The 115,343-nt window shown below is 55.2% G+C and carries 119 protein-coding genes and 1 riboswitch (2 of these 120 only partly in view); of the genes, 19 read left to right on the top strand and 100 right to left on the bottom strand.

Going from position 1 to position 115,343, the window contains the following annotated elements; all coding sequences use genetic code 11:
* The 3 genes from AV656_RS02615 to AV656_RS02605 all read right to left on the bottom strand — a co-directional run.
* On the bottom strand, window positions 1-889 hold the 5' portion of the coding sequence (locus AV656_RS02615) for an ABC transporter ATP-binding protein (protein ID WP_063178923.1). It extends 905 nt beyond the left edge of the window; only the first 889 of its 1,794 coding nucleotides appear in the window; its start codon is at window positions 887-889; the stop codon falls past the left edge of the window.
* Complete coding sequence (locus tag AV656_RS02610; protein WP_063178523.1) at window positions 889-2,643, bottom strand: ABC transporter transmembrane domain-containing protein; 1,755 nt, start codon at window positions 2,641-2,643, stop codon at window positions 889-891. The genes AV656_RS02615 and AV656_RS02610 overlap by 1 nt, the downstream gene beginning before the upstream one ends.
* 81 nt (window positions 2,644-2,724) lie before the next feature.
* On the bottom strand, window positions 2,725-3,057 hold the full coding sequence (locus AV656_RS02605) for a YolD-like family protein (protein ID WP_063178521.1): 333 nt from the start codon (window positions 3,055-3,057) through the stop codon (window positions 2,725-2,727).
* A gap of 110 nt (window positions 3,058-3,167) precedes the next feature.
* Between AV656_RS02605 and AV656_RS02600 the strand changes: the two genes are divergently transcribed.
* Window positions 3,168-4,592, top strand: coding sequence for a vWA domain-containing protein (locus tag AV656_RS02600; RefSeq protein ID WP_063178519.1), 1,425 nt, complete (start codon window positions 3,168-3,170; stop codon window positions 4,590-4,592).
* A gap of 258 nt (window positions 4,593-4,850) precedes the next feature.
* Here the strand turns inward: AV656_RS02600 and AV656_RS02595 are convergent, their stop codons facing one another.
* Window positions 4,851-6,104, bottom strand: coding sequence for a DNA polymerase thumb domain-containing protein (locus AV656_RS02595; protein ID WP_063178517.1), 1,254 nt, complete (start codon window positions 6,102-6,104; stop codon window positions 4,851-4,853).
* Window positions 6,105-6,578: 474 nt separating this feature from the next.
* On the opposite strand from AV656_RS02595, the gene AV656_RS16570 reads away from it, so the two are divergent.
* Genes AV656_RS16570 through AV656_RS02580 form a run of 3 tightly spaced genes read left to right on the top strand, consistent with a single transcriptional unit; the run spans window position 6,579 to window position 8,025 of the window.
* Complete coding sequence (locus AV656_RS16570) at window positions 6,579-6,902, top strand: ArsR/SmtB family transcription factor (protein ID WP_063178515.1); 324 nt, start codon at window positions 6,579-6,581, stop codon at window positions 6,900-6,902.
* 3 nt (window positions 6,903-6,905) lie between these two features.
* Window positions 6,906-7,301 (top strand): SRPBCC family protein, encoded by a 396-nt coding sequence (locus AV656_RS16565; RefSeq protein ID WP_063178513.1) that lies wholly within the window; start codon window positions 6,906-6,908, stop codon window positions 7,299-7,301.
* A gap of 13 nt (window positions 7,302-7,314) precedes the next feature.
* Window positions 7,315-8,025 (top strand): FAD-dependent oxidoreductase, encoded by a 711-nt coding sequence (locus AV656_RS02580; protein ID WP_063178511.1) that lies wholly within the window; start codon window positions 7,315-7,317, stop codon window positions 8,023-8,025.
* 187 nt (window positions 8,026-8,212) lie between these two features.
* Here AV656_RS02580 and argH read toward each other — a convergent pair whose 3' ends face one another.
* The 5 genes from argH to AV656_RS02555 form a co-directional block, all read right to left on the bottom strand.
* Complete coding sequence (argH, locus tag AV656_RS02575; protein WP_063178509.1) at window positions 8,213-9,607, bottom strand: argininosuccinate lyase; 1,395 nt, start codon at window positions 9,605-9,607, stop codon at window positions 8,213-8,215.
* Entirely contained in the window at window positions 9,604-10,830 is a 1,227-nt protein-coding gene (locus AV656_RS02570; RefSeq protein ID WP_063178507.1) for an argininosuccinate synthase, read from the bottom strand. The genes argH and AV656_RS02570 overlap by 4 nt, the downstream gene beginning before the upstream one ends.
* A 336-nt stretch (window positions 10,831-11,166) precedes the next feature.
* Entirely contained in the window at window positions 11,167-11,355 is a 189-nt protein-coding gene (locus tag AV656_RS02565; protein WP_063178505.1) for a hypothetical protein, read from the bottom strand.
* Window positions 11,356-11,483: 128 nt separating this feature from the next.
* The gene (locus AV656_RS02560) at window positions 11,484-12,236 is read right to left on the bottom strand and encodes an SDR family NAD(P)-dependent oxidoreductase (protein ID WP_231877219.1); all 753 of its coding nucleotides are present in this window, start codon (window positions 12,234-12,236) and stop codon (window positions 11,484-11,486) included.
* Window positions 12,223-13,170, bottom strand: coding sequence for an MBL fold metallo-hydrolase (locus AV656_RS02555; protein ID WP_063178921.1), 948 nt, complete (start codon window positions 13,168-13,170; stop codon window positions 12,223-12,225). Before AV656_RS02555 ends, AV656_RS02560 begins: the two co-directional genes overlap by 14 nt.
* 390 nt (window positions 13,171-13,560) lie before the next feature.
* On the opposite strand from AV656_RS02555, the gene proC reads away from it, so the two are divergent.
* Window positions 13,561-14,370 carry a pyrroline-5-carboxylate reductase gene (proC, locus tag AV656_RS02550; RefSeq protein ID WP_063178501.1) on the top strand — a complete coding sequence of 270 codons (810 nt, stop codon included), beginning with the start codon at window positions 13,561-13,563 and terminating at the stop codon, window positions 14,368-14,370.
* Between the two features lie 51 nt (window positions 14,371-14,421).
* Window positions 14,422-15,438: an NADPH dehydrogenase NamA gene (gene namA, locus AV656_RS02545; protein WP_063178498.1), complete on the top strand. Its 1,017-nt coding sequence runs from the start codon at window positions 14,422-14,424 to the stop codon at window positions 15,436-15,438.
* Window positions 15,439-15,506: 68 nt separating this feature from the next.
* On the opposite strand, the gene helD is transcribed toward namA, so the two are convergent.
* The 6 genes from helD to mce all read right to left on the bottom strand — a co-directional run bounded on the left by helD (window position 15,507) and on the right by mce (window position 23,917).
* Entirely contained in the window at window positions 15,507-17,843 is a 2,337-nt protein-coding gene (gene helD / locus AV656_RS02540; protein ID WP_063178496.1) for an RNA polymerase recycling motor HelD, read from the bottom strand.
* Between the two features lie 220 nt (window positions 17,844-18,063).
* On the bottom strand, window positions 18,064-19,005 hold the full coding sequence (gene rnz, locus AV656_RS02535; RefSeq protein ID WP_063178494.1) for a ribonuclease Z: 942 nt from the start codon (window positions 19,003-19,005) through the stop codon (window positions 18,064-18,066).
* 1 nt (window position 19,006) lies between these two features.
* A complete protein-coding gene (locus AV656_RS02530) occupies window positions 19,007-20,218 on the bottom strand; it encodes a DNA polymerase IV (RefSeq protein ID WP_063178492.1) in 1,212 nt (403 codons plus the stop codon).
* Window positions 20,219-20,759: 541 nt separating this feature from the next.
* On the bottom strand, window positions 20,760-21,887 hold the full coding sequence (locus AV656_RS02525; RefSeq protein WP_063178486.1) for a M20/M25/M40 family metallo-hydrolase: 1,128 nt from the start codon (window positions 21,885-21,887) through the stop codon (window positions 20,760-20,762).
* A gap of 63 nt (window positions 21,888-21,950) precedes the next feature.
* Entirely contained in the window at window positions 21,951-23,498 is a 1,548-nt protein-coding gene (locus AV656_RS02520) for an acyl-CoA carboxylase subunit beta (RefSeq protein WP_063178484.1), read from the bottom strand.
* An 8-nt stretch (window positions 23,499-23,506) separates the two neighbouring features.
* On the bottom strand, window positions 23,507-23,917 hold the full coding sequence (gene mce, locus AV656_RS02515; protein WP_063178482.1) for a methylmalonyl-CoA epimerase: 411 nt from the start codon (window positions 23,915-23,917) through the stop codon (window positions 23,507-23,509).
* A gap of 129 nt (window positions 23,918-24,046) precedes the next feature.
* Here mce and prli42 point away from each other — a divergent pair, with 129 nt between their 5' ends.
* Window positions 24,047-24,142, top strand: a complete 96-nt coding sequence (gene prli42, locus AV656_RS16265; RefSeq protein ID WP_152419712.1) for a stressosome-associated protein Prli42 — start codon at window positions 24,047-24,049, stop codon at window positions 24,140-24,142.
* 66 nt (window positions 24,143-24,208) lie between these two features.
* Here prli42 and AV656_RS02510 read toward each other — a convergent pair whose 3' ends face one another.
* From AV656_RS02510 to AV656_RS02465, 10 genes are all read right to left on the bottom strand, one after another.
* A complete protein-coding gene (locus AV656_RS02510) occupies window positions 24,209-24,649 on the bottom strand; it encodes a BrxA/BrxB family bacilliredoxin (protein ID WP_063178480.1) in 441 nt (146 codons plus the stop codon).
* Between the two features lie 69 nt (window positions 24,650-24,718).
* Window positions 24,719-25,789, bottom strand: a complete 1,071-nt coding sequence (gene meaB / locus AV656_RS02505; RefSeq protein ID WP_063178478.1) for a methylmalonyl Co-A mutase-associated GTPase MeaB — start codon at window positions 25,787-25,789, stop codon at window positions 24,719-24,721.
* Window positions 25,786-27,942, bottom strand: a complete 2,157-nt coding sequence (gene scpA / locus AV656_RS02500) for a methylmalonyl-CoA mutase (protein ID WP_063178476.1) — start codon at window positions 27,940-27,942, stop codon at window positions 25,786-25,788. Before scpA ends, meaB begins: the two co-directional genes overlap by 4 nt.
* Window positions 27,939-29,627 carry a methylmalonyl-CoA mutase family protein gene (locus tag AV656_RS02495; protein ID WP_063178474.1) on the bottom strand — a complete coding sequence of 563 codons (1,689 nt, stop codon included), beginning with the start codon at window positions 29,625-29,627 and terminating at the stop codon, window positions 27,939-27,941. Before AV656_RS02495 ends, scpA begins: the two co-directional genes overlap by 4 nt.
* Before the next feature lie 194 nt (window positions 29,628-29,821).
* Complete coding sequence (locus AV656_RS02490; protein ID WP_156484781.1) at window positions 29,822-31,162, bottom strand: dihydrolipoamide acetyltransferase family protein; 1,341 nt, start codon at window positions 31,160-31,162, stop codon at window positions 29,822-29,824.
* 20 nt (window positions 31,163-31,182) lie between these two features.
* Complete coding sequence (locus AV656_RS02485; RefSeq protein WP_063178472.1) at window positions 31,183-32,166, bottom strand: alpha-ketoacid dehydrogenase subunit beta; 984 nt, start codon at window positions 32,164-32,166, stop codon at window positions 31,183-31,185.
* The gene (locus AV656_RS02480; RefSeq protein ID WP_063178470.1) at window positions 32,166-33,173 is read right to left on the bottom strand and encodes a thiamine pyrophosphate-dependent dehydrogenase E1 component subunit alpha; all 1,008 of its coding nucleotides are present in this window, start codon (window positions 33,171-33,173) and stop codon (window positions 32,166-32,168) included. Before AV656_RS02480 ends, AV656_RS02485 begins: the two co-directional genes overlap by 1 nt.
* 20 nt (window positions 33,174-33,193) lie before the next feature.
* On the bottom strand, window positions 33,194-34,621 hold the full coding sequence (gene lpdA, locus AV656_RS02475; RefSeq protein ID WP_063178468.1) for a dihydrolipoyl dehydrogenase: 1,428 nt from the start codon (window positions 34,619-34,621) through the stop codon (window positions 33,194-33,196).
* A gap of 45 nt (window positions 34,622-34,666) precedes the next feature.
* A complete protein-coding gene (bcd, locus tag AV656_RS02470) occupies window positions 34,667-35,770 on the bottom strand; it encodes a branched-chain amino acid dehydrogenase (RefSeq protein ID WP_082818570.1) in 1,104 nt (367 codons plus the stop codon).
* 29 nt (window positions 35,771-35,799) lie between these two features.
* Window positions 35,800-37,815, bottom strand: coding sequence for a sigma 54-interacting transcriptional regulator (locus tag AV656_RS02465; RefSeq protein WP_063178466.1), 2,016 nt, complete (start codon window positions 37,813-37,815; stop codon window positions 35,800-35,802).
* Window positions 37,816-37,945: 130 nt separating this feature from the next.
* On the opposite strand from AV656_RS02465, the gene AV656_RS02460 reads away from it, so the two are divergent.
* Window positions 37,946-38,185 carry a DUF2627 family protein gene (locus AV656_RS02460; protein WP_063178464.1) on the top strand — a complete coding sequence of 80 codons (240 nt, stop codon included), beginning with the start codon at window positions 37,946-37,948 and terminating at the stop codon, window positions 38,183-38,185.
* Window positions 38,186-38,202: 17 nt separating this feature from the next.
* On the opposite strand, the gene AV656_RS02455 is transcribed toward AV656_RS02460, so the two are convergent.
* The 27 genes from AV656_RS02455 to AV656_RS02330 form a co-directional block, all read right to left on the bottom strand.
* A complete protein-coding gene (locus AV656_RS02455; protein ID WP_063178462.1) occupies window positions 38,203-38,919 on the bottom strand; it encodes a glycerophosphodiester phosphodiesterase in 717 nt (238 codons plus the stop codon).
* Between the two features lie 173 nt (window positions 38,920-39,092).
* Window positions 39,093-39,881, bottom strand: a complete 789-nt coding sequence (gene spo0A, locus AV656_RS02450; RefSeq protein WP_063178460.1) for a sporulation transcription factor Spo0A — start codon at window positions 39,879-39,881, stop codon at window positions 39,093-39,095.
* Window positions 39,882-40,108: 227 nt separating this feature from the next.
* Window positions 40,109-41,071, bottom strand: a complete 963-nt coding sequence (locus AV656_RS02445) for a SpoIVB peptidase S55 domain-containing protein (RefSeq protein ID WP_063178458.1) — start codon at window positions 41,069-41,071, stop codon at window positions 40,109-40,111.
* A 430-nt stretch (window positions 41,072-41,501) separates the two neighbouring features.
* Window positions 41,502-43,193: a DNA repair protein RecN gene (gene recN, locus AV656_RS02440; RefSeq protein WP_063178456.1), complete on the bottom strand. Its 1,692-nt coding sequence runs from the start codon at window positions 43,191-43,193 to the stop codon at window positions 41,502-41,504.
* Window positions 43,194-43,212: 19 nt separating this feature from the next.
* Window positions 43,213-43,662 (bottom strand): transcriptional regulator AhrC/ArgR, encoded by a 450-nt coding sequence (ahrC, locus tag AV656_RS02435; RefSeq protein ID WP_063178454.1) that lies wholly within the window; start codon window positions 43,660-43,662, stop codon window positions 43,213-43,215.
* Window positions 43,663-43,750: 88 nt separating this feature from the next.
* Entirely contained in the window at window positions 43,751-44,572 is an 822-nt protein-coding gene (locus tag AV656_RS02430; protein ID WP_063178452.1) for a TlyA family RNA methyltransferase, read from the bottom strand.
* Window positions 44,569-46,473 (bottom strand): 1-deoxy-D-xylulose-5-phosphate synthase, encoded by a 1,905-nt coding sequence (dxs, locus tag AV656_RS02425; RefSeq protein ID WP_063178446.1) that lies wholly within the window; start codon window positions 46,471-46,473, stop codon window positions 44,569-44,571. The genes AV656_RS02430 and dxs overlap by 4 nt, the downstream gene beginning before the upstream one ends.
* 90 nt (window positions 46,474-46,563) lie before the next feature.
* Complete coding sequence (locus AV656_RS02420) at window positions 46,564-47,448, bottom strand: polyprenyl synthetase family protein (protein ID WP_063178444.1); 885 nt, start codon at window positions 47,446-47,448, stop codon at window positions 46,564-46,566.
* Window positions 47,441-47,698, bottom strand: a complete 258-nt coding sequence (locus AV656_RS02415) for an exodeoxyribonuclease VII small subunit (protein WP_063178442.1) — start codon at window positions 47,696-47,698, stop codon at window positions 47,441-47,443. Before AV656_RS02415 ends, AV656_RS02420 begins: the two co-directional genes overlap by 8 nt.
* Window positions 47,699-47,701: 3 nt before the next feature.
* Window positions 47,702-49,051: an exodeoxyribonuclease VII large subunit gene (xseA, locus tag AV656_RS02410; protein ID WP_063178440.1), complete on the bottom strand. Its 1,350-nt coding sequence runs from the start codon at window positions 49,049-49,051 to the stop codon at window positions 47,702-47,704.
* A 126-nt stretch (window positions 49,052-49,177) separates the two neighbouring features.
* On the bottom strand, window positions 49,178-50,038 hold the full coding sequence (gene folD, locus AV656_RS02405; protein WP_082818569.1) for a bifunctional methylenetetrahydrofolate dehydrogenase/methenyltetrahydrofolate cyclohydrolase FolD: 861 nt from the start codon (window positions 50,036-50,038) through the stop codon (window positions 49,178-49,180).
* A gap of 26 nt (window positions 50,039-50,064) precedes the next feature.
* Window positions 50,065-50,448 carry a transcription antitermination factor NusB gene (nusB, locus tag AV656_RS02400; RefSeq protein WP_063178438.1) on the bottom strand — a complete coding sequence of 128 codons (384 nt, stop codon included), beginning with the start codon at window positions 50,446-50,448 and terminating at the stop codon, window positions 50,065-50,067.
* A 106-nt stretch (window positions 50,449-50,554) separates the two neighbouring features.
* Entirely contained in the window at window positions 50,555-50,956 is a 402-nt protein-coding gene (locus AV656_RS02395) for an Asp23/Gls24 family envelope stress response protein (RefSeq protein ID WP_063178913.1), read from the bottom strand.
* Window positions 50,957-50,972: 16 nt separating this feature from the next.
* A complete protein-coding gene (accC, locus tag AV656_RS02390; RefSeq protein ID WP_156484780.1) occupies window positions 50,973-52,349 on the bottom strand; it encodes an acetyl-CoA carboxylase biotin carboxylase subunit in 1,377 nt (458 codons plus the stop codon).
* 11 nt (window positions 52,350-52,360) lie between these two features.
* On the bottom strand, window positions 52,361-52,861 hold the full coding sequence (gene accB, locus AV656_RS02385; RefSeq protein WP_063178433.1) for an acetyl-CoA carboxylase biotin carboxyl carrier protein: 501 nt from the start codon (window positions 52,859-52,861) through the stop codon (window positions 52,361-52,363).
* 166 nt (window positions 52,862-53,027) lie between these two features.
* Window positions 53,028-53,564: a SpoIIIAH-like family protein gene (locus tag AV656_RS02380; protein WP_063178427.1), complete on the bottom strand. Its 537-nt coding sequence runs from the start codon at window positions 53,562-53,564 to the stop codon at window positions 53,028-53,030.
* On the bottom strand, window positions 53,561-53,983 hold the full coding sequence (locus AV656_RS02375; protein ID WP_063178425.1) for a hypothetical protein: 423 nt from the start codon (window positions 53,981-53,983) through the stop codon (window positions 53,561-53,563). Before AV656_RS02375 ends, AV656_RS02380 begins: the two co-directional genes overlap by 4 nt.
* A 141-nt stretch (window positions 53,984-54,124) precedes the next feature.
* Window positions 54,125-54,283, bottom strand: coding sequence for a hypothetical protein (locus tag AV656_RS16260; protein WP_156484779.1), 159 nt, complete (start codon window positions 54,281-54,283; stop codon window positions 54,125-54,127).
* Window positions 54,284-54,287: 4 nt separating this feature from the next.
* On the bottom strand, window positions 54,288-55,187 hold the full coding sequence (locus AV656_RS02370; RefSeq protein WP_063178423.1) for a stage III sporulation protein AE: 900 nt from the start codon (window positions 55,185-55,187) through the stop codon (window positions 54,288-54,290).
* Window positions 55,188-55,206: 19 nt separating this feature from the next.
* A complete protein-coding gene (locus tag AV656_RS02365; RefSeq protein WP_063178421.1) occupies window positions 55,207-55,581 on the bottom strand; it encodes a hypothetical protein in 375 nt (124 codons plus the stop codon).
* 9 nt (window positions 55,582-55,590) lie between these two features.
* Window positions 55,591-55,794, bottom strand: coding sequence for a SpoIIIAC/SpoIIIAD family protein (locus AV656_RS02360; RefSeq protein ID WP_063178419.1), 204 nt, complete (start codon window positions 55,792-55,794; stop codon window positions 55,591-55,593).
* Window positions 55,795-56,336: 542 nt separating this feature from the next.
* Window positions 56,337-56,894 carry an elongation factor P gene (gene efp / locus AV656_RS02355; RefSeq protein WP_063178417.1) on the bottom strand — a complete coding sequence of 186 codons (558 nt, stop codon included), beginning with the start codon at window positions 56,892-56,894 and terminating at the stop codon, window positions 56,337-56,339.
* A gap of 23 nt (window positions 56,895-56,917) precedes the next feature.
* Entirely contained in the window at window positions 56,918-57,979 is a 1,062-nt protein-coding gene (locus AV656_RS02350) for a M24 family metallopeptidase (protein ID WP_063178415.1), read from the bottom strand.
* Window positions 57,980-57,981: 2 nt separating this feature from the next.
* Complete coding sequence (aroQ, locus tag AV656_RS02345) at window positions 57,982-58,422, bottom strand: type II 3-dehydroquinate dehydratase (protein ID WP_063178911.1); 441 nt, start codon at window positions 58,420-58,422, stop codon at window positions 57,982-57,984.
* A 65-nt stretch (window positions 58,423-58,487) separates the two neighbouring features.
* Window positions 58,488-58,910 (bottom strand): hypothetical protein, encoded by a 423-nt coding sequence (locus AV656_RS02340; RefSeq protein WP_063178413.1) that lies wholly within the window; start codon window positions 58,908-58,910, stop codon window positions 58,488-58,490.
* Window positions 58,911-59,052: 142 nt separating this feature from the next.
* Window positions 59,053-61,620, bottom strand: a complete 2,568-nt coding sequence (locus AV656_RS02335) for a vitamin B12-dependent ribonucleotide reductase (protein WP_063178411.1) — start codon at window positions 61,618-61,620, stop codon at window positions 59,053-59,055.
* A 199-nt stretch (window positions 61,621-61,819) separates the two neighbouring features.
* Complete coding sequence (locus tag AV656_RS02330; RefSeq protein ID WP_063178409.1) at window positions 61,820-62,653, bottom strand: lipoate--protein ligase family protein; 834 nt, start codon at window positions 62,651-62,653, stop codon at window positions 61,820-61,822.
* Window positions 62,654-62,792: 139 nt separating this feature from the next.
* Between AV656_RS02330 and AV656_RS02325 the strand changes: the two genes are divergently transcribed.
* Window positions 62,793-63,182: a rhodanese-like domain-containing protein gene (locus AV656_RS02325; RefSeq protein ID WP_197462188.1), complete on the top strand. Its 390-nt coding sequence runs from the start codon at window positions 62,793-62,795 to the stop codon at window positions 63,180-63,182.
* Window positions 63,183-63,521: 339 nt separating this feature from the next.
* Here AV656_RS02325 and gcvPB read toward each other — a convergent pair whose 3' ends face one another.
* From gcvPB to comGA, 10 genes are all read right to left on the bottom strand, one after another.
* Entirely contained in the window at window positions 63,522-65,009 is a 1,488-nt protein-coding gene (gene gcvPB, locus AV656_RS02320; protein ID WP_063178405.1) for an aminomethyl-transferring glycine dehydrogenase subunit GcvPB, read from the bottom strand.
* Window positions 65,002-66,348 carry an aminomethyl-transferring glycine dehydrogenase subunit GcvPA gene (gcvPA, locus tag AV656_RS02315; protein ID WP_063178909.1) on the bottom strand — a complete coding sequence of 449 codons (1,347 nt, stop codon included), beginning with the start codon at window positions 66,346-66,348 and terminating at the stop codon, window positions 65,002-65,004. Before gcvPA ends, gcvPB begins: the two co-directional genes overlap by 8 nt.
* A 21-nt stretch (window positions 66,349-66,369) precedes the next feature.
* Window positions 66,370-67,479 (bottom strand): glycine cleavage system aminomethyltransferase GcvT, encoded by a 1,110-nt coding sequence (gene gcvT / locus AV656_RS02310; protein WP_063178403.1) that lies wholly within the window; start codon window positions 67,477-67,479, stop codon window positions 66,370-66,372.
* A 140-nt stretch (window positions 67,480-67,619) separates the two neighbouring features.
* Window positions 67,620-67,713: riboswitch (glycine riboswitch) on the bottom strand.
* A 167-nt stretch (window positions 67,714-67,880) separates the two neighbouring features.
* A complete protein-coding gene (locus AV656_RS02305; protein ID WP_063178401.1) occupies window positions 67,881-68,402 on the bottom strand; it encodes a shikimate kinase in 522 nt (173 codons plus the stop codon).
* Window positions 68,403-68,593: 191 nt separating this feature from the next.
* Window positions 68,594-69,037: a competence type IV pilus minor pilin ComGF gene (gene comGF, locus AV656_RS02300; protein WP_063178399.1), complete on the bottom strand. Its 444-nt coding sequence runs from the start codon at window positions 69,035-69,037 to the stop codon at window positions 68,594-68,596.
* Entirely contained in the window at window positions 69,021-69,329 is a 309-nt protein-coding gene (locus AV656_RS02295; RefSeq protein ID WP_063178397.1) for a type II secretion system protein, read from the bottom strand. The genes comGF and AV656_RS02295 overlap by 17 nt, the downstream gene beginning before the upstream one ends.
* Window positions 69,319-69,774 carry a hypothetical protein gene (locus AV656_RS02290; protein WP_156484778.1) on the bottom strand — a complete coding sequence of 152 codons (456 nt, stop codon included), beginning with the start codon at window positions 69,772-69,774 and terminating at the stop codon, window positions 69,319-69,321. Before AV656_RS02290 ends, AV656_RS02295 begins: the two co-directional genes overlap by 11 nt.
* The gene (gene comGC / locus AV656_RS02285) at window positions 69,746-70,063 is read right to left on the bottom strand and encodes a competence type IV pilus major pilin ComGC (RefSeq protein ID WP_063178393.1); all 318 of its coding nucleotides are present in this window, start codon (window positions 70,061-70,063) and stop codon (window positions 69,746-69,748) included. Before comGC ends, AV656_RS02290 begins: the two co-directional genes overlap by 29 nt.
* A 13-nt stretch (window positions 70,064-70,076) precedes the next feature.
* On the bottom strand, window positions 70,077-71,114 hold the full coding sequence (gene comGB, locus AV656_RS02280; protein ID WP_082818568.1) for a competence type IV pilus assembly protein ComGB: 1,038 nt from the start codon (window positions 71,112-71,114) through the stop codon (window positions 70,077-70,079).
* Window positions 71,026-72,114 (bottom strand): competence type IV pilus ATPase ComGA, encoded by a 1,089-nt coding sequence (gene comGA / locus AV656_RS02275; RefSeq protein ID WP_331711545.1) that lies wholly within the window; start codon window positions 72,112-72,114, stop codon window positions 71,026-71,028. Before comGA ends, comGB begins: the two co-directional genes overlap by 89 nt.
* Window positions 72,115-72,389: 275 nt before the next feature.
* Here comGA and AV656_RS02270 point away from each other — a divergent pair, with 275 nt between their 5' ends.
* Window positions 72,390-72,623: a DUF2626 family protein gene (locus AV656_RS02270; RefSeq protein WP_376739642.1), complete on the top strand. Its 234-nt coding sequence runs from the start codon at window positions 72,390-72,392 to the stop codon at window positions 72,621-72,623.
* 73 nt (window positions 72,624-72,696) lie between these two features.
* Here the strand turns inward: AV656_RS02270 and AV656_RS02265 are convergent, their stop codons facing one another.
* Complete coding sequence (locus AV656_RS02265) at window positions 72,697-73,335, bottom strand: MBL fold metallo-hydrolase (RefSeq protein WP_063178386.1); 639 nt, start codon at window positions 73,333-73,335, stop codon at window positions 72,697-72,699.
* Window positions 73,336-73,501: 166 nt separating this feature from the next.
* Between AV656_RS02265 and AV656_RS02260 the strand changes: the two genes are divergently transcribed.
* Window positions 73,502-73,681: a DUF2759 family protein gene (locus AV656_RS02260; RefSeq protein ID WP_063178384.1), complete on the top strand. Its 180-nt coding sequence runs from the start codon at window positions 73,502-73,504 to the stop codon at window positions 73,679-73,681.
* Between the two features lie 75 nt (window positions 73,682-73,756).
* On the opposite strand, the gene AV656_RS02255 is transcribed toward AV656_RS02260, so the two are convergent.
* From AV656_RS02255 to AV656_RS02215, 9 genes are all read right to left on the bottom strand, one after another.
* A complete protein-coding gene (locus AV656_RS02255; protein ID WP_063178382.1) occupies window positions 73,757-74,836 on the bottom strand; it encodes a hypothetical protein in 1,080 nt (359 codons plus the stop codon).
* 69 nt (window positions 74,837-74,905) lie between these two features.
* A complete protein-coding gene (locus tag AV656_RS02250) occupies window positions 74,906-76,810 on the bottom strand; it encodes an LTA synthase family protein (RefSeq protein ID WP_063178379.1) in 1,905 nt (634 codons plus the stop codon).
* Window positions 76,811-76,994: 184 nt separating this feature from the next.
* Complete coding sequence (locus tag AV656_RS02245; protein ID WP_063178377.1) at window positions 76,995-77,174, bottom strand: YqgQ family protein; 180 nt, start codon at window positions 77,172-77,174, stop codon at window positions 76,995-76,997.
* On the bottom strand, window positions 77,158-77,748 hold the full coding sequence (locus AV656_RS02240) for a 5-formyltetrahydrofolate cyclo-ligase (protein WP_063178375.1): 591 nt from the start codon (window positions 77,746-77,748) through the stop codon (window positions 77,158-77,160). The genes AV656_RS02245 and AV656_RS02240 overlap by 17 nt, the downstream gene beginning before the upstream one ends.
* Before the next feature lie 57 nt (window positions 77,749-77,805).
* On the bottom strand, window positions 77,806-77,955 hold the full coding sequence (gene rpmG / locus AV656_RS02235) for a 50S ribosomal protein L33 (protein WP_008299952.1): 150 nt from the start codon (window positions 77,953-77,955) through the stop codon (window positions 77,806-77,808).
* 184 nt (window positions 77,956-78,139) lie between these two features.
* Window positions 78,140-80,347 (bottom strand): peptidoglycan D,D-transpeptidase FtsI family protein, encoded by a 2,208-nt coding sequence (locus tag AV656_RS02230; protein WP_063178373.1) that lies wholly within the window; start codon window positions 80,345-80,347, stop codon window positions 78,140-78,142.
* Window positions 80,348-80,479: 132 nt separating this feature from the next.
* Entirely contained in the window at window positions 80,480-81,085 is a 606-nt protein-coding gene (locus AV656_RS02225) for a superoxide dismutase (protein WP_063178371.1), read from the bottom strand.
* A gap of 112 nt (window positions 81,086-81,197) precedes the next feature.
* Entirely contained in the window at window positions 81,198-81,680 is a 483-nt protein-coding gene (locus AV656_RS02220) for a DUF456 domain-containing protein (protein ID WP_063178369.1), read from the bottom strand.
* Between the two features lie 27 nt (window positions 81,681-81,707).
* A complete protein-coding gene (locus AV656_RS02215) occupies window positions 81,708-83,339 on the bottom strand; it encodes a Na/Pi cotransporter family protein (protein WP_063178368.1) in 1,632 nt (543 codons plus the stop codon).
* A gap of 287 nt (window positions 83,340-83,626) precedes the next feature.
* Between AV656_RS02215 and AV656_RS02210 the strand changes: the two genes are divergently transcribed.
* The 4 genes from AV656_RS02210 to AV656_RS02195 all read left to right on the top strand — a co-directional run bounded on the left by AV656_RS02210 (window position 83,627) and on the right by AV656_RS02195 (window position 86,251).
* Window positions 83,627-84,085 (top strand): DUF1189 family protein, encoded by a 459-nt coding sequence (locus AV656_RS02210; RefSeq protein WP_063178367.1) that lies wholly within the window; start codon window positions 83,627-83,629, stop codon window positions 84,083-84,085.
* 23 nt (window positions 84,086-84,108) lie between these two features.
* Window positions 84,109-84,441, top strand: coding sequence for a hypothetical protein (locus tag AV656_RS02205; RefSeq protein ID WP_063178366.1), 333 nt, complete (start codon window positions 84,109-84,111; stop codon window positions 84,439-84,441).
* Window positions 84,442-84,545: 104 nt separating this feature from the next.
* Window positions 84,546-85,673: a flavodoxin-dependent (E)-4-hydroxy-3-methylbut-2-enyl-diphosphate synthase gene (gene ispG / locus AV656_RS02200; RefSeq protein WP_063178365.1), complete on the top strand. Its 1,128-nt coding sequence runs from the start codon at window positions 84,546-84,548 to the stop codon at window positions 85,671-85,673.
* A complete protein-coding gene (locus tag AV656_RS02195) occupies window positions 85,670-86,251 on the top strand; it encodes a hypothetical protein (RefSeq protein ID WP_063178364.1) in 582 nt (193 codons plus the stop codon). Before ispG ends, AV656_RS02195 begins: the two co-directional genes overlap by 4 nt.
* Window positions 86,252-86,292: 41 nt before the next feature.
* Here the strand turns inward: AV656_RS02195 and AV656_RS02190 are convergent, their stop codons facing one another.
* Genes AV656_RS02190 through AV656_RS02180 form a run of 3 tightly spaced genes read right to left on the bottom strand, consistent with a single transcriptional unit; the run spans window position 86,293 to window position 88,344 of the window.
* A complete protein-coding gene (locus AV656_RS02190) occupies window positions 86,293-86,712 on the bottom strand; it encodes a Fur family transcriptional regulator (RefSeq protein ID WP_063178362.1) in 420 nt (139 codons plus the stop codon).
* Window positions 86,702-87,577: a metal ABC transporter permease gene (locus tag AV656_RS02185; RefSeq protein ID WP_063178360.1), complete on the bottom strand. Its 876-nt coding sequence runs from the start codon at window positions 87,575-87,577 to the stop codon at window positions 86,702-86,704. The genes AV656_RS02190 and AV656_RS02185 overlap by 11 nt, the downstream gene beginning before the upstream one ends.
* A complete protein-coding gene (locus AV656_RS02180; RefSeq protein WP_063178358.1) occupies window positions 87,574-88,344 on the bottom strand; it encodes a metal ABC transporter ATP-binding protein in 771 nt (256 codons plus the stop codon). The genes AV656_RS02185 and AV656_RS02180 overlap by 4 nt, the downstream gene beginning before the upstream one ends.
* Before the next feature lie 99 nt (window positions 88,345-88,443).
* On the opposite strand from AV656_RS02180, the gene AV656_RS02175 reads away from it, so the two are divergent.
* Window positions 88,444-88,680 (top strand): hypothetical protein, encoded by a 237-nt coding sequence (locus tag AV656_RS02175; RefSeq protein WP_063178356.1) that lies wholly within the window; start codon window positions 88,444-88,446, stop codon window positions 88,678-88,680.
* A gap of 67 nt (window positions 88,681-88,747) precedes the next feature.
* Here the strand turns inward: AV656_RS02175 and AV656_RS02170 are convergent, their stop codons facing one another.
* Window positions 88,748-89,635: a deoxyribonuclease IV gene (locus AV656_RS02170; protein ID WP_063178354.1), complete on the bottom strand. Its 888-nt coding sequence runs from the start codon at window positions 89,633-89,635 to the stop codon at window positions 88,748-88,750.
* A 1-nt stretch (window position 89,636) separates the two neighbouring features.
* Window positions 89,637-90,944, bottom strand: coding sequence for a DEAD/DEAH box helicase (locus AV656_RS02165; protein ID WP_063178352.1), 1,308 nt, complete (start codon window positions 90,942-90,944; stop codon window positions 89,637-89,639).
* A gap of 90 nt (window positions 90,945-91,034) precedes the next feature.
* Here AV656_RS02165 and vrrA point away from each other — a divergent pair, with 90 nt between their 5' ends.
* The gene (gene vrrA, locus AV656_RS16710) at window positions 91,035-91,616 is read left to right on the top strand and encodes a VrrA/YqfQ family protein (protein ID WP_156484777.1); all 582 of its coding nucleotides are present in this window, start codon (window positions 91,035-91,037) and stop codon (window positions 91,614-91,616) included.
* A gap of 62 nt (window positions 91,617-91,678) precedes the next feature.
* Window positions 91,679-92,653, top strand: a complete 975-nt coding sequence (locus AV656_RS02155; RefSeq protein WP_063178347.1) for a 4-hydroxy-3-methylbut-2-enyl diphosphate reductase — start codon at window positions 91,679-91,681, stop codon at window positions 92,651-92,653.
* Between the two features lie 46 nt (window positions 92,654-92,699).
* Here AV656_RS02155 and AV656_RS02150 read toward each other — a convergent pair whose 3' ends face one another.
* From AV656_RS02150 to AV656_RS02115, 8 genes are all read right to left on the bottom strand, one after another.
* Complete coding sequence (locus tag AV656_RS02150; protein ID WP_063178345.1) at window positions 92,700-93,821, bottom strand: Nif3-like dinuclear metal center hexameric protein; 1,122 nt, start codon at window positions 93,819-93,821, stop codon at window positions 92,700-92,702.
* The gene (locus tag AV656_RS02145) at window positions 93,796-94,515 is read right to left on the bottom strand and encodes a tRNA (adenine(22)-N(1))-methyltransferase (RefSeq protein WP_063178343.1); all 720 of its coding nucleotides are present in this window, start codon (window positions 94,513-94,515) and stop codon (window positions 93,796-93,798) included. The genes AV656_RS02150 and AV656_RS02145 overlap by 26 nt, the downstream gene beginning before the upstream one ends.
* Window positions 94,516-94,610: 95 nt before the next feature.
* Window positions 94,611-95,000, bottom strand: a complete 390-nt coding sequence (cccA, locus tag AV656_RS02140) for a cytochrome c550 (RefSeq protein ID WP_063178341.1) — start codon at window positions 94,998-95,000, stop codon at window positions 94,611-94,613.
* A gap of 153 nt (window positions 95,001-95,153) precedes the next feature.
* On the bottom strand, window positions 95,154-96,293 hold the full coding sequence (locus tag AV656_RS02135; RefSeq protein WP_063178339.1) for an acyl-CoA dehydrogenase family protein: 1,140 nt from the start codon (window positions 96,291-96,293) through the stop codon (window positions 95,154-95,156).
* Window positions 96,294-96,483: 190 nt separating this feature from the next.
* The gene (gene rpoD / locus AV656_RS02130) at window positions 96,484-97,593 is read right to left on the bottom strand and encodes an RNA polymerase sigma factor RpoD (protein WP_063178337.1); all 1,110 of its coding nucleotides are present in this window, start codon (window positions 97,591-97,593) and stop codon (window positions 96,484-96,486) included.
* Between the two features lie 31 nt (window positions 97,594-97,624).
* Window positions 97,625-99,445, bottom strand: coding sequence for a DNA primase (dnaG, locus tag AV656_RS02125; RefSeq protein WP_063178335.1), 1,821 nt, complete (start codon window positions 99,443-99,445; stop codon window positions 97,625-97,627).
* A 259-nt stretch (window positions 99,446-99,704) separates the two neighbouring features.
* Entirely contained in the window at window positions 99,705-100,520 is an 816-nt protein-coding gene (locus AV656_RS02120; protein WP_063178329.1) for a pyruvate, water dikinase regulatory protein, read from the bottom strand.
* Window positions 100,521-100,530: 10 nt separating this feature from the next.
* Window positions 100,531-101,169, bottom strand: a complete 639-nt coding sequence (locus AV656_RS02115; RefSeq protein ID WP_197462185.1) for a helix-turn-helix transcriptional regulator — start codon at window positions 101,167-101,169, stop codon at window positions 100,531-100,533.
* Between the two features lie 349 nt (window positions 101,170-101,518).
* Between AV656_RS02115 and AV656_RS02110 the strand changes: the two genes are divergently transcribed.
* A complete protein-coding gene (locus tag AV656_RS02110; protein ID WP_063178327.1) occupies window positions 101,519-102,898 on the top strand; it encodes a glycine--tRNA ligase in 1,380 nt (459 codons plus the stop codon).
* A gap of 91 nt (window positions 102,899-102,989) precedes the next feature.
* On the opposite strand, the gene recO is transcribed toward AV656_RS02110, so the two are convergent.
* The 15 genes from recO to mtaB all read right to left on the bottom strand — a co-directional run.
* Window positions 102,990-103,805, bottom strand: a complete 816-nt coding sequence (gene recO, locus AV656_RS02105; protein WP_063178325.1) for a DNA repair protein RecO — start codon at window positions 103,803-103,805, stop codon at window positions 102,990-102,992.
* Window positions 103,806-103,862: 57 nt separating this feature from the next.
* Window positions 103,863-104,777, bottom strand: a complete 915-nt coding sequence (era, locus tag AV656_RS02100) for a GTPase Era (protein ID WP_063178323.1) — start codon at window positions 104,775-104,777, stop codon at window positions 103,863-103,865.
* Window positions 104,767-105,171 (bottom strand): cytidine deaminase, encoded by a 405-nt coding sequence (locus tag AV656_RS02095; RefSeq protein WP_063178905.1) that lies wholly within the window; start codon window positions 105,169-105,171, stop codon window positions 104,767-104,769. Before AV656_RS02095 ends, era begins: the two co-directional genes overlap by 11 nt.
* Window positions 105,172-105,184: 13 nt before the next feature.
* A complete protein-coding gene (locus tag AV656_RS02090) occupies window positions 105,185-105,550 on the bottom strand; it encodes a diacylglycerol kinase family protein (RefSeq protein WP_063178321.1) in 366 nt (121 codons plus the stop codon).
* Window positions 105,537-106,025, bottom strand: a complete 489-nt coding sequence (ybeY, locus tag AV656_RS02085) for an rRNA maturation RNase YbeY (protein WP_063178319.1) — start codon at window positions 106,023-106,025, stop codon at window positions 105,537-105,539. Before ybeY ends, AV656_RS02090 begins: the two co-directional genes overlap by 14 nt.
* Window positions 106,026-106,044: 19 nt before the next feature.
* On the bottom strand, window positions 106,045-108,159 hold the full coding sequence (locus AV656_RS02080) for an HD family phosphohydrolase (protein ID WP_063178317.1): 2,115 nt from the start codon (window positions 108,157-108,159) through the stop codon (window positions 106,045-106,047).
* 131 nt (window positions 108,160-108,290) lie between these two features.
* The gene (locus AV656_RS02075) at window positions 108,291-109,253 is read right to left on the bottom strand and encodes a PhoH family protein (protein ID WP_419865543.1); all 963 of its coding nucleotides are present in this window, start codon (window positions 109,251-109,253) and stop codon (window positions 108,291-108,293) included.
* 4 nt (window positions 109,254-109,257) lie between these two features.
* Window positions 109,258-110,382, bottom strand: coding sequence for a sporulation protein YqfD (locus AV656_RS02070; protein ID WP_063178315.1), 1,125 nt, complete (start codon window positions 110,380-110,382; stop codon window positions 109,258-109,260).
* On the bottom strand, window positions 110,369-110,617 hold the full coding sequence (locus AV656_RS02065; protein WP_063178313.1) for a hypothetical protein: 249 nt from the start codon (window positions 110,615-110,617) through the stop codon (window positions 110,369-110,371). Before AV656_RS02065 ends, AV656_RS02070 begins: the two co-directional genes overlap by 14 nt.
* A 68-nt stretch (window positions 110,618-110,685) precedes the next feature.
* A complete protein-coding gene (locus AV656_RS02060; protein WP_063178311.1) occupies window positions 110,686-111,210 on the bottom strand; it encodes a hypothetical protein in 525 nt (174 codons plus the stop codon).
* A gap of 30 nt (window positions 111,211-111,240) precedes the next feature.
* The gene (floA, locus tag AV656_RS02055) at window positions 111,241-112,242 is read right to left on the bottom strand and encodes a flotillin-like protein FloA (protein WP_063178309.1); all 1,002 of its coding nucleotides are present in this window, start codon (window positions 112,240-112,242) and stop codon (window positions 111,241-111,243) included.
* Window positions 112,243-112,253: 11 nt separating this feature from the next.
* Window positions 112,254-113,570: an NfeD family protein gene (locus tag AV656_RS02050; RefSeq protein ID WP_063178307.1), complete on the bottom strand. Its 1,317-nt coding sequence runs from the start codon at window positions 113,568-113,570 to the stop codon at window positions 112,254-112,256.
* 168 nt (window positions 113,571-113,738) lie between these two features.
* The gene (rpsU, locus tag AV656_RS02045) at window positions 113,739-113,912 is read right to left on the bottom strand and encodes a 30S ribosomal protein S21 (RefSeq protein ID WP_008299898.1); all 174 of its coding nucleotides are present in this window, start codon (window positions 113,910-113,912) and stop codon (window positions 113,739-113,741) included.
* Window positions 113,913-114,042: 130 nt separating this feature from the next.
* Complete coding sequence (gene deoC / locus AV656_RS02040) at window positions 114,043-114,714, bottom strand: deoxyribose-phosphate aldolase (protein ID WP_063178305.1); 672 nt, start codon at window positions 114,712-114,714, stop codon at window positions 114,043-114,045.
* A gap of 111 nt (window positions 114,715-114,825) precedes the next feature.
* On the bottom strand, window positions 114,826-115,343 hold the 3' portion of the coding sequence (gene mtaB, locus AV656_RS02035; protein WP_063178303.1) for a tRNA (N(6)-L-threonylcarbamoyladenosine(37)-C(2))-methylthiotransferase MtaB. 826 nt of this gene lie beyond the right edge of the window; 518 of the gene's 1,344 nt are visible here — the last part of the coding sequence; its start codon lies beyond the right edge, outside the window; the stop codon is at window positions 114,826-114,828.

Here is a 115,343-nt window from a genome sequence, read left to right as displayed (position 1 = left end):
TCACGAACGCGTAGATGACCCCGATCTCAACCGGTTCGCTGAATGATGTCACCCCGAAATAGGACAGCAGCAAAATCAGCCCGAGTGCATACACGATATCGACCGCCGGACGCAGGAGCAGGCCATCCAGCCTGATGTTGCGCATGCCGGCCTCGTAGTGCTTGTCATTGATCTCGCCGAACTCCTCACGGAACCGCTTTTCCTGCCTGAACACCTGAATCATGCCCATGCCGTTCAGGGATTCGGCGATTTTGCCGTTTAGCTGGCTGAGCCGCTCACGGAGATCCTGATAAAACTCGGAGCTGTACTTCCGGTAGATCCACATGATCAGGAAGATGAGCGGCAGCAGCAGAAGCGACAGAAGCGCAAGCCGCACATCGAGCGCGAACATCGCGATGTATACGGCGATGATGAGGAACCCGCTCTGCAAGAAGCCGACGAGCACGTCCACGAACATCTCGAGGATGGCTTCGGTGTCGTTCGTCACCCTGGAGACGGTGCCCCCCGCCGGTGTCTTGTCAAAATACCGCATCCCGAGCCGGTGTACCTTCGTGAACACGTCGATGCGGATCTGGCGGACAATTCGGAGCGCAATCTCCTGAAATTTCAGCAGCTGGATATAGCCGAATACCGCATTCAGCACGAGGATCGCCAGATAGGCGCCGGCCAGAATCATAAGCGGCTGCGCCGGAAACTCCCGCGGCGTCAGATAGTCATCGATGAATGTCTTGATCAGGTACGGGCCGAGGACACTTCCGAGCACGGTAAGCCCGAGCAGGATAAGTGCAACGGTCGCCGCTCCCTTGTGCGGAGTGAGATAGCGGAGCAGCCGCATGAGGACGCGCCACTGGCCGCGCCCGGTCAGTTTCTGCTGTTCAGGTGCTTCCATCATGCATCCCCTCCCTGTTCGACGAGTGCTTCCAGCTGCTGCAGCCGGTACATCTCATGATAGATCCCGCCGAGTGCCATCAGTTCCTCATGTGTGCCCTTTTCGGCGATCGTGCCATCTTCCATGACGATGATCTGGTGGGCGTGCTGGATGGCGCTCATCCGGTGGGAGGTGATGATCGTCGTTTCCTCCGTGCGCGTTTCCTTCAGGGCGGCAAGGATCGCCTCCTCCGTACGGGCATCCACCGCGGACAGCGAGTCGTCCAGGATGAGGAGCTCCGGCTCCATGAGCAGGGCGCGCGCGATGGAAATGCGCTGCTTCTGGCCGCCCGAGAGCGAAACGCCCCGCTCGCCGACGACGGTATCGTAGCCTTCCGAGAATCCGAGGATGTCCTCATCGATGTGCGCGAGCCTCGCCGCTTCCCGGACTTTGCCGAATGGTGCATCCACATCGGTGAATGCGATGTTTTCCCGGACGCTTGCCGAGAAGAGGAAGTGATCCTGCGGTACATAGCCGATCGCCTCGAGGAGCCGCTCCTTCCGGTAGCCGGTGATCGGGGTTCCCCCGTATGTAATCACCCCGTCATACCCCTCGAACTCGCGCAGAAGCAGCTTCAGGATTGCGGTCTTGCCGGAACCGGTCCTGCCAACGATGCCGAGTGTCTCGCCTTTTTTCAGTGTGAACCGGACATCGTGCAGAGCCGGTTGTTCGGCTTCGGGGAACCGGAATTCCCGGATGTCGAAGACGAGGTCCCCTCCGGGTGCCGTGTCCGCCGCTCCGTCCGTATCCCCGATGTCCGGAGGGACGGCCAGGAGTTCACGGATCCGGCCATAGGAAGCCCTGCCCCGCTCGACGATATTGAACAGAAAGCCGAACGCGAGCATCGGCCACACGAGAAGGCCCAGATAGGCGTTGAAGGCGACTAGATCCCCGAGCGTCATGTCGCCGTTCAGGATAAAGCGCGCTCCGAAGATGATTGACAGGAAAAAGGACAGGCCGACGATCAGGGAGATGGTCGGATCGAACAGGGCGTCCACCCTGGCGACGCGGACGTTTTTCCTGACGACATCCGCCGACAGTTTCCTGAAGTCGCTGATGTCCTCCTCTTCCTGGCCGAACGTCTTGATGACCTTGATGCCGGCGATGCTTTCCTGGGTTTTGTCGTTCAGATCGGAGAAGGCTTCCTGCGCCGTGCGGAAACGCTCGTGCAGCAGCTTGCCGTACCAGCTGGTCAGCACTGCCATGAGCGGCATCGGGAGAAGCGCGATGAGTGTCAGCTTCCAGTCGATCGTCACCGCCATGGCGATGATGACCGCACCGCCCGTCGTGACCGAGTCGACGAGCGTCAGCACGCCATGCCCCGCCGTCTGCTGGACGGCGCGGATGTCATTGGTCGCATGTGCCATCAGGTCGCCGACACGGCGCTGCTGGTAGAACGAGGACGACATCTTCGTGAAATGAGCGAACAGCTCGCTGCGGAGCCTCCGCCCGAGAAGCACCGACGAGCCGAAAATCATGACCCGCCAGTAATAGCGGAGCACATACATCGCGAGTGCCGCTCCGGCAAGGATCAGCAGCCACCTGCCGAGCCCGTTCCCTGTCAGTGTGCCGAGCCGAATCTCATCGACGACATAGCCGATGATCCTCGGCGGAAGCAGCTGGAGGACCGCCACGACAAGCAGCATCAGGATGCCGATGATGTATTGCTTTTTCCGCTCTTTGAAAAACCACCCCAATTGCATGAACACATTCACGGATCCCGTTCCCCCTTCTATGTTTGGGCAGATATCCAGTGTAGCAAATGTTCTGAAATCCGAGAAGTGCCGGAAAACAAATTATCCGGCTGCTGAAATATCGGTGACATCCGAAGTCCGGATGACCTCCGGCTCCCCGTCCGCACCGACCATCCGGATGATTCCCGAAACCGGATCGAAATGATGGACCGCCCCTGTGCAGCACGCTTCCCCGCCCCGCGTACGGCTGGAGACGGAAAGCGGCCTTCCATACTCGAGCGCTTCATGCAGCATCCGGTCCCACTCCTCCATCTGCTGGGGATCCGGGGCAAGCGGCTCCCGCCTGCCCTCCTCTTCCTGCCACTCCCTCAAAAGCTTCAGATGCTCCGGCAGCATCATCGCCGTCCATTTGATGTTCCCTCTGTCGCGGATCATCCGCATCACTCTCCTTGAAAAGATGTGTTCTTCCCCTGCCTGTACGCTGAATGAAACCTTTTTCGCGCCGCTCCGTAGATAACCCGAAGAACGGAATAGGAGGAATAACTGTGAAACCATTGTTCATCACTCTGTTGGCCGCCGCCCTGCTGGCAGGATGCTCAGGCGGAACCGCGGATTCTCCTGAGCAGGTGCCGGATGAAGCGGCCGGGTCCGCCCCCGCTTCGGACAAGGCGGACAATAAGAAGGAGGCGGATCAGGCGGCATCCGTCTCCCCCGCCGTTTTGCAGGCGGAGACGGCGGACGAGCTTGCCGCTTTGCCGCCGGGCGAGCTCACGGCCGATTTCACGATCGAAGGGGAAGCCTCCACATGGAACGGCCGGGAAGTGCCGGAAACCATCCGCGATGCTTTTCTCGACAGCGTGAAGCCGGCCGCCGAAGCGGCGGGAGATGATCCCGATGCCCTGTTCGGTGCAATCGCCCGCTCCCTCGGCACCCCGTCTTACAGCGAACTTGTCGGCTGGCTGGCCGATTACGAGCCGGCTTTTGACGAGCCGCTCCTGCCGGAACCCCATGAAGTGGAATCAGAAAAAACGCGGCCGGCCTTCCCCGAAAAGGCCGTCATCCTTCTCGATGCCAGTTCCAGCATGCTGCTGGAGGCGGACGGGCAGCTGAAGATGGAAACCGCCAAAAGCGCGGTGAGGAGCTTCGGCCGCACAATCGGCCAGAATAGTGACGTGGCTCTTTATGCATACGGTCATGCCGGCACACAGAACGAAGCCGACAAGGCGCTTTCCTGCGGCACCATTGAAGACGTCTACCCGTCCGGGAAGTATGACGCAGAAACGTTCAATGCTGCCGTCGACGGCGTGCAGGCGGCCGGGTGGACACCGCTCGCCGGCGCCATCCGCCAGGCGCGGGAAGACCTCGCGCAGCATGAAGGCGACATCACGGTCTATGTCGTGAGCGACGGCGCGGAGACGTGCGGCGGCGACCCGGTCAAGGAAGCCGCAGAATTCGTCAAAGACCATCCCGGGCGCCACGTCGACATCATCGGCTTCCAGGTCGACGCAGAGGCGGAAAGCCAACTGAAAGCCGTGGCCGATGCCGGGAACGGCAATTACCTGGGGGCCGACAGCCTGGAAGAGATGACCGGCGGCATGACGGAGTACTGGCTGCCGTCCGACCTCGACCTCTCCCTCCTCGTCTACCAGTCTCCGAGGGGATGGGAAAGCTCGACGATCCTCCACCGCATATCCGAACGGGCTACACTCGCGAAGCGCGCGGCCACGAGCGAAAAGTACCGGTTCATGGGCGCCGCCGATCTGCTACTGGAAAAAGGCCTGATCGATGAAGCCATGCGTGATGCCCTGAATGACAGGAGCACTGAACGGGAAGAAGCCCACCGCCTCATCCTGGACGGGCTCGAAGAGGAAAAGCGCAACGCGGTCAACTCGGAAGTCGAACGGATCGATGCAAAGATCGATGATTACCGCACCCGGATGGAAGCGCTGAAAAAAGAACAGGGATCCTGATCCGGAACCGGTCATGCTGCGGCATGGCCGGTTTTTGGCTTCCGGGAAAGGCCGGGCGACTTGTATCTGCTGTCCTGTTTCGTCATTCGGCCTGTTGATCTCGTCATTGGAACCGGCAATTTCATCATTGGGCCCTCCAGTTTCGTCACTTACCGGCGAATGACGAAACTGGAGGCGCGAATGACGAGACTCCATCACCGAATGATGAAATCAGTGCCCTGAATGACGAAACCGCCGTCTGTGCTGCCGACGGAGTCCTTACATTTTGTGGCCGCCGATCAGCTTCGCCCGGCCGACGGCGGTCCCGGCATCCGTATAGGAGACGGCGCGCAGGATCGCGGCCGGGCCGTACTTCGACCGGATCGCATCCATGGCGGCGCCGAGCTTGCGCTCCTCCCACCTGCGCGTCTCGAACAAGCTGAGCTGCATGGAGTGCTCCTCCTCCAGATTGGAAAGGGAGAGGGCGAGCCGCCGGACCGGACGTCCGTCATGGAACTCATCCAGGAGAGCGGTGCACACCCGGTAGATCGCCATCGTTGAGTTGGTCGCCGTCTCAAGCGACCGGGAACGGGAAAAGCCTCCCCCATAGGCGTTCTCGCTGTAGCCGGCGGACAGATGGATGGTGCGCCCGGCACGTCCCGCTTCCCGTGCGCGCCGGGCCACGTCCTCGCACATCTCCAGGATGACGGCGAGGATGTCTTCCCGCTTCACGTAATCGCGGTAAAGCACCTGGCCCTTCCCGTAGCTGACCTGCCCGGCAATGAGCGGTGCGCCGAGCTCCGACAGATCGATGCCCCAGGCATGGTGGTACAGCTGGTTGCCCATGACGCCGAACTCTTTCTCCAGCAGCTTGAGATCGGCATGGGCAAGGTCGCCGACGGAAAAAATACCGAGACCGTTCAGCCGGCGCTCCATCCGGCGGCCGATCCCCCACATTCCCGACAGCGGGGCAACCGGCCAGAGCTTTTCGGGGACATCCCCGTATGTCCATCTGGCAAATCCGTCCTTTTTCGCATCCAGGTCGAGGGCCACCTTTGCCAGCAGCATGTTCGGCCCCATGCCGATGGCTGCCGGCATCTGGAACTGGGCAAGCAACTGGTCCTGGATCCGCTTCACCGTCTCTTCCGGAGGCCCCCAGAGCCGCTCCGTCCCGCCGAGATCGACAAATGCCTCGTCGATGCTGTACACATGGATGGCTTCCTTCGGCACGTATTCGCCAAGAAGGCGGGTGATCTCCATGGATACCCGGACATAGAAGCCCATCTTCGGTTCGATGAGCCGGATCGACGGATCGTCGGGGATCTCGTATAGCCGGTGCCCCGTCCGCACGCCAAATTCCCGTTTGAGCCGGGGCGAGGCGGCAAGGACGACACTTCCCTTCCGGTCGCGGTCCCCGATGATGGCAATCGGCTCTTTTAAAACATCCAGTCCTTCGTCCGCGGCCGCGCAGCTTGCATAAAAGCTCCTCATATCCAGGCAGATGATTTTCCGGTCCGGCAGTCCCTCATACATGCGCGCACCCTCCTTTTTTGATCAATATATTCGTCACAGAACAAATGTTCCCCTCCTTCAGTATAGCCAAACCGTGGGGAATCATTCAACGGCAATTTCGGGAAATGGAGGGGATGGGATGAAAGTCAGGCGTGTTCTGACGGTGGGTGTTTCAAGGCAGGCTGCGTGCTTCGAAGTGACATTCCACATAGTTGTCTCTTCTTTTTGAAAACGGACAGCGGAGCACCGCCACTCCCCGTCCCAATCTAAAAAGGCCGGAACACTGAATGTACCGGCCGGAGCATATTTGGTTCCCAATTAGGATGTTCAATCAGCCGGGCCGGACGATCCCCCACGGGTCATCAGGTCCCCGCAACTGCTGAAAGGTGAATCATTCCAGTAGCATCAACCGGAAATAATATTGACCAGACACTAAACAGTGTCATATAATAACGACACCAATTGGTGTCATATTTCAAGATGGGAGGGAGGCTATTGAGCGGGAAGCATCAGGAAAGGGATGTGTATGCGGCAGTTGCCGATCCCACAAGGCGTAAATTATTGCGATTGTTGGCAGATGCGGAAGAGCTGCCTCTATATGAATTAACGGCTCAATTTCAGATGGGCAGGACCGCTGTTTCCAAGCATTTGGCTGTTCTGAAAGAAGCGGGTCTCGTCGTGGACCGGAAAGTCGGCAGGGAAACAAGATTTCGGCTCAATGCAGCACCGTTAAAAGAAATCAAAGATTGGATAGCCTTCTACGAGAAGTTCTGGACCGAAAGAGTATCGGTCTTAAAAAAAATGTTGGAGGAGGAATAAATCATGGCAGAAGTATTATTGGATTTTCAGTTTGCAAGCTCAATCAATAAGGTGTGGGATGCACTGACCGATCCAGACACGCTTGCAAAATGGGTCATGGAAAATGATTTCAAACCGGTTGTAGGACATAAATGCCAGTTCCGGAACGATGAGTGGAATTTGGTCGTGGAATGTGAGGTCCTGGTGGTGGAAGAACCAAACCGGCTGTCGTATACATGGATCGGAGGCCCGATTGACACAGTCGTCACATGGACACTAACAGAAGAAAGCGGGACAACCCGCTTGCATCTGGAACAGACTGGATTCGAAAAAGAAGACCAGGCATACAACGGTGCAAAATATGGCTGGGCCGGCAAAGTCGGAGAGCTTAAAAAAGTATTAGGGGAATCGCAGGAGTAAAGGAGATTGTTTCATGGTCTTTTTTCAGGATGTGATATCCATATTCAAAAAGAGGGATATGGGATTGATCGAACGACGCAAAGAATCAGAGGATGTATACACCTTCCTGTTTGAACGGGAGAAAGATTTAACATGGAAAGCCGGCCAGCATGGTTTGTTCAGCATCACGCATAAGAAGATAAAAAATGCGACACGCCCTTTTAGCGTGTCCTCTGCCCCTGCAGACAATCATATTGCCATCACCATGAGGATCAGTGATGCGCCGAGCGAGTTTAAAAAAGCGCTCATGGAACTAACGCCAGGTATGAAAGTGAGCATGAGCGGGCCTGTAGGATCTTTTTATCTGCAAGGTCATCGTCCGTCACTCCTGATTGCAGGCGGAATCGGCATCACACCGTTTCGGGCGATGTTAAAACAGATTGAGGCAGAAAAGAACAGAAGCGAGAATCCGATCCGTTTACTATACCTGGACAGCGATCAGTCCTATATCTTTAAGGATGAACTTGATCGAATTTCCGGCAGTCCATCAATCGAGATTTCGTATCTTGATTCAAGGGATACCTTGCACCGGGAAATCGATCAGTTCACAGACACCTATCAGGGCCAGGCCCAATATTATATTGCCGGGCCGAAGCCGATGGTTGAATCCGTTTCCGCTCATTTAAAGGAACAGGATGTTTTAAAACGGGATATCAAAAAAGACGCCTTTTTCGGGTACCGATAATTATAAAAAGCCGACATCTCAAAAAGAGTGCCGGCTTTTTTTAATGTGGACGGATTGTACTAGTAATCGCAGCAGACCCTCCTTTCGTTCGTTCAACCCTATCAATGAGACCAAGGAAACAACGATGGAATACCCAGACAAACAGACCGGAACGTCCCCTTTCAGGCATTCCGGTCTGTTCGATTTATCAGTTTTTCGTAACCGTCTGGCCAAGAACCTCTTTGGCTTTGCCGATCTGCACGCGCACCTGGTCGAATCCGGTGCCGCCGTAGGAATTTCTCCGGCGGACGGCCGCAACAGGTGCAAGGACATCATAGATATCCTCTTCGATCAGCGTGCTTTCTTCCTGCATGTCGGAGAGGGAAAGGTCCTTCAGGACACAGCCCTTTTGGATGCAGGTGAAGACCAGCTTGCCGGTCACTTCATGTGCCTCGCGGAACGGCATGCCTTTGGCTGCCAGGTAGTCTGCAAGTTCTGTGGCGTTGGAGAAGTCTTTGCTGACTTCCTGCTCCATGACGTCCGCGTTCACGGTCATCGTGCGGATCATGCCCGCAAAGATGCGGAGCGAGCCGGTGACGGTCTGGACCGTGTCGAACATGCCTTCCTTGTCTTCCTGCATGTCCTTGTTGTAGGCAAGCGGCAGGCCTTTCAGCGTCGTCAGGAGGCCGATCAGGTTGCCGTATACGCGCCCGGTCTTGCCGCGGATCAATTCTGCCATGTCAGGGTTCTTTTTCTGCGGCATGATACTGGAGCCGGTCGAGAAGGCATCATCCAGCTCGATGAAGCCGAATTCCTGGCTGGACCAGAGGATGATCTCCTCGGCAAGCCGCGACAGATGCGCCATGAGAAGCGACGAGGCGGACAGGAACTCGACGATAAAGTCCCGGTCGCTCACCGCATCCATGCTGTTCTCATACACGCCGGCAAAACCGAGCAGCTCCGCGGAATAATGGCGGTCGATCGGGAACGTCGTCCCGGCGAGCGCGCCCGCGCCGAGCGGCGACAGGTCGATGCGCTTCAGGGAGTCCGTGAAGCGGCCCTTATCGCGCTCAAGCATCCAGAAGTACGCCATCAGATGATGGGCGAACGATACCGGCTGCGCGCGCTGAAGATGCGTGTAGCCCGGCGCGAGTGTTTCAACATGGGCTTCCGCCTGCTCGAGAATCGCCTTCTGGAAGTCCTCGGTGAGCGCGATGATCTCCTTCGTGCGCTCCTTCAGGTACAGGTGCATATCGGTCGCGACCTGGTCGTTCCGGCTGCGTCCGGTATGGAGCTTGCCGCCGACCGGGCCGATGTCATCCGTCAGCTTTTTCTCGAGGTTCAGATGGATGTCCTCGAGCTCGACGGAATACTCCAGCTCATCCGCCTTCGCCTTTTCCTTCAGCTTTTCCAGGCCGCCGAGGATCACTTCCGTTTCTTCTTGGGTCAATATGCCGCATTTTCCGAGCATCTTCACATGCGCGGTGCTGCCCTCAAGGTCCTCGAGGACAAGCTCGCGGTCAAAGCCGATGGATGCGCCAAACTCGTCGACCCACTCCTCGGCGGTCTTCTGGAAGCGGCCGCCCCAGAGCTTTTCCGTCATGACTGCACCTTCTCCGCTTCCTTCTCGGAAACTTCAGCTTTGTTGACGGAAGCGTGGACTTTTGTCGGGAGGCCCCACAGCTCGATGAAGCCGACGGCGGAAGCATGGTTGAACTCGTCTTCCTTCGTATACGTTGCAAGTTTCTCGTCATAAAGCGAGTTGTCCGACTTGCGTCCTTCGACGATCGCATGGCCCTTGAAGAGTTTGACGCGGACCGTGCCGTTGACGAACTGCTGGGTCTCTTTCAGGAATGCCTGAAGGGCTTTCGTGAGCGGCGAGAACCAGAGGCCTTCATAGATGAGCTCAGTGAGCTTCTTGCTGATGACCGGCTTGAAATGCGCGAGTTCCTTGACGAGCGTGATGTCTTCCAGCTCTTTGTGCGCAGTCAGCAGCGTCATCGCCGCCGGGCACTCGTACACTTCACGGGACTTGATGCCGACAAGGCGGTTCTCGACGTGGTCGATGCGGCCGACACCATGCTTGCCCGCCAGTTCGTTCAGCTCGAGGATCAGTTCATGCAGTTCCTTTTTCTCGCCGTTGAGCGATACCGGAACCCCCTTGACGAATTCCAGTTCAATGACGTCCGGCGTATCCGGTGCATCTTCGATGGAAGCAGTCAGGTCGTAAGCATCTTCCGGAGGCGCAATCCACGGGTTTTCAAGGATGCCGCATTCGTTTGCACGGCCCCACAGGTTCTGGTCGATCGAGTATGGGCTGTCGAGGTTGACCGGAATCGGGATATTGTGGTCCTTTGCATATTCAATTTCTTCCTCACGTGACCAGCCCCACTCACGGACCGGTGCAATGACTTCAAGGGACGGATCCAGCGCGGTGATGGACACTTCGAAGCGCACCTGGTCGTTTCCTTTGCCCGTGCAGCCGTGTGCGACTGCAGTTGCGCCTGTTTCGTGCGCGATCTCGACAAGCTTCTTCGAGATGAGCGGGCGCGACAGCGCGGAGACGAGCGGATATTTGTTTTCATACATCGTATGTCCCTGAAGCGATGTGAGGACGAACTCCTCTGCGAACTCTTTTTTCGCGTCAATCATGTAGCTTTCGGAAGCGCCCACTTCAAGCGCCTTGTTTTTGACGAACTCCAGGTCTTTTCCTTCGCCGACATCGAGGCAGACCGCGACGACGTCATAACCTTTTTCCTTAAGCCATGCAATTGCAACCGATGTATCCAGACCGCCTGAGTAGGCGAGAACGACTTTCTTATCCATAGTGAATCCCTCCGTGTATGTTTATTCATTATATACATGTTTTATTCATGAGAGAATCATAACATGTAATAAACATCGGTGCAAGCAAATGTTTATGCAATTTAAAAGAAAACAAAAAGAGCCGCCCGAAGGCCGCTCTTCCCCATCCGTTTTCGGTGATCCGTAACCGGAATCCTGTGCTAACTTAATAAAATCCGTATCCGTATGTTTGGTTGTCATATGGGGAATACCCGGAATACGGATAAGGGTACTGGTAAGGAATCGGTTGGGAATAATAGTTATTATATGCGTATTGCGGATGCAATGCGCTTCCAATCAGGCTGCCTGCAAACCCCGCTAAGGCTTCTCCGTATCCGTTCCATTGATCCCGGTACCGATGATCCTGATACCTGTGATGATCGCGGTGCCGGTCATGATGCCTGTGATGGTCATGGTCACGGTGCCGATGGTCACGATGCCTGTGATGGTCGTGATCCCGATGTCTGTGCCGGTGTCTGTCCCTGCCAAAATCCTCGTAATAATCATGACGCCGTTGATAATCTCTGGTCATTCGTCATCCCCCCATCCCACGTATCCTATTCGGATGGGGCTCAGACCAAAAGGCTTTTGCCTACTGTGGGTCTCGCCGGAGGAACAGATTGGAGATTCGCCATTTACTTCTTATCAAAGAAATTCCGTCCGAGCCGCTCGGTGAAGCCCGGGGCGACGGCATGCATCCTTGAGGCGGCTGACATGTACCACGGCAGGTCGATATCACGTACAGGCCGCCCAAGCACGCTGATGGCTGCCTCTGCAACCTTCCCGGGCGGTGTCAGGTAGCCGGCCATCGATTCCCTGTAACCCGAAAGCGGTGAGGCAATGTCGAGAAACGGGGTGTCGACCGGCCCGGGGTTGATTGATGTGACACTGATCCCGTACGGCGCCGTCTCGAGGCGGAGGGCGTCAGCGTATCCGAGAAGCGCAGCTTTGGATGCTGCATACACCGAGGCCTTTTTCGTCGAAACCTTCCCGGCCGCGGATGCAATGAAGATGATCTGCCCGCTCTCCCGCTCCATCATGCCCGGCAGGATCCGCCTGAGCAGTTTCATCGGTGAGGCTGCATTCACGTCCAGCATGCGGTCGATCGAGGCATCCGACAGCTCGTGTGCATGCTGGAACGCCCCGATACCCGATGCCGAGATGAACACATCCGGTGCGCCGGCGGCAGCCGAGACCCGGTCAAGCCCTTCTGCGGTCGAGAGATCCGCCCTGATGACACCCGCGCCTTCAGTATGGATATCCTCAAGAATCTCCCGGTTGCGCCCTGTCGCCAGAACCAAATGCCCTTCGCGGAGCAGGGCGGTGACAATGGCGCGCCCGATACCGCCGGTCGCGCCGGTGACAAGCACACGCTTAGGTCTGCTCATAGTAAAGCACCCCGTCCCCATTCCGTGTTTCAGCTGCCAGCCCTTCGGCAACCAGCCAGTCGGTCTGCCCGATCGTCTCGGACAGCGTGAGGCCGAGCTCCCGTTCATAGGCTTGCGGGAACAGCCGCTTCGTCAGCTCAAAGATCGTCTTCGGGCCGTCCGTGAGCATGCCGAGAACGGCATACGCCCGTTCTTTCTGTTGGCCAAGGCGCCTTTCGACCAGCTCCCGGATTCCGTGCACGTCTTCCCCGTGACCGGGATGGATGACTTCCAGGGGCAGATCTGCAACGCGGCGCATGGAATCATTATATAGAAGAAGCGACCGCGGACGTCCTTTTTCGGGGTCGAGCGACGGCTCGATCAGCGGATTGGATGAAATCCTTCCGAGGATCAGGTCGCCGCCGATCATTTCCCCGCCCCGTTCATTGAAAAAGGCGAGATGGCTCTGGGCGTGGCCAAGCGTCTCCGTCACCAACCACCCCGGATGACCCGGTACCTCTTCACCGTCCCCGAGGATGCCGTCAAGCGGCCGTTTCCCGATGTATTCAACCGGGCGCTTCATCTTCCGGACCCAGTGATGATAGGATTCCGGCACGCCCTCCTCTTTCAGGCACTCCAGGTAAAAGCGGTCATGGTATTCAAAAAACGCCTCGTCCCGGGTGAGCCACGGTTCGTTGTACCGGTGACCCAGCAGCCGGGCATTCCCGAACATGCCGACAAGCCCCGCATGGTCCGGGTGGTGATGGGTCAGGATCACCTGCTCGATATCCTCCGGCCGGAAGCCCGCCTCTTTCAGCCCACAGAGCATCGCTTCTTCCGACTCGGGTGTATTGGTGCCGGCATCAAACAGGGTGAGCGCCTCCCCCTTCAGCAGCCAGGCATTGACATCGCCGACAGCAAAAGGCGTCGGCATCGTGATTTTATGGATAGTCATCGGATCCCCTCCGGAAAATGAATGGTCATTCATCCATTTTACACAAGCACCTCCCCTACGTCACCTGTTGACTTTGAATGGCTACAGTGCGTATAATCGCACTAACCAAATGAACGGATGCTCCGACGAAGACCAGTACGGGCGGTGATGGCGCACAGAAAATGCGGTCACCGGCTGAGAGCCGCATCCCCTCTCCCGCCCCGAACCTGCTTCCGAGCCGCCATGGAAACATGGCCGTATCCCACTGCGTTAAAGGGGAAGAGCTGCGCCGGCAAGACCGGCGAAAAAAGGTGGTACCGCGGAAACCGATGCGTTTTCGTCCTTTTCATGATGGACATCATGGAGGGACGGAAGCGCATTTTTATTTTTTGCCGGAGGAGATGATCGACAATGAAAAACGTACTATTTATCGGCGCCGGATCCATGGCGGAGGCTATAATCGCAGGAATCACGGCGAACGGCGCGGTGGAGCCGGCCTCCGTTTTTGTCATGAACAAGGCTGACCATGCCCGCCTGGAGGAACTGAAGGACAAATACGGAATCACCCCTGTCAAAATCGGCGACCCGGAAATTGGCCAGGCCGAACTTGCCGTATTCGCAACGAAGCCAAAAGACGCCGGCCAGGCAATGGAGGCAATTGCAGAGCACCTTCATCCGTCCGCGGCCGTCCTATCCGTCATGGCCGGCATCCCGATCAGCATGTTCGAAGAAAAACTCGGCAGCCGTCCTGTCGCCCGTTCTATGCCGAACACATCCGCCACAATCGGCCTTGCCGCAACAGGGCTCGCGGTGAATGAATCTGTCAGCGATCCGGTCCGGCGGGATATCCTCTCCCTTCTTGGCTCGATCGGTCTCGTCAAAGAGGTCGAGGAGGATGAGCTGCACCTGATCACGGCATTGGCAGGAAGCGGCCCGGCCTACGTCTATTATTTTGCGGAGGCACTTGAGGAAGCAGCCACCACTTCGGGACTTTGCGGGACAGATGCACGGGAACTGATCATACAGGTACTCGAGGGGGCTGCAGCGATGCTGAAGCGGCGGACGGCCGAGCCTGCGGAGCTCAGGGAACATGTGACCAGTCCGGGGGGCACGACGGCAGCAGGCATCCGTGCACTCGACGATGCGGGATTCCGCCATGCCGTGGCTTCCTGCATCCAGGCAGCTGAAAACCGCTCCCGCGAGCTTGCATCCGGACAGTGAACGGCCCGATTGATAGAATGGAAAGGAATTCTATCGGAAAAGGGTGATTGGATGGCAAAGCTATTTGAACCGATTGAAATCAGGGGCGTGACCCTCCGCAACCGGATCGTCATGTCGCCGATGTGCATGTATTCCTGTCCGGAACAGGACGGAAAGGTCCAGGACTGGCATCTTGTCCACTATCCGTCGCGCGCCGTCGGAGGAGCTGGACTCCTCATCGTCGAGGCGACTGCGGTCCAGCCCGAAGGCCGGATCTCGAACGAAGACCTCGGCATCTGGGAGGACGGCCATGTGGAAGGGCTGAAGCACCTGACAAGTCTGATCAGACAGCACGGGGCTGCAGCGGGCATCCAGCTTGCTCATGCGGGCCGGAAATCGGAGACGGACGGGGATATTTTTGCCCCTTCCGCCATCGCCTTCAGCGACCGCTACAAGACGCCAAAGGAAATGACGGAAGATGATATCCAACACACTGTCACCGCATTTCGCGACGCAGCAGTACGTGCCAAGGAAGCAGGCTTTGATGTGATCGAGCTGCACGGGGCGCACGGCTATCTGCTGAACGAGTTCCTTTCCCCGCTTTCGAACAGGCGGACGGACAGCTACGGCGGAAGCGCAGAAAATCGCTACCGCATCGTCCGGGAAACGATCGATGCGGTACGGGAAGTGTGGGACGGTCCCCTCTTCGTCCGGATTTCCGCCAGCGACTACACCGACGGCGGCATGACGCCGGAGGACTATGTTCAGATGGCCGGATGGATGAAAGATCAGGGGGTCGACCTCATCGATGTGAGCTCAGGCGCCGTCGTCCCGGCGAGAATCAGCCCCTACCCCGGCTATCAGGTCCCGTTTTCCGAGACGGTCCGGAACGGTGCAGATATCTTGACGGGGGCGGTCGGACTGATCGAGGAACCGGCTCATGCGGAAGAGATCGTCCAAAACGGACGCGCGGACCTTGTCCTTCTCGGACGGGAACTGCTGCGCGATCCGTACTGGCCAAGGCGCGCCGCGAAGGAACTCGGCGCGGACATCCAGGCACCGGTCCAGTATGAGCGCGGCTGGAACTGAAGAACCAATTAAAAACGTGATCCCGCAAACAGCCGGGATCACGTTTTTTGTTCATGTCCGGTCCGCAGTCAGACCTGCAGGACGCCTTCCCCCGCTGCATTTCTGAGGAACGGGCTCGGCTCCCCTACGCTGTACAGCTGCAGGACATGCATCGCCCTTGTGCACGCAGTGTAGAATAGCCTTCTCACGCTTTCGTCGCCATAGACTTGCCGTGACGCATTATAGATGATCACTGCATCAAATTCGATTCCTTTGGACAAATACGACGGGATGACGACCGCTCCCTGCTCGTATTCCGCTGTTCCGCTCTTGATGAATTTAAGACCGTCTATTTCGGAAAGGGATTCATAAGCACGCAGTCCCTCTTCAGCAGATTGGCAGATAACTGCGATACTCTGATGCCCCTGACTCCGCAACTCATTGATTTTAAGGGAAATGCGGCTGTGAAGATCTTTGAAATCTGCGACCTGTTCAAAGGATGGCCGTTCTCCATCACGGTCAAAAGGAATGATCGTTTCACCCTGTGGAATCAGTTTCCGTGTGAATTCAATGATGGGCCTGGTGGACCGGTAGCTCCGTGTCAGATTGACCAGTTCCGTCTGATCGGGTCCGTATAGTTCTGCCAGCGCGCTGAAGTCCGTCCGGCCGTCCCCATGGGCATAAATCGCCTGATTAAAGTCCCCCAGTACCGTCATCTTCGCAACAGGAAACAGATGCTTCAGAAATTCAAACTGGAACGGAGAATAGTCCTGCGCTTCATCAATCACGATATGCCTGATTGAGTTGTTTGACTGAAAGCCCAAGAGCAGTTCCTTCAAAAACAGGAACGGGGTGGCATCCTCATGGCAGAGACGGCCATTCCCCAGCGTTTCCGCGGTCATCCGGCAGATGGCCTCCCACTCCGCCGGCGTCTCCCCTTCTACCAGTTTCCCGATAGATGCGGGATCAGCAAACAGTTGTCCATACATCGCTCCGAAATCGACGAACTGGTAGGCCCGGACTTTTCTGCGCAGCGGCTTTAGTTTCTGATGGATCACCAGACGGGCAAGCGCCTGCGGCTCCATTTCATAGTCAGCCACTGCTTCCCTGGAAAAGCCGCGTTTTTCCGCGAGATAGCGGTGAGCCTTGTGATAGGCATCTTCACTGAGAAGCTCGATTTCCTCCTGTACCCACGGCTTCTCCCACTCGCTTTTCTGAAAAGCCCTCATTTCATTCAAAAGCCAGTCTTTCAGTTTTTCTAGCCGGCTTGGCAGGCGGAGGGCCGGGTCCAGTGTGTAGAACTGTTCGGCCATCTGAGCCGCCGAAATGATTGGCTTGCCTCTGAATGTCATGTCCGTGAACCGCATTCCCGAAGACTCGAGTGACTTGCTGTAGGCTTTGATTGCCTCGATAAAACGGACGGAAGACTTGAAACGGATGCCTTCCACTCTCTGCCTGCGGGTGCCGTCATCACCCGCTGTCAGAACAGACTCTAATTGGCCGTAGGATGTTTCAACCTCGAACTCATGGCCCAGCCGGTGTACCAGGTATTCCTGGAAAGTGACCTGCTGCATATTCTCTTCACCAAGCTCCGGCAGAACGTTGGACACGTAACTGCTGAACATAGTGTTCGGGGAGAACAGAATGATCTGATCCGCATTCAGGCGATCCCTGTATTTATAAAGCAGATAAGCGATCCTCTGCAGGGCAGCCGACGTCTTTCCGCTTCCGGCTGCGCCATGGACGATCAGCAGTCTTCCCCGGTCATGCCGGATGATCCGGTTCTGGTCCTGCTGAATGGTTGCGACAATGTTGTGCATCTGTTTTTCGGAACGTTTGCCGAGCACTTCCTGCAGCACTTCGTCCCCGATGGTGAGGCTTGTATCAAACATGGATTGAAGGGCGCCTTTCCGGATGAGATACTGCCACTTGCCGTCCAGCGTGCCGCTTACGGGACCGCCCGGAGTCGAGTATTCTGCCGGGCCTGGCTGGCAGTCATAGTAGACGCTCGAGACAGGTGCCCTCCAGTCATAGACCAGGAATTCCTCCGCGGTGGTGTCGGTTAGAGAGGAAATACCGATATAGAAAGGTTCCGGCGCAGATTCGCCGCTCTCGGTAAAGTCAATTCGTCCAAAATAGGGAGACTCCTCCATTCTTTGCAGCGTCGACAAACGCCGGGAAGCATGCCGGTGGGAGCCCTGGCTGACGGATAGCGCCTGGGCTTCCTGGCGAAGACCGATAATCGTCTCCAGATAATCATCGAAAGTGTCGGTATTCACCTTCACTTCATCCCAGAAGTGTCTCCGGATCTGGATCACTTCATCTTTACGCCTGGCCGTTTCCGCTTTCAGCCTGCCGATCTCTTCGGCAATGACGCCCATTACAAGGTCTACACGTTCCTGTTCGCGCCTGAGTTCGGGGTTCATGGAAAACCTCCCTGAAAAAAGTGGTGTAAAAGGCTTGACTTGTTGACTGACGCCGAGGTACAATTAAGATAGGATAAGTGTTTGTAATTGTACTTATATTATGACATCCATACAACCATACCATAAACCGCCCATTCCGTTCAATCGGATTTGGGCGCTTTTTTAGTAATAATAAAGCGCGGGCAGGAGGTCTTCCCTCACTGCCCGCGTTTTTATTTGGCTACTGGATCCGGCCCAGCATCCCGTTTTTCCAATCATATTCCGCAAAATCCTCCGCGATTTCTGTGTGCGGAAAAACATCTGCCGCTTCAGCCGCCAGGTGTTCCGCGTCCTCCGGCAGGAATCGGGCACTGATATGGTTGGCGATCAGGGACCGGGCCCCTGCCTCCCGTGCAGTTCTGGCTGCATCCAGGATCGTGGAATGTCCGTACGGCCCCGCCAGGTGGGCAGACTCCCGGTCGAACGTCGCTTCGTGAATCACGATATCCGCATCCTTGGCCAGTTCCACCGCATTGGCCGTAAACCGGGTGTCGCCCAGGATGGCGACAGTAAATCCGGGCTGCGGCGGACCGGTGACGTCCCGGCTTCTGATATGGGTTCCATCTTCAAGAGTCACATCCCTGCCTTCTTTCAGCTCGCGCAGCAGCGGACCCTTCGGAACGCCGGCTTCTTTCGCGCGTTCGATGAGTAGTTTTCCCGGCAGCGGCTTTTGCTCGACGCGATATCCGTAGCATGGCACCACGTGATCAAGCGGAAGCGCACGGACGAAGAATGACTCGTCTTCAAAAACCGTTCCTTCATCCACTTCATGAACGGCCAGCTCATAGTTCAGATGGGTCCGGCTGATCCGGAGGGTCACCTCGATCCACTCGCGGAGTCCTTTCGGCCCGTACAGGTCCAGCCGGCCCGATCCTCCGAGAAACCCCCTGGAACCGAGCATGCCGGGAAGCCCGAAGATATGGTCCCCGTGAAGATGCGTGATAAAGATCTTCTCGAGTTTCCGCGGTTTCAATGTCGTATGAAGCATCCGGTGCTGTGTGGCCTCGCCGCAGTCGAACAGCCAGAAGCTGCCCCGCTCCTCCAGAAGCTTCAGCGCGAGGGCGCTCGTGTTTCGCTGTTTGGACGGCATGCCGGCGCCTGTCCCCAGAAATTGTATTTGCATATCAACCCTGCCTTCCGCCGGATTTCGGTCCGGAAATGCCTCTTGTGACGGTGCCTTTTCCGAACTTCTCTTCCAGCTCGCCGATCATTTTCAGTACCGGCTCTTCTTTTGCGTGTTTTTCGTAGTTGAAAATTGAAAGCTGCTCTGTCGTCTCGGAGCGGTCGATGACCCGGCCGATGGTGACCCCCAGAAGGCGCACCGGCTGTCCGCCGTAATGCCGGTCAAACAGCAGTTCCGCTTCCCGGTAGATGGCGTCGGCTGTAAAGATGGCATTGGTGAGCGTCCGGCTTCTCGAGTGGTTCACCCAATCCGCATCCCGGATCTGGATCGTCACCAGGTCACCCGCAAGCTCTCTGCGATCCAGCCGGCCGGCCACTTTTTCGGCAAGTCTGCGCAGTGTTTTCTTGAGCTCGGCAGGATCAGTTTCGTCAACGGGGAGCGTCACGGACCCGCCGACGCTTTTTCGTTCGTGGACAGATTCCGGGTCGACCGCCCTTGAGTCGGTTCCGTTCGCCCTCCGTTTTAGATGGATGCCCCTCTTTCCGAGATGCTCTTTCAGAAAGCCTTCTTCCGCCGCGGCAAGATCGCCGATCGTTTCAATCTTTAGTGACCGCAGTTTTTCTTCCGTGCTTTTGCCGATGCCGTGCATCTCGATGACCGGAAGCGGCCAGAGTACGGCCGGCACATCACGTTTTCTCAGGATTGTAATCCCCATCGGTTTTTTCATGTCGGATGCCGTCTTGGCCAGGAACTTATTCGGTGCAATCCCGATTGAACAGGGCAGATCCAGTTCCGTCAGAATCCTGCGCTGCATCTCTTCCGCCAATTCGACGGCGGTCCCCGGCCATTCCACATCCGACACGTCCAGATAACCCTCATCGATCGACACCGGCTCGACCAGTTCCGTATAGGTCCGGAGCAGGCTGAACATCGCATCCGATGCGTCCCGGTAACGATTATGGTCAGGCGGGATCACGATCAGTTCCGGACATTTCCGGCGGGCCTCCCAGACCGGCATCGTGGTGTAGACCCCGTGGGCCCTTGCTTCATATGAACAGGTGACTACGATTCCTTTCCGCTCTTTCGGATTCCCGGCAACCGCAACCGGCTTCCCCTTCAGGGAAGGATCATGCGCCTGCTCGACGGATGCGAAGAAACTGTTCATGTCAATATGGAAGATAATCCTGCCTTTTTTCGGCCTGCTTTCAATCATGTTCATCGCTCCGGTGTGAAATACTGTCTCCATTATATCAACGGCCGGACGAAAAAGGAAAAAGACGGGCACGGGGGCCCGTCATGACTGTACAGTGAGTGTTAGTTCGTCTGCAGTTTCCCCCCAAAAATTCTCCGGATTTCCGCTGCGGGCCCTCGCTTACCGCGGGCGTTGCCTTAGCCTCCTCGAGCTGCGCTCTGCGGGGTCTTCGGCTAACGCTTTTCCCGCAGGTGTCTCGGGCCCTCCGCTTCAATCCGCCATATATAATCCCGAACTATTCCGCTAAAACAATTTAAAACAATAAATGGAATTTTCTCTTGCAATGACCATAGATGCATTTGTTGATTGGAGTGAAGGGTGGCGACTCCTGCGGAGAAGGAAGCGCGGAGAGAGCCTGCAAGGGGCTCGATGCCTTCCCCGCGGAAAGCGTCCGCCCGTAACGGAAATCAACAGCGTTCTTTAATTTTTTTATGCTAAATTATTCGCACGATCAAATTTTGAGAGGTTTTTTACAGACTATGACGGCCCAGTCCCCTTCCCATCAATGTTCTTGCTTTGCTGCCGTTTTCACGATTTCGACCAGCAGGTCTGCGAGCTTTTCAAGCTCTTCTACCGGCATGCGCTCATTTGTCGTATGGATTTCTTCATATCCGACGGAAAGCGTGACCGTCGGGACACCGAAGCCGTTGAAGATGTTGCCGTCGCTGCCTCCGCCGCTTGTCATGAGGTTAGGCTCACGGCCGATTCGCCGAATTGCCTCCGTCGCGGTCCTTACAACCCGGTCCTCCTCGCCCATTGAGAATCCAGGGTACATCAGCTGGACATCCGTCTCGGCGGAGCCGCCCATCAGGCTTGCCTGGCGTTCGAACGTGCGGACCATGTGGGCGGTCTGCTCATCGAGCTTGTCTTTATTGATGGAACGGGCCTCAGACAGGATGTGCACTTCATCACAGACGATGTTTGTGGCCTGTCCTCCCTCGAAGCGGCCGATGTTCGCAGTCGTCTCGGAATCAATCCGTCCGAGTGACATGTTCGCAATGGATTTTGCCGCGATCGTGATTGCGGACACGCCCTTTTCCGGAGCGACGCCTGCATGCGCGGTCTTTCCGCGGACCACCGTTCTAAGCTTTGCCTGGAACGGGGCCGCCGTCACGATGCCGCCGACTTTGCCGTCGGAGTCGACCGCGTATCCATAGTCCGCCCGGATGGCTTGCGGATCCAGCTCTTTCGCGCCTCGCAGGCCGCTTTCTTCACCTGCCGTGATAATGAACTGGATATCGCCGTGCGGTGTGCCTTCTTCATTGATGCGGCGCATCATCTCGAAAAGTGCGGCAATGCCCGCTTTGTCATCCGCACCGAGAATGGTCGTTCCGTCCGAATAGATGTAGCTGTCTTCCTTCAGCACCGGCTTGATTCCCTTGCCTGGAACGACCGTATCCATATGACAGGTGAAGTAAATCGCGTCGGCGCCTTCCGCGCTGCCTTTTTTCGTTGCGATGAGGTTGCCCGCACCGTGTCCGGAACGTGCAGCGGAGTCGTCTTCCTTCACGTCAAAACCGAGTGATTCCATTTTCTCTTTTAGGATGCCGACGATCTCCCCTTCATGCTTTGTTTCAGAGTCGATCTGTACCAGTTCCATGAATTCATTAATGAGTTGTTTATTTGTCATCGAGCATGCCTCCCGTCAAATCCGAAAGCGCACCGCAAATATCCGGTGCGCTTCCTATGTTTATTATAGCGGAATGTTGCCATGTTTTTTCTTCGGACGGTCTTCTTTCTTGTTGCGCATCATTTCAAGCGCCTGAATCAGCTTGATGCGAGTTTCCCGCGGGTCGATGACATCGTCGACCATGCCGTGGCTTGCCGCGACATACGGGTTGGCGAATTTCTCTTTGTATTCCTCGATCTTTGCGGAGCGTGTCGCCTCAGGGTCATCGCTGTTGGCAATTTCCCGTGCAAAGATGATATTCGCGGCACCCTGAGGGCCCATGACCGCAATCTCCGCATTTGGCCAGGCGTAGACGATATCCGCGCCGATCGATTTCGAATTGAGCGCAACGTAAGCCCCGCCGTAGGCTTTCCGCAGAATGACCGTCATTTTTGGAACTGTCGCCTCCGAGTAAGCATACAGGATTTTCGCGCCATGGCGGATAATGCCGCCGTGCTCCTGCTTGATGCCCGGGAAGAAGCCGGTCACGTCCTCGAATGTGATGATCGGGATGTTGAATGAGTCACAGAAACGGATAAACCGTGCGGCTTTGTCGGACGAGTCGATGTCGAGCCCGCCGGCCATGACCTTCGGCTGGTTGCACACAAGGCCAACCGTCTCCCCTTTGATCCGGGCAAGTCCGACCACGATGTTGCGGGCAAATTCGGGCTGCACTTCCATGAACGAATCGGCATCGACGACTTGGTCGATCACTTTCCGGACATCATACGGGCGGATGGTCTCAAACGGGACAATATCCGCAAGATCCGGCCGGTCATCCCGGTCCGTCCCCGCATCAAAACGCGGCGGCATTTCTTCGTTGTTCTGAGGCAGATAGGAGAGGAGCCTGCGCACGTCTGAAAGGACTTCCTCTTCGCTGGCCGCGCGGAAATGGGCATTTCCGCTGATGGCGTTATGTACTTTGGAACCTCCAAGATCTTCGGAGGAAATCTTCTCTCCCGTGACGGTTTCGATGACTTTCGGCCCGGTAATGAACATCTGGCTTGTCTTGTCGGTCATGAAGACGAAGTCTGTGATCGCCGGCGAATAAACGGCACCGCCCGCACAAGGTCCGAGAATGACGGAGATCTGCGGGATGACACCGGAATAGATGGCGTTCCGGTAGAAGATATCCCCGTATCCGTCCAATGACACGACGCCTTCCTGGATCCGCGCGCCCCCCGAGTCATTCAGCCCGATAAACGGTGCCCCGTTTTTCGCGGCGAGGTCCATGACATTCGCGATTTTCATTGCATGCATCTCTCCGAGCGCACCGCCGAAGACAGTGAAGTCCTGAGAGAACAGATAGACGGGCCGGCCATTCACCTTGCCGTAGCCGGTCACGACGCCATCGCCCGGCCCCTTCATCTTGTCCATGCCGAAGTCCTGATTCCGGTGTGTGACAAACGGGTTCAGTTCGACGAACGTCCCCTCGTCCAGCAGCAGGTCGATCCGCTCGCGTGCGGTCAGTTTCCCCTTCTCGTGCTGGCGGTCGATCTTGTCGTCCCCTCCGCCAAGTTCGATTTCACGTTTTCTGTCATATAATTCATTGATTTTCTCGTAGATATCCATGTTTTGAATCACCCCTTGTTTTCGGATTTGTCGCACAGTTCATACAGAACGCCATATGAGGATTTCGGGTGCATGAAGGCCACCTGCGCGCCCCCCGCACCGGGCACAGGCCCGGCAGACAGCAGGCGGACCCCGTTCTCCCGCAGCTCGTCCATCCGTTCCCGAATGCCCGTCACGCCGAATGCGATATGATGGACGCCTTCCCCGCGCTTCTCGATGAACTTGGCGACGGCGCTCGTTTCGGCTGCGGGCTCCAGAAGCTCAAGCTTCACGTTCCCCGCATCCAGGAATGCGACCCTAAGTCCCTGTGTAGGCACGTCCTCGATTCCCATGAGCGGAATGCCGAGCGTATCCGTGTAGTATGGAAGCACGGCATCGAGGTCTTTCACCGCGATGCCGATGTGGTCGACCTTTTCCATTTCCCTTGCCCCCCTTTAAATGTATCCGATTACAATTGTACCGTTTCAGCGCGCAAAACTCTATATATTGCGCAAACGACCAAAAATCATTAAAATGGACCCATCAGCAGTGAAGGAGCCAGAATAAAATTGAGCAATAAGAAATTTCAAAAAATCATCATTTACACTATGGTCGCACTCATGCTACTGTCCACCATCGCCATGGGACTCAGCCTGTTCATCTGAATTCGGAATAAGAGAACGCAAAAAAATCGCAGCGCCGGCAATCGGCTGCTGCGATTTTTTTATTGGTCAGACTTCCTCGCAATACTCTTCAAACAGTCCCTGGAGATTGACGACGACCGACATCGGGTCGTGGCCTTCGATTTCGTGGCGAGGGACTTCACCGATCACTTTGCCGTCCTTCACGAGTACGAATGACGGGGAAGACGGGAGGTGGTCATCGCCGAAGTGCATGCGTGCCTGGGCCGTTGCTTCCTTGTCCTGACCTGCAAAAACCGTCACCATGTGGTCGGGACGCTTGTCGTAGTGGACTGCATGCATGGCTGCAGGGCGTGCAATGCCGCCTGCGCATCCGCATACCGAGTTCACCATGAATAGTGTTGTCCCTTCACGGTTGATTGCCGAATCCACTTCTTCCGGAGTCTTCAGCTGCTCATAGCCGGAGGCTTCCATCTCGCTCCGCGCCTGGCGGATCATATCTTGCATAAACAGGTTCATATCCATGTTCATGACTGCATCCCCTTTCGGTTTATCAAGAAAATCATAACAGGTCAGGCCATTTCCTGCAAAACCCGAGTCTCAGCCGCGGAATAATTCCTCAACCGCCGCCGTCACGGTCAGCCGGCCATCGAGAATCTTGCCCTCGAGGCGTTCGACCTCTTTTTTCCTGCCTTCGGATGCGTAGAACGAATCAATCAGCCAATCCTCAATCGACTGGCGGAACCAGGCCTTCAGCTGATCCCGCCGCCTTCTGTCCCATTCCCCGGTACCGGACATGTTTTCCCTGAAGCCAAGAATCGTCTCCCAAACGTCTTCCAGTCCGTTACCGGCAAGCGAAGATACGGGATGGACGGTTGTCTGCCACCCCGGAGTGGCCGGCTGGAGCATATGGAGAAACTGTTTATACTCCCTCGCTGTCCGCTTCGCCGGAATGATGTTGTCGCCGTCCGCCTTGTGGACAATGATTCCGTCCGCAAGTTCCATGATGCCTTTCTTGACGCCCTGGAGCTCATCGCCTGCACCGGTCAGGACGAGAAGCAGGAAAAAGTCTGCCATGCCTCTGACCGCGGTTTCACTCTGACCGACGCCGACCGTTTCAATGAGGATGATGTCATATCCCGCCGCCTCGCAGAGCAGCATGGTCTCCCGCGTCTTTCGGTGTACGCCGCCGAGTGTTCCGGATGAAGGCGATGGGCGGATGAATGCATTCGGATGCCGGGCAAGCTCTTCCATTCTCGTCTTGTCCCCGAGAATGCTTCCTCCGGTGACGGTAGAGCTCGGATCAATCGCGAGCACTGCCACCTTGTGGCCGGCCTCCGCAAGCATGAGCCCGAAAGACTCGATGAATGTGCTTTTTCCGGCACCCGGCACCCCGGTGATCCCGATGCGGACGCTGTTGCCGGAATCCGGCAGCAGGCCGAGGAGTAGCTCCTGTGCAGCCTTCCGGTCTTCCGGAGAGCGGCTTTCCAGCAGGGTGATGCCTTTTGCCAGCGCCAGCCGGGAGCCCGACCGGATTTCTCCGGCAAGTTCGTCTGCCGGAACGGGGCGACGCTTTTTGACAAATCGTTTTCTCGGTCCCGCGGACATGCCGTCATGCGGCGGAACACCGCCTTCGGTCCGCTTGCGGGCCTCTTTTTCCCGTTCCGTCAATCGACGGCTTCCTCGTAGCCGATCTTGCTGTAAATGGCTTCAATGACTTTCTGCGCGGATACCGGGATGACGGTACCCGGCCCGAAGATGGCTGCAACGCCCGCATCATACAGGAAATCATAATCCTTCGCGGGAATGACGCCGCCTGCGAACACAACGATGTCCTCGCGTCCGATTTTACGGAGCTCTTCGATCAGCTCCGGGATGAGCGTTTTGTGCCCGGCGGCAAGCGAGCTCACGCCCACTGCGTGTACGTCATTTTCTGCCGCCTGCAGGGCCGTCTCGGCCGGTGTCTGGAAAAGTGGTCCGATGTCGACGTCGAAGCCGAGGTCGGCAAACGCCGTTGCGACCACCTTGGCGCCTCGGTCATGACCATCCTGGCCCATTTTCGCGACCATGATGCGCGGCCGGCGGCCCTCGTTTTCCATGAATTCACCGGTCATTTCCTTCACTTCTTCAATCGCCTCGGAGTCGGTGAAATTCGAGCTGTATACACCGCTGATTGAACGGATGACGGCCTTATGGCGGCCGGATGCCTTCTCAATCGCATCGGAGATCTCCCCGATCGATGCGCGTGCCCGTGCCGCATCAACAGCGAGGGCCAGAAGGTTCCCTTCACTTCCCCCGGCAGCTTCGGTCAGCTTGTCAAGTGCCATCCGGACAACCGCTTCGTCTCGTTGGGCTTTCATCTTCTCAAGGCGCTCGATCTGCTTCCGCCGCACTTCTGTATTGTCGATGTCGAGGATCTCGATCGGGTCTTCCTCTTCGGGACGGTATTTGTTCACACCGATAATGGATTCCGATCCGGAGTCGATCTGCGCCTGACGGCGTGCCGCGGCTTCCTCGATCTTCATCTTCGGCAGGCCCGTTTCGATGGCTTTTGCCATGCCGCCGAGTTCTTCGATCTCTTCGATCAGATCCCACGCCTTCTGCATCAGCTCGTCAGTCAGCTTCTCGACAAAGTAGGAGCCTCCCCACGGGTCGATGACATTGGTCATCTGGGTTTCCTCCTGGAGGAACAGCTGCGTGTTCCGCGCGATGCGTGCGGAGAAGTCGGTTGGAAGGGCGATCGCCTCATCGAGCGCATTCGTGTGGAGAGACTGGGTATGACCCATCGCCGCTGCGTTCGCTTCGATCAGTGTCCGGGTGACGTTGTTGAACGGATCCTGCTCGGTCAGGCTCCAGCCCGATGTTTGTGAATGGGTACGGAGCGCAAGTGATTTTGGATTTTTCGGTTCAAACGACTTCATCATCTGTGCCCAGATACGGCGCGCCGCCCGCATCTTTGCGACTTCCATGAAGTAGTTCATGCCGATTGCCCAGAAGAAGCTGAGCCGCGGGGCGAACGAATCAATGTCGATACCGGCTTTGAGACCGGTGCGGACATATTCCAGCCCATCCGCGAGCGTATAGGCAAGCTCGATGTCTGCCGTCGCTCCGGCTTCCTGCATGTGATAGCCGGAGATCGAGATTGAATTAAACTTCGGCATATTTTGGGAGGTGTATTCGAAAATATCAGCAATGATCCGCATGGACATCTCGGGCGGATAAATATATGTGTTACGGACCATATATTCCTTCAGGATGTCATTCTGGATGGTTCCGGACAGCTTTTCAGGCGCGACGCCCTGTTCTTCAGCCGCCACGATGTAAAATGCCATGACCGGGATGACCGCACCGTTCATCGTCATCGACACAGACATCTGGTCCAGCGGAATGCCGTCAAACAGAATTTTCATATCTTCGACCGAATCGATGGCCACGCCTGCCTTACCGACATCTCCTGAAACCCTCGGGTGGTCGGAATCATAGCCGCGGTGTGTCGCAAGGTCGAAAGCCACGGAAAGACCCTTTTGTCCCATCGCCAGGTTCCGGCGGTAGAACGCGTTGCTTTCCTCGGCAGTGGAAAAGCCTGCATATTGGCGGACAGTCCACGGGCGGGACACATACATCGTCGGGTAAGGACCGCGCGTGTTCGGCGCGATGCCCGGCATGTCGGAGAGGTGTCTCAGCCCATCAAGGTCTTTTCCCGTATAAGACGGAAGGATGCCGATGCCCTCATACGCTTCCACGGGTGCTCCGCCGGCTTCCGGGTGTGTGCTCCCCTTCAGGACCTGATCCGGATCAATTTTTGTAAAGTCTGGTTTGTTCATCGCTGCGTTCCCCCTTCAAGAATCCCCTTCAGTTCTGCCAGTTTGTCCAGAATATCCTGGCCACGGTGGTAGAAGCCGTTGAGCCCGGCTTCCCGGAGCGATGCGGCGATGTCTTCCGGATAACGCCCCGCTGCATCAAGTACCGTGGCATCGGGCTTGTCCTGCAGAATTGTGCGTGCCGCTTCTTCGGCCTGTTCGGCAGGTGAACATAGAACGGCATATTCCGGCAGCTCCGACTTCAGATAGTCCAATGCCTCTTCGGCTGTTTCAAACAACGGTGACAGTTCCGGACGGATGCCGCCGACGGCAAGCACACCCGCCGTGAAGTCGGCGACCGGCTTGACGGCCTTCAGGCTGCCGAGCCGGATCAGATGGACCCTGCTTCCCTGGAGGGCGTACCGGAGCGCTTCAAACGGTTCGGCGAATCGGCCTTCTGCATCATCATCTGCCTGCTTCTGAAGTTCCTCTTCGGGATCGGCATAAATGTTCGTCCCGATCAGTGACTCTTTCCGTTCGGCGAGACGACGGATGCGTGCCTCTCTTTTCTCCGCCAGCAAACGGTCCAGTGCGCCGTCTGCGTCGATGGCCGCAATGCCTCCCTGTTTCTCGAATTCGATGAACAGGTCCCAGGCTTTCCGGTAAATCGACTCGGTCAGTGACTCGATGTAGTAGGAACCCCCTGCAGGATCCAGGACGCGATCTGCATGGGCTTCCTCCTTGAGAATGTGCTGGACATTGCGCGCAACGCGCTCGGAGAAACCCGTGCTTCCTGTCAGGGCGTCAAGAGGCGCGACCGTGATGGCATCGGCGCCGCCAAGCGCAGCGGCAAATGCCCCATTGCCGCTTCTGAGCAAGTTAACATACGGATCGGCAAGCGTATAAGTGCGCAGCGACGTCCTCGCGATGACCGGAACATGCACCGGATCCTCCTCGCCATACGCGGCCGCAAATGACCTGAACAGCAGCCGGAATGCACGGAGTTTGGCGATCTCCGTAAAAAAGTGTGTGTCGATATCAAAAGTGAAGAAGAGCTTCCTGGCCATTGCGCCAAAGTCATCTTCTTCCTCTGCGATTTTTGCTGCTTTGGAAAGGGCTGCAGCCAGCTCTGTCACCGCATCCGCCCCTTTCATATGTACAGCCGCTGTATCCACTGCGATGGTGCGGAGAGACGGGAACCGGCGGGAAAGGTCCGCAGACCGGTCCACGTCCGCAAAGCCGGCAACCAGCCGCCTCTTGTCTTCCGGAACACTGCCGAATACGGCGAGAAACGGATCATCCGGGCGGCACCGTACATAAACAGGCACTTCTGTGATCAGCGCTGCCAGTGCGTCCAGCACTTCATTGTCCGCTCCCTTTTTCCATCCGCCTGTATAGACGACCGCCCCGTTCCCCCGATCAACCGCAGACTTCGCCTTTTCCAGGTATGCGGAAGGATTGGTCTCCCGGGTTTCCTGGAGCAGCGTCCAGTCGGTCTTCCCGATCCCGTTCCGAATTGCATTAAGCCGTTCATCCTGCCCTTCCGGGATATCGTCCGCCGTATAAAGCGGCTTCAGTGTGATCCCTTCAGGTGTCGGAGTTTCAAGTGATGCAAGCGGTTTCCCTTTCAGCGAAGACTCAGCCGCTTTCCGCCATTCCCCCATGGCGGGGCGTTCAAACGATGTCTGTTTCATCGTATGGATTGTCATATACATCTCCCCCAATTTGAATTTTGCCTATTTTCATTCTACCGGAGAAACGGAAGGCTTTAAAGGCGGAATGCTATTCTATGAAGATGCCTGCCCGAACAAGCGAAATCCAGCCGAAATCATACAGAATTCAACTGCCTCTCCCTCTTGCAAAAACAAAGACCGGGAAGCGGTAAGCTTCCCGGCCGGTACAGTCAGTAGACGGATGTATTCTCACCTGAAATGTTCTCAAGGATTTCCTTGACCCTTGCGAGGAACCGTCCTGCCACCAGGCCGTCCAGCACCCGGTGGTCGAGTGACAGGCAGAGATTGACCATGTCGCGGGCTGCGAACATGCCGCCTTCCATAATGACCGGGCGCTTGACGATCGATTCCACCTGGAGGATCGCGGCCTGCGGATAGTTGATGATTCCCATCGACTGGACGGAACCGAACGATCCGGTGTTGTTCACCGTGAACGTGCCGCCCTGCATTTCTTCGGATTTGAGCTTGCCTGAACGGACCTTATCAGCCAGTTCCTTGATTTCCCTCGCAATGCCCTTGATTGTTTTTTCGTCCGCGTCCCGGATAACCGGAACAAACAGGGCATCTTCTGTCGCGACGGCAATCGAGATGTTGACCGCTTTTTTCTGGACGATCTTGTCGCCCGCCCACATCGAATTCATCATCGGAAATTCCTTCAGCGCCTGGGCCACGGCCTTCACAAAGAAGGCGAAATAGGTCAGGCCGAATCCTTCTTTGCTCTTGAACTCGTTTTTGATGGAATCGCGGTATTGGACCAGGCCCGTGACATCCACTTCGACCATTGTCCATGCATGCGGCGCCTCCTGTTTGGACCGCAGCATATTGTTCGCGATCGCGCGGCGCACCCCGGATACCGGGATTTCAATATCACCGTCGGCCGTCTGGACGCCGGCTGCCGGACGTTCCGGCTGTTTTGCCGGAGCGGGTGCGGCTTCCTGTAACGGTTCGCCCGCCTGTGTTTTAGCCGGTTCTGCCTGTCGGGCAGCCGCTTCTTTCGGGATATTCCCCGACTCGATCAGACGCGTGAGGTCCTTCCGGGTGATCCGGCCGCCACGGCCGGTACCCTCGACCTGCGAAAGGTCAATTCCGTGTTCCTGGGATAGCCGAAGGACGGCCGGTGAATACCTCGCGCCTGATGCATCGGCTTTGACAGGAGCGGAAGATCCGGTGTTCCCGGATAGATCTTCAGGCTTGTCGGAGCCGGCAGCCGGCATTTCGTTGGCCGGTTCGCCTTTTTCGGGCGCGGCTTCTGCCTCTGCGGAGACGCCGCCTTCCGTCTCGATCGTACATACTGCGGCACCGACTTCGAGTGTGTCGCCTTCATTGGCGATGAGTTCCGTGACCGTGCCGGAGAAGGACGACGGAATTTCGGCCGTCACCTTGTCCGTGTTGACCTCTGCGAGGGGGTCGTATTTCTCGACCGTATCGCCCGGTTTCACGAGCCAGCGTTCAATCGTGCCCTCAGTCACGCTTTCGCCCAGCTGGGGCATGGTGATGGTTTGTTTCGGCAATTGTTAGCCCTCCGTCCGTATCAGAATTCCGCGAGATCGCGCATCGCTTTCTCGACCTTGTCCGGATTGATCATGAAGTATTTCTCCATTGTCGGTGCGTATGGCATCGCCGGCACATCCGGCCCGGCAAGGCGCTGGATCGGTGCATCCAGGTCAAACAGGCACTCTTCCGCGATGATGGCCGCCACTTCGCTCATGATGCTGCCTTCCTTGTTGTCTTCGGTGACGAGGAGCACTTTGCCCGTTTTCGATGCCGCCTCAACGATGGCATCGCGGTCAAGCGGGTAAACGGTCCTGAGGTCGAGGATATGTGCAGAAATGCCGTCCTCTGCAAGCCGCTCGGCTGCCTGAAGGGCGAAATGGACCGCAAGGCCGTAGGTGATGACGGTAATGTCTTCACCCTCGCGCTTGATGTCCGCTTTTCCGATCGGAAGTGTGTAATCGTCGTCAGGCACTTCCCCTTTGATCAGACGGTAGGCGCGCTTGTGTTCAAAGAACAGGACGGGATCGTCGTCGCGGATGGCCGCTTTCAGAAGACCCTTCGCGTCATATGGCGTTGAAGGAATGACGATCTTCAGGCCCGGTTGGTTGGCGAAAACCGCTTCCACCGACTGGGAATGGTAGAGCGCACCGTGGACGCCGCCGCCGAACGGGGCACGAACGACGATTGGGCAGTGCCAGTCATTGTTTGAGCGGTAGCGGATGCGTGCTGCTTCAGAAATGATCTGGTTGACTGCAGGCATGATGAAGTCCGCAAACTGCATCTCCGCAATCGGCCGCATGCCATACATGGCCGCGCCGATTCCTACACCCGCAATCGCCGACTCGGCAAGAGGGGTGTCAATCACCCGCTCCTCCCCGAACTGGTCATAGAGCCCCTGTGTCGCCTTGAAGACGCCGCCTTTCTTCCCGACATCCTCACCGAGGATGAAGACGTTCTCGTCACGCTCCATCTCTTCTTTCATCGCGAGCGTAATGGCATCGATATAGGAACGTACCGCCATTATTCATCCCCTCCCTGTTCCGCATACACATACTTCAGCGCCTCTTCCGGTTTTGCATATGGAGCCGCCTCCGCATAATCCGTCGCTTCGTTGACGGCCTGCTTCACGCGATCTTCCATTTCCTTCTCGGTCTCGTCATCCAGCACGCCTGCTTCCTTCAGGTAGGCTGCAAAGCGCGGGATCGGATCTTTCTCGCGTTCCGCCTTCAGGTCCTCTTCAGAGCGATAGGCGCGGTGATCATCATCCGAAGAGTGCGCGGTCAGGCGGTAGCAGATCGTTTCGACGAGCGTCGGGCCTTCGCCGGCACGTGCCCGGTCGGCAGCCGCCTTGACGACTTCATAGACGGCAAGCGGGTCGGTGCCGTCCACTGTATGACCCGGCATTCCGTAACCCGGTGCACGGTCCGAGACGTTCTCGCACGCCAGCTGCTTCTCAAGCGGCACGGAGATCGCATATTTGTTGTTTTCCACCATGATGATGGTCGGCAGCTTATGGACTCCGGCAAAGTTGGCTCCTTCATGGAAGTCCCCCTGGTTGGAGGAACCTTCGCCAAGCGTCACAAACGTGATAAAGTCTTTTTTCTTGATCTTGCCCGCCAGTGCCACGCCGACGGCATGAGGGAGCTGTGTGGTAACCGGAGAGGAACCGGTAAGGATGCGGTTTTTTTTCTGACCGAAGTGGCCCGGCATCTGCCGGCCGCCGGAGTTGGGATCTTCAGCTTTCGCAAATGCGCTCAGCATCAGGTCTTTCGGCGTCATACCGAAATGGAGGACGACGCCCATGTCGCGGTAATACGGTGCAATGTAGTCTTTTTCCGTATCAAGCGCGAATGCTGCACCCACCTGGGCCGCCTCCTGCCCCTGGCAGGAGATGACGAACGGGATCTTGCCTGATCGGTTCAGCAGCCACATGCGTTCATCAAGCCGGCGTGCGGTCAGCATCGTCTCGTACATGCGCAGGACATCTTCATTCGAGAGCCCAAGCTGTTCATGACGGTTGTTGGTCATCTTTCGGTTTCCCCCTTTGATTACATATGGATGGCCTTGCCGTCTACGGCAAGTGCCGCTTCACCCATCACTTCGCTCAGCGAAGGGTGCGGGTGGACAAGGGATGCGACTTCCCAAGGCGTGGCATCAAGGACTTTCGCCAGGCCTGCCTCGGAAATCAGGTCGGTGACATGCGGGCCGATCATATGGATTCCGAGAATGTCGTCGGATTCCTTGTCGGCGACGATCTTCACGAAGCCTTCGGACTCCCCGTGGACAAGCGCCTTTCCGATGGCCTTGAACGGGAATTTGCCGACCTTGACATCAAATCCGCGATCCTTGGCCTGCAGTTCCGTGATGCCGACCGAAGCGGCTTCCGGACTCGAATAGATGCAGCGCGGCACCATGTCGGGGTCAACCGGGTGGGCATCTGTCCTGGCGATATGCTCAACTGCCGCGATCCCTTCATGGGATGCCACGTGGGCCAGCTGGAGGCCGCCGATCACATCTCCGATCGCATAGATATGAGACTCTTTTGTCTGGTAAGTCTTCTTGACTTTGATAAAACCGCCGTCAAGTTCGATATCGGTATTTTCCAGGCCGATCCCTTCCGTGTTGGCCTGCCGGCCGACGCTGACAAGCACCTTTTCTGCGGCGAACGTCTCTGTTCCTTCGCCGACCTTTGCATCGATGGACACGGTGCCGGCCTGCTTTTGAAGGGATTCAGGCAACACTTCCGCGGAAGTGGCGAAACGGATGCCGCGTTTTTTCAGCAGTTTCTCCATTTCACGGGAAATGTCGGCATCCTCTGTCGGGAGGATCCGGTCCGCATATTCGGCGACGGTGACATCCACACCGAAATCGTTCAGCATCGAGGCCCACTCGATCCCGATGACACCGCCCCCGATGATCAGGATCGAAGCGGGAAGCTTGTCGAGAGAGAGTGCCTCATCTGAAGTGAGCACGTCTGTGCCGTCGATTTCCAGTCCGGACAGCGTCCTGGGCCTGGAGCCGGTGGCGACGATCACGTTCTGGGGAATCAGGATATCGTTTTCGCGGCCGTCTTCATACTCGACCGAAATGGTCCCGGGCATCGGAGAGAAGATGGACGGTCCGAGAATCCTGCCCGTTCCTTCGTAGACATCGATTTTCCCTTTTTTCATCAGGGACCGGACGCCATTATGCAGGCCGTCGACAATCGACTGCTTCCGCCGTTGTACCCGGTCAAATGCAAGCGAGACTTCTCCGGTCATGACACCGAACGATTCTGCTTCCTCTTTGGCAAGGCGGTAGACTTCGGCACTCCGGAGCAGTGCCTTTGACGGGATGCAGCCGCGGTGCAGGCAGGTGCCGCCGAGCTTTCCTTTTTCGACGACTGCCGTCTTCAGCCCCAGCTGAGCGGAACGGATGGCGGCAACATAGCCGCCGGTTCCGCCGCCGAGGATGATGACATCATATTCTAGAGCCATTGGGTGGCCTCCTTTATCCTTTGGAATGGCAAGGTATGTTCTCTGTCAGCGGCGGTGCAGTGTATCCTTGCCGTTTCGGAGGAACTGGCCGCGCGACCGCGCCATGTTTGCGATGCGCTCTTCTGCAAGGCGGTCTGCGGCAGCGTAGGAAGGGATGCCGTCACGCTTCGAAATCTCAAAGACTTTTGCGATCGTGTCGTAGATTTTCTCGACTTTCTTCATCGCCCGCTCGCGATTATAGCCTTCCAGCTCATCGGCCACATTGATGACGCCGCCCGCGTTGATAATGTAGTCAGGCGCATAAACGATGCCCATCTCATGGATGCGGTCACCGTGTTCAGGTGTCTTCAGCTGGTTATTTGCAGAACCCGCGATGACTTTCGCCTTCAGCTGAGGGATTGTTTCGTCATTGACGGTCGCGCCGAGCGCACATGGAGCATAGATGTCACACTCCACACCGTAGATATCGTTGGTGCCGACCGCTTCCGCATTGAATTCCTCCACGGCGCGGCGGACAGCTTCTTCGTTGATGTCCGTCACAATCAGTTTCGCGCCTTCCTCGTGCAGGTGGCGGCAAAGCGCAAACGCTACGTTTCCGACACCCTGTACCGCCACCGTCTTCCCTTCCAGTGAATCGGAACCGAAAGCTTCCTTCGCGGCAGCCTTCATCCCGCGATAGACACCGTAAGCCGTGACCGGGGAAGGATTTCCCGAAGATCCCGAATGTGTCGGCGAAATACCGGTGACGAAGTCCGTCTCCTGGTGGATGATGTCCATATCCTCTTCGGTTGTGCCCACATCTTCAGCAGTGATATAGCGTCCGTTCAGCCCCTGGATGTAGCGTCCGAAAGCGCGGAACATCTCTTCGTTTTTGTCGGTTTTCGGATTCCCGATAATGACGGTCTTGCCGCCGCCCAGGTTCAGTCCGGCTGCCGCATTCTTGTATGTCATGCCTTTGGACAGGCGGAGAGCATCGATGACTGCTTCCTCTTCCGTTTCATACGTCCACATCCGGGCGCCGCCAAGCGCCGGGCCGAGCGTGGTGTCATGAATGGCGATGATCGCCTTCAGGCCGGATGTCTTGTCATGGCAGAACACCACTTGTTCGTAATCACTTTCCTCGAGGTATTTAAACAATTCCATCATCATTCTCCTCCTTATAATCACGTGCACGGCTTTCAGACAAGCCGGTGCTTCTCCAGTTTGTAATAAAGCGTCCGGACCGAAATTCCCAGCTGTTTGGCGGCATCGGACTTGTTGCCCGCACAAGATGTAAGCGCTTCCTTAAGAATTAACTTTTCATGGGCATCCAGCTGTTCGGCCAGAGTGCCTGCCAACCCGTTCCCCTCTGCCTGGAATACGGCGGAAAGATCTGGTTTGTCGAGTAATTTGTCTGCCGGCTGCATGAAGATCAGAGCCCGGCTGATGACGTTTTCCAGCTCCCGGACGTTCCCCGGCCAAGTGTGCTGCCTGAGCAGGGAGGCGGCGTCCTCGGAAATTTCCGTGACGGAGCGCCCGAGATCACGGTTCAGCTTTGGCAGCAGCTTTTCCGCAAGCAGCTTGATATCGCCCCTGCGCTGACGAAGCGGAGGGATATGGACGGGCATCCGGTTCAGGCGGTGGAACAGGTCTTCCCTGAAACTTCCTTCCCTCATGAACTTCTCGAGGTTCCGGTTGGTGGCGGCGATCACCCTGACAGAAACCGGGACAGGCCGGCTGCCGCCGGTACGGTAAAATTCATGTTCCTCCAGTACCCTCAGGAGAGCGACCTGGACATCCTGAGGAAGCTCGCCGATTTCATCGATGAACAGTGTGCCGCCATGAGCCTCTTCAAACAAGCCTTCGACCACTTCTGTTTTCCCGTCTGCTGTTGGCTTCTCCGAACCGAAAAGTTCCAGTGAGAGGCGATCTTCCGGAATCGCCGAGCAGTTCACGCGGACAAAGTTCCCGCGTCCGGCCTCGTGATGAATCGCCTGGGCGAACACTTCCTTGCCCGTTCCGGATTCCCCGCGAAGCAAGATCGGCAGCGAAAGCGTGGCCGCAAGTCTCGCCTGCTGGATCGCCAGCTGCATCTCAGGCGACTCTCCGACAAGATCCTCGAACGTGTAGCGGGTTTCAAGAGATCGGATGATCCGGCGGGCATGGTCGAGTTCATCGGCAAGCTCACGCATTTCCGTCAGGTCATGAATGATGCCGATGCTTCCTTTCAGTTGGTCGCCAACGAGGATCGGTGCCACGTTGACGACGACTTCCCTTGCCGCAGGGCCGACACGCATCCTGACCCCCCGGATGGGCCGGCCGGTTTCAAGCACCTTCATGTGGATACTATCACCCTCGGTGATGTCGACCGTGGCCGGCTTTCCAATGACATCCGCTTCCGTAAGTCCGGTGAGCCGGGTGTAGGCAGGATTGATCATGATGCCGCGGCCATTCTCGTCGACGACTGAGATGGCATCATCACTCGAATGAATGATCGCTTCCAGCATTGACTGGATTTCCTTCAGATTGGTGATTTCCTCTGCAAGTTCAACCACACCGGAAATATCCCTGAAAACCGCGAAGGCTCCTGTACGATTGCCGGAAGAATCGCTGATCGGCCGTCTGGACGTCACGACTCGGGTTCCATTTGAAAGAGTCAGCTCGCGATTCAGCTCCGGAATCCCGGTTTTGGCGACGTGCGGCAGATTGCTGTCCGGGATGACTTCGAGTATGTGGCGGCCGAGCGCGCTGCGCACGGGCGTACCGGTGATAAGGGATGCACTCCGGTTAAAAAATCGGATGATCCCTTCCCGGTCAGTCCCGATCATGCCCTCATCCAGAGAATCAAAGATCATCTTGTTGCGGCCGGTTTCCGACCGGAGTCGCTCGATGTATTGGGCATTTTCCTCAAGCAGGCTGACTAGCAGCTTTGCGATGGTGCCGGGAATCAGGACGGCATGCGCCGGCCTGGCCTTAAGAAGCTCTCCGAAGATGCCCTGTTCGCCCGTCACATCGAAAATCATATGAAGATCATTGGAGATGAAAGGGCGCCAGTCATTGCCGTGTGGGATGCCGTTTTCATCCGCAAGCCTGATTCCGGGAGCTTCAGGATTCGGGTCGACGATTCCGGCGACATTCATATAATCGAGTTGCAGAAGAAGTTTTAAAATGGCGGTGCCGCCGGCTCCGGCCCCTACAACAAGTACATTCTGCAAAATCCTTCAGGCCCTTCTTGAGATTTGTGCAATGCTTTGCATAATCAACTTTATCATACCGGATAGCAGTCTCCTTGACAATCCTCATCTTCAAAAGGAAAATAAACTCGACAGAAAGGGAGAGATCAACATGCAGCGGCTCGCCGCCTTCATCGTTCTGCTTATTCCGGGCATCGGCGCCGCATGGGGCATCAAACTCATGCGCGACGCCCTGTTCGGTGTGCAGGCATCCGTGTTTCCCGTCTGGTCCCAGTTCGTATTCGGCCTCGTCATCCTGATTCTCTGCATCGGATTCTTCGCAGGCTTCCTGTACAGACGGGACCAGCGCAACGGCAAAATACCGAAAGATCGGTTTAAGCGAAAAGACTAAAGGTTCCTGACTTCATGTCAGGAACCTTTTTGCATCGCTTCTATCACCGTGCCCGGAAAGTCGGTGATCCAACCGCGGATGAAGGGTTCGGGTTTCGGAATGAACGGTTCGGTACCGTCGACGCCGTAGACCCGGGCAAATTTGCCTTCCCGCTCAATGGCCCCCAGGTATTTGCCGGACCACAGACGCTTGTGGATGTGGAATCCATCCGAGCTCGCGTACACCCTGAGATTGTCCCAGCGTGACTTTCTGGTCACGATCAGCGCCGTCTCTATGCCAGGATCGGTCTGCTTGACCCTCATCAGCAACGGGTAGTGAAATGAGGAAAAATGAAGGTCCGGATATCCTTTAGAGGCCATCACAACCTGTTCAACCGCCGTCGGATGGTCCAGGAATGTCTCTTTCAGCTCAATGTTGAGCGCAGGGCAGCCTGCCTCATATGCCCATTCAAAAAATTCCCGGTATGTCATTACCGGTTTCCCGAACACCCTCTTCCAACGGTTCCGTCCGACCTTCAGTGCCCTCAATTCATCAAGTGTCAGTTCCGTAATGAATTTGCGCAGTCCGGTGACGCGGTACAGGTCGGCATCGTGAATGATGACCGGCACGCCATCTTTGGTCAGCTGCAAATCGGTCTCGATCCCGGCCTCGAATTCAACTGCTTTTTCAAATGCTTTAAGCGTATTTTCAAATGCGTAGCCGGAAGCCCCCCTATGTGCATACACTTTTCTCATGATTTCCCTACCTTTCTGGCATCCTATCCGCCTTTTCCCCTGAAGCGGAAATTAAAAACGGATCCGCGCAAGGGCAACCACCAGATGCGGCTTCCTATTATATAACGGAAAAAGCCGCCCGGATGTTCCGGACGGCAGTAGTCGGCAAGTGCCGGTATGAGTGCGGTTTTCAGTCAGGCGGTCATAAATTCCAGACGGAGACGGTCAGATACCATCGCGATGAATTCCGAGTTGGTCGGCTTGCTCTTCATATGATGGACCGTATAGCCGAACATCTTCGAAATGACTTCATAATTCCCCCGATTCCAAGCGACTTCGATGGCGTGGCGGATCGCCCGCTCGACACGGGATGGCGTCGTGTTGAATTTCTCGGCAATTTCCGGATACAGCACCTTCGTGACGGACCCGAGAAGATCGACATCATGGTACACCATCGTAATGGCCTCACGCAGGAAGGCATACCCCTTGATGTGTGCAGGAACCCCGATTTCCTTGATGATGGCGGTAATTGCAGTGTCAATCGCTTTTTTGCTGAGCGTCTGCTGTTTGCCGGGTTCAGGAGCCTGTCCGCCGGATTTCAGCTGACGTCCATTTTTCATCTGCAGGATCTGATGGACAAGCCGGTCAAATTCAAATGGTTTCAGGATAAAGTAGGATGCGCCGAGCTCAGCGGCCTGCTTCATGATTTCCTCCTGGCCAAACGCAGTGAGCATGATGATGTTCATGTCCCCCGCACCGCCGTTTGCCTGGAGTTCTTCCAGGACTCCTATACCGTCCAAATGAGGCATGATGATATCCAGAAGCAAGACATCCGGCTTGTTTTCTTCGAGCATGTTCAGGCAAAGCTTTCCGTTAGCGGCCGTACCGATTACCTCGATTTCCGGATGATTTTCAAAATAAATGAGCATAGTCCTTACAAGTTCCCGATTGTCATCCGCCACTGCAACTTTGATTTTTTCCAATGTGCATTTCCCCCTTCTGAGAGCGAACCCTGGTCCGAAGCCTATTAAATATAATTCGACATCCTACCGTTTACACCTTCAGCAATTCATAAAATAAGACTCATGGACGATATTTCCGACATGATTCGACGGAATCCCACAATTCAAAAGATTGTCGTTCCACCTTTATTATAATGCAGAAAAAGGAAAAAGCCATACCATTATAGGTATGGCCAGCACATTTTTTTCTAAGGTTTTCGTTTAATCATTTCTTCGACGGGAAGAGCCGCGCCTTTCAGGGGTTCCTCGACAAACATATGGGTCACGACACCGGCGAATTTCCCATCCTGAATAATCGGGCTGCCGCTCATGCCCTGCAGGATTCCGCCCGTTTTTTCAATCAGTTCACGGTCCGTTACGGTAAATCGGAACACATCATCCGCCGCTGCCGTGATCTTGATACTGTACTTGTCGATCTCGGTTCCCTTGATGGTTGTATAGATGTCCGCTTCCCCTTCGCGGATCTGAGCCGGCCGCATAATCTCCATAGGTTTCGGGAATGCTCCTGTTAACGATGATGACCATTTACCGAATATCCCATAGATTTCATTTTCGCGGATGTCGCCCAGGAGCTGATGTCCGGATTCAATCGAAGAAATTTTGTATCCCGGCTTTCCCGGCTCGCTTTTTTTGATCTGTTCAACGTCTGCCAGAAAAATCGAGCCTCCGGAAAATGGCGGTGCACCATCAAGTGTCCGGTCGATGATCTGGTGTCCAAGCGCGCCGTATTCACCGGTTTCCGGGTCCACATACGTCAGCGTACCGATCCCTTCTGTCCTCTCCCGGATGAAGGAATGCAGGTTAAGGAGTTCTTTTTTTGTTGCGCCGATCTCCATCTTGCTTCCTTCACGTTCAATTTCAAGTACCGATTCCGCACCGCCCGGCGCTTTGGCGGCTTTTGTGATATCCTGGAGCGTGCTGACTTCTTTGCCGTCGAGCGATTTCAAAATATCTCCGGCTTTTAGCCACTGGTCGTCCGCAATCAGAACATCATCCGTGACGATGAGCATCCCCAATTCCAGATGGATGCCGATTGAGTGCCCCATCGGAATCAGGGTCTTCGGTCCGTCCGCTGCCGCACCGGAGGCGCCTGATAAAAACAGGACGGCGAGCAGTGCGGGCAGCATCAGCTTCCGGCTAATCCATCGCATGGTTCACCTCCTCGTGCTGTTATATCGTTACTATGTGTCCGGCCGGATTTCTTATGTCCGGTATAATGTAGCATGAAAATCCGGGAATGCCGAAAGGCACTGCAAACAGAGGGTTTTTCCGCAAAACCCGGAGAAAGTGAAAAGAAATATTAAATTGCATGCCGGCAGACATCATTTCAGTTAATATGCGCAAATTAATGCAAAAGAAAGATGGCGCCGTAATTCCGACGCCATTTTTGCAGTTTTTTGGGCAGTCATTTGTTGTCGGTTTTGTAACGGACCCAGGTTTCTTCATTCCTATGGTCGTTTCGTCAATCGGGCTTGCCTGCGTGCGAATAAACGAAACTCGCCATGCGCTTTTAAAAAATACTCCCCCTGTCCGCAGCCTTTACGGCTTGGGTCAGGGGGAGTTAGTCATTTATTCTACTAATCACATTTCCCTTTTCCGGCCCTCCGCCATGACGAGCAGCTCTTCTGCATGCCGCTTCGTCAGGTCGGTCATTTCGGCGCCGGTCATCATTCGGCTCAGTTCCTCGGTTCTCTCCATCCCTTCCAATTCCCTGACGGATGTGGTCGTGCGATCGCCTGTGACTTCCTTCCGGATAAACAGGTGGTGGTCCGCCATCGCCGCTACCTGGGGCAGGTGGGAGATGCAGAGCACCTGGGAGTGAATGGAGATTGCGGCTATTTTCTCGGCAATGGCCTGTGCGACCCGGCCGCTTACACCGGTATCCACTTCATCGAAAATGATCGATGTGACTTCCTGGTGTTTCGAGAAGATGGTCTTGAGTGCCAGCATGATCCGGGAAAGCTCTCCCCCTGATGCCACTTTGGCGAGCGGCTTCGGCGGTTCCCCCACATTGGCGGATATGAGGAAGATGACATCTTCCGCCCCGTTCCGGTCAAACTGGCTGCGTTTCCTGAACTCTACGGTAAACTGTGCTTTCTCCATATAGAGCTCCGAAAGCTGCATGTGGATGGCTTCCGCCAGGCGGACCGCTGCTTCCCTTCTCAGTTCCGCCAGCTCTCCCGCTTCGACAGCAAGATCGGCTTCAAGCGATTCGACTTCCTTCCGTTCGTCCTGCAGCCGTTCATCGCGGTTCATCAGTTTCTCCAGTTCTTCCGCAATCTTGTCGCGATATGCGAGAATTTCCCCGACTGTCCCGCCATACTTTCTCTTCATCGTCTGGAGCACTGCGAGCCGGTGCTCCACTTCATCGAGCCGGTTCGGATCAAACTCCATCCCGTCGAGCATATTTTTCAAAGAAAAGGCGGTTTCCTGGAGTGTATAGAACGCATCTGACACGGAAGTCGCAAATTCCCCTGCCTGCGAGTCGACTTCCGCCGCATGCTCAAGATCACTCATGGCGGCGCCTGTCCAGTCGAGGCCTTTCGACTCGCCCTGAATCGCTTCATATGCAGAGGACACCCGCTCGAAGATCGCATTGAAGTTTTTCAGGCGCGTGCGCTCTTCCTCCAGCTCTTCTTCCTCCCCTTCGTAGAAGCCGGCCTCGTCGATCTCCGTCAATTGGAACCGGTAAAGATCGATCCGATGCGCCACCTGCTGTTCGGATTCATCATACCGCGTAAGCCGCCGTTTCAGCTTGACATAGCGGTCATAGAGAGAAGAATAGCTTTCCTTGGCCGCTCCGATCGTTCCCCAGCCGAACTGATCCAGCAGAAGCACATGGCGCTGCTCATCCATCAGTTCCTGTGTTTCATGCTGGCCGTGAATATCGATCAGCGCCGCACCGACTTCCCGGAGGATGGCAAGGGTGACTAGCTTGCCATTCACACGACAAGTGCTTTTTCCGGAAACGGAGATATCACGTCTCAGGATCACCGTCCCCTCATCATCGGACGGAATACCCGACTCTTCGAGTTTCCGGAATACCGGGTGGGCACTGTGGGACACCTCGAACATCCCTTCCAGCTCTGCTTTCTTTTCCCCGTGTCGGATAAATTCGCTCGATCCCCTTCCGCCGGCCAGCAGCTGGACGGCATCGATGATGATGGATTTGCCGGCACCCGTTTCTCCGGTCAGGACGGTCAGCCCGTTATCAAAGCTGATCGACAGGTCGCGGATGATGGCAAAATTTTTGATTGTCAGTTCTCTCAGCACGGGGCGTTCACCTCCCTGATCAAAGCATGCCGAGCAGCTTTTCCCTCACCGTTTCCCGCTGTTCGTCATTCCGGCAAAGGATGAGGCATGTGTCATCGCCGCAGATGGTGCCGAGAATCTCTTCCCACTCGATCTGGTCGATGAGCGAGCCGATGGCATGCGCATTGCCCGGAAGCGTCTTCATTACAAGAAAATGTCCGGCCCCGTCGATGCTCACAAACGCATCGGTCAGTGCGCGATTCAGCTTGCGCATGGGGTCGAAGCTGCGCTCAGCGGGCAGGCTGTATTTGTAGCGGCCATCCCTCAGCGGAACTTTTACAAGGTGAAGTTCCTTGATGTCCCTCGAGATTGTGGCCTGTGTCACATTGAAACCTTCTTTTTTGAGCCGGTCAACCAGCTCGTCCTGTGTTTCGATTTCATGATGTCCGATAATTTCCCTAATGCGGATATGCCGTTGGCCCTTACTCACTCTATTCCCTCCGAAGAATGCATATTTCCTAATAAGAATGTACCATTATCCAATTTTCGCAACAACAAAAAACCCCCGCTCTCGGGGGTCAGTCCAGCGTTTTATGGGCTTCTTTCACCAGTTCGGCGAAAGCGCCTTCCGGAAGCCTGGATACCGGTTTGTCGGAAGATCTCAGATGGAAGAGGAACTCGATATTGCCTTCGCCTCCGGTAACCGGTGAGAACGAAGCATCGAGAACATCGAAGCCGTTCGAAACCGCCATGCCGGCAGTGCGTTCCAGAACTTCGAGATGGACTTCCGGATCACGGACGATGCCCTTCTTTCCGACATTCTCGCGCCCTGCCTCGAACTGAGGCTTCACGAGGGCGATGACATCGCCGCCCGGGATCAGGACCGTCTTCAAAGTCGGCAGGATCAGGCTCAGAGAAATGAACGAGACGTCGATCGTTGCAAATTCCGGCATCCCCTCCGAAAACAGGTCCGGGGTGGCATGCCGGAAATTGACCCGCTCCATGACCGTCACTCTCGGATCCTGCCGCAATTTATAGGCCAGCTGGTTATAGCCGACATCAAGTGCATAGCTATGGTGTGCACCATTCTGCAGGGCGCAGTCTGTGAATCCGCCGGTCGATGCGCCGATATCGAGGACAAGTTTTTCCTTGACGTCTGCATCAAAAACGTCGAGGGCCTTTTCAAGTTTCAGGCCCCCGCGGCTCACATACTTTTGCCCGCTTCCCTTTACACGGATGTCGGCATCGGCCGGAATCTTCTCTCCGGGCTTGTCCATCCTGCGGTCACCGGAATAGACAATTCCCGCCATGACGGCGCGCTTTGCCTGTTCCCGTGTTTCAAACAGGCCGCGTTCTGTCAGGAGGACGTCAATCCGCTCTTTGGGTACTTTCTGCGTCATAGTGCATGCATGCCTTTCTGGCGGGACAGTCCCACCAGTTCTTCCACTTTTTCAGCAAGCGCTTCATCTGTCATTCCGATTTCCTCAAGCAGCTCGCCTACGCTCCCGTGCTCGATGAACTTGTCCGGGATGCCCATGCGGTCGATGATCGATCCGTGGAAACCGTGCTCATGAGCAAATTCCATGACCCCGCTGCCGAATCCGCCGGCCAGAACCGCCTCTTCAACGGTGACAAGCGGAATTTTCCTCTCCAGCAGGTTTTTCAGCATTTCTTCGTCAAAAGGCTTGATAAAGCGCGCGTTGACAACGCCGGCCTCGATTCCTTTTTCACGGAGGCGTTCTGCTGCTGACAGCGCCATCGGAATCGTCGTACCAAATGTCAGTATCGCCGCATCGCTGCCTTCCCTGAGCATTTCCCAAGAGCCGATCGGAATCTCCCTCAGCTCTTCATCCAGCGGAACGCCCAGCCCGTTGCCGCGCGGATAACGCAGCGCAATGGGTCCATCTTCGTAGCTGACTGCCGTCCTGACCATGTGCTGGCCCTCGTTTTCATCCTTTGGCATCATGATCGTCAGGTTCGGCATGCTTCTGAGGAATGCTATATCGAAGACACCCTGATGGGTCTCACCGTCTGCGCCGACGAGTCCGGCGCGGTCGATTCCGATAAAGACATTCAGATTCTGCCTCGCAATGTCATGGAGCACCTGGTCATAGGCACGCTGGAGGAAGGTCGAGTAGATGGCCAGGAATGGTTTCATTTCTTCGACGGCCAGTCCTGCGGCCATCGTTGTCGCATGTTGCTCGGCAATGCCGACATCAAACATGCGGTCCGGAAATTCGGAGGCAAACCCTTCAAGTTTGGAGCCGACAGGCATCGCGGGGGTGATTGCGACGACCCGTTTGTCTTCGCGTGCGATCCGGCGGACCGTTTCCGCGATAAGCGCACTCCACCCCGGAGCCTTTGCCGGAGACTTGATAAGGTCACCGGTTTCGAGCTTATACGGCCCCGTACCGTGCCATGTGCCGATCTTGTCTTCCTCGGCCGGTCGGAAGCCTTTCCCTTTTTTGGTCAGAACATGGATGAGGACAGGCCCTTCCATTTTCTTGGCGTAATTCAGGTTAGCTTCGAGATCTTCGAAGCTGTGGCCGTCCACCGGTCCGAGATAGGTAAATCCGAGCTCCTCAAAAAAGACGCCTGTAACGAGCAGGTACTTGAGGCTGTCCTTCACACGCTCCGCTGTTGACGCAAGCTTGCCGCCCACAGCCGGGATTTTTTTCAGGAGATATTCCAGCTCGTCCTTCGCCTTGTTGTACTTGCCCGCGGTCCGCAGCCTTCCGAGCACATTGTGGAGCGCTCCGACGTTCGGTGCGATGGACATTTCATTGTCATTCAGGATGACGGTCATGTTCGTCCGCTCGGATCCGATGTGGTTCAGCGCCTCGAGCGCCATGCCGCCGGTCAGAGCGCCGTCTCCGATCACCGGAATGACGTGGTTGTCCGTACCTTTGATATCGCGTGCAGCAGCCATGCCCATCGCAGCAGACAGTGATGTCGAGCTGTGGCCGGTTTCCCAGACGTCATGCTCGCTCTCAATTCTCTTCGGGAATCCGCAGAGGCCCTGATACTTCCTGAGTGTGGAGAAATCACACGCACGGCCGGTCAGAATTTTGTGGACGTAGGCCTGGTGCCCGACATCCCAAATGATTTTATCCCGCGGACTGTCAAAAGCCCGGTGAAGGGCGATTGTCAGCTCAACGACCCCGAGGTTCGGCCCGATGTGGCCGCCGGTAGCCGACAGCTCACGGATCAGGAACGACCGGATATCCGAAGCCAGTGCCTCCAATTCCCTGTTGCCGAGTTCCTTCAGGAAGGACGGATCGGAAATCTTGGTCAAATCCATCGCCATCACTCACCTTTATCAAAAAAATAGGTAAAAATATTCTTTGTCCATTATAGCAGTGTCCAACCCTTACACAAATCAAACGCCCCGTCAGGAGACCCGGTGGATAATGTAATCCGCGAGCAGGCGGAGGACCGGATCCGGGTTTTTCAGGAACGAAACGGCTTTCACAGCCTCGGAATGGTGGTGGATCAGCTTCTGCTTCGCACCTTCCATTGTCAGGATTCCCGGATATGTATTTTTGCCCTGTTCTGCATCCGCACCGGTCTTTTTGCCCGTGACTTTCTCGTCTCCGACTACGTCCAGAATGTCATCCTGGATCTGAAAAGCGATTCCGATATGACGTGCATAGCGTCTCAGCTGTTCCCGCTCCGTGGACTTTGCCTTCGAGAGGACCGCTCCTGCCTCAACGGCAAATGTCAGGAGTGCTCCGGTTTTGAGGCGGTGGACATTTTCCAGTTCTTGCTCAGTCAGTTTCTTCTTTTCAGCAGCCATGTCGAGCATTTGACCGCCGACCATACCTTCTGCACCGGCTGCGCGCGTGAGCAGGAGGATGAGTTCAAGCTTTTCCCCATCTGTCAGGGACGGAGCCCTTCCGATAACGGAAAAGCTTTCCGTCAGCATGGCGTCTCCGGCGAGTATTGCAGTGGCTTCCCCGTAAACCTTATGGTTCGTCGGCTTGCCGCGCCGGAGATCATCGTCGTCCATCGCGGGGAGATCGTCGTGGATCAGTGAATATGTATGGATCATCTCAAGTGCGGCGCCCACATGAAGTTCCGCCGGATGGACACGCCCGAGATCGTGGAGCACAGCGGATATGAGCAGCGGGCGGATCTTCTTGCCGCCGGCCGTCAGGGAATAGAGCATCGATTCCTTCAGACGGGAATCGGTATCGAGATTTCTTACAGTATCCTCAAGGACAGGTACCAGATCATCGACCCGGCTGTCCATGAAATCCTTCAGTTTATCATTCATCCCGGTTTCCTCCTTGAGCCGGATCAAAGGCAGATGCCTCCCCTTCCTTATCGATCAGCGTCACCAGCTGCTTTTCTGCGGACTGGAGCTTGCTGTGACAGACCGAGGAAAGCTCCATTCCTTTTTTATAGAGGTCGATGGCGTCTTCCAATGGAACATCCCCCGATTCCAGCCGGCGGACAATCTCTTCCAGACGGCCGATCGCCTCTTCAAAACGGATATCCTTGTTGTCCTGTTTTTGTTCGTCCATTTATCATTCCACGTCCTTTCGTTCCGAAGGGCTTTCCACGACCGCTTCCACCGTACCGTCTCGGAAAGAGATGGTGACCCGGTCGCCCGTCCCGAGCTCTCCTGCAGACTTGATCACCCGATCATCGCTCCGCACCAGGCTGTAGCCGCGTTCCATGACGGACAGCGGGTTCAGCGCCTGGAGTGTCCGGACAGCCGAGGCAAGTGCCCTCCCGTGCTGCCGGACATTTTCTTCCGCTGCGCGGTGAAGCTCACGGTCGAGGCGGCCTGTGCGCTCCACTGCCTGCGCCAGAACCTGGCGGGGTGAGCGGGCACCGAGACGGGCATCCAGATTGGCGGCGGCCTGCCTGCGGTCGCCGATCATTCTGGATGCACCCTGTAACAGCCGCTCATCCAGCCCTTCGAGCCTCTCGGCGAACGGCCGGTAAAGCCTGTCGGGATAGCTCATCGGATACGATGATTCCAGCCTCTCCAGCCGCTTCCTTTCATGTCGGATCATCGTCATGAGGGATTGGTGAAGCCTGGACCTTGACTCGAGAATGCGCCTGGAAACTTCAACACGGTCCGGGACGGCCAGCTCTGCCGCGGCGGTCGGTGTCGGAGCTCTGAGGTCTGCCACAAAGTCGGCAATGACCGTGTCCGTTTCGTGGCCTACCGCACTGATGACGGGTATTCGGGAAGAGAAGATTTCTCTGGCCACTTCCTCTTCATTGAACGCCCATAAATCTTCGATGGAGCCGCCTCCGCGTCCGACGATCATCACATCAATACCGCCGAGCCGGTTGGCCTGGCGGATTGCACTGACGATTGACGGGACTGCATTGGGGCCCTGGACGATGGCAGGGAACAGCAGCACATCAGCAAGCGGATACCTCCGATTCAGGGTCGTGCAGATATCCCGTACTGCCGCGCCGGTCGGTGCCGTGATCACACCCACCTTGTCCGGGAAAGCCGGAATCGGCTGCTTCCATTCGGCATTGAACAGCCCTTCTTTTCCAAGCCGTTCCTTGAGCTGCTCAAAAGCGACATACAGCTCACCGATACCGTCAGGCTGCATCGTATTTACATAAAGCTGATATTGTCCTGCAGCCTCATAGACATTCACATCTCCGCGGATCAGGACGTTCATCCCTTCCTCCGGCCGGAATTTCAGCCTCGAGGCGTTGGAACGGAACATGGCGGCATTGATGCGTGAGCGGCTGTCTTTCAATGTAAAGTAGATATGCCCCGAGGAGTGGAGCTTGACGTTTGACAGCTCCCCCTTGACGTAGACATCGCGCAGATGGAGGTCCGCATCGAATTTCCGCTTGATATATTTGGTCAGCGCACCGACGCTCAGATAGGGATTTTGCATGCGGGCACCGCCTTTCTCAGATTACAGTAAACAAGCGGCAGAGGCGGCAGGCTTCCCGTGGGATTCTGTGCCGCCCTTGCCGCTTGCTGAATTAGAATCGATCCTGTCCTGTGTTTTTCCTGCGGGTCAGCGGGAAGCCCTTAGGGCTTTTTCCGCACTTTTCAGGGTGTTGGACATCAGCATCGCGATTGTCATGGGCCCTACCCCGCCCGGAACCGGCGTGATGGCGGAAGCTGCAGGGAGAACCTCTTCAAAATCGACGTCACCGTGCAGCTTGCCGTCCGCCCCGCGGTTGATGCCGACATCGATGATGACAGCCCCGTCCTTGACGTGGTCACGGCCGATCATGCCCTCGCGCCCGACTGCGGCGACCAGGACATCAGCTTGGCGGGTGATGGACGGCAAATCTTCCGTCCTGGAATGGCAGATGGTGACGGTCGCATTTTCACGAAGGAGAAGCATCGCCATCGGCTTGCCGACAATATTGCTCCGCCCGACCACAACGGCATGCTTGCCGTTGAGATCCACTCCGCTGCGCTCCAGCATGACCATGATGCCAAGAGGCGTGCACGGCACAAATCCGTCCATCCCGGCCATGAGCCTTCCGGCATTTTCAGGATGGAAGCCGTCCACGTCCTTATCTGGGTGGATCGCTGCGATTACCCGCTGCTCATCGATCTGTTCCGGAAGCGGAAGCTGTACGAGGATGCCGTGGATCGCCGGATCGCCGTTCAGCCTTGTGATTTCGTCGAGAAGGGCCGATTCACTGGTTTCACTGCCCATCCGGATCACTTCGGAATGCATGCCGAGCGCCTTCGTCGTACGCTCTTTGCTGCCGACGTATGCCGACGATGCCGGATCGTCCCCGACGAGGATGACCGCGAGTCCGGGGGTCATGCCTTCGGCCTTGAGCCGTTCCACACCCATCTTTACTTCTTCCTTCACTTGCCTGCTGATTTCTTTGCCGTCAATAATCTTGCCTTCCACGCGTTTCACTCCAAGCTGTATAGGTTTCAGTCTGTGTATTTGGAAAGGACGCCGTTCACGAATCGGCTTGATTTTTCGTCCCCGAATGTCTTGCTGAGCTCGATTGCTTCGTTCAGCACGACCTTGGATGGTGTTTCCTTCATATGAAGGAGTTCGTAGACAGCCATCCGCAGCACGGTCCTTTCGACCTTCGGAAGCCGCTCCAGTTTCCAGTTTTCGAGCTTCGACTTCAGGGACTCGTCGATCTCTTCCCGCTTTCCATAGGTACCTTCGACGAGGGATGCATAAAACGGGTCACGGACCTCGTCCTCGCCCGTGATATGCTCCATGGCCTCTTCCGGCGTCATCTCCGTGCTGTCCAGCTGGAACAGCGTCTGCATGGCTTTTTCTCGTGCTTCATGTCGTTTCATCCGGGCAATCTCCTCTTTTTGCATCGTTCTGGACTATGATAGCATATTTTCACCGTCCGGTATGAATCCGAACGTAAAAAGCCGCCATGAATTGGCGGCTTTCCTGTCAGGCACGTTCTTCCGTCTGGTCGAACTGGATGCCGGTGATATGGACGTTCACTTCTTCCGGTTCGATGGCGGTCATATTGAAGACCGACTGGCGGACGTTTTCCTGTATTTTACGGGCAACGGAGGGGACCGAATGGCCATAGCCCACCGAACAATAGACATCGATAAAGAGCCCGTCATCATTATAGTCGAGCTTTACTCCTTTGCCGTGCACCTTGCGCCCCAGCTTTTCAGCAACTCCTGCTGCAAATGACCCTCTCATGTCCGCCACGCCTTCCACTTCTGCAGTGGCGATGCCGACGATCACTTCCAGCACTTCGGGGGCGAGTTCGACCTTGCCGTATATTTCCTTGCCGGCTGCGGCCGCTGCCTCATGGGAGGAATTCGGTTGTTCTGCCATCCGGATCATCCCTTTCTCAATGTTGTCTGGCTTCTTCTTCAGTTTCAGCCATTACATCATATTTTTCAAGGAACTTGGTGTCGAAGTCGCCGGACTTGAACACCTCATGGTCCATGAGATTGAGATGGAACGGGATGGTCGTATCGACGCCTTCCACGACGAACTCGGACAGTGCCCGTTTCATCCGGGCAACAGCCTCTTCACGCGTATCGGCAAATGTGATGAGCTTGGCGACCATCGAATCGTAGAACGGCGGAATCATGTAACCGGGATAAACCGCAGAGTCAACGCGGACCCCATTGCCGCCGGGAACTATGTACATGTTTACACGGCCCGGTGACGGCATGAAGTTGCGCGAAGGGTTTTCCGCATTGATGCGGCACTCGATCGACCAGCCGTTGATCTTTACATCTTCCTGCTTGATTTCAAGCGGTTCGCCCGAGGCAATCTTCAGCTGCTGCGCGATCAGATCGATGCCCGTCACCATCTCGGTAACAGGGTGCTCCACCTGGATCCGGGTGTTCATCTCCATAAAGTAGAATTTATCATTGATGTGGTCATAGATGAACTCCACCGTGCCAGCGCTGCGGTAGCCGACTGCCTGGGCGGCGAGAACGGCAGCCTGTCCCATCTTCTCACGGGTCTCTTGTGAGAGTGCCGGCGACGGCGCTTCCTCGACCAGCTTCTGCATCCGGCGCTGGATCGAACAGTCGCGCTCGCCGAGATGGATCGTATTGCCGAACTGGTCGGCGAGAACCTGGATCTCGACATGGCGGAAGTTCTCGATGAACTTCTCGATATAGACACCCGGGTTGCCGAATGCGGCAGCGGCTTCTTTCTGGGTGATCTCGACACCCTTCTTCAGCTCTGCTTCATCCCGCGCAACGCGGATTCCTTTTCCGCCGCCGCCGGCTGTCGCCTTGATGATGACCGGGAATCCGATCTCCTGTGCAATTTCCAGGGCACCTTCGGGGCCGTCGACAATCCCTTTGGAACCGGGGACGACCGGAACACCCGCCTCGCGCATCGTTTCACGGGCAACATCTTTTGTCCCCATCTTGGAGATCGCTTCCGCGGATGGCCCGATGAATGTGACATTGACCTCTTCGCACAGTTCTGCGAAATCGGCGTTTTCCGCCAGGAAGCCGTATCCCGGATGGATGCCGTCACAGCCGGTCATCTTGGCGACACTGATGACATTGGTAAAGTTCAGATAACTGTCTTTGGATAGCTTCGGACCGATGCAATATGCTTCATCGGCCATTTCTACGTGCAGGGCTTCACGGTCCGCTTCGGAATAGACGGCGACCGTTTGGATACCGAGGTCGCGGCACGCACGGATGATGCGGACCGCGATTTCCCCGCGATTGGCAATGAGGACTTTTTTCATTATTTCAGCCCCCCTTATTCCGGCTTGACCAGGAACAGCGGCTGGCCATATTCAACAAGCTGTCCGTCTTCTACGAGGATCTGCGCAATCTCCCCGTTCATTTCTGCCTCGATTTCGTTGAACAGTTTCATGGCTTCGACGATGCAGACCACGCTGTCCGGCTTGACCTTGTCTCCGACGGAAACAAATGCAGGCGCATCCGGTGACGGCGACTTATAGAATGTCCCGACCATCGGGGATTTCACTTCCAGCAGATTTTCATCCTGCGATGCTGCAGGCGCTGCTTCCTGCTGCTTGGGCTCTTCCTTGGCCACAGGTGCAGGCTGGGCTGCAGGTGCGGCCGGAGCCGGTGCAGGGGCAGCTGCAACCGGTGCTGCAGGGGCAGTTTCCGTCACCTGGACAGCACCGCCTTTTTTCAGCTTGATCTCCCCTTCTTCCGTCTTGTACTTGAATTCTTCAATTCCCGTCTGGTCGATCAATTTGATGATTTCGCGGATCTCTTGAATTTTAAGCATTCTGACGACTCCCCTAACTTTAAATGTGTACCCTTACATTCTAAGCGTTTGTAAAGTTTTTTTAAATACTTATCACATAAAAGCGAGGAAACCGGTACTGAAGTACGAGAAAAGAATGAGATAAACAGAATTTTTCAAAAAGAAAAAGGCCTTGCGGAGGCCTTGTTCATTGTCCTGATTTGAAATCTACATAGACGGTTGAGGAATCTTCCCACTCGCTCTTGACCGTATACACGATCTGATCTGCCTGTGCGGCCGACAGTTCGTCAGCAATGACGCTGACCTTTACAGTGCCGTCTTCGGTGCGGACAACCGCATCCTCGTATCCGAGGTCTTTAATCAGCATCTCGAGCATGGCTTCAGCCGTCTCCCGCTTGGTGAGGATCTGCATATCATCAAAGGCCTGGTCCCGCTCTTCGGCAGTGAGATCGTCGGCTGTGATTTTCTGTGTAAGCAATTCACGCTGCTGGCTGCGTTCATTGCGCATTTCCATCCTCAGTTCCTCGAACAGGTAGCTTTCGGCAAATACCGGTGTTGCGTCACTGCCTGCTTCCCCAAGCTCCGTGTCTTTGATCGTATCATCCGAGAAGATCGTGATTCCGTCAAACGGCATCGGATTGCGGTCAAACAGATAGTACACTCCGATCACCGCCACCAGACTGAGCAACGTCAGGAACCAGACACCTTTTTTCTTCACTCTCATCCCTCTTCCCCCTCATTTTTCATTTCCACTACTACAATCCGGTGCTCGGGCAGCTGGAGGACACCCGACAGGATGCGGACCAGTTCGGCACGGATCCGCGGATCGCCGGCCCCTTCCGCGACAACCAGGATTCCGCCGGAGGGCGTGTCCCGCCCTTTCCCGGTCGAGGTCCCGAAGTAGCTGTCAAGGGGCATTAGGATGCCGCCCTGTTCCTCCTGACCCCCGCCCTGCCGATAGACCCGGACTTTCCCGACGCCATTGATTTCGGAAAGGACCGACTCCAGATCCGACGGGCCCGGCCCCGGGCTTTCTCCTCCGCTGCCGGAAAACAGCCCGGTCACCCCCGGCGCCAGGATGAACAGGCAGGCGGCGCCGGCGAGCAGGAGCGGCAGGGCGCTCTTCTTAAAGGTTTTCTCCATGTCATCTCCACGCTTCCCGTCCTTTCAATCAGTGCTGTTTCCGGTATATGGGAGCGATTGGGACGCTCCGGCGGGCCGGGGCCGCCGTGCCGTGATCTCCGGCTATTCATCCTGAGACATAGTATGCACGGCTCGTACAGGCTATGACCCGGGCAGCAGGGAGATTAGCTTTAGGATGTAAAGAAGTACCGCAAGCCTCATAAGCGGCATGAAATTCTCCCGCTCGTCCGGTCCGAGGACAGTACCGGTGACCGCCAGGATTCCCATCAGCCAGATCAGGCCGGAAATCCATTCCCACATTCCCTCACCCCGCTCCTGCAATGACCTTGATCAGGACGATGGATAATACGGCTGTATAGAAAATTGCGAACGCCACAACCAGCATGATTCCGCAGAGGACGAAAAGTGTCTTGCCGATATCATCGAAGAATCCCGCAAGATCCTCATGCGCAAACGGTTCGCAAAGCGCAGCAATCCATTTGTAGAGAAAAGCCGTCAGAAGCACATAGGCCACGGGGGTCAGGCTGGTCAGGAGCAGCGCCACGATCAGATAGCTTCCGGCGATCGGTGCCATGCCGGAAGAATACTTGCCGACCACGCCCATCGTATCCGTGATGAACGAACCGACAAGCGGCACATGCTGGCGCAGCAACGCCTTAATCGGTTCGGCCATGGCACTCCCCGATGACCATGCCATCGCTCCGGTCGCTGTGATGAAAAGCGAGTAGCATGCGATGATCACGGAAATCGCGCCGAGGAGGGTCACCCGGATCATTTCGGAAATACGAGTAAACGGAATTTCCGGCACGAGCCTGGACAGGTAGTCCAGGATAAAGCTCACGATCAGCAGCGGAACCATCCACTTGCCCCCGATCACGACAGCCCCCTGGACAAACAGGAAAACGGCAGGGTTCCAGTTGATGAGCGAAAGCGCACCTCCCGCAGCGGCCATGCCGGCTGCAAGGACCGGGTAGATCCCGAGGAACAGCCCCGTCATTTTCGCGACGAGCCCGTCCATCATGCGGACTGCATCGATTGCCGGGCCCATCGCCGCCGCCCCCGCCGAGACAAGCAGTAACAGCCTTGTCCACTCACGGAATTGCGGGACGACAAAATCCGCCGCCAGAGCTGCGGCGGAAAGGACGATGATCAGCACAAACAGCCTTGCGGGAGGTCCGGCAACAGCGGCGATCAGCTCCCACATCTCGATTGCCCCCTTTCCGTCACGGCAGCAGACCGGTTAGCACGCCCGCAGTCTCCCTGAACTCCCCCAGCCATACACCGACCAGCAGCAGCTGGACTGCCATATGGGACAGACGGCCAATCGGCGCATAGCCGATTTCCCCGAGCATGTCCCGGAACGAGGCAGACAGATAAAACAGAAAAGCGGAACCAGCAATCAGCCGGATCTGCCGGGCTCCCGGCCCGTCCCACGCAAGCGGCAGCTCTTGCAGAAGCGGCACGGCCATCCTGAACGTCAGCTGTGCCAGAAGCAGGAAAAAGAAGATCAGAAGAAAAAACGGTGCCATCTTGGGCAGGAAGGCATCCAGCATGATCAGAAGGAACACCATGATGATTGCGGACAAAATAATTTCCATGCGAACCCTCTACGCCGAAAGCCATGAGAAGAAAGATGAGATTTCCGTAAAGAAAATCCGGAGGAAACGGAGCATCTCAGCCGTGATATACAGATAGGCAACGAAAAATATGAAAAAAGAATACTCTTTCTTCCCTGTCTGCTCGAAAAACAGATGCAGGAAGGCGATGACGAGACCGACTCCCGCTACCCGAAGAATATCTTGAAGTTCCACATGCGGCCCTCCCGTTTTTTTGAATGTATGCGGCTCCTGATGCCGTTATGCTGTTCTGTAGCGGGTGAAGACCATACGGCAAGTAGGGTGGTGATCCATGCAGCGAATTGCAGGACCATGTGGAGAATCCCAGGACCATGCGGCAAATGTCAAGCCCATACAGCAAATCACAAGCCCATGCGGCAAATCACAAGCCCATGCGGCAAATCACAAGCCCATGCAGCAAATCACAAGTCCATGCGGCAAATCGCAGGCCCATGCGGCAATTCACAGGTCCATGCAGCAAATCACAAGCCCATACAGCAAATCACACGCCCATGCAGCAAATCACAAACCCATGCGGCAATTCACAGGACCATGCGGCAAATCACAAGCCCATGCGGCAAATACCAAGCCCATACGGCAATTCACAGGCCCATGCTGCGAATCACAAGCCCATACGGCAAATCGCAGGCCAATGATGCATGAAATCAAAAAGGCTGCAGACACGCGGATGATCCGCTTTGTCTGCAGCCTGTTTTGGAACGTATGGAATTTTTCTCTTATGCGCGGGAGACGTACTCTCCTTCAGAGGTGTTGATGATCAGGCGGTCGCCTGAGTTGATGAAGAACGGAACCTGGACGACCAGGCCGGTTTCCATCGTTGCCGGCTTGGAGCCGCCGCTTGCCGTATCACCCTTGATGCCCGGCTCGGTTTCCGTCACCTCGAGTTCGACGGTTGCCGGAAGGTCGACGCCGAGCGTCTCGCCCTGATACTGGATCACATGGACTTCCATGTTCTCTTTAAGGAACTTCAGCTCATACTCGATTTGCGCTTCACCCAGCTCGATCTGCTCATAGTTGTCGTTGTCCATGAACACGTGCTGGTCACCGTTTGCATACAGGTACTGCATGCGGCGGTTGTCAATCTGTGCCCGCTCCACTTTTTCTCCGCCGCGGAATGTCTTCTCCGTGGTGTTCCCGTTGCGCAGGTTGCGGAGCTTGGAACGGACGAATGCCGCACCCTTGCCCGGCTTAACGTGCTGGAAATCCAGGACGCGATAGATGTCGCCGTCCACTTCGATCGTAAGACCGGTTTTAAAATCGTTTACAGAAATCATGTGAGATCCTCCATTTTCGCTTGTTATAGAATGATAAGCTGCTTCGGTGAGGACGTCAGCAGTTCACAGCCGTCTTCCGTGATGAGCACGTCGTCTTCAATGCGTACGCCGCCCAGGCCGGGAACGTAAATGCCCGGCTCGACCGTAACAACCATGCCCGGCTCAAGAACCGTATCGGAACGGAACGAAAGACCCGGCCCCTCATGGACCTCCAGACCGATTCCGTGACCCGTCGAATGTCCGAATGCTTCACCGTAGCCGTGTTCGCTGATGTAGTCCCTGGCGACGGCATCCGCCTCTCTCCCTGTCATACCCGGTTTAAGTGCGGAACATGCGCGCTGCTGGGCTTCCAGGACAATATGGTAGATTTTCTTGAGCTCTTCGGAGGGCTCGCCGACCGCGATGGTGCGTGTGATGTCCGATACATAGCCATCATACAGTGCACCGAAGTCCAATGTCACCATGTCGCCGTTTTCAATGACTTTGCCGGTCGCGACTCCGTGGGGCAGCGCCGAACGCTTGCCCGAAGCTACAATCGTGTCAAACGATGATTCCGCGGCACCCAGTCGGCGCATGCAGAACTCCAGCTCATTGGACACTTCCAGTTCGGTCACACCCGGCTTGATGAACGTGAGGATGTGGTCAAATGCCTCGTCGGCAATCTTGGCCGCCTTGCGGATGGTCATGAGTTCGTCGTCCGTTTTGATCATCCGGAGCTTCTCGATCACATCGGATACAGGAGTCCACTCCGCTTCTGCCACCTTGCGGAACTGATCGTATTCGGCATACGGAAGCGTATCCTGTTCAAAGCCGATGTTTTGGATTCCCATCGCTTTTACCTGTTCGGCGACCGCATCCTTCATCAGCCCGGACTGCTTCACGATGCGGTAACCGGATACCTGTTCCGAAGCTTGTTCCGTATATCGGAAATCTGTGATAAAAACAGCATCGTCACGCGAAATCACCGCCGTGCCGGCGGAGCCCGTGAAGCCGGTCAGGTAACGTCGGCTGTACGGATTCGTTACGAGAAACCCATCGATTCCGAGCGCATCGAAATAAGCACGGAATGCCTTTAATTTATCCATGATCATTCCCCTTTTCCCATCCGAAGGAGGGCGAGCATCGCCAGGTCGTATCCATAGGTCCCCATGCCCGCAATCTGCCCGGTGCACACCGGTGCAAGATACGAATGGTGCCTGAAGGCTTCCCGTTTATGTATATTCGAGATGTGCACTTCGATCGTCGGCAGCCCGGCATCAGCGACCGCATCACGGAGCGCGACCGAAGTATGGGTATAGGCCGCAGGATTAAAGATGATACCGTCCGTTCCGTCTTCGGCAGCCTCCTGTATCCTGTCGACAAGGTTGCCTTCGTGATTGGACTGATAAAATTCCAGGTCTGCCCCGTTCCCGTTGGCCAATTGACGGAGTCTCTGTTCCACATCGGAAAGTGTCTCGCTGCCATAGATATTGGGTTCCCTTTTACCGAGCCGGTTCAGGTTCGGACCGTTCAGACAGAGGATTCTCATCGCCAGCCCTCCTTTCAGCAGATTCTTCACCATTTTATCATAAGCAAGCAGACGGACAACGTTTTTCACGTGTCCGCCTGCTGTTTTTTATGGAATACCGCAGTTTCCATGACGAACCGCGTAGCGACAAGGATCATCGCCGCAAACGGAATGGATATGGCTTTCCGGAATTCATCATAGCCGTTGGGCCTTACAATCAGCCACTCAATCAGACCCGCGATCAGAAGTCCGGCGACGGCGGCCGTGATGGACACCTTCCACTTCCAGGACAGTGCGAAAAGATAATAGGAGACAAGTGCTACCAAGAAGATGGCAGCAAAAAGAAGCAGCCACTTGGCCTCCCACGACCCGCCAGCAAAAATTCCATAGCGTTTCTCCCAGCCTGTCGGATTCCATTTGATGAACTTGAAATAATGAAGAAACTTCAGGCCGGCTGTGAGCATCAGCGCCACTGCCCCTGCTGTCCAGAACGGCAGCAGTTTGAACATCGGATCACCTCCCGAATCTTCCATCATGATGGGAACAGGAGCCGGCGTTTATTCACAAAGCTCGTGATTATCCTTCAGGAGGACAGAAAAGCGGGCACCCCTGGTCGGGGTGCCCGCTTCATGCTTTATTGATAATGGATGATTACAGTCCGCACTTCAGCTGTGCCCCGCAGTTTGTGCAGGAGTTGCAGCCGCCGATCTCTTCGACTGTCCCTTTGCGGCAGACCGGGCACGTGTCCCCGATCTCCGAACCGATCGTGACATTGGTTGACCGGAGTGCCTGGATAGTGTCCACGAGGACGACCGGACGCTTTTCCTCGACCTTCTCCTCGATTTCCGCCTCAGGGTCGTTTTCCTCTGCCTTCAGCGTAAGTACCTGGGAGTCGCGGGAGCCGTCGACATAGACCGTCCCGCCCTTTGCGCCGCCGCGGTACAGGCGCTCGTATACCGATTCAACCTGCTCGACCGTATAGCCTTTCGGAGCGTTCACCGTTTTCGAGATGGAGCTGTCGATCCAGCGCTGGATGACACACTGCACGTCTGCATGCTCTTCAGGTGTCAGGTCCATGGAAGTGGCAAACCAGTCAGGCAGCTGATCCGGATCGGCATCCGGGTTGGCCCCGAGATAATCTTCCACGATCTCCGCCTTCACCTCGATGAACTTTCCGAGACGGCCGCTCCGGTAGTAAGTGAACGAGAAGTAAGGTTCCAGACCTGTGCTGACTCCGACCATCGTGCCCGTGGAGCCCGTCGGCGCGACCGTCAGCAGGTGCGAGTTGCGGATCCCGTGTTCAAGGACGCCCTGGCGGATATCCTCCGGCATGCCCTTCATGTAGCCGGTGTTGATGAACCGCTCCCGGAGCTGTTTTGTTTCTTCTGCCGTTTCCCCGACCAGGAACGGGAAGCTGCCCTTTTCCTTGGCGAGCTCAATCGATTCACGGTAGGCAGTTGTCGCGATGACTTCGAAGACTTCATCGACAAGCCGGTTGCCTTCCTCCGACCCGTAGCGTTTGCCGCAATAGATCAGCAGGTCAGCGAGCCCCATGACACCGAGTCCGACCCGGCGTTCACCGAGTGCCTGGCGCTCGTTTTCCGGAAGGAAGTAAGGTGTGGCATCGATGACATTGTCCTGCATCCTGACGCCTGTCCGCACAGTTTCACGGAGCTTGTCGTAGTCGACCTTGCGTGTTTCCCTGTCTGCCATCTCAGCAAGATTGACTGCTGCGAGGTTGCAGACGGAGTACGGAGCGAGCGGCTGCTCTCCGCATGGATTTGTCGCGACCACCTGCTGTCCGTAAGCTTTCGCATTTGTCATGTCGTTGGCATTGTCGATAAAGAAGATGCCCGGTTCCGCAGAATAGGTGGCGCAGATGTTGATGAGATTCCACAGCTCGCGTGCCTTCATGGAACGGTAAGTGCGGATGGCAAATCCGCGTTTTTCCCATTCCCGGACGTCTCCGACCTGATGCCACTCTTCGTTGTACACGTCCATCTCTTCAGGCGAATACTGCTCCACATAAGGGAAGCGGAGACGGTGTTCCCCGTCCTCCTCAACAGCCTTCATGAAGTCGGAAGTGAGGGTGACAGAGATGTTCGCGCCCGTCAGGAACTCAGGGTTATGGACGGAGTAAGTGCCTCCGTCGCGAAGCTTCTGCTCGGCATCACGGATGATGGCTTCATTGAAGCCGCCATGCCCCGGAATATTTTTATAGTTGACGATGCCCTGGTACATGGCTTCTTCCTGCTGCGTGAACGGCTTGAACTTCAGCTTCTCGTTTGCGAGTTTCCGGATGTGCTCATCATCCGTATTCTCAACCAGATAACGGAGAATGCGCGGGTTCTGCATTTTAGAAATGATGAACTCGGCGATGTCCGGGTGCCAGTCGGCGAGCATGATCATCTGCGCGCCCCGGCGGGACCCGCCCTGCTCGACCAGGTGGGTCAGCTTCGCGATGTCATCCAGCCAGGAAACCGAGCCGGACGATTTGCCGTTCACACCCCGGGCAAGTGTGTTGCGTGGACGAAGCGTGGAACCGTTCGTCCCGACGCCGCCGCCCCGGCTCATGATTTCCATCACCTGCTTGCGGTGATCCGAGATGCCTTCGCGGGAGTCTGCGACAAACGGCATGACGTAGCAGTTAAAGTACGTGACGTCCGTATCGGCACCGGCACCATAGAGGACGCGGCCGGCCGGGATGAAATTAAGCGAGACCAGCTCTTTGTAAAAGCGCTCGTACGATTCCCGCCGGGTCTCTTCATCTTTTTCTACCGAAGAAAGCCCTGTCGCGTTCCGCTTGGCAATCTGTTCATAAAAGACTTCGAGCGGCTTTTCGATGACCTCAAGGGGACGGGTGACGACGCCCTTTTCCTGTTCTGCCGGATCGTCGATCGCGGAACGGTAGTCCGGCTCGATCCAGATGTCCGCCAGGCCCTTGTCCTGATCAACCGAAAGAATATAGCCGAGGCCCCGTGCAGGGAATTTCGGGTCTTCCTTGACAGTCAGGACGACAAAGTCCCCTTCGCCCAGCGTCTTTTTCTCAGTATCCTTGAACGAGTAGCGGTCGATCATAACCAGACGGGAGACCCCTTTATGCATGATGTGCATCTCTTCCGTGACCGGATGGACCTGCGAAAAACCGGCAATGTCCCTGTTCAGTTTTGAAACGTCCAGCGTCGGTTGGTTTTTATGTGAAGCGATGACCAATACCATGACCTCCTCGGTAGTCCTCTTTGATTGATACTATATCTAGTATTATGTACTTCCCAACTCTACTACATGTTGAAACTCGGCATCAAGAACAGAATTTCACCCTTGACAATCCCGCAGATGCGTCAAGGTCATACGGCTACTGGCTTCGACACGTTTCGACAGAAAACGGGAGAGGAAAAATAATTCGAAAGTCCCTGATTCACTTTTTGAAGTTCCATGAGTCGTTCGAATACTTTTCTTCTTCCAGCTGACTGACAAGTTCCAAAATTTCCTTATCCGGATCCATTTTGATCAGCTCGACATCGAGTGCCTGCTCAAACCCCGAGCGGAACGCTTCCGCCACATCCGCCATTTCAACAGCGCGACCGGACAGTTCCTCGATCGACACTGCCTTTTTCTCCAGCTTTTCTTTCATCCTACGGCGGTGGTCTTCCGTCTTGAAGTTGAAAACGGAAACGAGCTTGTCGAGGTCCAGAGACACCGGGATCGAACCGTGCTGGAGAATCACGCCTTTTTGCCGTGTCTGAGCGCTGCCGGCGGCTTTCCTGCCCTCGACGACAAGCTCATACCAGCTCGGTGCATCAAAACAGACTGCACTTCTCGGTTGTTTCAGCGCATTCCGCTCTTCACGGGTGGCCGGAATCGCGAACTCCGCCTGCAGGCCGAGATTTCGGAACCCTTCCAGCAAACCCGCACTGATGACGCGGTACGCCTCGGTCACGGTTTCAGGCATGTCAGGATGGGACTCCGAAACGATGATGCTGTAGGTGAGTTCCCGGTCATGCAGCACGGCACGGCCGCCTGTGGGCCGCCTGACAAAACCAAGGCCCATTTCCTTTACTTTCTCCAGGTCGACCGCTTCTGCAGCTTTCTGGAAGTAGCCGACCGACAGCGTCGGAGGGTTCCATTCATAAAACCGTACGACCGGCGGGATCCGGCCTTTCGAGTGAAGTTCAAGCAACGCGTCGTCCATCGCCATATTGTAGGACGCGCTCTGCGGCCCGGAGTTGATGAACATCCATTTTTCGGTCATTTCCGACAGCCCCTTTCAAAAAAAGCACAATGGATTTAGTTTATCATAATCCCCTGGCTGTTTTGAGCACAATATTTTGTCCGACCGTGGACGAACTGCACCAGTTCTTTTATAATCTTAGGGAGAGAGAAAGGGGAAAATGGCTTTGGAATCACTTTATCTTATTTCCGCGATCCTATTCGGATTGATCATCTACATGCTCGTAACCCTGCTCAGGACCCGCAAGGCGGTGACCGCCCTTAGCCAGGAGGAGTTTATCTCAGGCTACCGGAAAGCCCAGCTGATCGATGTTCGCGAGCAGAAGGACTTTGACGCGGGGCATATCCTCGGCGCCCGCAACATTCCATTCACGCAATTCTCCCAGCGCTACAAGGAGATCCGTCCGGACAAGCCGGTGTATCTGTATGACCAGAACGGATCCCGGAGCGGCCGCGCCGCACTTTATCTGAAAAAACGCGGTTACGGGCAGCTTCACATGCTGCAGGGCGGATTCCGCCAGTGGACCGGTAAGGTCAAAACAAAGAAATAAAAATCAGGACGCCGCCGTGCAGAGATTTCTGCACGGCGGCGTTTGGTTTTGCGGGACGGGAATACCGGAGAATGTGTTCGATTTCGTCATTCACGCCGCCGGTTTCATCATTCGCACATGAATGGCGAATCTGGCGGGCCCAATGACCAAATTGGTGGCTCCAATGACGAAATTAAAAGGCCGAATGACGAAACCGGGCGAATCCGTAAGCCATCGCACAAGCGGCACGACATTCCCCGGCAAAAGAAAAGAACTGCAGACAAAGGAGCCATACACTCACTTTGTCTGCAGCCGGAGAAAAGGCCCGCAGCCAAGGCGGGCCTTTTCAAATGCTTGTAATCAGTTGACGGCAACCGGTTCCGCAGATTCCGGACGTTCGTACCTCAGCACAGGCTTCCGGGCTGCCTGTGTCTCGTCCAGGCGGCTCACGACAGTCGTGTGAGGCGCTTCCTGGACGATTTCCGGGTTCTCTTCCGTCTCGCGGGCGATCTGGATCATCGCATCGATAAACGCATCCAGCGTTTCCTTGGATTCCGTTTCGGTCGGTTCGATCATCATGCCTTCCTCTACGTTAAGCGGGAAGTAGATGGTCGGCGGGTGGAAGCCGAAGTCCAGCAGTCGCTTGGCAATATCGAGCGTGCGTACTCCGAGCTGCTTCTGGCGGCGGCCGCTCAGCACGAATTCATGCTTGCAGTGGCGGTCGTACGGCAGATCGAAGTGCGGCGCAAGGCGGCGCATCATGTAGTTTGCATTGAGTACCGCATATTCCGAAACAAGCTTCAGGCCATCCGCGCCCATGGAGCGGATATACGCATATGCGCGAACGTTGATCCCGAAGTTGCCGTAGAACGGCTTGATCCGGCCAATGGACTGCGGACGGTCATAGTCGAATGTGAATACATCGTCTTTCTTCACGAGGACCGGCTTCGGAAGGAACGGAATCAGTTCCTTTTTGACGCCTACCGGGCCTGAGCCCGGTCCGCCGCCGCCGTGAGGGCCGGTGAACGTCTTGTGGAGGTTCAGGTGGACAGCATCGAAGCCCATGTCCCCCGGGCGGACCTTGCTCATGATGGCATTCAGGTTTGCTCCGTCGTAATAGAGCTTGCCGCCTACGCCGTGGACGATTTCCGCCATTTCAAGGATGTTTTCCTCGAACAGGCCGAGCGTGTTCGGGTTGGTCAGCATGAGGGCCGCCGTGTCTTCCCCGGCTACACGCTTCAGGTCCTCAATGTCTACAAGTCCGTTTTCGTCGGACTTGACTGTGATCGTCTCCAGGCCGGCCACCGTCGCAGAAGCCGGGTTGGTCCCGTGCGCGGAGTCCGGGATGATGACTTTCGTCCGGTTGTGGTCTCCGTTTGCCTCATGGAAGGCACGGATCATCATGAGTGCCGTCCATTCGCCGTGTGCACCTGCTGCAGACTGGAGCGTCACTTCGTCCATTCCCGTAATTTCGACCAGATGCTCCTGGAGGTCGTACATGAGTTCCATTGCGCCCTGGACGGAGGATTCCTCTTGGAGCGGGTGGACATTTGCGAAGCCTGACAGGCGTGCCACAGCTTCATTGACCTTCGGATTGTACTTCATTGTGCACGAGCCGAGCGGGTAGAAACCGGAATCGACACCGTGGTTCCGTTTCGAAAGCGCGGTGTAGTGGCGCATGATATCAAGTTCGGATGCTTCAGGGAGCTCTGCCGGCTCCTCGCGGAGAAGCCCCTCAGGAAGCAGGCCGGCAAGATCGGTTTCCGGAACATCCAGTTCCGGAAGGCTGTATCCGATCCGGCCTTCTTTACTGATTTCAAAAATGAGCGGCTGATTTTCTTTATGCATGGATGGCCTCCATTTCCTGCACAAGTGCATCGATTTCTTCCTTCGTACGCTGTTCGGTCACCGCGATGAGCATGTGGCCTTCCAGTTCAGGATAAGTCAGCCCGAGGTGGTACCCGCCGATGATTCCGGCATCAAGCAGGCGGCCGTTCAGGTCTGCAACAGGCTCTTTGCATTTTACGACGAACTCGTTAAAGCTAGGGCCGCCGAACAGGACTTCATAACCGGCTTCTTTGAATGCCCGGATGGCATACTGCGTTTTCGAGATGTTCTGCATGGCCATCTCACGGACACCCTGCTTGCCGAGCGCCGACATTGCGACGGAAGCGGCCAGCGCGTTCAGTGCCTGGTTCGAGCAGATGTTGGACGTTGCTTTATCGCGGCGGATATGCTGCTCACGAGCCTGGAGTGTCAGGACGTAGCCGCGGCGGCCTTCCTCGTCGTTTGTCTCGCCCACGAGGCGTCCCGGAACTTTCCGCATCAGCTTCTTGGTGACGGCAAAATAACCGCAATGCGGGCCGCCGAAGGCTTCAGGGATACCGAACGGCTGTGCATCGCCGACTGTGATGTCTGCGCCCAGTTTGCCCGGAGGCGTCAGGACGGCAAGCGCGAGAGGGTTCGAGGAGACGATGAACAGCGACTTGTTTTCATGAGCGATGTCAGCCGCTTCCCGGATATTCTCAACCTGTCCGAAGAAGTTCGGATACTGGACCATGACTCCGGCCGTATCTCCGTCAATCATGCTGCGGAGTGCGTCGTAATCCGTCTGCCCATCCTTCAGCGGGATTTCGAGGACGTCAATTGACTGGCCCAGTGCATAGGTTTTTACAACATCCCGGTATTCCGGATGGACAGCTTCCGAAATCAGAAGCTTTTTGCGTCGCGTATGGCCCGCCGCAAGCATCCCTGCCTCTGCAAGGGAAGTCCCTCCGTCATACATCGAGGAGTTTGCAATGTCCATGCCCGTCAGTTCGCAGATCATCGACTGGAATTCGAAGATCGCCTGGAGCTCACCCTGGGAAAATTCCGGCTGGTATGGCGTATAGGCCGTATAGAACTCGGAGCGCGAAATGACATGGTCGACGATGACCGGCTTGTAATGATCATAGACGCCCGCCCCGAGGAATGATGCATGGGAGTTGGTGTCGGCATTTTGGCCCGCAAGTCCGGAAAGTTCCTTCAGAAGATCTGTTTCGGAAAGCATCGGCTTCAGATCATACTGTCGGTCAAAACGGACTTTTTCGGGGATGTCACTGAAAAGTTCGTCGATGGATTCGACGCCGATCGTATCAAGCATTTGTTTCTTGTCCGATTCGGTCATCGGCAAATAACGGTGCTTCATCATTCTGAACCTCTTTCTAATTTAGGATTTCGCGCGTTTGTAGAACGGAGTTTCGACAATTTCAGCCTTGAGGCGTTTTTTGCGTACTTCTACTTCGACAACATCACCCAGGACAGCATGTTCGGTACCGACGAGGATGTTGCCGATGTTCAGGCCCAAAGTCGGAGATTGGGTTCCGGTTGTGACTTCACCGATTTTTCCCTCACCCTTATAGACGGCGTAACCCGTGCGCGGGATACCCTTGTCAATCATCCGGATGCCGGCGAGTTTGCGCGGAACACCCTCTTCTTTCTGGCGGACGAGGGCTTCCTTGCCGATAAAGTCGGCTTCCTTGCCAAGCTTCACGGCAAAGCCGAGCCCGGCCTCAAGAGGGGAGATTTCTTCGTCCATTTCCTGGCCGTACAGCGGAAGGCCAGCCTCGAAGCGGAGCGTGTCACGGGCGCCGAGCCCTGCAGGCACCACGCCGTCCTTTTCGCCTTCCTTCAGGATCTTTTCCCAGAGCGCACGTGCGGATTCCGGCGACGTGTAGATTTCAAAGCCATCTTCTCCGGTATAGCCTGTGCGCGAAACGAGCGCCTGGTTGCCCGAGATGCTGACATTCTCTTTGAAGCGGAAGAATCTGATGTCCGCAAGCGGTTCATCCGTCAGCCTGGAGAGAACTGCCTCCGCTTTCGGTCCCTGCAGTGCCAGGAGTGCATAATCCGCCGACACATCTGTGACAGTGACATCACCTTCGGCATGCTGTTTCATCCACTCTACATCTTTCTTGGTGTTGGCAGCATTGACGACAAGAAAATACTTGTCATCGGACATTTTGTAGATCAGCAGGTCATCGATCGTGCCGCCCTGTTCGTTGCACATGATCGTGTACTGGGCACGTCCGTCCGTAAGTTTCGAAACATCATTGGTCATGAGTTTCTGAAGAAATGCGGTGCTGTCCTTTCCTTCGACAAGAACTTCTCCCATGTGGGAAACATCGAAAAGGCCCGCACTTGTCCGTACCGCCTCATGTTCCGACTTGATTCCGGAAAACTGGACGGGAAGGTCCCATCCTCCAAAGTCGATTGTTTTTCCCCCGTGACCGGCGTACAGGTCGTAAAGCGGGGTGCGCTGCAAGGTAGTTTCCGCCATTGCACTTCTCCTCCGTTTCATCCAGATGTAAAAAAGGACAGAGAGACCCGTTAAATGGGGTCCTCTGTCCTGTCACCTGAAAGTTTTCCTGCTCGGTTTTCCTCGTTGGTGGCCGGCTGATCCGGCGCTCTCCAGAGATGCGTCCTGTACGAGTCTTTTTGCCTGAGAGATTCATAACACCCGTTACTTGCTCCTTCGGCGACGCACTTGTGCGTTCTCTCCCCGTACAATCATCCGCCCGGCAGATGCCGGTTATTCAGCTGTAGGTCAAGCGATGGTTCTGCCGCTTTGCCTATATCCTAACATTGAATTTTGAGAAAGGCAATATCTTTTCAAAAGCGGATCCATAAACGAACGAAACTAAAACCGGAATCCGATAAAGTTCGGATTCCGGCACTTGTTCAGCGCTTTTCTCTGCCTTTCAGCCGTCTGACCTGCCTGGCGGCATAATCAGTGGCTTGGCGGAGGCTGCGCCCCTTCGTATTGACGGTGATATGGGCGGTCTTCTTGTAGACCTTTTTGCGCTCGTTGTAGAGCTTCTGGAGTTCCTCGCGTGTCGAACGCTGAACGATCGGGCGGTTCTTGTCAGTCCGGATGCGTCTCCAGATTTCGAAAAACGGCGCATTGAGGAACAGGACAAGACCGGTCTGCCGGAGAAGTTTTTGGTTTTCGGGACGCATCGGCGTCCCGCCGCCCGTCGAGATGATGCACCACTCATCCCGGAAATTCCGCAGAAAATCTGTTTCCATCTGGCGGAAGTGCTCTTCGCCGTATTGTTCAAAAATCTGCGGAATCTTCATGCCCGCCTGCTTCTCGATCTCCCTGTCCATATCGTAGTACGGGAGGCGCAGTGCGTAGCTCAGCCGCTTCCCGATCGCCGACTTTCCAGACCCCATGTAGCCGATCAGGTATACCTTTTTCATCTTCCCACCTGCCTAAAAGCGGTTCCGCTTCGCTAAAATACGACTCGATTTTTCTAATCGTATCACGAGCGTGAGAAGATTCCAATAACGTAAAAGCCTGCATTTGTGCCAGATAGGCATTTGTGACGAAAAGAACGAAGCCGGAAACGAGGAAAAGGAGGAGAATCGCAGCGGGCAGCATCCCGCCTTCTTCATTTCTCAGCCAAAAGCAGATGATGGAGCGTCCCCCTTTCGGTTCCATCAATAAAGGCGGCCCGGATGGACAGTTCGTTTTCTTCCGTCGTGAATGTGACGGATCGGACACCGGTCAGCATCGGTTCATGCCCCTCGCCGTTCACCCGCTTCCGGATCAGTGATTGATCCGGATAGTGACCGATCTCAGTCACTTTATTTCCGCTGATAATGTGGAGCCGGCTCCCGTGCTCGAGAATCTGCACCCCGTCCACGGCTTTCAGATATTCGGCCAGCTCGTAGCGGAACAGCTCCCATTCCACGGAAGCCGGATCACCGACATGGTGGATCAAGCCGGTGGTATACCGGAAAAATCCTGCAAACAGGATGAAAAACACAGAAAGGATCGCAAGGTGAAGCAGAGCTTCGATGAATGTATATCCCCTCTCACCGATCCGGCTCATAGCAGCGCGACTGCCAGCCGGAGATTGCCTTGTATGAAACACAGATTCCCCCTCCCTGCATCCGCCAGTCGAACATCACATTACCGATTAGCCGTGACCCTTCAATCGCACCTGTCAGGTAATGCCCGTCCACCGCATCGGATGCGACAGATGCTGCCTGGGCCGCGAGTTTCTCCTCTTCCAGGTTCATCGCCATCCTGTCCATCAGGGGAAGCAGAGATGTGAAAATCACATAGACAATCAGTAGCGACAGAAGGGATTCCGGAAATGAAAATCCCCGCTCACCGGACAATCGTGACCCTCCCTTTTCCAATATGGACAATGACCCTCGTGTCGCCATCCGGTGTGTGGAAATGCAGGGTCCCGAAGGCCCTGGCAGATCCCAGACTGGTGAACTCAACCTGTTTCAGCGTGCTGAATCCTGCAAGAGACACCCCATCGGGGAGACGGCGCCTGAACAGGACCGCGCCGCCTGCCCCTGAGGCCACGTAGGTACCATCAGGAAGAAATACAATTTTCGTATATTCCCCATTGGCAAGGGCATGTGTCTGGATGGCCTGGATATCCAGCTTTAATTGTTCCTGAAACGGGATCGGTTCGGTGTTCTGCAGTGTTTTTGAAGCCGACACCGCGTAGCCGAGACCGGTAACCGCCATGACGACTGCCAGAACAAGGAGCATCTCGGTGTATGTGAACCCGTATGACAGATTATGGGTTCGTGACGGTGACCGCACCATTATTTACAACAATCGTCCTTCCGTCCGAGCAGGTAAGATCATTCTCACTTTCAAGATAGTCCGGCACCAGCGCAGCTGCCGTAGCGGGATTTTCTTTGTTCTTCAGTTTGTATGCCTGGACCTGGCCTTCGACCATCTGCTCCAGAGCCTCGCACCCGGTTTCGTCAATTTCGGCGGCCCGCTTCGTCACATTCGGGATGGCCAGGAGGATCAGAACCGAAATGACGAGAAGGACGATCATCATTTCAATCAGCGTGAATCCCGATTGGCTTTTGAGTCGCTTGAACATAAGTACCCCCTTTTTATAGTTCGACCATACTGTAGACAGGAAGCATCAGGGCAAGGTATGCACCCATGATGCATATCGCAAGAATTCCGAACAAAACGGGCTGGATGACAGCGATCATCTTTTCCGATTCCTCGCCGATTTTTTCATCAATAAGTTCACTGTAGACAAGCATCTCTTTCGGAAGGTGGCCGCCTTCTTCACCATGCCGGATGAAGGATGGAAAATCGGGCATGAAACCTCCGGCATGACGGACCGCTTCATGAAGCGGATCTCCCATAAGGATCCGGTTCCCGGCTGTCCTCGTCATATGGGCAAGCATGGAGTGCCCGTCCTGCCCGGCAAGAATCCCGATCGCCTGCTGCAGCGGTATTCCTCCTCCGAGAAGGGATCCCATTTCCCTGGCAAAGACGGAGGTGTGGCCCATGCGGACCCATCTCGACAGGACGGGAACTGAATGGATGACCCTCAATTTCACTTCCGCGGATTTTCCGGACCACATGAGAAAGGCAATAATGGACAGCACAGCAAGTACGGCCACAGCCCCCGCAAGGTAATCAGGAATTCTCAGCAAGAACGCTGAAAAGGCCATCGCCTCCCCGCCGCCTCTTCCGGCCAGCATCTTTTCCATGTTCGGCATGAAAAAGGTTCTGAAGAGGATGAATAGGAGCGAGATGAAACCGAAAAGAACAGCGGGGTATAAAGTAGCCTTCCGCAGCTTCTCCATCGTCCTCCCCCTTCGCCTGATGCGGTCCGACACCGTCCTGATCGCATCAGGCAGATTGCCGTGGCTGACTGCGATTCCGACAGGTACCAGGAGTGCCGGCGAGAATCCGATATTTTTCAGGATCTCATCCGGCGCCTCGCCCGCACGGAGATTCCTTTCCAGCACCTGCTCGGCACCGCCCGGGTCGTCGAGATGGTGGGGAAGGAGCATGCGAACCGAATCGTGGAAGGTATACCCTTCATCCATCAGTCCTGCGGCCCGGTATAGGAAGCGTTCCGGCTGTTGAATCCTGCGCCTCGCCTTCCGTTGCATAAAGGACAACGCCATGTCGGATCTCCTCCTTCCGGTCGAGTGTCAGCCTTTCCGGCATGATAAATGGTTCTCCCTCCCTGAGGGACCGGAATGCATCCGCGAGCAGCTCGCCGTGCAGGATTTCGAAAAGCGCCTTTCGGCCTCCCGACCCTTCCCCAAGCCTCTGTGCACAGATCATGGCCACTGTCTGTCTGAGCTCTTCCAGTTGGATGCCGAATTCGGTCATCCTGAACAAACTGCCTGTTGTATCCCGGGAATGTACAGTTGCCACGACAAGGTGCCCGGTCAGCGCGGCCTGGACTGCCACCTTTGCGGTATCCGAATCCCGAATCTCTCCGATCATGATCACATCCGGCGAATGACGGAGGATCGCTTTCAATCCCGCGGAATAGGTGATTCCGGCACGCTCGTTCACCTGGATCTGGAGAAGATGCGGCTGGCTGCGCTCAACCGGGTCCTCGAGGGAGATCACATGCCTGCCCAGCTTTTCTGCACAATGACGGGTCACAGAATACATCGTGGTCGTTTTGCCGCTCCCTGTCGGCCCGGTAAAAAAGATCATTCCCTGCCGCATACCGGCCGCTTCAAGCAGCAGTGAAGCAGCCTCCGGGTCATCAGTCAGTTTCCCGACAGGAAGAGCCTCTTCATGCGGCTGGAACCGGATCGCGGCGCTTTCCTTAAGATTCACAGACGGCAGTGTCGAAATCCTGAATGAGTAACGTGATTTTCCGAAGTTAAGCGAAAAAGCGCCGCTCTGGGGCTTTCTCCGTTCGCCGATGTCGAGCGAAGACAGGTACTTATAAAAGGAGATGATCCGCTCACCAAGTTCCAACGGAATCTCCGCTGCCGTGATAATCCCCCTCCCCTTTCTGTGCTGGATTTCGTATGTCCGGCCGGACGGGTTCAGATGAAGGTCTGTCGCCCCCTCTCCGAGCGCCCGGCCCAGGAGTTCCACGGCTTTCTGTTCGATGAGGTTTTCCATCGTCTGCCGCCTCTCTGCCAAGTTGATTGACAAGAAAGGACCGCTCTTTCCTGTCATCCTGAGTATAGAACGGAGGGAACCCGGTTGACAGTCAACCCGCAGACATCGCAAAATGAGCCATTTTCCGATGCCGTTTTTGAAAAATGCATGCCGCTCCGCCTCAAAATCTCATCTTGAGGGATTAACCCGGACAACTTTTTGTCACAATCTCTATTACGGAATCAGTTTGCACCCTGCGGACAAACACTATATAATGAATGGGAGATGATTATGGCACCGTTGTAAAGGAGGGAACACGCGTGGATAATATGTTCAAGCTTTGCGGCTTCTGGACAGGAATTTTCGCGGTTATGTTCTATGTCGGAGACATGATGACCCCATCATTGCTCATGCTGGCGAGCACCGGATTTTTCATTCTTTTCGGTTACCTGAAGTTAACTGAACGCATGTACTTATATCTTTTCGGCGCTTACTTGATGGTCTTCATGGTCGGGTTCAGCTACTATACGAACTTCATCTACACACCAGGAGCAGGGCATTAATTAAAAACAGTACATAAAAAAACAGCCGATATGGCTGTTTTTTTATGTCTGCAAGTTTTTCCTATTTAAGCTGTTACATACCGCTCAGAAACGGGTTCATCTGCTTTTCGTCACCAATCGTGGTCGGCCCCATATGGCCCGGCAGCACGGTGGTGTCATCGGGCAGCGTAAACAGCTTTTCCCGGATCGAGTTCAGCAGCGTTCCATGGTCGCCGCCCCGCAGGTCTGTCCTGCCGATGCTCATGCGGAACAGTGCATCCCCTCCGACCAGCGTCCCTTCCCTTTCAAAATAGAAAGCGACACTGCCGGGAGAATGGCCGGGGACATGCAATGTTCTGAACGTGAAGGGGCCTTCTGTCCGTTCGCCATCCTCTTCAATCAGCGAGTCCGGTGCCGCTGTCCGGATATCAGGAAGATCCGCATATCGTCCGGAACCGTTCAGCAGCGGGTCTGTGAGCCACTCCTGTTCGTTCGGATGAAGATGGACCGGAATGCCGTAGCGGGACCGGATGGCCTCCACCGCCCCGATATGGTCGAAGTGGGCATGGGTCAGATAAATGGCGACAGGACGCAATTGCAGCTTCTCAATTTCATCGATCAATTTCCCGGCTTCCTCTCCGGGATCAAAGATCAGGCACTCGCCGGTGTCCGCCTCCGCAATATAGCAGTTCGTCTGAAGCGGGCCGAGCGGATAACTGTGGAATTTAATCATTTGTCGAATCACCCCGTGCCCATTATAGCATGAGGCCTGACACGCGGTGTTCAAATATTAGACACGAATAACGCTCGACAAATGTGAGTGCTTTCTTTACAATAGAAGAGGAGTTTATACGTGATCTGTATCATTATCGGACTCATTGTCAGAAGGAGTGTCACCGATGAACTTATTGATGGTTATTTTTGGATTGATTGCGATTTTTGCGGCAATCGGAACAGTCCAGGCTTTCAAGGAACGAAATATCCTGAGCATCATTTTCAATCTGGCTGCATTCGTCGTAATCGGGGCCTTTGTCGTCCTGACGATCGTTTTCCAGGGCTACCCGCCAACACTACACTGATTCCCACAAGGGGCCGGCAATCATGCCGGCCCTTTCGCTTATGCTTTTTTCATGACGTACAAAAGGCGATTCCGGTCATTTTCCGGAATCGCCTTTTAATTGTTCCATCCAATTGACAACCGTGCCGTCGGCAAGGTCGAATAGCATCTCGCCCATTGCACCCGACAGGCAGACAGAAGCCTCTGGAGAGCAGGTCATGACTGGAGAATCGACCATGGCCGATGACTTCAGGATGCCCCGTTTTGAAATCACTGCCGGCTGCCATTTCGATACTCCTGCCACGGCATCCGTCTCTGCCGGCAGCAGCGTAGCAAACTGGCCAGGTCCTGCCGGCAGAATTTTGGCCGGAAGCAGTCCGAGCCACTGTTCACCTGCAGGAAGGGTCAATACCGGCATCCAATCGCCGTTGCCGCTGCCGATCATATAGTCGATGCTGCCGTCGCCTGAGGCCTTGGCGATGGCAAACATCATGCCGTCCGTCGAGAATTCAAGCACGTTCTCGGATATCGCTTTCCCGCTGCCATCCACAAGAGTTCCTCCGTCACCAAGGTTGCCGTCATCAAGAATTTCAACCACGCCGCCGGCCTCTGTCCACACCGGGAAAGGACCGGCATCCTCTACCTCCTCAAGCGATCCGGATGAGGCATCGGCCAGAAACACATCGTATTCCCAGTTTTCGTCAAATGCCGTTATGTAGAGCTCCGTCCAGTCATCAGGATTCCAGGACCATGCGATATCATGGGATTCCACAATCAAGTCTTCTTCGGCTGTCCCGGCACCGATTAGCCTCAGGTGGGCTTCCCCTTCACCGGCTTCGAGTCTGAGCAGCAGCCGGCCGGACGGGTGGCTTTCTGCTTCTGTAATCATGAGCTCCGTCCGGACAACCTCTTCGGCAGTGCCTTTTCCCGAATCGACGGCATACAGGACGGAACCTTCAGGTGTTCCGGAAGAGGCCGCAAGGATCCTGCCTTCCGCGTCAAAGCCCATGACTTGCAGATTCTCTCCCGTTTCAGGACTGATCCGGGGAGCTTCCTCAGGCTCTTCTGGGCCTGCATGCGGTCCGTCCGGTCCCGGCGGCCCCTCTTTCTCAGGCGTACAGCCGGCTGCAGTCAACGCAACGGCAAGCACTGCAGCAACCATCCAGGTCTTCTTCACCCCTAGCCCCCCGTTTCGTAGTCATTATGTAAAAAAGCCTGTGCGAGAAGTTTCCGCACAGGCTTCAAATCAATCGGCTTCGTGCAATTCTACTTCCTGCCCTGAAACCGGCTGATTCCTATAAAATCTAAGCAAATCGCCGTTGATGATCATATCCGAATACTTCAGCTCCTGCTGGACTTTTTGCATGCCCTCTTCGCAGGCAGCCGGATCTCCGGCCTCCCTGGTGGAAAGGTCATAGCACATTTCGCCGGCATAGATATTCTCCGGTGTGACGAAGCGGCCGTCGCGGAAGATGACGAATTCATCATGATCCGGCGAGAAGATGTCCGAGCCGAACTGCAGGTCTTCCTTCGTATCGATCCCCATAAGGTGCAGAAGTGTAGGTCGGAGATCGATCTGTCCCGCAAGTGTTTCCACGGTCTCCCCTTCACCGTAGCCCGGGATGTGGATGAACATCGGCACCTTCTGCAGTTCCGCGGATACAAGCGGCGTGACCTCTTCATCGAGGTACATGCTCATCGCCTTGTTGTGGTTTTCGGAGATCCCATAATGGTCACCGTACATGACAATGATGGAATTGTCATAGAGCCCTTTTTCCTTCAGGTCGTCGAAGAAGCTCTTAAGTGCTTCATCCATATAGCGGACCGTCTGGAAATAGCGGTTAAGCGTTCTGGAGTTTGAATCATATTCCGGAATGAACTTGTCCTGTTCATCCAGCGTGAACGGATAGTGGTTCGTGAGTGTAATCATCCGGGAATAAAACGGCTGCGGCATTTCCGCCATAATTTCCGAAGACTGATCGAAGAACGGAATGTCCTTCATTCCCCAGTTGACCGCATCCCCTTCACCGACTGTATAGCTCTCGATGTCGTAGAAGTGATCCACCTCAAGCGCCTGGTACATCATGTCCCGGTTCCAGAAGCTCTTCCCGTTCGGGTGCATGACGTTGGTGTAATAGCCATTGTCCCCGAGTTTTTCCGCCATCGAGTTAAAAGTGTTTCCGCCATGAGTGAAGAATACCGCTCCGCCACTCAGCGGATAAAGCGAGTTCTCCACGATGAACTCGGAGTCGGATGTTTTTCCGAGACCGGTCTGATGGTAGAAGTTCGGGAAGTAGAAGGTATCTTTGTCCTGGGTCAGACTGTTCAGGAACGGCGTAACCTCATGGCCATTCATGTTGTTGTTGATCACGAATGTCTGGAGGGACTCCATCGAGATTGCAATAACGTTCCGGCCTTCGGCCACACCGAACATTTCAGGATCCGGCTCGGCATGGTTGGCGGATGTGTAGTTTTCGATCTCGGTCAGCTCGGTTCCATCAGCCAATGCACGCTGAGCATGGGACTTGGTCTGAATGTAGATGTCATAGAGATGGTAATTGTACATCCCCAGGTTCTTCACGAGCAGTTCCCGGTCAAAGCTCCGGGTGAGAAGCTGCGGCCGTTCCGTCTCGGCAAGGCCGAGGTTCAGGACGAGAAGTGCCGCGGTCCCTACGAAGTAAAGTCTGCGGAACATCGGACGGACTGCTGTCTTGACGGCAGGTTCACCCAGTTTTTTCACGGCATACCAGATGATCAGGATATCTGCGAAGTAAAGCGGGTCATGGATTCTCAGGCTCGACAACACGGAAGAACCGAGGTCTCCAAAGTTATTTGTCTGGAACAGAACCGGAAGTGTGATGAAATCACTGTAGAACCTGTAGAATACAACGTTCGCATACAAAACGATTGTCATGATCGTACTGGAAATCAGCAGATACCTCACGGTTCCTTTCCATGTCTTCATATACATGGAGAAGCCGTAGATGAAGAGCAGGAAGCATAGCGGGTTGATAAAGAGAATGAACTCCTGCATCACGTTGTCAATCGCCATGTTAAAGCTGGTTTTGTAAGTGAGATATGTTTTGAGCCACGATGCCACCACTGCAATCGCAAGCAGCAGCAGGAGTTTTGGCCTTTTCGTATTTGCCACGTTGGCTAACCCCTTTCTGGTCGGATTCCCGGTATGGCAGGAAAAATAATGGTATGAAGACAAATTCATGACTGCCCAAATCCGGATACCCTATTTATGACGGATGTAAACGTCATATGGTTTCATTGTAAACCGAAGTTCATAAATTCTTAATACTTCCATAGACCCGTATATCGGACCGGGATTATTTTCCTCTTCTTAAAATAAGCAGGGATTTTGTGAATTCCTGCTGTGTAATCATGCCGTTGTCGTGCAATTGCCGGACTTCCATCTCCATGAGGATCAGGTCGGCATTCCTGTCTCCGGTATAGACAAACGTCCCGAAACGTTTTAACAGCTGCATGACATCATAGACGGTTTCCATTCGCCGATCCTCCCCGGCAGTCGACCATGCGGCGTTCTGTAAAGATACTGTTGACAGGAATATCATGGGGTTCAACCGGCACTTCCCCGCACAGCTGCTCCTCGAATGCAAGGGAGACCCTGTCTCCGCCGAACTGCATCAGATAGCGGTCATAGTACCCGCCTCCAAAACCGACACGGTAGCCGGAATCTGAATAGGCGACGCCGGGAACGATCAGAAGATCGATTTCGTCTTTGCCGGCGGGCAATGTCCTGTCTTCTGCGGGCTCCAGCAGGTCCATATAGACGGTTTCCAGCTCTTCATAGGATTGGATCCAGCGGAACTGCATACTGCGGTCGGACGGTGCACATTTTGGTGAGGCTACCCGCTTGCCGTCACTCCAGGCAGCTTCGACCAGCGGCCTGGTATCAAGTTCCGGAAATCTTGAAATGGTCACGCCGATTGTACCGGCTTCTATATACCTGGAATCAGCCCTGAGGCGCCGGATGGCCTCCCGGCTCCGGTCAGCATGTTCTTCCGGGCTCATCGATTTCAACGCATTGAGTATGTTCTTTCGGATGGCCTTTTTATCCATTACAGAACCCCCTTCAATGAAAAAGCCAAAACCGGTACCGGTTTTGGCAGGATCCGCTTACTTCGTTTCGCGGTGCAGAGTCTGTTTGTTATCACGTGAGCAATACTTTTTCATTTCAATGCGTTCCGGATTGGTCCGCTTGTTTTTAGTCGTGATATAGTTGCGCTCGCCGCATTCCGTGCAAGCAAGAGTTACATTAACGCGCATTCGGTTCCCCTCCCACTCATACAGGATAGAAATGTTTGAGCATGTAAAGTGAGCATGATTTATACGACTGTTCCATTATAGCACAAGGCGAACTGTTGTCCACTAAAGAATGTGCCGTCATGGCATTTTTTTCAGCGGACAAAAACAAGGTCCGGGGCCTGTACGGCAATCCCGGACCTGTTGGTTATTCCCCTTCGTCTTCACGGATGACGGTTCCGTCAGAGGATTCTTTTAGTGTGCCCTCTGTATTGGCTCCGGCTTCTCCGCTTTCAATTCGCTGCTTTTTGAGTTCAAAGTAGAAATCGGTCATTTCGCGCGCAATCTCATTGTTCGGGTGCGGGATGACGGAAGGGTTTGTCGAGACGTTTGGCGCCAGAACCGCATAAGCAATCTCAGGATCTTCGTATGGTGCGAACCCGACATGCGAGACATTGACGGTCGGCTTGCCGAACCAAGGATCCTTCGTGTCCGCCTCATAGTAATTCCGCTGGGCAGTGCCCGTCTTTCCGGCAGCCTTATACCCTTTTGTATCCTTGAAAGTCGAATACGCCGTACCCCGGGGATTGTAGTAGACAGAATACATGGCCTGCTTCATCCGGTCGATCTGGCCGTCCGAATTATCAATCCGGTTCAGGTACTTTGCCGGAACCTCCGTTGCAATCGGTCCGAGGGTTTTGCCGTCGGGTGACGGCTCCCGGATTTCCTTCACGACACGCGGCGCGACCCGGTACCCTCCGTTGGCGATCGTTGCAACGTACTGGGCAAGCTGCAAGGTCGTATAGGTATCGTATTGCCCGATGGCAAAATCGAGCACATTCGAAGCTGTCACATTTTTAGGGCTCTGCCCTGTGGCTTCTCCCGGAAGGTCGATTCCGGTTTTCACGCCAAGACCGAAGCCGGCAAACGAATCCCGGAAAAGGTTGATGGCCGCTGTGTCGATTGCAAGCGGACCGTTCCGGACATAAGAACCGCCGCCAAGGGCGATGGCAATCTTCCACATGTAGACGTTGGAAGACCGTGTGATGGCTGTCAGGTCATTTACAGGTACACGTCCATATTGGTTAAACAGGGTCCGCTTAGGCGGCGTCCCCCTGAAATAAAGCGGTTCATCAATCATCGTCTGTCCGACAGTGGCCACCCCGTGCTCGTAGCCAGCCAGGATGGTCGCCATCTTGACGGTCGAACCGGCCTCATACACATCCTGGAACGTGCCGAATGTCCGGTCACGCACTTCAACCTTACCGGTTTCCTTGTCACGGTATGCCTGCTTGCCGACCATCGACAGGATTTCTCCGTTGTTCGGGTCCATCATGACAAAGAAAATCCGGTCGAACGTTTGGGAATTGGGTCCGTTCTTGATGGAAAGGACATGACGCGTCACGATTTCTTCCGCTTTTTTCTGCAGTTCGGTGTCGATGCTCAGGACCAGGTCTTTCCCGGGCTGTCCTTCCTGTACCGGCACCGTCTCAATGACGTTCCCCGCCTTATCGGTAATGTTTTTGGCAATCATTTTCTGTCCCTGGAGGACGGATTCGTATTGTTCCTCGATGAAGCTCCTGCCCACCCGGTCGTTCCGTGAATATCCTCGGGCAAGATAATAATCCAGCTTTTCACTCGGAATGCCTGTTTTCGGGGTCGTGGTGCTTCCCAGGATGGCCATTTCGGAGTTCTTTACCCGCTCCCAGTCGGTCGTCGTGTTGACGCCGGGAAGCTCATGGAGCCGTTCGGAAACCCTGGCATATTCCTCAGGCGTCACATCACCGCTCTTGATGATTTGAGGCGAGTAGTTATAGCCGGAGGTCATTTCACGGTAGATGGCAAGAACTTCGAGCTCTTCCCCGGTCATCGCATTCAGGTCGTCTTCCGTGATTTTATCACGTACCAGCTTGTCCAGTTCCCGCTGGCGCTCGGTTTTTGTTTTCGTTTCATCCGCATTGATCGCCCGCTTTTCTTTGTCGGAGACACGGTCGTACGCCTCGTCTTTGTTGAGTAAGATCCAGAAGTCCTTTTTGTCGCGCGGTGTGACATCTTCGGCATCCTTCTCGATCAGCACGGCGAGACCACGGGCGACATCGAGCATTTCATCTGTCTTCGTGGACTGCTTTTTCGTGTAAGTGATTGCCCGCTTCGGATCATTCCCTACAAGAATCTCTCCATTACGGTCATAGATCCGGCCCCGCGGGACACTGGTATTGACGGAGATTTCCTCTTTCTGCTCGATCTCGCGCTTGTAGTCTTCCCCTTTGACAATCTGCAGATAGCCCAGCCGGAGGACCAGTGCCGAGAACAAGAGGAAGATCGTGAAGAACAGGACGTTCATCCTGAAGGCGGTGTTCTTGCGAAGTTTCTGTCTTGGTGTTTCCTGCTTAGAGGATCGCCTGCGGCGGTTCACGCGGCTTCCCCCTTTCCCTTCGAATTTCTATGAAAATTGTACCGCAAAACAACAAAAAAAGCACACACCAACGGGACGCCCGTGGTGTGTGCGGGGTTTCCGGCATTACCGGAGAATAAGGCTGAGCAAATATTACTTCGCTTCTTCGTAGCGCTTGGAAACTTCTTCCCAGTTTACAACATTCCAGAATGCCGATGCGTATTCAGGACGGCGGTTCTGATACTTCAGGTAGTACGCGTGCTCCCAGACATCAAGTCCGAGTACAGGCGTCTTGCCTTCCATGAGCGGAGAGTCCTGGTTAGGAGTCGATGTGACTTCGACTTCCCCGTTGTTTACAACGAGCCATGCCCAGCCGGAACCGAAGCGGCCCTTCGCTGCTGTTTCAAATTCTTCCTTGAACTTGTCGAAGCTGCCGAACTTGTTGTCGATTGCTTCAGCAAGTGCTCCGGATGGCTGTCCGCCGCCGTTTGGCGAAAGGATCTGCCAGAAGAGCGAGTGGTTGGCATGTCCGCCGCCATTGTTGCGGACTGCGGTTTTCTTGTCTTCCGGTACGGAATCGAAGTTACGGAGAACATCTTCGATCGATTTTTCAGCGAGATCCGTTCCTTCAACTGCAGCGTTAAGGTTTGTCACATACGTGTTGTGGTGCTTCGTATGGTGGATCTCCATCGTTTCTTTGTCGATGCTTGGCTCCAACGCGTCATAAGCGTATGGAAGTTCCGGCAATTTAAAAGCCATTTCACATTCCTCCCGGTTCTATTGGTTGACTACATCATTCACATTATCAAACTTGTTGCACAGCTTCAAACAAAAAGCACCGCCCAAATGAGGCGGTGCCGGAAAGTGTTTATCATGACACGACAATGACAAACAGCAAAATCATGATAATCTGGATGGCCCCCTTCACGCCCACCGATGTAAGGAACCCGATCAGCGAGCCCAGCCCGCTTCTCAGAGCCTGCCTGAGGCCTTTGCGGTTCACCAGCAGTTCTCCGAGAACCGCTCCGATAAACGGCCCCGCAAGAATCCCGAACACCGGGATGACGAATGGTCCCACCAGGATCCCGATCGTACTTCCCCACATTCCGGCTTTTGTGCCGCCGTACTTTTTCACGCCGACAGCGTTGGCCAGGAAATCCGCCCCGAAAAGAAGGATGACAAACAGGATTTCAGCCAGCCAGAACCACCAGGGAAGTTCAGCGAACGAGTAGAACAGGCCATAAAGGATAAATCCGAGAAAAACAAAAAGAGAAGCAGGGATCACCGGATAGACCAGCCCGACAAACGCGACGATAAAGCTTAGGATAATCAGCGTCCAGGCAATGATGGCCATCCGGTTCCCCTCCTTCTCTTTCTTACATTATGCGTTGCGGCCCAGAATGGATTCCGCAATATTGACGGCGTGGTCACCGATGCGCTCCAGGTTGCTCACGATATCGACAAATACGATTCCTGCCTGGGCGGAACATTGGCCGTCATTCAGGCGCTGGATATGCTTCTTGCGGAACTTCCGCTCCATCTTGTCGATAAGGTCTTCCTTCTCCGCCACTTCACGAGCAATTTCCGCGTCGTGGTGATTAAGCGCTTCGAGCGAGCGTTCCACCGTATCAATGGTCAGGGTGAACATCTCGTCGAGGTCTTCCATCGCACCTTCTGTAAGCAATACGCGATTCGCCTCGCGGTAGTCGATTAATTCGATGATATTCTCGAAATGGTCGCCGATCCGCTCGATGTCACGCACAGTTTCCATCAGGATGACGTGGCGCTCGGATTCAATGGCGCTGATCGGCTCTGCGGAAACTTTCACGAGGTAATCGGTAATTCCCCGGTCAAGGTTATTGATCGCATCCTCCAGCTGATACGCTGTTTCGGAATGTTTTTTCTCGCTTGTCTTCAGATAGCTGTACGTCTCGTTCAAGCCACGTACAGCGTACTCACCCATACGGAGAATCTCTTCCTTGGCCTGTCCGATGGCAATCGAAGGCGACTGTGTGATGAACGATGGATCCAGGTGCTTCGGCTTGAATTCGATCGATACATCTTCTCCCGGGATCAGCCTCGTCACAACATATGCCCAAGCTCCAATCAGTGGGAACTGGATGATCGTGTTGGCCACGTTAAAGGAACCGTGGGCAAAGGCGATCTGCATTTTGGGTTCAAGGCCGAGAACACTCGAGAGCCAGCTGACGTACGCAGTAAATGGTGCGAGGAAGATCATGAAGATGATCGTTCCGACCACGTTAAACAGGACGTGAGTGGCTGCCGCACGGCGTGCTGCCACGGACGCACCGAGGGATGCGAGGACTGCCGTGATCGTCGTTCCGATATTGTCACCGAACAGGATCGGCAGTGCCGCCCTGAGGTCGACCAGCTGCTCGGCATACAGACCCTGCAGGATACCGACGGTCGCACTGGAACTCTGGACGATCAGTGTGAAGACTGTACCGACAACAACGCCCAGCATAGAGTGCTCACTCATGGAAAGGGTAAGGTCGATAAACGCCGGCAGTTCCCGGAGCGGCTTCATCCCGCCGCTCATAAGTTCGAGTCCGAGGAAGAGTCCACCGAAGCCGAACACGACTTCACCCAGGTTCTTGACCTTGTCCTTTTTAAAGAAGAACAGGAGGAAGGCACCCAAGCCCATGATCGGCAGCGCATAGGCGCCGACGTCAAACCCGATGATGAATGCGGTCACTGTGGTCCCGATATTGGCGCCCATGATCACGCCGATCGCCTGACGGAGCTTCATGAACCCGGCACTGACGAGGCCGACGACAATGACGGTCGTTCCTGAGCTGGACTGGATCAGGACCGTGACCACAATCCCGACCAGAACACCCATGAACGGATTCGTTGTGAACCGGTCCAAAATATCCCTGAGCCTGTCTCCAGCTGCTTTCTGAAGCGCGTTCCCCATAAAGTTAATGGAGAACAGGAAGATTCCAAGCCCTCCAATAAACTGGAATAACATTTCTGTCCAGTTGATTTCCACGAGTTTATTCAACTCCATTCGACAAATATTATTGCCTGTTCATTATGTGGATTGAGCCAAGCGATTGTAAAGAGGTACTTTAAAGAATTTACAATACGTTAACAATCGGGAAACCGCAGCGTCATAGAACTGTCGTTTTCTTCCCTCAGAAGTACCCTAATGCATGATAAACTAAACAGGTTAAGGGGGCGATCGATCTGAATCTGAAGTTCCGGCAACTTTTCCTTTCGGCTTTTTACGAGCCGAAGAAACTGGCGGCCTACAGGCTTCTGCCATTCGGCAAGGTCGTGAAATATATCTTCGTCTTCATATTTCTCACGGCTGTCCTGTCGTTCATCAATTTTTCGCTATCTTCCGGGGAGATCCTGAAAGATACGGGGATTCCGGCAGAAGAACTGAAAGGCATCGGGCCCCTCCTGTATCCGGCTGCCTTTGTTCTCCAGTTTCTGATCTCCACTTTCTATTTCTATGTCAAGGCGAGCCTGGCTGCCCTGGCCGGAATGGCCATCCTCCGGATACGGGGCCGGCGCGGCGAATACCGTCATCTTTGGCGAACATCGGCCATCGCGCTCACGGTACCGACTCTGCTGCTTTTGGCTGATGACCTTCTCGGCGGAACCATTCCGTTTGCCACAGCCTTATCGTGGGCGGCGGCATTTGTTTATATCTGGCTGGCGGCCGGCTATTATCCTAAAAATGCACCGGCAAAGAGACCTGGCGCGCATAAACCCCCGGCCCGTTCATAGAATGTGGAAAAGGGGGTTTTTCCATGCGGATTTTCCTGACGGCCATCGTGATCCTGATCATTTCCTACTTCATCAGAACCGATCTGCAGGAAGGGACCATCCCGAAAGCCGCCTTCTATTCGGAAGAAACCGGCAGCGACTGCCGGGAAACAGCAGAACCCGATGTGATTCCCGTGACGGTCGTCGAAGGCGATACAGTCCGTTCACTTTTTGCGCTCTATCCCGATGAGATGGACCTCCTCACCAGGCTGAGCGAGTTTTACAAACTGAATCCCCACCTGAAAAACCAGCAGCCGGCAACAGGCGAGACGGTCTTTTTGCCCCTCTCGGCAGACACCGCGGATTCATGCGGCTGACCCCGGATCTCCGGGCCATTTCCATCCGGATTACTTGTCTAAGCCGGTATGCATTGATAGAATAATCCAAGTGAAGGCACCGGCCTGAAAAGGAGAGAATTAAAATGGGCGAAATTACACACCGTTCAAAAACCCGTCCGGTCCGAGTCGGAAATCTGACGATCGGCGGCAGCAACGAACTCTTCATACAGAGTATGACCACAACCAAGACACATGATGTGGAGGCGACTGTTGCCCAGATCAAGCAATTGACGGAAGCAGGCTGCCAGGTTGTCCGCGTGGCATGCCCGGATGAGCGTGCGGCAAACGCCATCGGTGAAATCAAGAAGCAGATCGACATCCCGCTTGTTGTTGACATCCACTTCGACTACCGCCTTGCGCTGATTGCGATCGAACAAGGCGCAGACAAGATCCGGATCAACCCGGGCAATATCGGTAAGCGCGAGCGTGTCGAGGAAGTCGTCAAAGCCGCAAAAGAGAAAGGCATCCCGATCCGGATCGGCGTCAACGCCGGTTCGCTTGAGCGGCACATTCTTCAGAAATACGGCTATCCGACGGCGGAAGGCATGGTTGAAAGTGCACTGCATCACATCAAGATCCTTGAAGATCTCGACTTCCACGACATCATTGTGTCGCTGAAGGCCTCGGATGTTCAGTTGGCGATCGAAGCCTACCGCAAGGCTTCCGAAACGTTCGACTATCCGCTCCATCTCGGCATCACCGAGTCCGGCACACAGTTCGCCGGCTCGATCAAGAGTGCGGCCGGTCTCGGCACCCTGCTAAGCATGGGAATCGGAAACACGCTCCGCGTCTCGCTCAGTGCAGACCCGGTTGAAGAGATCAAGGTCGCACGCGAACTGCTTAAAGTGTTCGGACTGTCGTCCAACGCAGCGACACTCATTTCCTGCCCGACATGCGGACGTATCGAGATCGACCTGATTTCCATCGCGAACGAAGTGGAAGAATACATCTCCCACATCAAGGCGCCGATCAAGGTTGCCGTTCTCGGCTGCGCGGTCAACGGACCGGGTGAAGCACGAGAGGCCGATATCGGAATCGCCGGTGCGCGCGGTGAGGGGCTGCTCTTTATGAATGGTGAAACCGTCCGAAAAGTGCCGGAGGAAACGATGGTAGATGAACTCAAGAAGGAAATCGACAAGCTGGCTGAGGAATATTTCGAGAAAAAGCGCCGTGAAGAAGAACTGGCGCTTCAGGGAGAAGGCGCAGAGTGACATCGCTCCGTCTCGGGATTGACATTGACGGGACGGTGACCAGCCCCTCTGCCCTCCTGACGCATATCAACAGGCGGTTCGGCAAGGAATTCAAGCTGGATGACATCACCGACTATAGCCTGACGGCCTCTTTCCCGATGCTGGACCCGAAGGAGTTTGCCGCTTGGTTCAAGGAAGCGGAACCGGAAATCTACCGGACCTCTCCTGCCCATGACTTTGCCGGAGAAATCCTGAACAAGTGGAACCGCCTGCACGAACTTTACTATATTTCGGCGCGCGGCCTTGAAGTCAGGGATGTTACGTTTAGCTGGTTCAGGGAGCACGATATCCCCTACCACCACATCGAACTGACGGGAAGCCACCGGAAAATAGAAGCAGCCAAACAGTATGATGTCGAAGTCTTTTTCGAAGACAAACATGACAATGCCGTCGATATCCATGAGGAAGTCGGCATTCCCGTCCTGCTGTTCGATGCCCCATATAACCGTCTTCCCGTCCCGCCCGGTGTCATCCGTGTACGGGACTGGCGCGAGGCAGACAATTGGATCCAAAAAGAATTTGGTACAGAAAAAGCGTGAGGATGCAAAATCCTCACGCTTTTTTCATGCCTGATAAACGGTCAGCCTGCCGTGCGGCAGTCCGGACACTGGCCGTATACTTCGAATTTGTGGTCATCAATGACAAATGACGGAAGCTCACGTGATACCTGCTCCATCGGACAGACATCCAACTCTTCGGTCCTCCCGCACTCCATACAGATGAAGTGATGATGATGGCCATGCCGGTTGCAGTGCATCCGGAATTTCCGTTCTCCGCCGAGCTCGGTTTCTTCAAGGATCTTCATTTCAGAGAAAGACGACAGATTCCGATAGACTGTGTCCTGGCTCATTTTGGGATGTTCATCGGCCAATGCCTTTCTGACATCTCCTGCAGACAGATACCGGTCTTCCCTCTCAAGAAGCCTCAGAATCGCCTCTCTGCTCGGCGTCCGCTTGAAACCTTCAGACTTCAGCCTTTCTATCGCGATATCAAAGTTCACCGGTTTCCACCTCCTCATTCCTTGCCGTATTGCGTGACGCGACCAGCTTTTTGCCCCCGAGCACCAGGAGCAGGATCAAAATCGAGATGACAACAATGGTGCCGCCAGGTGCAAGATTCAGGTAAAAGGCGGCGACCAGACCTCCGAGTACCGACAGCTCACCGAAGATGGCGGCATATAACATGGCCTGGCGGAAGCCTTTCGCAATCTGCATTGCAGCAGCCACCGGAATCGTCATCAGGGAAGAAACGAGCAGGATGCCCACGATTCTCATCGATCCGGCCACCACGAGTGCCGTAACGATCATGAACCAGATGTTCAGTGCTCTTGAGGAAATCCCTTGTGCCCTTGAATATTCGGGATCAAAGGACATCGAGAAAAGCTCCTTATAGGTCAGCACGATGAACAGAATCGTGATTACGGCAACCGCCAGAATCGTGTACAGATCCTCACGGCCAACAGCCGAGACCGATCCAAACAGATAACCGACAAGATCGGTGCTGAACCCCTGTGCCAGGGATATGAAAATAGCGCCAAGTGCGATTCCGCCTGACATGATGATCGGAATGGCCAGTTCTTCATAGCTCTTATACAATTCCCTCAGACGGTCGATCAGCAGCGATCCGGCAACGGAGGAGCCGATCCCGAGATAAAGCGGGTTAAGCCCGGCGAGGGCGATGACATTCTGGCTCAGGAAAAGACTCCCCGCGATCCCGGCCAGCGCGACATGGCTCAGTGCATCTGCTATCAGAGCCAGTCTTCTTACCACGATGAACAGACCCAGTGCGGGTGCGACCAGACCGATGATCAGGCCGGAAGCAAAGGCATTCTGGAGAAATTCATAATCGAATATAGCAGTAATCATGCATCCGCCGCCTTGCTGCCGTGATGGACACGCCGGACTGCATGCCCATACCATTCGGTACGGATCTCACTTTCCTGACGGCTATATTCTTCGTGAGGTCCGTGGAAGTGGATGGACCGGTTCACACAGGCAACATGGGTAACCAGTTCCGAAACCGTGTCCACATCATGCGTGACGAGGACGATGGCAATTCCCTTTTCACGGTTCAGCCGGCCCAGCATATTATAAAACGATTGCATGTGCTTGCGGTCGATGCCGACGGTCGGCTCGTCGAGAACGAGAAGTTCCGGATTGCTGATGAGTGCACGGGCGATGAACACCCGCTGCTGCTGTCCGCCTGAGAGGTCGCCGATGCTCCTCTCCGCAAACTCTTCCATGCCTACGGCAGAAAGCGCACTGTCCACTTTTTCGTCTGCATCCGCCGGATATCGCCTGAACAGGCCGGCCTTCTTGACCAGTCCGCTCCGGACAACTTCTCTGACGGTTGCGGGAAAAGCGCGATTAAATGCGTTGGACTTCTGCGACACATATCCGATCTTTTCTTTTTCCCGAAAATCAGATGCGTCCCGGCCAAACAGGCGGATCTGTCCCGAAAGCGGCTTGATCAGGCCGAGGATCAGTTTGATCAGTGTGGACTTTCCCGAACCGTTCGGCCCGATGACCGCCCAGAATTCCCCTTTTTCCACGGTGAGAAAGATATGTTCAAGCGCGGATGTGTCTCCGTACCGGTATGACACGTCTTCTAGCTCTATCAATGGTTCTGTCATTTTGCGTCCTCTTTTCCAATTCGGAATGACTACGATTTACTCAATGAAGTATAGTACAGTTCGCCCGTGTTGTAAATGATTTGAGAATGGAGGCCCAGAATGAATCTGAATGGCATGATTGCGGACCTGAAAAGAATGTCCGACCGGGAGCTCAGGGAACTTGCCGCCCAGTACGGGGTTGAGCTTTCTTCAGGAGAGGTCCGAAAACTGCGTCCGCTCCTCGATGAAGTGTCCTTTTCCTTCCTCTGGAGCGGGGTTCCGGATTCATTTATCCGGAAGGTGGAAGCGATTATCGGACCTGAGCGGACCCGGCGGATCATGGAACAGTATCTCTGATAACCGCAAATCAAAAAACAGGCTGCCGTTACGTCGCAACAGACGTTCGGGCAACCTGTTTTTATTGTTAAACCATGAGAGCTTCGATCGGCTCGCGGCTGAACGACTGTTCCCGCAGCATCGTGATCTCGTCCCGGTAAGGGGCCTTCCGGCTGGCCTTGTCCGGCCCGACCCATGGAGTTTCAAGAATCTTGGGCAGTTCACTGAATTCAGGAAGATGGACAATCCCGGCAAGAGCTTCAAATCCGATATGGCCGAAGCCGATATTCTCATGCCGGTCCTTTCTTGCACCTCGCTCGTTTTTGCTGTCGTTGACATGGATCACGGATATCCGGTCAAGACCGATCACCTGATCGAATTCTGTCAGCACCTGATCGAGATTGTTGACGATGTCATATCCCGCATCATGAACGTGGCATGTATCAAAGCAGATGGTCAGCCGGTCGTTCCGTTCCACTCCGTCAATGATCCTGGCCAGTTCATCGAATGAGCAGCCGCATTCCGATCCTTTCCCCGCCATCGTCTCAAGTGCGATCCGGACAGGTGCTTCCACCTGGAGGACTTCATTCAGCCCCTCGATGATTTTTGCAATTCCTTTGTCCGTTCCCTCGCCGACATGGGCTCCCGGGTGCAGGACAATCTGGTCGGCCCCGAGTGCCGCAGTCCGTTCAATCTCGCTCTGCAGGAAGTTCACTCCAAGTTCGAATGTCTCCGGCTTGACGGTATTCCCGATATTGATGATATACGGGGCATGGACAACGATATTGGAGAGTCCGTTTTCCTCCATATGAAGGCGGCCTGCCGCGATATTCAGTTCTTCAACCGGCTTGCGCCTCGTGTTCTGGGGGGCCCCTGTATAGATCATGAATGTTGACGCACCATACGAGGCTGCTTCCTCGCTGGCTCCGAGGAGCATCTTTTTACCGCTCATGGATACATGTGATCCGATCAGCATCTTACTTTCTCCTTCCCTGCCGCAGCTCCTTGCGCTTTTCCTTGCGCCGGATATCGGCCACTTGCTTTTCTATCTTTTTCTTGTAACCCGGCTTGACCTTTGATGGCTTTCGGACCTGACGCCGTATTTTTTCATCCAGCTCCCGGTCGGTCTTCTGGCGGGTGGAGCGCGCATGCCGCTCTTTCAGATCGGACCATACGCCGTTTTTCACATCACGGTGGACAAACGGGACACCCATCTTTTCAATCCGTACGAGCGCGTCATCATCAGACGGATCATAGAGCGTAATAACCGTTCCCTGCAGGCCTGCCCTTGCCGTCCGTCCGGAACGGTGAATGAAGAACTCCAGATCCTCGGGTAGATTGTAATTGATGACATGGCTGACACCGGGGATATCGATCCCGCGGGAGGCCAGGTCGGTCGCGACGATGTATTCGAATTCCAGATCGCGGACACGGTTCATCATTTTCCGGCGCTCACGGGGGGTCAGATCACCATGGATGCGGCCTGTCTTGATGCCGCTCGAGGACAGGAATTCCCCAACCTCTTCCGCTTCCTTGCGGGTGTTCGTAAAAATGATCGCCAGGTAGGGATTCAGTCCCTCCATGACATGAAGCAATTTCTTTTTCCGGTCCATACTCCTTACAGGAACCAGCGGGAACTCGATTCCTTCCGCAACCGGACGGCGCTCGCCGATCCGTACATGCTCAGGCGATTCCATGTACTTGTTCAGGAATGGCTTGAGCTTCTCGGGAATGGTCGCCGAGAAGACGTACATCTCAAGGTCCTTTGGCATGCGGGAGGCCACCTGGTCGATGTCCTCGATGTAACCCATGTCAAACGCCAGGTCGGCTTCATCAATGACGAGAATTTTCGCCGTATGGGCCAGGAGAGCATCCTCCTGGACCAGATCCCGCAGCCTTCCCGGAGTCCCGACAGCGATATGCGGCTGTGTCTTCAGTTTATCAATGGAGCGCTGCTTGTCCGTACCGCCCATGAAAAGACCGGAACGGATAGGTGTCCCTTCAGTCAGTTTCTGCAGTTCCGAATGGATCTGCTCGGCCAGCTCCCTCGTCGGGGCGGCGATAACAGCCTGCACTGCATCGGCTTCCGGATTGGTGCGCTCAACGATCGGGATCAGAAAGCTGTGAGTTTTGCCCGTACCGGTATGGGCCTGTCCGATGGCACTTTTTCCTGCCAGCATCAGCGGGATGACGGCTTCCTGCACCGGGGTCGGCGCATCAAAGCCGATTCTGCGGATTGCATCCTGCAGAAAAGGCTGGAGTTTCATTTCTGTGAATTTCGGCATTCGTTTTCCTCCTCAACTGTCCTCCATTTTAACACAGGCGGCCCGGATTCTCCCGTATCTTGCGGATGATTCACGATTGAATCGGTGGCAATGCGGGAGACTCCGCATATGATTAAGGGAGAGAGTATTTTGATGAAAGGAGTCCGCCGGATGCGATATCAGTCATTTTACCCGTTTTCAGGCGGCGGAGGCGCCCCAAGGATGCCGTTCGGATCACCTCCGCAGAGTGGCATGTTTAATGGTCCTGCTGCCGGCTTCGGAGGGAATCCCGGCTTTGGTCCGGGCGGGTTCGGCAGAAGAGGGTTCGGAGCGCCCGGAGGTCCTGGAGGTCCCGGAGGTCCGGGTGGATCGTTCGGAATGCCGGGAGCCGCTGGAGGACAGGGCCAGGGAATGTCACGGCTTGAGAATTATATGAGGACAGCCGATAAATTCTTATCCACCGCCCAGCAACTGTCTCCGCTGATCAATCAGCTTAGCCCGATGATGCAGAACATCCCTGCACTGCTACAGATTTACCGCGGATTTTCCGGAACCCCTTCGGCAGGCGGCGGAAACAGGACAGCCGCAAGTGCTCCCCAGGCACGTTCTGAAGCCCCCGCCCCGCGCGCTGAAGCCTCCGTTCCGCGGTCTGACGGCAGCTCGGTGCCCCGGATTTTCCAGCCGCCTTTTTGAATCTTTGAATCCGCGGCCACGCTCAGCTATAATAGGGGCAGTGAACTGAAGGAGTGAAATCCATGAATGTAATCAAGATTTCGCCTAGGGGCTACTGCTATGGAGTCGTGGACGCGATGGTCATCGCCCAGAACGCCGCCATGGACAAGTCGCTTCCGAGGCCGATCTATATATTGGGAATGATTGTCCATAACAAGCATGTGACCGATGCTTTTGAACAGGACGGCATCATTACGCTTGACGGGCCGAACCGCAAAGAGATCCTTGAACAGGTCGACAGCGGCACTGTCATCTTCACCGCACACGGTGTATCACCCGAAGTCCGTGAAATTGCCCGCCGCAGAGGCCTTGTCTCAATCGACGCTACCTGCCCGGACGTGACAACCACCCATGATCTGATCAAAGAGAAAACCGCAGAAGGTTATGACATCATCTACATCGGCAAAAAAGGCCACCCGGAACCCGAAGGTGCCATCGGCGTCGCGCCGGACAAGGTCCACCTGATCCAGACAATGGCAGAGGCTGATGCCCTGGACATCAGCGCCGAGAAACTTCTGGTCACCAACCAGACGACGATGAGCCAGTGGGACGTCGCCGATATTATGGAACGCCTGCAGGAACGCTATCCGCACATGGAAGTGCACCGTGAAATCTGCATGGCAACACAGGTACGCCAGGAAGCCGTTGCCGAGCAGGCCGGAGACGCTGATCTGCTGATCGTCGTCGGAGACCCGATGAGCAACAACTCCAACCGGCTGACCCAGGTCTCCATTGAAATCGCCGGAACGCCGTCCTACCGCGTCGAGGATGTGTCCGGTATTGACCTTGCATGGCTGGAAGGTGTAAAGACGGTCGCCGTTACGGCTGGCGCATCCACGCCGACACCGATCGTGAAGGAAGTCATCAACTTCTTCGACCAGTACGATCCGAACGATCCGTCGACACATGACACCACTTCCAAGGTGAAACTTGAAAAGATTCTTCCGCGCATCAAGAACCCGAAGCCGGTCAAACGGATCGATCCTTATCCGGTCTGACCAAACATCAAACGGGACTGCCATTAAGGGCAGTCCCGTTTTTCTTTTACATAAACCGGAATGGTTCGGTGACGATCCCGGATTCAATGAATTCACAGTTAATGCCGGCTTTTTCCGCGTCATTTTCCAGCCGTTCCCTGACACCGCCGACCATGATCCGTTCAATATGGTGACCAGGGTCAACAATGGAGAGCCCGAGGTTCGCAGCGTCCTGGGCGGTATGGAAATCAATATCCCCCGTCACAAGCACATCCGCCTTTTTCCCGATGGCGGCACCGACATACTTTGCACCGGAGCCACCGAGTACCGCCACGGTCCGCACTTCTTTGTTTCCTCCATCCACGACGCGCAGCGCCTGCACGCCCATGCGTTCCTTGACATACCGGGCAAACGATTCCAGCGTCATCGGTTCACGCAGATTGCCGACCCGGCCAATTCCGAATTCCTCGAGTCTCTGGTCAAGCACGAAAAAGTCATAGGCTGGCTCTTCATACGGATGCGCTTCAATCATGGCCTGTTCGACACGGGCACGGATCGACCCTGTGAGCACGACCTCGATCTTCGTTTCGGCGACCGACTCCTCCTTGCCTACGCTGCCGATGTACGGGTCAGCACCATCAGCAGGAGTAAAACGGCCCGTCCCCTCCAGTTCGTAGCTGCAGTGTGTGTAATCCCCGATTGAACCAGCGCCCGCATCTCCCAGCGCCTTGCGGACTTTTTCAACACTGTCGTGCGGCGTGAAAACAGCCAGCTTGAATAGCGGCTCCCTGTAGGTTTCTTCCATGATAGTAATCCCGGAGAGCCCGAGCTTTTGTGCAAGCATATCGTTTACGCCGCCCGGGGCCACATCCAGGTTTGTATGGGCCGCGTAGACGGAAATGCCGTGTCGGAGGCACAGTTCCACAATCCTGCCCTGCGGTGTATCGGTCCGGACCGACTTCAGCGGACGGAACAGCGGAGGATGATGTGCGATGATCAGCCCCGCGCCGGCTTCAGCCGCCTCCCGGATGACGTCTTCCGTTACATCAAGTGTGACGAGGACTTTGCCGGCAGGCGCATCCGGGCTTCCGATCTGGAGTCCGACGGGGTCCCAGTCATAGGCAAATTTCTTTGGAGCCCATTCTTCCAGCAGCCGGATGATGTCATTGACGGTCGTTTTCTTCTCCATTAGCGAGCACCTCCAAGATTTGATCGAGTGAGCGCTTCATCTCCGCTTCTTTGGCATCGCGCTCTGCGGAAGGCGAAGCTTCCTTCATCCGATTTAAGATCTTTTGCAGAGAAGCAGCTTCCCGCTCCCACTTTTTCCTGAATGCAGGAGGCTGCCTTTCAGACAGGAATGGCCCGAATCTGATCTGACTGTCATTGTAGACCGCCTCTCCCCGTTCAAGCACGAGCACTTCATAGATCTTTCCGTCTTCCTCGAGAATATCCTCTTCTATAAGACGCCATCCGTTGGCCACCGCCCATGAGCGGATGGCACCTGCATGGATATTCGGCTGAAGGACCAAGCGGCTTACACCCTTCAGCTGATTCTTGCCGTTTTCCAGAATTGAGGCGATCAGCGGACCTCCCATTCCCGCTATGGAAACGGTGTCCACCCCATCCTCTTTCCGGATGGCCTCAAGGCCGTCTGCAAGCCGGGCTTCCACCTTTCCTTGCAGACCGGCCTCCTGGATCGTCGCCTCGGCTGATTCATACGGCCCCTTGGCCACTTCTCCCGCGATTCCCCTGCGGATACGGCCTCTGATTGCCAGATGGGCTGGCAGGTAGGCGTGGTCACTCCCGATATCCGCCAGGACGGCATCATTCCCGATATGCGAGGCGACTGCCTGCAGCCGCTCGGACAGCTTGTTCACATTCATCTGCCGACACCTCCTTCTGCAATTGTAAACAACAATCCGTAAAAAGTTAAAACCCTTATCCGGATTTCCGGATAAGGGTTCCTAAAACGAGTTCATTATTGAAGCGAAAGCACCCATTCAGCCATCGCATCGAGGTTCTCGTCCGGGACGAGACCGCCAGGCATTGCGCCTTTACCGTTCTTAAGGACGTCTTTGACTTCATCCTGGCTGAGGTCAAGGCCTACCAGGCTAGGGCCAACTCCGCCTTCATAGTTCTGGCCGTGGCAGGAAACACATTTACCTTGAGCAAGTGCCTCTGGATCAAAGTCACCGGAAGAAGCTTCGTCTCCGCCTTCTTCAGTAGCGGCTTCGCCGCCTTCCTCTGTTTGCTCCTGGTCGGCTGCGATTTCTTCCTGGTTATCCAGTCCATAAAGAGACATGAAGAAAATAAGGCCGATCCCGAGGGCCATGATCAGGATATAAGGTACGACAGGATTTCTGTTCATCGACTAAAACCCCCTTTTCCGTGAGATAGCTGTACAGTTATATACAGTGAACAATACATATTGTACTGCATTCCCATGAAAACTGAAAGCATTAGCCGGGAAAGTTTTGCGACATTGTGACAAATTCGGCAAAAGTCCGCGCGGTTTCTTTACTTATACGCCGATCTGCCGTGCGATGACCATATGCTGGACTTCGGATGTTCCCTCACCGATTTCCAGGAGTTTCGCATCGCGCATATAGCGCTCCACTTCATACTCTTTCATATAACCGTATCCGCCATGCAGCTGGATGGCCTCATCCGCCACTTCCATCGCAATTTCGGATGCGTAGAGCTTACACATCGCGGCTTCTTTGGAAAACGGACGTCCCTGATCTTTCAGCCAGGCTGCCTTGTAGACCATGGTTCGCGCCAATTCAATCTTTAGCGCCATATCCGCCAGCTTAAACTGGTTGACCTGAAAATCTGAAATGGCCCTGCCGAACTGCTTGCGTTCCTTCGCATATTGGAGAGAGCGGTCAAATGCTGCCTGTGCGATTCCGACTGCCATGGCGCCGATCCCGATCCGTCCGCCGTCGAGTGTGACAAGAAACTGGCGGAAACCATTGCCTCGCTTGCCGAGAAGGTTCTCCTGCGGGACTCGCACATTTTCAAGGACAAGCTCCGTCGTATTGGAAGCGTTCAGACCCATTTTTTCGTAATTGTCGATGATCTTGAATCCTTCAGCATCCGTCGGAACAATGATGGCGGAAATCTCCTTTTTGCCGTGTTCCATCCCGGTGATTGCGGTGAGCGCAAGGTGCTTGGCATAGCTTGCATTGGTGATGAACACCTTGCTGCCATTAATGACAAAGTCGTCCCCCACCGACTTTGCCGCTGTCTGCGTTCCGCCTGCATCAGAGCCGGCGTTCGGCTCCGTCAGGCCAAATGCCCCCAGTGATTCGCCTGTACAGATCGGCACCAGATAGTTCTGCTTCTGCTCCTCCGTACCAAAAAGGTTCAATGGAGCTCCCCCAAGTGAGATGTGAGCAGAGTATGTGATTCCCGTAGAAGCACACGCCCGGCTCAGCTCCTCCGTCACAATTGCGAAGCTGACCGTATCGGCACCCGCTCCCCCGTATTTTTCATCGAACGGAAGGCCCAACATCCCCATTTCCCCAAGCTGCCGGAAAATGTCCTTCGGGAATTCCTTCGTCCTGTCGCGCTCAATCGCCCCCGGAGCCACGACCTCGTCGGCAAATTCCCTGATTGTCTTCCGAATCATCTGCTGCTCATCGGTCAGATCGAAGTTCACGTTGAATCCCCCTTTTGTGAATACGCTTTCAAAACCAGTATAACTGAACGAGCGCTCGCTTAACAACCATCAACACGAGTTTCGTAAGATCATTGTGAATGTTTGATTTTCACTGGTTTGAGTCTTTCAATGTACCGTTCCTGAAACAAAAAAATCCACGGCCTCAAATGAGACCGTGGATGGCTGATCATTATTCAAGAAAATCTTTGAGCCGCTTTGAACGGGAAGGATGGCGAAGTTTGCGGAGCGCTTTTGCCTCGATCTGACGGATCCGTTCCCGGGTGACGCCGAACACCTTGCCGACTTCTTCAAGGGTTCTGGTCCTGCCGTCGTCAAGTCCGAAGCGGAGGCGGAGAACATTCTCCTCACGGTCTGTCAGCGTATCCAGCACGTCCTCAAGCTGCTCTTTGAGCAGTTCGTAGGCAGCATGATCAGACGGAGACTGCGCCTCGGAATCCTCGATGAAATCTCCGAGGTGAGAGTCATCCTCTTCCCCGATCGGCGTCTCGAGGGAAACCGGCTCCTGTGCGATTTTAAGAATCTCACGCACCTTCTCCGCCGGCAGATCCATTTCTTCACCGATCTCCTCAGGCGTCGGTTCGCGTCCGAGGTCCTGCAGGAGCTGCCGCTGGACACGGATCAGCTTATTGATCGTCTCGACCATATGGACCGGGATCCGGATGGTCCTTGCCTGGTCGGCAATCGCACGTGTGATGGCCTGGCGGATCCACCACGTCGCATACGTACTAAACTTGAAGCCTTTACGATAATCGAACTTCTCAACAGCCTTGATCAGGCCCATGTTCCCTTCCTGGATAAGGTCCAGGAAAAGCATGCCGCGTCCGACATAGCGCTTGGCAATCGAAACGACGAGCCGGAGGTTGGCTTCCGCAAGGCGTTTTTTCGCATCTTCATCCCCGTCCTCGATGCGTTTGGCAAGGGAGATTTCCTCTTCGGCGGAAAGGAGGTCGACCCGGCCGATCTCTTTCAGATACATTCTGACAGGGTCGTTGATTTTTACGCCGGGCGGTACGCTCAGATCGTTGAGGTCGAATTCCTCTTCCTCATCTTCGCCTTTCTTTCCCTTTCCTTTGCGCTCGATTTCAACGCCCTGCTCCTCGAGTTGATCAAGGAACTCCTCAAAATGATCCGGCTCCATATCAAAAGCGGATAATTTCTCCGTTACATAGTCAAATGCCAACTCGCCGGCCTTTTTGCCCTGCTCAAGCAGTTGTGTTTTCATTTCCTCAATTGTCATTTCGTGTTCATGCTCATTAGACTGCCCTGAAAGGTCTGCCATTTTACTCCTCCTCCTGCAAAAGCCGGCACACTCAGATTGCCGACAAGGACTTCCTCAATGCGATGATTTCTTTGGATAGTTCAAGGGCGCGGCTGAGATTGCTCATCTTTTCCGCTTCCTTCGATTGCTGCAGCTTTTCGCCAATTTCCATCTCGATCCTGTATTTCCTGATATGCCGCATGCTGTCCCGGATCTCTTCTTCGGCGTTTTCTCCGGAAAACTCGTCCATCACTGTTTCCATGACGATTTTCCTCAGTTCCGGATCATCGAGTGTTTCACAGAAGCGATGTACATCCGGTTCGCCATATTCCTCATAAAATCCTGCAAGTCTGACGAAAATCGCCGTATATTCATCATGGAAGAACGGGCTGCCTTCTCCCGAATCCCTGAACCGCGCAAATAGTGTACCGTCACGGAGCATGTGGGATAAAATGATCCGCTCCGCCCTCGCCACCGGGGACTTCCGGGTCTTCCCGCGGGATATTGGCGGCTCGGCAGGCCGCTTCTCAGGCGGAGGCGCATTTTTTTCTTTTCGGGTATGGCGTGCTTCCGACTTCCTGAACTGCGCAGTGAGTGCCTCCGTTGAGACGCCCGTCTCCTCTGCCAGCTGGTTGAGGTAAAGGTCACGCTCCACCGGTGTCGTTTTACCGGCCAGTTCCTCCAAAACTTCGTGGATATACTGAAGGAGGTCATTTTCATTCTTCAGGTTCTTATCCCGCTTGGCATACATCATCGAGAATGACAGAAGTGTATGCGGCTGTCCGATAATGTTTTCCCTGAAAGCTTCTCCCCCGTACTTTTTCAGATAATCATCCGGATCCAGGCCTTCAGGCACGATGGCCACCTTGGCGTCCAGGCGGTTAGAAGGGAACATCCGGCTGAATCTTCTGGCCGCTTCCCATCCCGCATGATCTCCGTCCGTACAGATGATGACCTCGTTCGTCACACGTCCCAACATCGAGAGATGCTTGTCCGACATCGATGTGCCCATCAGGGCGACACCGGATTGGACGCCCGCTGCATCAGCCGAAATGACATCCATGAATCCTTCGAACAATATTACATTACCCGATTTACGGGCTGCGAGACGTGCATTGTGGTAATTATAGAGAATTTCGCTCTTGTTGAAGATCGGTGACTCGGGGCTGTTCAGGTACTTTGGCTCATCTCCGGTCTTTTCGATGACCCGGCCGGAAAATCCTACCGTTTTCCCGTTCATATCGTGGAGAGGAAACATGACCCGGTTCCTGAACCGGTCAAACGCGCCATTTCCGTTTTCGGGAATGATCGCCAATCCGGCTTCCGCAATTTCCTCATCACTGAAGCCTTTGCGCCTCAACAGGGTGACAAGTGATTCCCTGTTGCCCAGCGACCAGCCGATGCCGAATTTCTCGATGGTCTCCTTTGTGAAGCCGCGTCCGTACAGATATTCGAGCGCTTCCTCCCCTTCCACCGTGTTAAGGAGCAGATGATGATAGAATTCGGCTGCATACCGGTGTGCATCGAGGAGCTTCCGGTGGCCCGGGGGCATCTGCCGCTCTCCTCCGGCCGCTTCACCGGCTTCCACCTCGACACCCGTTCGTGCGCCCAGTTTGGCCACTGCCTCCACGAACGAAAGATTTTCGACGTCCATAACAAACGTGATGGCATTCCCGCCTGCCCCGCATCCAAAACAGTGGAACATCTGCTTGTCCTCGGATACGGAGAAGGACGGAGAGTTCTCATCATGGAACGGGCACAGTCCGAACCAGTTCCTTCCCCTTTTTGTCAGCTGGACATATTCACCGATCAGCCCGACAATATCCGTCTGGGAGCGGATCGTCTCGATCTTCTCCTCAGGAATCCGCTTCATCCTTCACACCACACTTTCGGCCGTACTCTCGAATTCGAGATTCAGCATAAGAATCCTTCATTCTTCGACAAAAAAGTGCGCAGGAGGGAAGAAAACTGCCCACTACGCGCATTTTATTCACAATATCCAATTATAATACGCCTCACCGTACATTTCCACCATTAGAGAAGATTTTCTTTTGATTTTTTCGGTTCTTCCGCCATATCGGCTGCAAAAAAAAGAACCTGCCTTCCGAAGAGGCGGTTCTGGGTTCTGCCGTTCATCGTTCACGCTTCTGTTTAATATTCAAAATGATGTTCGCGGTTTCTTCGACTGCCCGGTCGGTCACATCAATGACCCTGCAGCCGATCCTGTCCGCCACAGAGTAGAAATGATCGATCTCGGCTCTGATCCTCTCGATTTTCGCATAGTTCGCGTCATCTTTCAAACCGAGTGCCTTAAGCCGCTCTTTGCGGATAGAATTCAGTTTTTCCGGCGAGATCACAAGGCCGAAGCACTTGTCCGGGTCGATTTTGAACAGCTCTTCAGGCGGCTCCACTTCCGGAACGAGCGGCACATTCGCGACCTTATAGCGTTTATGTGCCAGGTACTGGGAAAGCGGGGTCTTGGACGTTCGCGACACGCCGATGAGGACAATGTCCGCCAGGAGCAGACCGCGGGGGTCCCTGCCGTCGTCATACTTGACAGCAAACTCGATGGCTTCGATTTTCTGGAAATAGTCCTCATCCAGCATGCGGACTCTTCCGGGCTCCTCCGATGCACGCTCGTTCAGCGTGCTTCCGATCACATCGATGATCGGGCCCAGCAAATCGATCGAAGGGATATTCCTGCGCTCGCACTCCAGCCTGATGCAAGTTCTCATTTCTTCCTTGACCAGCGTATAGAGGATGATGGCATGCTGTTCAGCTGCTATTTCTGTAACTTCTTTGAGCTGGTCCACCGATTCCACGTGCGGAATCCTCTTGACCGCGGTCGATTCGAAATCTTTGCGGAACTGGCTGATGGCTGCCTTTGCCACCAAATCTCCGGTCTCGCCGATAGAATCGGACACAATATACATTTTCAGTTGATTCATAGGGCACCTCTCACAAATCGTGATTTTCCGCCAGCGACAGGAACGCCGAGGTGATGTTTGTCTTGGTGATGCGACCGATTACCGAAAGCCCCTCGTCGGTTTCTTCGACGACCGGAAGCGCATCTATCTGCCGTTCGATCAGCACCTTCGCCACATGGACAAGGGCTTCGTTTTTTCTGCAATAAGCGATGTTCGGCATCCTTGTCATAATCATATGCACGGGAATCTTCTCCAGGTCGGTTCCGCCGATCGCGGTCCTTAACAGGTCTTTCCTGGAGAGAATGCCGGTCAGCCTGGACTGATCATCCACAACAATCAGTGTGCCGACGTCTTCAAGAAACATCTGTGTGATCGCATCATAGACGGAAAGCGATTCCTGGACAACAACCGGAATCGACTGGAAGTCCCGCACCTTCATGTTCATCATGTTCTCTGTCAGATGCTGATCCTTTTTCTTGCCCGAATAGAAATAGCCGACACGCGGCCGGGCATCCAGAAAACCTGCCATCGTCAGGATGGCGAGGTCGGGCCGGATCGTGGCACGGGTCAGGCTGAGGCGTTCCGCGATCTGCTCGCCCGTAATCGGCCCGTCAGCCTTCACGATCTCCAGGATCTCATCCTGACGCTTATTGAGTTCCATACGACTCACATCCTGTACTTGATGGGTTATAGCCTAGTTCATTATATCTGAATCTCCATCCGATTGCGAAACGATTCTCCCCGTGCTACAATGTTGTCAAAGTCCATACGGCGATGAAGGGACAATGAAGTAGTATCCAGCAACAGCGAGCAGGGATGGTGAAAGCCTGCACGGATATGAAGCGGCACCCCTGAGCCGATCTCTCTGAAAGAGGGCCGGTTTTCCGGTCAATCGGGGTGGAACCGCGGGTCATCAGGCACCCGTCCCCGGACATCATGTCCGGGGACGGGTGCTTTTTTGTATGAAGCATGCACCGTCTCCGGCATCGCCTAAATAAAAATTACGAGGAGGAAACAGCATGACTTCAATGGAAACGATCGTCAATCTGGCCAAGCACCGGGGGTTTGTCTTTCCTGGTTCCGATATCTACGGCGGCCTAGCCAACACATGGGACTATGGCCCGCTCGGAGTGGAACTGAAAAACAACATCAAGAAGGCATGGTGGAAGAAATTCGTTCAGGAGTCCCCTTACAATGTCGGCCTTGACGCCGCCATCCTGATGAACCCGAAGGTCTGGCAGGCATCGGGACATGTCGGCAACTTCAACGACCCGATGATTGACTGCAAAAGCTGTAAAGCCCGCCATCGGGCAGATAAGCTGATCGAGAACAAGCTCGAGGCTGAAGGCAATGAATTGGTCGTCGATGGCATGCCGTTCGAGAAAATGCAGGAACTCATTCATGAGCATAACATCACCTGCCCGGACTGCGGCGCACAGGACTTCACTGAAATCCGCCAATTCAACCTGATGTTCAAGACCTCCCAGGGCGTAACAGATTCTTCCGCGAACGACATCTACCTGCGTCCCGAAACGGCACAGGGCATCTTCGTCAACTTCAAGAATGTGCAGCGGTCCATGCGCAAAAAGCTTCCGTTCGGGATCGCCCAGGTCGGCAAGAGCTTCCGCAACGAGATTACACCCGGCAACTTCACGTTCCGGACGCGCGAGTTTGAACAGATGGAACTGGAATTCTTCTGCAAGCCGGGCGATGACCTCGAGTGGTACGCATACTGGCGCGATTTCTGCAAAAACTGGCTTGACCAGCTGAACATGACGGATGAAAATGTGCGTCTGCGCGAGCACGAAAAAGAAGAGCTTTCCCACTACTCCAACGCAACGGTCGACATCGAATACAAATTCCCGTTCGGCTGGGGCGAACTTTGGGGCATCGCCGACCGGACCGACTTTGACCTGAAGCGTCACATGGAACATTCCGGCGAGGACTTCACCCATACGGATGCGGAAACCGGAGAGAAGTATGTGCCTTATTGCATCGAGCCTTCCCTCGGCGCTGATCGTGTAACCCTCGCCTTCCTGTGCGATGCATACGAAGAGGAAAAAATCGGCGAGGATGACCAGCGCACGGTTATGCGCTTCCACCCGGCACTTGCGCCGTTCAAGGCAGCGGTCCTTCCGCTATCCAAAAAACTGTCGGATGAGGCTCAGGATGTATGGGCGGAACTCCGCAAATCCTTCCCTGTCGATTATGATGAATCCCAGTCAATCGGGAAACGCTACCGCCGGCAGGATGAGATCGGCACACCATTCTGCATCACCTACGACTTTGATTCCAAGGATGACGGACAGGTCACAGTCCGCGACCGGGATACGATGGAGCAGGTTCGCATGCCGATCAGCGAAGTCCGTGCATTCATTGAACAGCGTCTCGAATTCTGATGATAGATGAAAAAGGCAGTCCGCCATCTGACGGACTGCCTTTTTGATGGTTAGAATCTCTTTCATGGGCATGATTTCCCGGGAAAGAAACTCACGCCTCATCTTCTGAAGCAGTTTCTCCCTCACGATTCGGGTTCTTACTGCTGCCGGCTTCCCTCCCGAATGACGGCATGCGCTCAAGCTGGTCCAGGAAGGAGGCCGATTTCAGCCGGAGACCCACCTGTTCATCGTAGATGGTCCTCACGATCTTTCTCATGAACTTTTTTGTAGCGGGTTTCAGCGTCAGTTTGCCGACCTGATCGATCGGTACCGTGTAAAAGGTCCGGATCAGACGGAGATGCGCCGGTGAAAGCCGGATCAGGTAAGGGTCAACATGGAAGCAGCGATGACAGAGAAAGCCGATTTCCTGGAAAGAAAACGCAAACTCCCCTTCTGTAGCGCCACAGCTTGCACACTGGTGCAGAACAGGATGGACGCCTGCCACGGGAAGCATTTTCCATTCCACAAACAAGGTGATTGCCTCCGGGTCGTATTCTTCGTCAATGGCATGGAACGCCTGTCTGAGAAGTTCGAACTGGGCAGGAGAGGGCTGATTATCTTCGATCAGACGGTCCATCAGTTCCGCGATATAACTTGCGTAAGCGGTTGCCGTGATGTCCTGGTGCAGATGGCGCATCTGGTCCATCGGGTCCCCTGACTGAAGCGTTCCCATGCCCCTCCCCTTATAGATCATGAAGATGCCATGGGTGAACGGCTGAGTGACGGCGGCAAGACGGCTTGCCGGTTTTTTTGCGCCTCGTGCCATAGCGGTCACTTTGCCGGCTTCCCTGGTCAGGAGCGTCACCACTTTATTCGTTTCTCCATACGGACCGGTGCGAAGGACAATCCCTTCCCATTTGTTCAGCATCTGCTTCCCTCCTTCCCCGGATGTGAAGAAAAGCGCGGGCTCCCGGCCCGCGCCTTGTCAGTATTCATCTTCCCGGAAACCGTACTCCCTAAGCTGGTTGGCCCGGTTCCGCCAATCTTTCTGGACCTTCACCCACAGCTCGAGATATACCTTGCTGCCGAGCAGCATCTCGATATCCTTCCGGGCACGGGTACCGATCTCTTTAAGAAGCGCCCCGCGCTTGCCGATGACGATCCCTTTCTGGGAGTCCCGTTCAACGATGATCGTCGCACTGACATCAACGGTTTCCTGGCCTTCCCGCTTGGCGATCCGTTCGATGACGACTGCGACCGAATGCGGAATTTCTTCACGGGTGAGATGAAGGACTTTTTCGCGGATCAGTTCAGAGATGATAAAACGCTCGGGATGGTCCGTCACCTGGTCAGCAGGATAATACTGAGGGCCCTCCGGCAGATAGTCCTTGATCACGCCCATGAGCCGGTCAACATTATTACCCTGGAGGGCTGAGATTGGAACGATCTCTGCAAAATCCATCTTCTCCCGGTACGAATCGATGACTTGGATCAGTTCGTCGGGATGGATCAGGTCGATTTTGTTCAGCACAAGGACGACCGGCGTTCCGCTGTCGCCCAGCATCTCCATGATGAATTCATCGCCCTTGCCGAGTGATTCATCAGCATTTGCCATGAAGAGGACAAGGTCCACTTCCTTAAGCGTGTTTTTGGCGACCTTCATCATGAAGTCACCCAGTTTATGCTTCGGCTTGTGGATGCCCGGCGTATCGATGAAGATCATCTGGCTTTCTTCAGTCGTGACAACCCCCTGGACCTTGTTCCGTGTGGTCTGGGGCTTGTCGCTCATGATTGCGATTTTCTGCCCGACCACCCGGTTCAGGAAAGTTGATTTGCCGACATTCGGCCGTCCGATGATCGAGATGAAGCCAGACTTGTATCCTTCGCGATTATTCAGCATAGTCCATGTCCTCCGCCTTGAAAGCTCCCGGCAGGAGTTCGCTGACAGTCGTCTCCATGACGTCCCCCTTCAGGTTTGTCAGGTATACAGGCATGTCCCCGTCGCAGAATTCCGCGATGACCTGCCTGCAGGCCCCGCACGGTGACACGGGGCCCGGAGTGTCTGCCACAACCGCAAGTGCCTTGAAGTCACGGTGCCCGTCCGAAATAGCCTTGAAGAATGCCGTACGTTCGGCGCAGTTCGCCATGCTGTAGGCAGAGTTCTCGATGTTGCACCCGCCAAAGACTTCGCCGTCTTTTGTCAGAAGTGCTGCGCCTACCTGGAATTTAGAGTAGGGCACGTATGCGAGTCCGCGGGCAGTTTTGGCCCGGTCCATCAGTTGTTGTTTATCCATTGATTAACCACCTTCAAAAAAAGAGATTCAGCCATTTGGGAATGAAAATCACGCATCCGATAATCGCGCTTGCCACTGCAAAGAGCAGGACTGCTCCGGCTGCCGCATCTTTCGCCTGCCCGGCAAGCGGATGATGTTCGGGGGATACGAGGTTGACGATCCTTTCAATGGCAGTGTTCACCAGCTCCAGGGCGAATATGCCCCCGTACAGCAGGACCACAATCATCCATTCGGATTGGGACAGACCGGTCATCCATCCCGCACAGGTCACGATCAGGGCAGCAAGGACATGGAATCTGAAATTCTGCTCTGTGCCGAAACCATGCAAGACTCCCCGCCAGGCATATCTGAACGAACGGAAAAGCTTACGGACGTCCATCCGTGCCACGTCCGAGACCGAACGATTTCAGGATTTCATCCTGTCGGCCGAACATCCTGCGTTCTTCCTCTTCGTCCATATGATCGTAGCCGAGAAGATGGAGAAAACCGTGAAGTGCCAGGAAGCCGATTTCCCGTTCCCGGCTATGGCCATATTCTTCCGCCTGCCGGTCCGCCATCTCCGTTGAAATGAGAATGTCCCCGAGAAGCCGCGGCATACCTTCGGGACTGCTGAGTTCCATTTCCCCTTCAACCGTTTCTTCAAGGGCAAATGAGATCACATCAGTTGCCCGATCCTTTTCCCGGTAATCCCGGTTGACCGTCCTGATGGATTCATCGTCCATGAATGTGACGGATACTTCAGCCTCGCCGACCTTCTCCATCACTGCGGCATGTTCCAGCAGCCGCATGACCAGCTGCTGATCCTTTTCCCCAACTGTACCGGTTTCATCCATCATATCGATCGTCAGTGTCATAGTTAAGTCCTCCAGTCGGTCACTTCGGATATTCGATCCGGTTATGGAACACCCCGTTCAATGTCGTACAGATCACTTCCCCTACGATATTCAGTTCCCTGAAACTGAGGTCGCATTCCGAAAATTGTCCATCATTCATCTTATCTCTGATGATCGTGTGGACCAGCTCTTCGATTTTCTCAGGCGTCGGTTCTTTCATCGACCGCACGGCAGCCTCGCAGCTGTCAGCAATCGAGATGACCGCGATTTCCTTTGTCTGCGGCTTCGGCCCGGGATACCGGTATGACTCCTCATCCACTTCTTCCCCAGACTTCCTCGCTTTCACCAGGAAGTATTTGAGCAGCGACGTGCCGTGGTGCTGGCGGGCGATATCAACAAGCTCCCTGGGCATGCCATGCTTTTTCAGGATCTCCGCTCCGTCTGAGGAGTGGGCAATGATGATATCCCGGCTTTTTTCCGGCGGCAGCGAATCATGCGGGTTGGTGCCGGCCATCTGGTTCTCGATGAAAAATGCCGGCCTGCGGGTTTTCCCGATATCATGATAATAGCTCCCGACACGGGCCAGAAGCCCGTTTGCGCCAATCGCCTCGCAGGCCGCATCGGACAGGTTGGCGACCATGACACTATGGTGATATGTACCCGGTGTCTCTGTCAGAATCCTCTTCAGGAGAGGATGATTCGGATTGGACAGCTCGACGAGCTTCAGGTCAGACAGAATGCCGAACACGGTTTCAAAGAACGGCATCAGTCCGATGGTGAGCGCGCCGGACAACAGACCCGAACCGAGGGCGGCCATCATGAACAGCGACCACTCCTGCCAGCCGAAGTGCGACTGGGTCATGAGCAAATAAAACATAATAAATAGTGCATTCACAATCGTGACGCCAAAGCTCGCCGTCAGGATCGACGACCTTCGGCCGTCACCCTGGATGAGGTAATGCCCGGCAAATCCGCCGAACAGGATATACAGCACAATCTCCATATTGGCGACAGGAGAATACCCTTCCTGAAGCAGAAGGCCGCCCGTTGCGGCTGTCAGCACCGTCAGGAGAATCGCCATTTTCCCGTCCGTCAGAAGCCTCAGGAGAAACGGCACGAGGGCTGTCGGGTAGACATAGGCCAGCGCCATATTAAAATCAATCTCCGTCGCGGCAAGCAGCTTCATCGCCAGTATGGTCAGGAAGTAAACGACCAATGTAATGGTCAGCCATTTCTTTTTCACATATTCCGGCTGTTCCAGCTGCCTGAAATGGCGGTAAATAAACCAGAAGATCAGCAATGTAAAAAGTCCGAGCGCCAAAACCGGCCGGAGCGAGGCGCTGTCATTCAGCAGCCCGGCAAGCTCCAGCTGACGGTGCACTTCCCTGTCTATAATCTGTCCTTCCTGGACGATGACCTGTCCCTGCAGGATCCGTGTCGGTTCGACCTCGGCTCTTGCCTGCTCGATCCTTGCCTCGGTCTGCTGCTCATCCAGTTTTTCATTCATAATAATACTGGAGCGGCCGATCTCAACGGCTGCCGGCATGAGCTCCTGCGGAATGGCCGATGTCCGGATACGGTCTTCCGTTTCGTTTCTTGCATCGGCAAGGCCTGTGTCACGGATCGGCTGCTCCATCACTTGGGACACGATATCACTGACGGTGTCACGGGCTTTTGCAAGTTCTGCATTGCCGGCACGAACGAGCAAGCCGAGGAGATCGTCTGACAGGCGGAACCCGCCTCCCGACTCCTCGAGACTCTCCAACTTCTTCCTCAGATCCGCAATCTGCCCTGCAGCTTCAGGAGGTTCTTCCTGATCGTCTTCTGCTGCTTCCGCTTTTGCATCCAGGGCATAGTCGAAGACGGAACGCACTACAGCCGCACTGTTTTGCGAGGCCTCCTCGTCAAAATCATAGACCGGTGTGACCTCGGACGCGGCACGCTGCCGTTCCTGTTCCGTCTTGACGGGATCTTCCACAGTCTTGGTCGACCGGATGGTTTCGTTGGCGAGGTGGAACATCCGGATATCATAAGTCTCGTCCTTCACACTTCCGAGCATGAGGCCAAAAGCCAGTAGGGCGGAAAGCCCGAGAAGAACAATGGAGAAAACGGAAAATGAAATCCTTTCAACAAGCGACTGCAAACCCTTGAACATAACAGCTTCCCCCTAGCGGCGGGCCGAAACGCCTCTTTCCCCGTCCATGACGGCCAATCCCCGGCCCCAAGGATGACAAAACCGGCCGGACTCCAGCTGAGGCAGGAGACTCGGCCGGTGTACCTTTCTGGTCACTCCCGGTGACTGCTTGCTTCGTATGCTTCGATAATCCGCGCAACGAGCGGATGGCGGACGACATCCGCCTGCTCGAAGTGCAGGAAGCGGATTCCCTGAACTTCTTTCAGGATCCGCTGGGCAACAATCAGGCCCGATTCCGTGTTTCGGGGCAGGTCAATCTGTGTCTGGTCCCCCGTGATCACCATCTTGGAACCGAAACCGAGCCGGGTCATGAACATCTTCATCTGGGCCTTGGTCGTGTTCTGGGCTTCGTCGAGTATGACAAAGGCATCATCCAGTGTCCGCCCGCGCATATAAGCAAGCGGCGCAATTTCTATGGTGCCACGCTCAATCAGGCGTTCTGTCTGTTCCGGCCCCAGTACATCATGCAGGGAATCATACAGCGGCCTCAGATAAGGATCGACCTTTTCCTTCAGATCACCCGGAAGAAAGCCGAGGTTTTCCCCTGCTTCCACGGCGGGACGGGTCAGGATGATGCGCTTGACCTGTCCATTTTTCAAAGCCTGCACGGCCATCACGACAGCGAGATAGGTTTTCCCGGTGCCTGCGGGACCGATACCGAACACCATGTCCTCCGCACGGATGGCGTGGACGTATTCACGTTGTCCGATCGTCTTGGCACGGATGGCCTTCCCTTTTGCGTTTCTTGCGATTTCTTCATCATAAAGTTCCGCGAAGTATTCAATTGTGCCGTTCTTGGCCATCTCCAGGGCAGTGGACACATCACGCAGGTTGATGTTGATGCCCTTCCGGATAACGCGCAGCAATTGGCTGAGAAGCTCCTGTGCGGTTCCGCGCGGTTCCTCCTCGCCCTGGATGACGATGACACCGCCCCTCGTGAGTACCCGCACTCCGAGTTCTTCCTCGATCAGCTTCATGTTCTGATCGGAGATGCCGAGCAGCATCACCGCTTCGTTTGGATCTTCCACATGCAGTTGTACCGTGTTTTCTTCCAATCGATCAATCTCCTTGGGAAATCTGTTTTCTTACGGCAATATTTTCATTTATGAGAAATAATACGGTCCCCTTTACTTTATCATTATCATAATGCACTCGCAAAACTTTTTCATCCTTTACAGTCGCATCTGGATCAAGTGTTCCCAGGAGCTTCTCCTTCAAAACGGACAGGATGATGCGTTCCCCGTTTTCCTCCGTGATCTTCACTTCTCTGGCCTGGCCATCCCGGCTTTCAGACAGTGTCAGGAAAGAACCGAGGATAGAGGGAACCGGCACCTCACGCCAGACGTTCCCATCAGGCTTTTCACCGCCCACCGAAAACCGGTAGGCCCGTTCCCCCGGCGAAGAATACCGGATGACTGCCGGCATCTCGAATCGGGTCTCGACATAATAGTCTCCGTACACCTTTCCTTCTGCTCCGGTCACATGGCTGTCTTCCCGCTGCGTGACAATGCCCGAAGCGACGATGTCCCCCTTTTCCACTGTCGTATTCGGCAGGACATTCCGGACACCGCTCGACAGCTCAAACCGGGTGATGACCGCGCGCTTTGATGCCGCCAGATGGGCAGGAGGCAGCTTTTTCCCGGTATCTTCACCGGTCTCCGGAGCCTCGATCGGATGGACGGTCAGGCGGCCGCCTTCACGGCTCACACGTACCCAGCTCAGGCCGGGGTCGGCAACCATCAGATCATTCCTGATTACAGATTCATCAGGTACGGAGCCGATCGTAATAAAAGGCCTGATCCCATTTTTTTCGAGATAGTCACTGATCCGTTCCTGGCGCTCCGGCTTGCCGCCTTCCACCCCGACTGACCAGATCAAGCCTGAGCAGGCCAGGGGTACGAACAGGAACATCAGGACGGCGATCACCCGGACCGGGGACAGGTCCAGGATCACACCTTCCCGCCCGGCCTGGAGTCCGAGACGTACCCTGTACTTCCGTCTCAGCTTCCGCAGGGCGGGCATGTCCTTTCGCATCACGGAAAACCGGAGGCGTTCCCCGTCGCGCTCGGCATCCCTCATGCGGATACCCGATGCGGCACATGCCGAGAAAAAGGCATCGGCTCCGCTTCCCGTTACCGTGAGCCGGACGGTTTCCCGTCCGCGCAGCCGCTTACCCGTCTGCATGGTCTCTCGTGCGGATCAGCGTCAGCCGGTCCAGCCGGTCAAATGTGATCAGTGCCGCTTCGTCTCCGATCTCCTCCACCTGCACCGCTTCTCCTTCAAGTGTCATCGCATATGGCGCCAGACGGAGACTGACCGCGCGTTCGCCAATCTTCCCGATGGTGAATTTCCCGTTGAGCCGCAGCGTCTGATGATCCTCGATTTCGAGAAAAGGAACCATCCTGAAAAATCTGCGCATACAAAAACCCCCCTTGGCCTTCAGTTTATGACAGGCCGAGGAGGGTCATTCACACCGGCTTCAGCCGGTTATCTTCTTTTTGCTTTTGGAGGACCGAGAATTTCTGCAAATACGATTGCCCTTGCAAGTTCTTCTTCAGACCCCGGGAATAATGATCCCGGATCTGCCGGCCCCTGTTCCCGGGGAGCCGGAGCCTCTGCGCTCACGAGCTCGCGAGTGCGCTCCGGACGCTCGGACCGTTCGGGACGCACTGGCCGCTCCGGACGCACTGGCCGCTTGGCGGTACTGTCGGTTACGGTGTCGGCCTCCGCATCACGCCTTGTTCTGCGAACGGGCTCCGTACGCTCGGGCCGGGATTCCGCATCACGGGGGTCCGTCCGGAATTCCTTTGTCTCTTTCTGAATCTCTTTTTGGAGATCTTCATATAGCTGCTTGGTCAGGTCCTTGAGACTGCCTCCCTGAGCAGCCGGCCGCTTAGGAACTTCAGGACGGGGAGCCTGGTTTGGCTTTTGCGCCGGCGGCTTCTGGTTGTCCTTTCCCTTGAACAGGGAGCCGATGATCAGTGAGATGATCAGCAGGATGATCGGTTCCATCAGCTCATCCCCTTTCCGTCAAACCGCGGATCATTTCTTGCCGTCAGTGCGCTTGTCCTGTTCCTTGCCCATTTTCCCGAGGGTTTCGCGCATGGAGGTGTCTGCCTGGATGTTCTTGTAGTTCACATAATCCATGATGCCGATATTTCCGGAACGGAGCGCTTCTGCCATGGCCAGCGGAACTTCCGCTTCCGCCTCGACGACCTTCGCTCGCATTTCACCGACTTTGGCGCGCATTTCCTGCTCGCTGGCGACGGCCATCGCGCGGCGCTCTTCGGCTTTTGCCTGTGCAATGTTCTTGTCGGCTTCGGCTTGCTCGGTCTGGAGCTCGGCACCGATGTTCTTGCCGATATCCACATCCGCGATATCAATCGACAGGATTTCAAATGCCGTGCCGGCATCCAGTCCTTTTGATAGGACGGTCTGGGAAATCATATCCGGATTTTCAAGAACGACGGTATGGTGTTTGGAGGAACCGATGGTCGAAACAATCCCTTCGCCGACACGGGCGACAATCGTCTCTTCCCCGGCACCCCCGACGAGCCGGTCGATGTTTGCCCGGACCGTGATACGGGATTTTGCCTTGACCTCGATCCCGTTCATGGCAACCCCTGCGATAAACGGCGTTTCGATGACTTTAGGGTTGACGGACATGCTGACGGCCTCAAGCACGTCACGGCCTGCCAGGTCAATCGCTGCCGCACGTTCGAAAGTCAAAGGGATGTTCGCACGGTGAGCCGCGATGAGGGCGTTGACAACGCGGTCAACGTTACCGCCTGCAAGATAGTGGCTCTCCAGCTGGTTGATGCCCACTTCAAGCCCGGCCTTATGAGCCTTGATAAGCGGGTTGACGATCCGGCTCGGGATAACCCGGCGGAGACGCATCCCGATCAGTGTGAAGATGCTGACTTTCACGCCGGCTGCAAGTGCGGAAATCCACAGCGTGACCGGCACGAATGTAAAGAAGACGGACAGGGCGACGATCACCAGAAATGCAACGATGATCAGCCCGATTGTTCCCAATCCAAGCATTCTGTTTCCTCCTATTCGTCGGAGGCTTCCCGGACAACGATCCTGGAGCCTTCGACTTTTGTAATCTTGACGTTCTGGTCTTTCCCGATGAACCTGCGTTCAGAGACGACATCGATGTATTCGCCTTCAATTTCTGCCGTACCGGAAGGCCGGAGCGGTGTCACTGTCCGGGCCATCCGGCCGATCAGTTCAAGCCGGTTGGCATTGGAGACATAGCCACTCTCGGTATCGGTGGCGTCCCTCAGGACGATGCGGTTAAGCAGGTGGAGCCGTTTCCCAAAGAATTTCATCATGATCACCATTCCCAATATCGTGATGACCAGCGCCGTGATGACGGAAATGGCCATCCAGGCCGGGTCAGCCCCTGCCATGATGATGCCCGCAACCATGGCCACAGCACCGATTATGCCGAGAATTCCACCCGGGACAAAGAACTCGGCTATGAGCAGGCCGACACCCGCCAGGAACAGCAGGAGAGATTCATAGCCGGCCAGCCCGGCGACGAGATGTCCATAAAAGAACAGGAGCAATGCCCCGACGCCCATTGATCCCGGAATGCCGAAGCCCGGAGAATACAGCTCTACCACAAGCCCGAGCCCCGCAATTGACAGCAGGATCGGCACGACGACCGGATTCGTGATGAAACGCGCCAGTTTCTCGCTGAATGTCTCGTTCATTTCGACGATTTCGGCACCTTCAAGCCCTGCGGTTGCCAGCAGTTCGTCAAATGAGGACACGGTTCCCTCACTATACTTGACTTCCAGTGCCTCGTCGGCGGAAAGCGTCAGGAGTTTGCCTTCTCCCGCGCGGTATTCCGGCAAATCAATTGATGCGTCTGCCATGGCAAGCGCATACTCCGGATTCCTGCCGGATGATTCAGCAGCCGCTTTCATCGACGCGAGCCAGGCGCTGTTGGCTTTGTCTCCGGCAGCATTCCCTGACTGGTCGATCACCTGCGCCGCCCCGATGCGGCCGTTCGGATCCATATAGATTTCATCTGCGTGCAACGCGAGGAATGCACCCGCCGATAGGGCATCGCGATTGATATACGCAATCGTATGGAGTTCGGTTTCATCCATCAGTTTGGCGATCCGGCCTGCTGCATCCACAAACCCTCCCGGTGTATTGATTTCCAGGATGATCGTTTCGGCACCGGCCTTTTCGGCTTCGCCGAATGAGCGGTCCAGGAACTCATACAGTCCCCGTTCGACTTCATTTTCCAATGGCACGTGGTAAACCTTGCCGCCATCCGCTCCGGCATGTGGTATCGCCAAGAGGAACAGGGCGGCGAACAGAAGGAGGCCGCGGATCAAGCGGATTCCTTTCAAGTCTTCACCCCCATTCTTCTCTTCGTCCATTATAGGTGATTATACGGATGAACAAAGCAAAAAGTTTCATGAAAATGAAATAAACCGGAAAACCCCGCATGGGATTTTCCGGTTTTGCATGTCTGATTTTGGCCATTCCTGTTATGGACGCAGGGATGGTGAGGGGGATCAGTATTTGCGCTTGCGGGCAGCTTCGGACTTTTTCTTCCGCTTAATGCTTGGCTTCTCATAGTACTCGCGTTTGCGGGCCTCTTGGATCGTGCCCGATTTGGAAACACCACGTTTGAAGCGGCGAAGAGCATCTTCAAGCGATTCGTTTTTACGAACGACAGTTTTTGTCATGACTTTTCCCCTCCCTCCGTACGCACTTCCATACATGAAAACACGTCATGTACTCAGAAATTATAGCCCAATTGCTGTTAACAGTCAATATTTATCTTTTATTTTGGCAAGCTGTTTTCCTCGGTGCAGATCAGTAATCTTCGTTCGAGGTAAGCCCCTGCATAATCTTGACGCCGGAGCTTGCCCCGATTCTTGTGGCCCCGGCCTCGGCCATTGCCTGCAGGTCCTCCAGGCTGCGGACACCGCCGGAAGCCTTCACACCCATCTCATCGCCGACTGTGAGGCGCATCAGCGCAACATCTTCCACCGTCGCGCCTCCCGTCGAGAAGCCGGTTGACGTCTTCACAAAATCAGCACCTGCCTGCTTGGACAGGCGGCAGGCGATAATTTTCTCGTCGTCGGTCAGAAGGCAGGTCTCGATGATGACTTTGACGATGGCTTGACCGGCGGCTGCTTCAACAACTGCGCGGATATCCGCTTCAACGGTTTCTTCGTCGCCGCTTTTCAGTGCGCCGATATTGATGACCATATCGATTTCCTGCGCACCCTTTTTAATGGCATCCTTTGTTTCGAACGCCTTTGTCTCTTTTGTGCCGGCACCGAGCGGGAAGCCGATCACCGTGCAGACTTTCACATCCGAGCCGGACAGTTCGGACGCTGCCGTATCCACCCAGTAAGGATTCACGCAGACCGAAGCGAACTGATACTCTCTCGCCTCGCTGCAAAGCTTCACGATCTGCTCTTTCGTCACTTCCGGTTTCAGAAGCGTATGGTCAATCATTGATGCGACATTGATGCTCATGGCTGATCCTCCTATATTGACCGTCGAGGTCTGTTGACTGATTTCTCCGGGAACTTCCCGCCCAGACGCAATACGCCCGGAAGCCGTGGATCGGCTCCGGGCGATGCCGGTTCAGGCGACCGGTTCCGGATTGTCTTCGATCACGCGGACAAAGGCGCCCTCGTTGTAAGGGTAACCAGCCTTTGTGATCTTGACACGGACAATTTTTCCGACCATCGATTCGTCGGCAGGGATGACGACTTTCATGTAGTTGTCTGTATAACCTTCGTAAAGCCCGCTTTCCGGATCTTGCTTGAACGGTTCTTCCGGAATCATTTCAAGAACCTGGCCCTCGTAGGCAGATGCATACTCCTTCGCCAGTTGGCCATTAAGCTCAAGCAGGCGGTGGACACGTTCGTTCTTCACTTCTTCGTCGATCTGGTTATCCATCCGTGCAGCAGGCGTTCCGATCCGCATTGAATACGGGAATACATGGAGTTCTGCAAAACGGTGGTCACGGATGAACGTGTAAGTCTCCATGAATTCTTCTTCCGTCTCGCCCGGGAAACCGACAATGACATCAGAAGTCAGGGCAAAATCAGGGAGCGCTTCACGAAGCCGCTCCAGACGATCCGCAAAGAAGGCCATCG

The organism is Bhargavaea cecembensis (assembly GCF_001619585.1).
Classification (GTDB): Bacteria; Bacillota; Bacilli; order Bacillales_A; family Planococcaceae; genus Bhargavaea; species Bhargavaea cecembensis_A.
The sequence above is the reverse complement of the archived record's forward strand: the minus strand, read 5'-3'. Positions and strand labels throughout refer to the sequence as shown.

Coding starts and splice junctions, on each gene's coding strand:
- AV656_RS02330 (WP_063178409.1), bottom strand. CDS start 62,653: ATGACCGAAAAATGGATGTTCATCAACTCCGGGCCGCAGAGCGCGTCC.
- AV656_RS02150 (WP_063178345.1), bottom strand. CDS start 93,821: ATGGAGAAGAAAACGACCGTCAATGACATCATCCGGCTGCTGGAAGAA.
- recO (WP_063178325.1), bottom strand. CDS start 103,805: ATGCTGAACAAATGGGAAGGGATTGTCCTTCGCACCGGTCCGTATGGA.
- AV656_RS02520 (WP_063178484.1), bottom strand. CDS start 23,498: ATGGATATCTACGAGAAAATCAATGAATTATATGACAGAAAACGTGAA.
- xseA (WP_063178440.1), bottom strand. CDS start 49,051: ATGCAAAATCCCTATCTGAGCGTCGGTGCGCTGACCAAATATATCAAG.
- rpoD (WP_063178337.1), bottom strand. CDS start 97,593: ATGGCAGACCTTTCAGGGCAGTCTAATGAGCATGAACACGAAATGACA.
- AV656_RS02495 (WP_063178474.1), bottom strand. CDS start 29,627: ATGACAATCCATACGATGAAACAGACATCGTTTGAACGCCCCGCCATG.
- aroQ (WP_063178911.1), bottom strand. CDS start 58,422: ATGAGAATCCTCTGTCTGAACGGTCCGAACCTGAACCGGCTCGGTAAA.
- AV656_RS02415 (WP_063178442.1), bottom strand. CDS start 47,698: ATGGACGAACAAAAACAGGACAACAAGGATATCCGTTTTGAAGAGGCG.
- AV656_RS02555 (WP_063178921.1), bottom strand. CDS start 13,170: ATGACTATCCATAAAATCACGATGCCGACGCCTTTTGCTGTCGGCGAT.
- AV656_RS02380 (WP_063178427.1), bottom strand. CDS start 53,564: ATGAGAGTGAAGAAAAAAGGTGTCTGGTTCCTGACGTTGCTCAGTCTG.
- AV656_RS02060 (WP_063178311.1), bottom strand. CDS start 111,210: ATGGAACCGATCATCCTGCTGATCATCTCACTGATCATCGGCTCCCTG.
- AV656_RS02530 (WP_063178492.1), bottom strand. CDS start 20,218: ATGATTGAAAGCAGGCCGAAAAAAGGCAGGATTATCTTCCATATTGAC.
- AV656_RS02525 (WP_063178486.1), bottom strand. CDS start 21,887: ATGACAAATAAACAACTCATTAATGAATTCATGGAACTGGTACAGATC.
- AV656_RS02565 (WP_063178505.1), bottom strand. CDS start 11,355: ATGATTATTACGAGGATTTTGGCAGGGACAGACACCGGCACAGACATC.
- AV656_RS02420 (WP_063178444.1), bottom strand. CDS start 47,448: ATGAATGATAAACTGAAGGATTTCATGGACAGCCGGGTCGATGATCTG.
- scpA (WP_063178476.1), bottom strand. CDS start 27,942: ATGAACAAACCAGACTTTACAAAAATTGATCCGGATCAGGTCCTGAAG.
- AV656_RS02220 (WP_063178369.1), bottom strand. CDS start 81,680: ATGGCCATCATTGCCTGGACGCTGATTATCCTAAGCTTTATCGTCGCG.
- AV656_RS02110 (WP_063178327.1), top strand. CDS start 101,519: ATGACTTCAATGGAAACGATCGTCAATCTGGCCAAGCACCGGGGGTTT.
- AV656_RS02175 (WP_063178356.1), top strand. CDS start 88,444: ATGAATCTGAATGGCATGATTGCGGACCTGAAAAGAATGTCCGACCGG.
- AV656_RS02560 (WP_231877219.1), bottom strand. CDS start 12,236: ATGAGCAGACCTAAGCGTGTGCTTGTCACCGGCGCGACCGGCGGTATC.
- era (WP_063178323.1), bottom strand. CDS start 104,777: ATGCTGAATAATCGCGAAGGATACAAGTCTGGCTTCATCTCGATCATC.
- rpsU (WP_008299898.1), bottom strand. CDS start 113,912: ATGACAAAAACTGTCGTTCGTAAAAACGAATCGCTTGAAGATGCTCTT.
- AV656_RS02605 (WP_063178521.1), bottom strand. CDS start 3,057: ATGATCCGCGACAGAGGGAACATCAAATGGACGGCGATGATGCTGCCG.
- AV656_RS02340 (WP_063178413.1), bottom strand. CDS start 58,910: ATGTTCAAACTGCTGCCGTTCTGGACAGCAGGGGCAGTGGCGCTGATG.
- gcvPA (WP_063178909.1), bottom strand. CDS start 66,348: ATGAAGCACCGTTATTTGCCGATGACCGAATCGGACAAGAAACAAATG.
- AV656_RS02185 (WP_063178360.1), bottom strand. CDS start 87,577: ATGATTACTGCTATATTCGATTATGAATTTCTCCAGAATGCCTTTGCT.
- AV656_RS02290 (WP_156484778.1), bottom strand. CDS start 69,774: ATGGTGCGGTCACCGTCACGAACCCATAATCTGTCATACGGGTTCACA.
- AV656_RS02375 (WP_063178425.1), bottom strand. CDS start 53,983: ATGGAGAAAACCTTTAAGAAGAGCGCCCTGCCGCTCCTGCTCGCCGGC.
- AV656_RS02090 (WP_063178321.1), bottom strand. CDS start 105,550: ATGGACGTCCGTAAGCTTTTCCGTTCGTTCAGATATGCCTGGCGGGGA.
- ybeY (WP_063178319.1), bottom strand. CDS start 106,025: ATGACACTGACGATCGATATGATGGATGAAACCGGTACAGTTGGGGAA.
- dxs (WP_063178446.1), bottom strand. CDS start 46,473: ATGGATTTGACCAAGATTTCCGATCCGTCCTTCCTGAAGGAACTCGGC.
- AV656_RS02270 (WP_376739642.1), top strand. CDS start 72,390: ATGTTCAAGCTTTGCGGCTTCTGGACAGGAATTTTCGCGGTTATGTTC.
- AV656_RS02430 (WP_063178452.1), bottom strand. CDS start 44,572: ATGACGCAGAAAGTACCCAAAGAGCGGATTGACGTCCTCCTGACAGAA.
- mce (WP_063178482.1), bottom strand. CDS start 23,917: ATGGAAAAGGTCGACCACATCGGCATCGCGGTGAAAGACCTCGATGCC.
- efp (WP_063178417.1), bottom strand. CDS start 56,894: ATGATTTCTGTAAACGATTTTAAAACCGGTCTTACGATCGAAGTGGAC.
- lpdA (WP_063178468.1), bottom strand. CDS start 34,621: ATGGCTCTAGAATATGATGTCATCATCCTCGGCGGCGGAACCGGCGGC.
- AV656_RS02065 (WP_063178313.1), bottom strand. CDS start 110,617: ATGCGCAGATTTTTCAGGATGGTTCCTTTTCTCGAAATCGAGGATCAT.
- floA (WP_063178309.1), bottom strand. CDS start 112,242: ATGCTTGGATTGGGAACAATCGGGCTGATCATCGTTGCATTTCTGGTG.
- AV656_RS02205 (WP_063178366.1), top strand. CDS start 84,109: ATGCGGATTTTCCTGACGGCCATCGTGATCCTGATCATTTCCTACTTC.
- deoC (WP_063178305.1), bottom strand. CDS start 114,714: ATGAGCATCAATGTCGCATCAATGATTGACCATACGCTTCTGAAACCG.
- AV656_RS02335 (WP_063178411.1), bottom strand. CDS start 61,620: ATGGTATTGGTCATCGCTTCACATAAAAACCAACCGACGCTGGACGTT.
- AV656_RS02365 (WP_063178421.1), bottom strand. CDS start 55,581: ATGGAAATTATTTTGTCCGCAATCATCATGGTGTTCCTTCTGATCATG.
- namA (WP_063178498.1), top strand. CDS start 14,422: ATGGCAAAGCTATTTGAACCGATTGAAATCAGGGGCGTGACCCTCCGC.
- AV656_RS02095 (WP_063178905.1), bottom strand. CDS start 105,171: ATGGATAAACAACAACTGATGGACCGGGCCAAAACTGCCCGCGGACTC.
- AV656_RS02305 (WP_063178401.1), bottom strand. CDS start 68,402: ATGAAAAAGGTATACCTGATCGGCTACATGGGGTCTGGAAAGTCGGCG.
- AV656_RS16565 (WP_063178513.1), top strand. CDS start 6,906: ATGGCAGAAGTATTATTGGATTTTCAGTTTGCAAGCTCAATCAATAAG.
- AV656_RS02570 (WP_063178507.1), bottom strand. CDS start 10,830: ATGGATAAGAAAGTCGTTCTCGCCTACTCAGGCGGTCTGGATACATCG.
- AV656_RS02460 (WP_063178464.1), top strand. CDS start 37,946: ATGCAGCGGCTCGCCGCCTTCATCGTTCTGCTTATTCCGGGCATCGGC.
- AV656_RS02325 (WP_197462188.1), top strand. CDS start 62,793: ATGGCTTTGGAATCACTTTATCTTATTTCCGCGATCCTATTCGGATTG.
- AV656_RS02155 (WP_063178347.1), top strand. CDS start 91,679: ATGAATGTAATCAAGATTTCGCCTAGGGGCTACTGCTATGGAGTCGTG.
- AV656_RS02510 (WP_063178480.1), bottom strand. CDS start 24,649: ATGAACATGGATATGAACCTGTTTATGCAAGATATGATCCGCCAGGCG.
- AV656_RS02240 (WP_063178375.1), bottom strand. CDS start 77,748: ATGGATAAAAAGGCCATCCGAAAGAACATACTCAATGCGTTGAAATCG.
- dnaG (WP_063178335.1), bottom strand. CDS start 99,445: ATGAAGCGGATTCCTGAGGAGAAGATCGAGACGATCCGCTCCCAGACG.
- argH (WP_063178509.1), bottom strand. CDS start 9,607: ATGACGGAAAAGCTCTGGGGCGGCCGCTTCCAGAAGACCGCCGAGGAG.
- comGF (WP_063178399.1), bottom strand. CDS start 69,037: ATGAGCCGGATCGGTGAGAGGGGATATACATTCATCGAAGCTCTGCTT.
- AV656_RS02245 (WP_063178377.1), bottom strand. CDS start 77,174: ATGGAAACCGTCTATGATGTCATGCAGCTGTTAAAACGTTTCGGGACG.
- AV656_RS02080 (WP_063178317.1), bottom strand. CDS start 108,159: ATGTTCAAGGGTTTGCAGTCGCTTGTTGAAAGGATTTCATTTTCCGTT.
- accB (WP_063178433.1), bottom strand. CDS start 52,861: ATGCTTAAAATTCAAGAGATCCGCGAAATCATCAAATTGATCGACCAG.
- AV656_RS02170 (WP_063178354.1), bottom strand. CDS start 89,635: ATGCTGATCGGATCACATGTATCCATGAGCGGTAAAAAGATGCTCCTC.
- cccA (WP_063178341.1), bottom strand. CDS start 95,000: ATGAACAGAAATCCTGTCGTACCTTATATCCTGATCATGGCCCTCGGG.
- AV656_RS02350 (WP_063178415.1), bottom strand. CDS start 57,979: ATGGATAAATTAAAGGCATTCCGTGCTTATTTCGATGCGCTCGGAATC.
- ispG (WP_063178365.1), top strand. CDS start 84,546: ATGGGCGAAATTACACACCGTTCAAAAACCCGTCCGGTCCGAGTCGGA.
- AV656_RS02260 (WP_063178384.1), top strand. CDS start 73,502: ATGAACTTATTGATGGTTATTTTTGGATTGATTGCGATTTTTGCGGCA.
- comGB (WP_082818568.1), bottom strand. CDS start 71,114: ATGGCGTTGTCCTTTATGCAACGGAAGGCGAGGCGCAGGATTCAACAG.
- AV656_RS02145 (WP_063178343.1), bottom strand. CDS start 94,515: ATGAATGTGAACAAGCTGTCCGAGCGGCTGCAGGCAGTCGCCTCGCAT.
- AV656_RS02265 (WP_063178386.1), bottom strand. CDS start 73,335: ATGATTAAATTCCACAGTTATCCGCTCGGCCCGCTTCAGACGAACTGC.
- AV656_RS02370 (WP_063178423.1), bottom strand. CDS start 55,187: ATGTGGGAGCTGATCGCCGCTGTTGCCGGACCTCCCGCAAGGCTGTTT.
- helD (WP_063178496.1), bottom strand. CDS start 17,843: ATGAACCCCGAACTCAGGCGCGAACAGGAACGTGTAGACCTTGTAATG.
- AV656_RS02455 (WP_063178462.1), bottom strand. CDS start 38,919: ATGAGAAAAGTGTATGCACATAGGGGGGCTTCCGGCTACGCATTTGAA.
- AV656_RS02595 (WP_063178517.1), bottom strand. CDS start 6,104: ATGTATGAGGGACTGCCGGACCGGAAAATCATCTGCCTGGATATGAGG.
- AV656_RS16260 (WP_156484779.1), bottom strand. CDS start 54,283: ATGTGGGAATGGATTTCCGGCCTGATCTGGCTGATGGGAATCCTGGCG.
- AV656_RS02070 (WP_063178315.1), bottom strand. CDS start 110,382: ATGCAGACGGGTAAGCGGCTGCGCGGACGGGAAACCGTCCGGCTCACG.
- AV656_RS02180 (WP_063178358.1), bottom strand. CDS start 88,344: ATGACAGAACCATTGATAGAGCTAGAAGACGTGTCATACCGGTACGGA.
- AV656_RS02445 (WP_063178458.1), bottom strand. CDS start 41,071: ATGCGATGGATTAGCCGGAAGCTGATGCTGCCCGCACTGCTCGCCGTC.
- comGC (WP_063178393.1), bottom strand. CDS start 70,063: ATGTTCAAGCGACTCAAAAGCCAATCGGGATTCACGCTGATTGAAATG.
- AV656_RS02225 (WP_063178371.1), bottom strand. CDS start 81,085: ATGGCTTTTAAATTGCCGGAACTTCCATACGCTTATGACGCGTTGGAG.
- rpmG (WP_008299952.1), bottom strand. CDS start 77,955: ATGCGCGTTAATGTAACTCTTGCTTGCACGGAATGCGGCGAGCGCAAC.
- nusB (WP_063178438.1), bottom strand. CDS start 50,448: ATGAAACGACATGAAGCACGAGAAAAAGCCATGCAGACGCTGTTCCAG.
- rnz (WP_063178494.1), bottom strand. CDS start 19,005: ATGCAAATACAATTTCTGGGGACAGGCGCCGGCATGCCGTCCAAACAG.
- proC (WP_063178501.1), top strand. CDS start 13,561: ATGAAAAACGTACTATTTATCGGCGCCGGATCCATGGCGGAGGCTATA.
- AV656_RS02120 (WP_063178329.1), bottom strand. CDS start 100,520: ATGAATCAACTGAAAATGTATATTGTGTCCGATTCTATCGGCGAGACC.
- AV656_RS02485 (WP_063178472.1), bottom strand. CDS start 32,166: ATGGCGGTACGTTCCTATATCGATGCCATTACGCTCGCGATGAAAGAA.
- AV656_RS02395 (WP_063178913.1), bottom strand. CDS start 50,956: ATGGCAGAACAACCGAATTCCTCCCATGAGGCAGCGGCCGCAGCCGGC.
- gcvPB (WP_063178405.1), bottom strand. CDS start 65,009: ATGCATAAAGAAAATCAGCCGCTCATTTTTGAAATCAGTAAAGAAGGC.
- AV656_RS02165 (WP_063178352.1), bottom strand. CDS start 90,944: ATGCCGAAATTCACAGAAATGAAACTCCAGCCTTTTCTGCAGGATGCA.
- gcvT (WP_063178403.1), bottom strand. CDS start 67,479: ATGGCGGAAACTACCTTGCAGCGCACCCCGCTTTACGACCTGTACGCC.
- bcd (WP_082818570.1), bottom strand. CDS start 35,770: ATGATGATGGAATTGTTTAAATACCTCGAGGAAAGTGATTACGAACAA.
- AV656_RS02480 (WP_063178470.1), bottom strand. CDS start 33,173: ATGACCAACAACCGTCATGAACAGCTTGGGCTCTCGAATGAAGATGTC.
- vrrA (WP_156484777.1), top strand. CDS start 91,035: ATGCGGGAGACTCCGCATATGATTAAGGGAGAGAGTATTTTGATGAAA.
- AV656_RS02580 (WP_063178511.1), top strand. CDS start 7,315: ATGGTCTTTTTTCAGGATGTGATATCCATATTCAAAAAGAGGGATATG.